This is a genomic window from Aureimonas sp. AU20, from assembly GCF_001442755.1.
GTDB lineage: Bacteria > Pseudomonadota > Alphaproteobacteria > Rhizobiales > Rhizobiaceae > Aureimonas.
Map to the genome: position 1 here is coordinate 1,475,806 of NZ_CP006367.1, position 113,544 is coordinate 1,589,349.

The 113,544-nt window shown below is 67.9% G+C and carries 98 protein-coding genes, 2 tRNA genes and 1 pseudogene (2 of these 101 cut by a window edge); 60 read left to right on the plus strand and 41 right to left on the minus strand.

Annotated features, from left to right (window positions below):
* Positions 1-504 carry the beginning of a translocation/assembly module TamB domain-containing protein gene (locus M673_RS06475; protein WP_061974619.1) on the minus strand. Its footprint begins 4,908 nt before the window's first position, so only the first 504 of its 5,412 coding nucleotides appear in the window; it begins with the start codon at positions 502-504; its stop codon lies beyond the left edge, outside the window.
* Positions 504-2,468, minus strand: coding sequence for an autotransporter assembly complex protein TamA (locus M673_RS06480; RefSeq protein WP_244493065.1), 1,965 nt, complete (start codon positions 2,466-2,468; stop codon positions 504-506). Before M673_RS06480 ends, M673_RS06475 begins: the two co-directional genes overlap by 1 nt.
* Positions 2,469-2,927: 459 nt before the next feature.
* On the opposite strand from M673_RS06480, the gene M673_RS06485 reads away from it, so the two are divergent.
* The 3 genes from M673_RS06485 (at position 2,928) to M673_RS06495 (ending at position 6,719) form a co-directional block, all read left to right on the plus strand.
* A complete protein-coding gene (locus M673_RS06485; RefSeq protein WP_061974623.1) occupies positions 2,928-3,428 on the plus strand; it encodes a (2Fe-2S)-binding protein in 501 nt (166 codons plus the stop codon).
* 118 nt (positions 3,429-3,546) lie between these two features.
* On the plus strand, positions 3,547-5,901 hold the full coding sequence (locus tag M673_RS06490; protein ID WP_061974624.1) for a xanthine dehydrogenase family protein molybdopterin-binding subunit: 2,355 nt from the start codon (positions 3,547-3,549) through the stop codon (positions 5,899-5,901).
* A gap of 17 nt (positions 5,902-5,918) precedes the next feature.
* A complete protein-coding gene (locus M673_RS06495; RefSeq protein WP_061974626.1) occupies positions 5,919-6,719 on the plus strand; it encodes an FAD binding domain-containing protein in 801 nt (266 codons plus the stop codon).
* A 63-nt stretch (positions 6,720-6,782) separates the two neighbouring features.
* On the opposite strand, the gene M673_RS06500 is transcribed toward M673_RS06495, so the two are convergent.
* Together M673_RS06500 and M673_RS06505 are read right to left on the minus strand one after the other, a co-directional pair.
* Positions 6,783-7,307 (minus strand): BA14K family protein, encoded by a 525-nt coding sequence (locus M673_RS06500; RefSeq protein ID WP_061974628.1) that lies wholly within the window; start codon positions 7,305-7,307, stop codon positions 6,783-6,785.
* A 202-nt stretch (positions 7,308-7,509) separates the two neighbouring features.
* Positions 7,510-7,938 carry a BA14K family protein gene (locus tag M673_RS06505; protein WP_187301303.1) on the minus strand — a complete coding sequence of 143 codons (429 nt, stop codon included), beginning with the start codon at positions 7,936-7,938 and terminating at the stop codon, positions 7,510-7,512.
* A gap of 246 nt (positions 7,939-8,184) precedes the next feature.
* Here M673_RS06505 and M673_RS06510 point away from each other — a divergent pair, with 246 nt between their 5' ends.
* Positions 8,185-9,426: a putative DNA modification/repair radical SAM protein gene (locus M673_RS06510; protein WP_061977700.1), complete on the plus strand. Its 1,242-nt coding sequence runs from the start codon at positions 8,185-8,187 to the stop codon at positions 9,424-9,426.
* Between the two features lie 234 nt (positions 9,427-9,660).
* Positions 9,661-10,053 (plus strand): helix-turn-helix domain-containing protein, encoded by a 393-nt coding sequence (locus tag M673_RS06515; protein WP_061974632.1) that lies wholly within the window; start codon positions 9,661-9,663, stop codon positions 10,051-10,053.
* Between the two features lie 65 nt (positions 10,054-10,118).
* On the opposite strand, the gene M673_RS06520 is transcribed toward M673_RS06515, so the two are convergent.
* Positions 10,119-11,303, minus strand: a complete 1,185-nt coding sequence (locus M673_RS06520; protein WP_061974634.1) for a M20 aminoacylase family protein — start codon at positions 11,301-11,303, stop codon at positions 10,119-10,121.
* Positions 11,304-11,444: 141 nt separating this feature from the next.
* Between M673_RS06520 and M673_RS06525 the strand changes: the two genes are divergently transcribed.
* Positions 11,445-12,650, plus strand: a complete 1,206-nt coding sequence (locus tag M673_RS06525; RefSeq protein ID WP_061974636.1) for a D-alanyl-D-alanine carboxypeptidase family protein — start codon at positions 11,445-11,447, stop codon at positions 12,648-12,650.
* Positions 12,651-12,679: 29 nt separating this feature from the next.
* The gene (locus tag M673_RS06530) at positions 12,680-13,819 is read left to right on the plus strand and encodes a CobW family GTP-binding protein (RefSeq protein ID WP_061977701.1); all 1,140 of its coding nucleotides are present in this window, start codon (positions 12,680-12,682) and stop codon (positions 13,817-13,819) included.
* Here the strand turns inward: M673_RS06530 and M673_RS06535 are convergent.
* Positions 13,813-14,130, minus strand: coding sequence for a sulfurtransferase TusA family protein (locus M673_RS06535; protein ID WP_082639205.1), 318 nt, complete (start codon positions 14,128-14,130; stop codon positions 13,813-13,815). The two genes, M673_RS06530 and M673_RS06535, sit on opposite strands and share 7 nt — an antisense overlap.
* A 28-nt stretch (positions 14,131-14,158) precedes the next feature.
* Here M673_RS06535 and M673_RS06540 point away from each other — a divergent pair, with 28 nt between their 5' ends.
* Entirely contained in the window at positions 14,159-14,707 is a 549-nt protein-coding gene (locus M673_RS06540) for a DUF924 family protein (protein WP_061974638.1), read from the plus strand.
* A gap of 136 nt (positions 14,708-14,843) precedes the next feature.
* On the plus strand, positions 14,844-16,163 hold the full coding sequence (locus M673_RS06545; protein WP_061974640.1) for a GNAT family N-acetyltransferase: 1,320 nt from the start codon (positions 14,844-14,846) through the stop codon (positions 16,161-16,163).
* A gap of 62 nt (positions 16,164-16,225) precedes the next feature.
* Here M673_RS06545 and M673_RS06550 read toward each other — a convergent pair whose 3' ends face one another.
* Positions 16,226-17,116 (minus strand): N-acetylmuramic acid 6-phosphate etherase, encoded by an 891-nt coding sequence (locus M673_RS06550; RefSeq protein ID WP_061974642.1) that lies wholly within the window; start codon positions 17,114-17,116, stop codon positions 16,226-16,228.
* 343 nt (positions 17,117-17,459) lie between these two features.
* Here M673_RS06550 and M673_RS06555 point away from each other — a divergent pair, with 343 nt between their 5' ends.
* From M673_RS06555 to M673_RS06565, 3 genes are all read left to right on the plus strand, one after another.
* Positions 17,460-17,645 (plus strand): hypothetical protein, encoded by a 186-nt coding sequence (locus tag M673_RS06555; RefSeq protein WP_061974644.1) that lies wholly within the window; start codon positions 17,460-17,462, stop codon positions 17,643-17,645.
* A 202-nt stretch (positions 17,646-17,847) separates the two neighbouring features.
* Entirely contained in the window at positions 17,848-18,384 is a 537-nt protein-coding gene (locus tag M673_RS06560) for a peroxiredoxin (RefSeq protein ID WP_061974646.1), read from the plus strand.
* Positions 18,385-18,419: 35 nt separating this feature from the next.
* A complete protein-coding gene (locus M673_RS06565; protein ID WP_061974648.1) occupies positions 18,420-19,850 on the plus strand; it encodes an aldehyde dehydrogenase family protein in 1,431 nt (476 codons plus the stop codon).
* A gap of 19 nt (positions 19,851-19,869) precedes the next feature.
* Here the strand turns inward: M673_RS06565 and M673_RS06570 are convergent, their stop codons facing one another.
* Together M673_RS06570 and M673_RS06575 are read right to left on the minus strand one after the other, a co-directional pair.
* On the minus strand, positions 19,870-20,736 hold the full coding sequence (locus M673_RS06570) for a 1-acyl-sn-glycerol-3-phosphate acyltransferase (RefSeq protein WP_061974650.1): 867 nt from the start codon (positions 20,734-20,736) through the stop codon (positions 19,870-19,872).
* Between the two features lie 448 nt (positions 20,737-21,184).
* Complete coding sequence (locus M673_RS06575; protein WP_061974652.1) at positions 21,185-22,111, minus strand: LysR family transcriptional regulator; 927 nt, start codon at positions 22,109-22,111, stop codon at positions 21,185-21,187.
* A 167-nt stretch (positions 22,112-22,278) separates the two neighbouring features.
* On the opposite strand from M673_RS06575, the gene M673_RS06580 reads away from it, so the two are divergent.
* From M673_RS06580 to M673_RS06590, 3 genes are all read left to right on the plus strand, one after another.
* Complete coding sequence (locus M673_RS06580) at positions 22,279-23,166, plus strand: VOC family protein (RefSeq protein WP_061977703.1); 888 nt, start codon at positions 22,279-22,281, stop codon at positions 23,164-23,166.
* 17 nt (positions 23,167-23,183) lie between these two features.
* Positions 23,184-24,149, plus strand: a complete 966-nt coding sequence (locus tag M673_RS06585) for a glutathione S-transferase family protein (RefSeq protein WP_061974654.1) — start codon at positions 23,184-23,186, stop codon at positions 24,147-24,149.
* Between the two features lie 80 nt (positions 24,150-24,229).
* Complete coding sequence (locus tag M673_RS06590; RefSeq protein WP_061974656.1) at positions 24,230-25,210, plus strand: asparaginase; 981 nt, start codon at positions 24,230-24,232, stop codon at positions 25,208-25,210.
* A 51-nt stretch (positions 25,211-25,261) separates the two neighbouring features.
* Here the strand turns inward: M673_RS06590 and M673_RS06595 are convergent, their stop codons facing one another.
* Genes M673_RS06595 through M673_RS06610 form a run of 4 tightly spaced genes read right to left on the minus strand, consistent with a single transcriptional unit; the run spans position 25,262 to position 29,093 of the window.
* Positions 25,262-26,284, minus strand: a complete 1,023-nt coding sequence (locus M673_RS06595) for a hemin-degrading factor (RefSeq protein ID WP_082639206.1) — start codon at positions 26,282-26,284, stop codon at positions 25,262-25,264.
* Positions 26,272-27,081, minus strand: a complete 810-nt coding sequence (locus tag M673_RS06600; protein WP_061974660.1) for a heme ABC transporter ATP-binding protein — start codon at positions 27,079-27,081, stop codon at positions 26,272-26,274. The genes M673_RS06595 and M673_RS06600 overlap by 13 nt, the downstream gene beginning before the upstream one ends.
* A gap of 13 nt (positions 27,082-27,094) precedes the next feature.
* A complete protein-coding gene (locus M673_RS06605) occupies positions 27,095-28,210 on the minus strand; it encodes a FecCD family ABC transporter permease (protein WP_061977704.1) in 1,116 nt (371 codons plus the stop codon).
* Positions 28,211-28,232: 22 nt separating this feature from the next.
* Entirely contained in the window at positions 28,233-29,093 is an 861-nt protein-coding gene (locus M673_RS06610) for a heme/hemin ABC transporter substrate-binding protein (RefSeq protein WP_061974662.1), read from the minus strand.
* Positions 29,094-29,502: 409 nt separating this feature from the next.
* Between M673_RS06610 and M673_RS06615 the strand changes: the two genes are divergently transcribed.
* The gene (locus M673_RS06615) at positions 29,503-31,596 is read left to right on the plus strand and encodes a TonB-dependent hemoglobin/transferrin/lactoferrin family receptor (protein WP_061974664.1); all 2,094 of its coding nucleotides are present in this window, start codon (positions 29,503-29,505) and stop codon (positions 31,594-31,596) included.
* Positions 31,597-31,654: 58 nt separating this feature from the next.
* Here M673_RS06615 and M673_RS06620 read toward each other — a convergent pair whose 3' ends face one another.
* From M673_RS06620 to M673_RS06630, 3 genes are all read right to left on the minus strand, one after another.
* A complete protein-coding gene (locus M673_RS06620) occupies positions 31,655-32,626 on the minus strand; it encodes a carbohydrate kinase family protein (protein ID WP_082639208.1) in 972 nt (323 codons plus the stop codon).
* Between the two features lie 62 nt (positions 32,627-32,688).
* A complete protein-coding gene (locus M673_RS06625) occupies positions 32,689-34,281 on the minus strand; it encodes a glycerol-3-phosphate dehydrogenase/oxidase (RefSeq protein WP_244493063.1) in 1,593 nt (530 codons plus the stop codon).
* Positions 34,282-34,291: 10 nt separating this feature from the next.
* Positions 34,292-35,326, minus strand: coding sequence for a zinc-dependent dehydrogenase (locus tag M673_RS06630; protein WP_082639209.1), 1,035 nt, complete (start codon positions 35,324-35,326; stop codon positions 34,292-34,294).
* Between the two features lie 418 nt (positions 35,327-35,744).
* On the opposite strand from M673_RS06630, the gene M673_RS06635 reads away from it, so the two are divergent.
* The 9 genes from M673_RS06635 (at position 35,745) to M673_RS06675 (ending at position 46,155) form a co-directional block, all read left to right on the plus strand.
* Positions 35,745-36,692 carry a substrate-binding domain-containing protein gene (locus M673_RS06635; protein ID WP_061974672.1) on the plus strand — a complete coding sequence of 316 codons (948 nt, stop codon included), beginning with the start codon at positions 35,745-35,747 and terminating at the stop codon, positions 36,690-36,692.
* A gap of 77 nt (positions 36,693-36,769) precedes the next feature.
* Positions 36,770-38,260, plus strand: coding sequence for a sugar ABC transporter ATP-binding protein (locus tag M673_RS06640; RefSeq protein ID WP_187301304.1), 1,491 nt, complete (start codon positions 36,770-36,772; stop codon positions 38,258-38,260).
* Between the two features lie 72 nt (positions 38,261-38,332).
* On the plus strand, positions 38,333-39,325 hold the full coding sequence (locus M673_RS06645) for an ABC transporter permease (protein ID WP_061974674.1): 993 nt from the start codon (positions 38,333-38,335) through the stop codon (positions 39,323-39,325).
* A gap of 132 nt (positions 39,326-39,457) precedes the next feature.
* Positions 39,458-40,396, plus strand: coding sequence for a sugar-binding transcriptional regulator (locus M673_RS06650; protein WP_061974676.1), 939 nt, complete (start codon positions 39,458-39,460; stop codon positions 40,394-40,396).
* A 79-nt stretch (positions 40,397-40,475) separates the two neighbouring features.
* Entirely contained in the window at positions 40,476-41,798 is a 1,323-nt protein-coding gene (locus tag M673_RS06655; RefSeq protein ID WP_061974678.1) for an NAD(P)H-dependent oxidoreductase, read from the plus strand.
* A 23-nt stretch (positions 41,799-41,821) separates the two neighbouring features.
* Positions 41,822-42,886, plus strand: coding sequence for a thiamine pyrophosphate-dependent dehydrogenase E1 component subunit alpha (locus M673_RS06660; RefSeq protein WP_061974680.1), 1,065 nt, complete (start codon positions 41,822-41,824; stop codon positions 42,884-42,886).
* 143 nt (positions 42,887-43,029) lie between these two features.
* A complete protein-coding gene (locus M673_RS06665; RefSeq protein WP_061974683.1) occupies positions 43,030-44,043 on the plus strand; it encodes an alpha-ketoacid dehydrogenase subunit beta in 1,014 nt (337 codons plus the stop codon).
* Positions 44,044-44,047: 4 nt separating this feature from the next.
* Positions 44,048-45,478, plus strand: coding sequence for an acetoin dehydrogenase dihydrolipoyllysine-residue acetyltransferase subunit (locus tag M673_RS06670; RefSeq protein WP_061974684.1), 1,431 nt, complete (start codon positions 44,048-44,050; stop codon positions 45,476-45,478).
* A 17-nt stretch (positions 45,479-45,495) separates the two neighbouring features.
* On the plus strand, positions 45,496-46,155 hold the full coding sequence (locus M673_RS06675; protein WP_061974686.1) for an HAD family hydrolase: 660 nt from the start codon (positions 45,496-45,498) through the stop codon (positions 46,153-46,155).
* A gap of 81 nt (positions 46,156-46,236) precedes the next feature.
* Here M673_RS06675 and ptsP read toward each other — a convergent pair whose 3' ends face one another.
* The 6 genes from ptsP to M673_RS06705 all read right to left on the minus strand — a co-directional run bounded on the left by ptsP (position 46,237) and on the right by M673_RS06705 (position 52,274).
* Positions 46,237-48,183: a phosphoenolpyruvate--protein phosphotransferase gene (ptsP, locus tag M673_RS06680; protein ID WP_306302809.1), complete on the minus strand. Its 1,947-nt coding sequence runs from the start codon at positions 48,181-48,183 to the stop codon at positions 46,237-46,239.
* A 38-nt stretch (positions 48,184-48,221) separates the two neighbouring features.
* Positions 48,222-48,602: a PTS glucitol/sorbitol transporter subunit IIA gene (locus M673_RS06685; protein ID WP_061974688.1), complete on the minus strand. Its 381-nt coding sequence runs from the start codon at positions 48,600-48,602 to the stop codon at positions 48,222-48,224.
* Positions 48,603-48,724: 122 nt separating this feature from the next.
* On the minus strand, positions 48,725-49,771 hold the full coding sequence (srlE, locus tag M673_RS06690) for a PTS glucitol/sorbitol transporter subunit IIB (RefSeq protein ID WP_061974690.1): 1,047 nt from the start codon (positions 49,769-49,771) through the stop codon (positions 48,725-48,727).
* Between the two features lie 25 nt (positions 49,772-49,796).
* On the minus strand, positions 49,797-50,564 hold the full coding sequence (gene srlA / locus M673_RS06695; RefSeq protein ID WP_061977707.1) for a PTS glucitol/sorbitol transporter subunit IIC: 768 nt from the start codon (positions 50,562-50,564) through the stop codon (positions 49,797-49,799).
* Positions 50,565-50,765: 201 nt separating this feature from the next.
* The gene (locus M673_RS06700) at positions 50,766-51,209 is read right to left on the minus strand and encodes a transcriptional regulator GutM (protein ID WP_061974691.1); all 444 of its coding nucleotides are present in this window, start codon (positions 51,207-51,209) and stop codon (positions 50,766-50,768) included.
* A 99-nt stretch (positions 51,210-51,308) separates the two neighbouring features.
* Positions 51,309-52,274, minus strand: a complete 966-nt coding sequence (locus M673_RS06705) for a sugar-binding transcriptional regulator (protein ID WP_061974693.1) — start codon at positions 52,272-52,274, stop codon at positions 51,309-51,311.
* A gap of 141 nt (positions 52,275-52,415) precedes the next feature.
* Here M673_RS06705 and M673_RS06710 point away from each other — a divergent pair, with 141 nt between their 5' ends.
* The 6 genes from M673_RS06710 (at position 52,416) to M673_RS06735 (ending at position 58,986) form a co-directional block, all read left to right on the plus strand.
* Positions 52,416-53,117 (plus strand): hypothetical protein, encoded by a 702-nt coding sequence (locus M673_RS06710; protein ID WP_061974695.1) that lies wholly within the window; start codon positions 52,416-52,418, stop codon positions 53,115-53,117.
* A gap of 100 nt (positions 53,118-53,217) precedes the next feature.
* A complete protein-coding gene (locus tag M673_RS06715) occupies positions 53,218-53,883 on the plus strand; it encodes a hypothetical protein (RefSeq protein ID WP_061974697.1) in 666 nt (221 codons plus the stop codon).
* 298 nt (positions 53,884-54,181) lie between these two features.
* A complete protein-coding gene (locus M673_RS06720) occupies positions 54,182-55,096 on the plus strand; it encodes an alpha/beta fold hydrolase (RefSeq protein ID WP_061974699.1) in 915 nt (304 codons plus the stop codon).
* Between the two features lie 131 nt (positions 55,097-55,227).
* A complete protein-coding gene (locus M673_RS06725; protein WP_061974701.1) occupies positions 55,228-56,412 on the plus strand; it encodes a substrate-binding domain-containing protein in 1,185 nt (394 codons plus the stop codon).
* 92 nt (positions 56,413-56,504) lie between these two features.
* Positions 56,505-57,992: a sugar ABC transporter ATP-binding protein gene (locus tag M673_RS06730; RefSeq protein ID WP_061974703.1), complete on the plus strand. Its 1,488-nt coding sequence runs from the start codon at positions 56,505-56,507 to the stop codon at positions 57,990-57,992.
* Positions 57,976-58,986, plus strand: a complete 1,011-nt coding sequence (locus tag M673_RS06735; RefSeq protein WP_061974705.1) for an ABC transporter permease — start codon at positions 57,976-57,978, stop codon at positions 58,984-58,986. The genes M673_RS06730 and M673_RS06735 overlap by 17 nt, the downstream gene beginning before the upstream one ends.
* Positions 58,987-59,073: 87 nt before the next feature.
* Here M673_RS06735 and M673_RS06740 read toward each other — a convergent pair whose 3' ends face one another.
* The 7 genes from M673_RS06740 to M673_RS06770 all read right to left on the minus strand — a co-directional run bounded on the left by M673_RS06740 (position 59,074) and on the right by M673_RS06770 (position 67,163).
* The gene (locus M673_RS06740; RefSeq protein WP_061974707.1) at positions 59,074-59,940 is read right to left on the minus strand and encodes an urea carboxylase-associated family protein; all 867 of its coding nucleotides are present in this window, start codon (positions 59,938-59,940) and stop codon (positions 59,074-59,076) included.
* 125 nt (positions 59,941-60,065) lie between these two features.
* The gene (locus M673_RS06745) at positions 60,066-61,586 is read right to left on the minus strand and encodes a tripartite tricarboxylate transporter permease (RefSeq protein WP_061974709.1); all 1,521 of its coding nucleotides are present in this window, start codon (positions 61,584-61,586) and stop codon (positions 60,066-60,068) included.
* 103 nt (positions 61,587-61,689) lie between these two features.
* On the minus strand, positions 61,690-62,232 hold the full coding sequence (locus M673_RS06750; RefSeq protein ID WP_061974711.1) for a tripartite tricarboxylate transporter TctB family protein: 543 nt from the start codon (positions 62,230-62,232) through the stop codon (positions 61,690-61,692).
* 63 nt (positions 62,233-62,295) lie between these two features.
* On the minus strand, positions 62,296-63,291 hold the full coding sequence (locus M673_RS06755) for a tripartite tricarboxylate transporter substrate binding protein (protein WP_061974713.1): 996 nt from the start codon (positions 63,289-63,291) through the stop codon (positions 62,296-62,298).
* A gap of 108 nt (positions 63,292-63,399) precedes the next feature.
* On the minus strand, positions 63,400-65,136 hold the full coding sequence (locus M673_RS06760; RefSeq protein WP_061974715.1) for a dihydroxyacetone kinase family protein: 1,737 nt from the start codon (positions 65,134-65,136) through the stop codon (positions 63,400-63,402).
* Positions 65,133-66,086: a sugar phosphate isomerase/epimerase family protein gene (locus M673_RS06765; RefSeq protein WP_061974717.1), complete on the minus strand. Its 954-nt coding sequence runs from the start codon at positions 66,084-66,086 to the stop codon at positions 65,133-65,135. Before M673_RS06765 ends, M673_RS06760 begins: the two co-directional genes overlap by 4 nt.
* Positions 66,087-66,125: 39 nt before the next feature.
* Complete coding sequence (locus M673_RS06770; protein ID WP_061974719.1) at positions 66,126-67,163, minus strand: 4-hydroxythreonine-4-phosphate dehydrogenase PdxA; 1,038 nt, start codon at positions 67,161-67,163, stop codon at positions 66,126-66,128.
* 164 nt (positions 67,164-67,327) lie between these two features.
* On the opposite strand from M673_RS06770, the gene M673_RS06775 reads away from it, so the two are divergent.
* Together M673_RS06775 and M673_RS06780 are read left to right on the plus strand one after the other, a co-directional pair.
* On the plus strand, positions 67,328-68,029 hold the full coding sequence (locus M673_RS06775) for a GntR family transcriptional regulator (RefSeq protein WP_061974722.1): 702 nt from the start codon (positions 67,328-67,330) through the stop codon (positions 68,027-68,029).
* Between the two features lie 745 nt (positions 68,030-68,774).
* On the plus strand, positions 68,775-70,472 hold the full coding sequence (locus tag M673_RS06780; protein ID WP_061974724.1) for a dihydroxyacetone kinase family protein: 1,698 nt from the start codon (positions 68,775-68,777) through the stop codon (positions 70,470-70,472).
* 455 nt (positions 70,473-70,927) lie between these two features.
* Here M673_RS06780 and M673_RS06785 read toward each other — a convergent pair.
* Positions 70,928-71,003 (minus strand) — tRNA-Phe (locus M673_RS06785).
* Between the two features lie 161 nt (positions 71,004-71,164).
* On the opposite strand from M673_RS06785, the gene M673_RS06790 reads away from it, so the two are divergent.
* Positions 71,165-71,239 (plus strand) — tRNA-Thr (locus M673_RS06790).
* A gap of 414 nt (positions 71,240-71,653) precedes the next feature.
* On the plus strand, positions 71,654-73,711 hold the full coding sequence (locus M673_RS06795) for a HAMP domain-containing methyl-accepting chemotaxis protein (protein ID WP_061974726.1): 2,058 nt from the start codon (positions 71,654-71,656) through the stop codon (positions 73,709-73,711).
* Between the two features lie 363 nt (positions 73,712-74,074).
* Here the strand turns inward: M673_RS06795 and M673_RS24545 are convergent, their stop codons facing one another.
* Entirely contained in the window at positions 74,075-74,239 is a 165-nt protein-coding gene (locus tag M673_RS24545) for a hypothetical protein (protein WP_156421096.1), read from the minus strand.
* Between the two features lie 266 nt (positions 74,240-74,505).
* Complete coding sequence (locus M673_RS06800) at positions 74,506-75,054, minus strand: PAS domain-containing protein (protein ID WP_061974728.1); 549 nt, start codon at positions 75,052-75,054, stop codon at positions 74,506-74,508.
* 176 nt (positions 75,055-75,230) lie between these two features.
* Between M673_RS06800 and M673_RS06805 the strand changes: the two genes are divergently transcribed.
* On the plus strand, positions 75,231-75,605 hold the full coding sequence (locus tag M673_RS06805; protein WP_061974730.1) for a helix-turn-helix domain-containing protein: 375 nt from the start codon (positions 75,231-75,233) through the stop codon (positions 75,603-75,605).
* Between the two features lie 21 nt (positions 75,606-75,626).
* Here the strand turns inward: M673_RS06805 and M673_RS06810 are convergent, their stop codons facing one another.
* Positions 75,627-76,091 (minus strand): hypothetical protein, encoded by a 465-nt coding sequence (locus M673_RS06810; protein ID WP_061974732.1) that lies wholly within the window; start codon positions 76,089-76,091, stop codon positions 75,627-75,629.
* Positions 76,092-76,357: 266 nt separating this feature from the next.
* Here M673_RS06810 and M673_RS06815 point away from each other — a divergent pair, with 266 nt between their 5' ends.
* The 9 genes from M673_RS06815 to M673_RS06855 all read left to right on the plus strand — a co-directional run bounded on the left by M673_RS06815 (position 76,358) and on the right by M673_RS06855 (position 85,763).
* The gene (locus M673_RS06815) at positions 76,358-77,542 is read left to right on the plus strand and encodes an acyltransferase family protein (RefSeq protein WP_187301305.1); all 1,185 of its coding nucleotides are present in this window, start codon (positions 76,358-76,360) and stop codon (positions 77,540-77,542) included.
* 73 nt (positions 77,543-77,615) lie between these two features.
* Positions 77,616-77,822, plus strand: coding sequence for a hypothetical protein (locus tag M673_RS06820; protein ID WP_061974736.1), 207 nt, complete (start codon positions 77,616-77,618; stop codon positions 77,820-77,822).
* Between the two features lie 131 nt (positions 77,823-77,953).
* A complete protein-coding gene (locus tag M673_RS06825) occupies positions 77,954-78,862 on the plus strand; it encodes a LysR family transcriptional regulator (protein ID WP_061977708.1) in 909 nt (302 codons plus the stop codon).
* A 362-nt stretch (positions 78,863-79,224) separates the two neighbouring features.
* Positions 79,225-80,274: a dipeptidase gene (locus M673_RS06830; protein ID WP_061974738.1), complete on the plus strand. Its 1,050-nt coding sequence runs from the start codon at positions 79,225-79,227 to the stop codon at positions 80,272-80,274.
* Positions 80,275-80,402: 128 nt separating this feature from the next.
* Positions 80,403-82,016: an ABC transporter substrate-binding protein gene (locus tag M673_RS06835; RefSeq protein ID WP_244493062.1), complete on the plus strand. Its 1,614-nt coding sequence runs from the start codon at positions 80,403-80,405 to the stop codon at positions 82,014-82,016.
* Positions 82,017-82,049: 33 nt separating this feature from the next.
* A complete protein-coding gene (locus M673_RS06840; protein WP_082639212.1) occupies positions 82,050-83,144 on the plus strand; it encodes an ABC transporter permease in 1,095 nt (364 codons plus the stop codon).
* Positions 83,141-84,061: a nickel transporter permease gene (nikC, locus tag M673_RS06845; RefSeq protein WP_061974742.1), complete on the plus strand. Its 921-nt coding sequence runs from the start codon at positions 83,141-83,143 to the stop codon at positions 84,059-84,061. Before M673_RS06840 ends, nikC begins: the two co-directional genes overlap by 4 nt.
* A gap of 50 nt (positions 84,062-84,111) precedes the next feature.
* A complete protein-coding gene (locus tag M673_RS06850; protein ID WP_061977710.1) occupies positions 84,112-84,981 on the plus strand; it encodes an ABC transporter ATP-binding protein in 870 nt (289 codons plus the stop codon).
* The gene (locus M673_RS06855) at positions 84,978-85,763 is read left to right on the plus strand and encodes an ABC transporter ATP-binding protein (protein WP_061974744.1); all 786 of its coding nucleotides are present in this window, start codon (positions 84,978-84,980) and stop codon (positions 85,761-85,763) included. The genes M673_RS06850 and M673_RS06855 overlap by 4 nt, the downstream gene beginning before the upstream one ends.
* A gap of 52 nt (positions 85,764-85,815) precedes the next feature.
* Here M673_RS06855 and paoC read toward each other — a convergent pair whose 3' ends face one another.
* Genes paoC through paoA form a run of 3 tightly spaced genes read right to left on the minus strand, consistent with a single transcriptional unit; the run spans position 85,816 to position 89,623 of the window.
* Positions 85,816-88,026, minus strand: a complete 2,211-nt coding sequence (gene paoC / locus M673_RS06860; protein WP_061974746.1) for an aldehyde oxidoreductase molybdenum-binding subunit PaoC — start codon at positions 88,024-88,026, stop codon at positions 85,816-85,818.
* A gap of 5 nt (positions 88,027-88,031) precedes the next feature.
* Positions 88,032-88,982 (minus strand): FAD binding domain-containing protein, encoded by a 951-nt coding sequence (locus M673_RS06865; RefSeq protein ID WP_061974748.1) that lies wholly within the window; start codon positions 88,980-88,982, stop codon positions 88,032-88,034.
* Positions 88,979-89,623, minus strand: coding sequence for an aldehyde dehydrogenase iron-sulfur subunit PaoA (gene paoA / locus M673_RS06870; RefSeq protein WP_061974750.1), 645 nt, complete (start codon positions 89,621-89,623; stop codon positions 88,979-88,981). Before paoA ends, M673_RS06865 begins: the two co-directional genes overlap by 4 nt.
* Positions 89,624-90,223: 600 nt before the next feature.
* On the opposite strand from paoA, the gene M673_RS06875 reads away from it, so the two are divergent.
* The gene (locus M673_RS06875; protein WP_306302808.1) at positions 90,224-92,332 is read left to right on the plus strand and encodes a response regulator; all 2,109 of its coding nucleotides are present in this window, start codon (positions 90,224-90,226) and stop codon (positions 92,330-92,332) included.
* Positions 92,333-92,383: 51 nt separating this feature from the next.
* On the opposite strand, the gene M673_RS06880 is transcribed toward M673_RS06875, so the two are convergent.
* Positions 92,384-93,604 (minus strand): MFS transporter, encoded by a 1,221-nt coding sequence (locus M673_RS06880; protein ID WP_082639622.1) that lies wholly within the window; start codon positions 93,602-93,604, stop codon positions 92,384-92,386.
* A gap of 83 nt (positions 93,605-93,687) precedes the next feature.
* Between M673_RS06880 and M673_RS06885 the strand changes: the two genes are divergently transcribed.
* Complete coding sequence (locus tag M673_RS06885; protein ID WP_061974756.1) at positions 93,688-94,647, plus strand: AraC family transcriptional regulator; 960 nt, start codon at positions 93,688-93,690, stop codon at positions 94,645-94,647.
* A 51-nt stretch (positions 94,648-94,698) separates the two neighbouring features.
* Here the strand turns inward: M673_RS06885 and M673_RS06890 are convergent.
* Positions 94,699-95,133, minus strand: a pseudogene (locus M673_RS06890) (winged helix-turn-helix transcriptional regulator).
* 76 nt (positions 95,134-95,209) lie between these two features.
* On the opposite strand from M673_RS06890, the gene M673_RS06895 reads away from it, so the two are divergent.
* A complete protein-coding gene (locus M673_RS06895; protein WP_061974758.1) occupies positions 95,210-96,094 on the plus strand; it encodes an SDR family oxidoreductase in 885 nt (294 codons plus the stop codon).
* 58 nt (positions 96,095-96,152) lie between these two features.
* Here the strand turns inward: M673_RS06895 and M673_RS06900 are convergent, their stop codons facing one another.
* Positions 96,153-97,544, minus strand: a complete 1,392-nt coding sequence (locus tag M673_RS06900; protein ID WP_061974760.1) for a deoxyribodipyrimidine photo-lyase — start codon at positions 97,542-97,544, stop codon at positions 96,153-96,155.
* 38 nt (positions 97,545-97,582) lie between these two features.
* Complete coding sequence (gene glsA / locus M673_RS06905) at positions 97,583-98,569, minus strand: glutaminase A (protein WP_148639990.1); 987 nt, start codon at positions 98,567-98,569, stop codon at positions 97,583-97,585.
* Positions 98,570-98,700: 131 nt separating this feature from the next.
* On the opposite strand from glsA, the gene M673_RS06910 reads away from it, so the two are divergent.
* Positions 98,701-99,444 carry a trypsin-like serine peptidase gene (locus M673_RS06910; protein ID WP_061974764.1) on the plus strand — a complete coding sequence of 248 codons (744 nt, stop codon included), beginning with the start codon at positions 98,701-98,703 and terminating at the stop codon, positions 99,442-99,444.
* Between the two features lie 52 nt (positions 99,445-99,496).
* On the opposite strand, the gene M673_RS06915 is transcribed toward M673_RS06910, so the two are convergent.
* Entirely contained in the window at positions 99,497-100,087 is a 591-nt protein-coding gene (locus M673_RS06915) for a transglycosylase SLT domain-containing protein (protein ID WP_061974766.1), read from the minus strand.
* A 225-nt stretch (positions 100,088-100,312) separates the two neighbouring features.
* On the opposite strand from M673_RS06915, the gene M673_RS06920 reads away from it, so the two are divergent.
* The 11 genes from M673_RS06920 to M673_RS06970 all read left to right on the plus strand — a co-directional run.
* On the plus strand, positions 100,313-101,527 hold the full coding sequence (locus M673_RS06920; protein WP_061974768.1) for a family 16 glycosylhydrolase: 1,215 nt from the start codon (positions 100,313-100,315) through the stop codon (positions 101,525-101,527).
* A 491-nt stretch (positions 101,528-102,018) separates the two neighbouring features.
* On the plus strand, positions 102,019-103,872 hold the full coding sequence (locus tag M673_RS06925; RefSeq protein ID WP_187301306.1) for a putative bifunctional diguanylate cyclase/phosphodiesterase: 1,854 nt from the start codon (positions 102,019-102,021) through the stop codon (positions 103,870-103,872).
* A gap of 268 nt (positions 103,873-104,140) precedes the next feature.
* The gene (gene tauA / locus M673_RS06930) at positions 104,141-105,151 is read left to right on the plus strand and encodes a taurine ABC transporter substrate-binding protein (RefSeq protein ID WP_061974772.1); all 1,011 of its coding nucleotides are present in this window, start codon (positions 104,141-104,143) and stop codon (positions 105,149-105,151) included.
* A 111-nt stretch (positions 105,152-105,262) separates the two neighbouring features.
* Positions 105,263-106,036, plus strand: a complete 774-nt coding sequence (locus M673_RS06935) for a taurine ABC transporter ATP-binding protein (RefSeq protein WP_061974774.1) — start codon at positions 105,263-105,265, stop codon at positions 106,034-106,036.
* Positions 106,033-106,926: an ABC transporter permease subunit gene (locus M673_RS06940; protein WP_082639213.1), complete on the plus strand. Its 894-nt coding sequence runs from the start codon at positions 106,033-106,035 to the stop codon at positions 106,924-106,926. Before M673_RS06935 ends, M673_RS06940 begins: the two co-directional genes overlap by 4 nt.
* A gap of 12 nt (positions 106,927-106,938) precedes the next feature.
* Positions 106,939-107,799 (plus strand): serine O-acetyltransferase EpsC, encoded by an 861-nt coding sequence (epsC, locus tag M673_RS06945; protein WP_061974776.1) that lies wholly within the window; start codon positions 106,939-106,941, stop codon positions 107,797-107,799.
* Positions 107,800-107,889: 90 nt separating this feature from the next.
* Positions 107,890-109,218, plus strand: a complete 1,329-nt coding sequence (locus tag M673_RS06950) for an LLM class flavin-dependent oxidoreductase (protein WP_061974778.1) — start codon at positions 107,890-107,892, stop codon at positions 109,216-109,218.
* 26 nt (positions 109,219-109,244) lie between these two features.
* Positions 109,245-110,687 carry a pyridoxal-phosphate dependent enzyme gene (locus M673_RS06955; protein WP_061974779.1) on the plus strand — a complete coding sequence of 481 codons (1,443 nt, stop codon included), beginning with the start codon at positions 109,245-109,247 and terminating at the stop codon, positions 110,685-110,687.
* Positions 110,684-111,850, plus strand: a complete 1,167-nt coding sequence (locus M673_RS06960; protein WP_061974781.1) for a cystathionine gamma-synthase — start codon at positions 110,684-110,686, stop codon at positions 111,848-111,850. Before M673_RS06955 ends, M673_RS06960 begins: the two co-directional genes overlap by 4 nt.
* Before the next feature lie 26 nt (positions 111,851-111,876).
* The gene (locus M673_RS06965; RefSeq protein WP_082639215.1) at positions 111,877-112,869 is read left to right on the plus strand and encodes a class I SAM-dependent methyltransferase; all 993 of its coding nucleotides are present in this window, start codon (positions 111,877-111,879) and stop codon (positions 112,867-112,869) included.
* Positions 112,866-113,544, plus strand: partial view of a pseudouridine synthase gene (locus tag M673_RS06970; RefSeq protein WP_061974783.1) — the 5' portion only. 62 nt of this gene lie beyond the right edge of the window; 679 of the gene's 741 nt are visible here — the first part of the coding sequence; its start codon is at positions 112,866-112,868; the stop codon falls past the right edge of the window. The genes M673_RS06965 and M673_RS06970 overlap by 4 nt, the downstream gene beginning before the upstream one ends.

Sequence of the window (113,544 nt, forward strand, 5' to 3'; positions counted from 1 at the left end):
CGCCGAAAGGCGCGCGGGAACGCCGGCCACGGCCTCGCCCAGCACGAATTCGTTGATCGCGATGCGGCCGATATTGGCGGTAATGCTCGGCAGCGAGAAGCCGCCCGAGGAAGCTTCGGTCGTCTGCGTCGACGCGCGGGGCAGGCGGTCGAGCCGGATCGAGCCGGCTGAAAGGTTCTGGATCTCGACATTCTTGCGCACCAGCGCCAACGGCGACCAGTCCAGCGCGAGGTCGCGCGCGGTCAGCCAGACGCCGTCGCGGTCCGACACCGTGACCTCCTCGATCCGCACATTGCCGCTCAGCGCGCCCGAGAGGCCCTGGATCTTCACCTGCCTGTCCTCGGTGGACAGGAGGTTTTCCAGCTGGCCGGCGAGGAACTGCGCCTTTGCGGGCTGCGTCGCGGCGAGCGAGGCGAAGACGCAGGCGAGCAGCACGAAGGCCCCGCGCAGGCGGGCCAGACGGCTGAGAAGGAGGCGGTCGAGAAGGAGGTGCATCGTCATCATCAGAAGGCCTGTCCGATGCCGGCATAAATCTGGAAGTCGCTGTCGCGCGGGCCGGGGTCGAGCGGCACACCGACATCGACGCGGATCGGGCCGAAGCTCGTCATGTAGCGCGCGCCGACGCCCGCGCCGATCTTCAGCTTGCTGAAGTCGGGGGCGAAATCGTCGCCCACCGCGCCCGCGTCCACGAAGGGCACGACCTGGATATTGTCCGTCACCTTGAAGCGCAGCTCGGCCGAAGCCTCGAACACCGACAGGCCGCCGATCGGCGTGTCGACGAAGCGCGCATTGGTGCCGGGTAGCGCGAAGCCGGGGTAGTAGGGTCCGATGGACTGGAACACGTAACCGCGCACCGAGCCGCCGCCGCCGGCGTAGAAGCGCCGGTCGTTCGGCACGTCTTCGAGATCGGCGCCCGCCACGATGCCGTAGCCGACGCGCCCGGCCAGCACGAAGCGGCTTTCCTGATCGAAGGAGAGATAGGCCGAGGCGTCGGCCCGCGCCTTCACGAAGGGCACGGAGTTCTCGAACTCGTAAGTCGGCTCGGCCGAGAGCGACGCGAGGAAGCCCTTGGTCGGGTTCAACTTGTTGTCGCGCGTGTCGAACGTGTAGGTCACCGGCACGGAGGCCAGGAGGAACTCCTCGTCGGAAACGAGATAGTCGGTGATGGTCTCGTACTCCGCCTTCACGGCGACAGTCAGCCGCTGCCGGTCGTCGATCGAATACTCCACCCCGTTGGATACGGCGATGGAGCTGCGGTCGTAGGCCAGGGGCTGCTCGGTCAGCGCGGTGATCGAGCCGACATAGACGGAGTCGGGGCCGAGCACGCCCGGCTTCTTGAAGGTCGCGCCCAGCTTGTAGTCGAAGCCGTCGAGCTCACGGCCGGTGGTGCTGATCGTGTCGGCGCCGATGCGCGAGACCGCGCCTTCGAGGCGCAGGCTCTCGGCCCGGCCGAACAGGTTGCGATGCTCCCAATAGGCGTTCACGCCGCCGCCTTCGGTGTTGGAGAAGGTGGCGCCCGCGCCGAAGACGCGCAGCTTCCGCTCGGCCACCGTCACCTGCACGGGCAGCGTGCCGTCGTCCACCTGCGCGTCGCCGGCCTTGACCGAGACCGTGGAGAATACGCCGAGATCGACGAGGCGCTTGCGCGCCTTTTCCAGCGTCGCGGTGGAGAAGGTCGAGCCCGGTTCGATGCCCGCCATGAAGGCGACGAAGCCCGGCTCCATGCGCTGCGTTCCGGTGACGTAGGTCTGGCCGAAGGGCACGGGAGGGCCGGGCGAAACGGTGAGGTCGATGTCGATCCGCTTGGTCGCGCTGTCGGCCACGATGTTGCGCGCCGTCACGGCGACGAAGGGCCGGCCCTCGTTGCGCAAGTCTGTTAGAAGCCGCGCCTCGGAGGCGAGGATGCGGGTCGAATCGGCCGATGCGCCGGGGGCGAGGTCGTAGGGCACGGCGTCCACGGGAACGCCGTTGGCGGTGATGCGCACGGTGCCCAGCGTGAAGAGAGGGCCGGGCTCGACGGTGATCTCCACCGGCACGGGGCGCGAGGTGTCGAACGTGGCGTCGGGCGCAAGGTCGGCGATATCGCGCCCCTCGATGCGGATCGTGACGAGGCCGTCGTAGCGGGAATTCTCATAGAGCGTGGCGACGAGGCGGCGCCGGTCGTTGCGCGCCTTGGCCAGCAGCCCGAGCGAGCCCGACACGGCCTCCTTCTCGTCAGCCACCAGCGAGGAAGCCTTGGTGAGCGTCTTCTCCAGCCCGTCCACGTCCTGCGTCACGTTGAGCGTCGCGGTGTAGCGCACGGGATCGGGGAGGTCGCTCGGCGTCTCCTCGCGGCTGCCGAAAAGGTTGAACGGGTCGAGAAACTTCGGCAGCGCGTCGGCCGGGGCCGGCGCGCTCACGAGCCCGAGGCCAAAGGCCATGGCGGGCAGGCCGTAGGCCGTCCCGGCCCAACGCTTCAATCCTGACATCAACGCGAAACGCTCTCTTTGCCGGACGTCATCGGGGCGGGGACAAGAGGACCGGCGCGCCGTGGCGCTTCCCGGATGATCTCCGCTGCGATGGCCGCCCCAGCCGTCGCTCCCCCGTGCTTCCTCTCAAAATGCCGGTCCGGACTGAAATAACAACCGCGCGACGACGGCCTACGCCGATTCCCCGAACCTTTTGTGGGACTTGCGCCACACATTGTTAACGCCGCCGCGCCCGGCTCCTTAACGGCCGGCGCGGAAGTGGGTCCTATCGCCGCAGGGGCATCTCGCCGGCGTCTGGAACGGTTCCAGAAATCGCTTGCCGAGGGCCGCCAGCCGGGGCAGTCTCCGCTCAGCCGAACGGCCGAGAACGGCGCGGGGGACAGGGCACTGTCTCGAACGCGCGCCGGCCGCAGAGCGTCCGCTCGGGCGCGCCCCGGCACGTGTTCTCGGGAGGAACGGATGACCGAAATTTCTGTGGTGGTGAACGGCCGCAAGATGCAGGGCCAGGCGGAGGATCGCGTTCTCCTCGTCCAGTTCCTGCGCGATACGCTCGGGCTCACCGGCACCCATGTCGGCTGCGACACGTCGCAATGCGGCGCCTGCATCGTGCATGTCGACGGGCGCGCGGTGAAATCCTGCACCATGCTGGCCGTGCAGGCCGAGGGCTGCGAGATCACCACGATCGAGGGCATCGCCAAGGGGCAGGAGCTGCATCCCGTCCAGGCCGCGTTTCGCGAGCATCACGGGCTTCAGTGCGGCTACTGCACGCCGGGCATGATCATGACCGCCGTGGACATGATCCGTCGCCATGACGGCGTTCTCGACGAGAAGACCGTGCGCGACGAGCTGGACGGCAATATCTGCCGCTGCACCGGCTACCACAACATCGTGAAGGCGGTTCTGGCCGCCGCCGAGACCATGCGCGCCGCGCCCACTGAGCAGCGCATCGCCGCCGAATAGGCCGCCCGGCCCCTTTCGGGCCGCCGCCGCACCAGCAGCATTCATCACGGGGCGCCCCGATGCGCCGGCCTCGCGCGCATCCCGCCGGCCCCCGATTGGCATTTCGGGAGGATGAGACATGGGTATCGAAGGGTTCGGCGCGCGGGTGCTGCGCAAGGAAGACCGCCGCTTCATCACGGGCCGAGGGCGCTACACCGACGACATGGTGGTGCCCGGCATGAAGTTCGCCGCCTTCGTGCGCTCGCCGCACGCCCATGCGCGGATCAAGGGCATCGATGCCGAGGCCGTGCGCGACATGCCCGGCGTCATCGACATCCTGACCGGCGATCAGCTGAAGGCCGACGGGATCGGCAATCTCATTTGCGGCTGGGCCGTCTCGTCCAAGGACGGCTCGCCCATGAAGATGGGCGAATGGCCGGCGCTGGCGGTGGGCACGGTGCGCCATGTGGGCCAGGCCGTGGCCGTGGTGGTGGCCGACACCAAGCTCCAGGCGCGCGACGCGGCGGAAGCCGTGGCGGTGGACTACGAGGTACTCGACGCCGTCGTGGAAGGGCCGTCGGCGCTGGCGGACGGCGCGCCGCAGATCCACCCGGAAGCCCCGAACAATCTCTGCTTCGACTGGGAGCTCGGCGACCAGAGCGCCACGGAGGCCGCCTTCGCCCGCGCCGCTCACGTGACGCGGCTCGACATCGTGAACAACCGTCTGGTGCCCAACGCCATGGAGCCGCGCGCCGCGCTCGGCGTCTACGATCCGGCGGACGATCATTACACGGTCTGGACCACCTCGCAGAACCCGCATGTCGCGCGTCTGGTGATGAGCGCCTTCTACAATGTGGCGCCTGAGCACAAGCTGCGTGTCATCGCGCCCGATGTCGGCGGCGGCTTCGGCTCCAAGATCTACATCTATCCCGAAGAGATCGTCTGCCTCTGGGCCTCCAAGCGCACCGGCGTTCCCGTGAAATGGACCTCGGACCGATCGGAAGCCTTCCTCACCGACGCGCATGGGCGCGACCATCACACGCATGTGGAAATGGCGATCGACGCCGACCATAAGGTGATCGGCCTCCGGGTCGAGACGGTCGCCAATCTCGGCGCCTACATGTCGCTGTTTTCCTCGGCGACTCCGACCTATCTCTACGCCACGCTCCTGTCGGGCCAGTACGACATCCCCGCAATCTACGCCAATGTGAAGGCGGTCTACACCAACACCGTGCCGGTGGACGCCTATCGCGGCGCCGGCCGGCCCGAGGCGACCTACGTGATCGAGCGGACGATGGAGACGGCGGCGCGAGAGCTCGGCCTTTCGCCCGACGAATTCCGCCGCCGGAACTTCATCCAGTCCTTCCCCCATCAGACGCCCGTCATCATGAACTACGACACGGGCGACTTCCCCGCCACGCTCGATGCCGCGCAGAAGGCAGCCGATGTCGCCGGCTTCGAAGCGCGCCGGGCCGAGGCGAAGACGCGCGGCAAGCTGCGGGGCCTGGGCTACAGCTGCTATATCGAGGCCTGCGGCATTGCGCCGTCCAAGGCGGTCGGCTCGCTCGGCGCGGGTGTCGGCTTGTGGGAATCGGCCGAGGTGCGGGTCAATCCGGTCGGCACGATCGAGATCCTGACCGGCTCGCACAGCCACGGCCAGGGCCACGAGACGACCTTCGCCCAGCTCGTGTCCGAGCGCTTCGGCCTGCCGCTCGACAATGTGCAGGTGATCCACGGCGACACGGACAAGGTGCAGTTCGGCATGGGCACTTACGGCTCGCGCTCGGGCGCCGTCGGCATGTCGGCCATCTCCAAAGCCTTGGACAAGGTGGAGCTGAAGGCCAAGAAGATCGCCGCCCATCTCCTGGAAGCCTCCGACGACGACATCGTCATCGAGAATGGCGAGGTGAAGGTGGCGGGCACCGACCGCAAGCTGGCCTGGCATGAGGTCGCGCTCGGCGCCTATACCGGTCACAACCTGCCGGACGGGATGGAGCCGGGACTGAAGGAGGGCGCCTTCTACGACCCGCAGAACTTCACCTTCCCGGCCGGCTGCTACATCTGCGAGGTCGAGGTGGATGCCGAGACCGGCAAGACCGAGATCGTGCAGTTTGTCGCCGCCGACGATTTCGGCCGCATCGTCAATCCGATGATCGTCGAGGGGCAGGTGCATGGTGGCCTCGCGCAGGGCATCGGCCAGGCGCTGCTGGAAGGCGTGCACTACGACGAGTCGGGCCAGCTGGTGACGGCGAGTTACAACGACTACGCCATGCCCCGCGCCTGGGACCTGCCGATGTTCGAGGTGTTGACCACCGAGACGCCCTGCACCACCAATCCGCTCGGCATCAAGGGCTGCGGCGAGGCGGGGGCGATCGGCTCGCCGCCGGCCGTCATCAACGCCATCACGGACGCGATCGGCACCAACGAGCTGTCGATGCCCGCGACGCCCGAAAAGGTCTGGCGCGCGCTGCGCTCAGTCGGCGCGGCGCTCTGAAGGGGGAGGGAAGAGCCATGTACGAGACCCAATACAGTCGCGCGAACTCCCTGGCCGAGGCCGCCCAGCTTCTTGCCCAGGGCGGCGAGGAAGCCAAGTATCTCGGCGGCGGCATGACGCTGATCCCGACCATGAAGGCGCGGCTCGCCGCCCCATCCGCGCTGATCGACCTTCGCCACGTGCCGGAGATGAAGGGCATCACGGTGGAGGGCCGCCATGTGCGGATCGGCGGCGGCGTCACGCATTTCGAGGTGGCGACCTCGCGCGCAATCGAGGCGGTGGCGCCGGGCTTCACCGAGCTCGCCAATTTGATCGGCGATCCCGCCGTGCGCCACATGGGCACGATCGGCGGCGTCGTCGCCAATTTCGATCCGGCGGCGGATTATCCCGCTGCACTTCTAGCGCTGGGCGGCACGATCGAGACAGACCGGGGCGAATATGGCGCGGACGAGTTCTTTCTCGGCCTGTTCGAAACGGCGCTGAGCGAGGGCGAGATCGTCAAGGCCGTCCGCTTCGAGGCGCCGGACGCTTCGGCCTACGAGAAGTTCCGCAACCCCGCCTCGCGCTATGCCATGTGCGGGGTCTACGTGTCCCGGCGCGGCGGCGATGTGCGCGTCGCCGTCACCGGCGCGGGCGCCAACGGCGCCTTCCGCTGGAAGGCGGCGGAAGCGGCCCTCTCGGCCCGCTTCGAGCCGGAGGCGGTGGAAGGGCTCACCGTGCCGGAAGGCGACATGATCGGCGATCTTCACGGCTCGTCCGAATACCGCGCTGCGCTGGTTCCGGTCGTCACCAAGCGGGCGGTGCGCAAGGCGCGCTGACGCATCCGGTCAACGAAAAAAGCGCCCGGTTTTGGCCGGGCGCTTTTTTGTTCGGGATGGCGTCTACCAGATATTGCAGCGGTGCCGGTATCCGTCGTTGCCGATATAGGTGTCGGTGCGCGCATCGTAGGAGCGATACCGGTCGAAACACGCGTCCACGTGGGCTTGGCGCGAGCCGTCGCGATAGTCCCGCGTGTTGGTGCCATAGTCGTCGTAGTAGCGCGCCTGTCTCGGCCCACGATACACCGGGCGGGCCGGAACCGTGTCCTCGTAGCTCGGCGGGGCGACGCCATAGGCGGGGTAGGATGGGCGCTGCGGCGGGTAATAGGTCGGGGGAGCCTGCTGGGGCTGCGACAGGGCCGAGCCCAGAAGCGCGCCGGCGGCGAGCCCCAGCGCACCGCCCAGAAGCGCGTCGCCGGCATTGATCCGGTTGTGGTGCCGGCGCTGCGGGGGATAGTAGCCCGGAGGCGGCGGAGGCGGGGCGGGCTGGCCGATATAGCCCGGCCCGTTGTCCCAGGCCTGGGCCTCAGCAGTGCCAAGGCTCGTCGCCAGCGTGCAGGCGGTGAGGACGGCAAGAAGAATACGCATGGTTGCGAACTCCAGAGCGACGGATGCGCCGCCCTTCGGGCTCCCGGACCATCCGAGGTCTCGAAGCGGCTTTGTTGCGTTCATCATTAGCGGCGCCATCCTGAACGACGGCTGAATGTCATTCCGGCAATTGATGCGGTCGCGGCAAAAGAAAAGGGGCCGGCTGCGCGCCGATCCCCATCATGCATGAGCCTTAAGCCGATCAGAGGCGGCAGATGCGGCGCTCGCCCGCGCTGTTGGCGACATAGGTGTTGGTACGCGGATCGTAGGTGCGGTAGCGCGCGGCGCAGCGGGCGACCTGATCGCGGCTCACCGCCGCGCCGCCCTGGGCATTGCCGGCCGCCGCCGCGCCGAGCGCCGCGCCGGCCGCGAGGCCGAAAATCGTCGCCGCTGTGGAATCGCGGCGGTCGCGGTAGTTGTCGCGATACCAGCGATTGTAGCGGCGGTCGTCCCAACGCCGGGCATCGCGCCGGAATTCGCGGCAGTCGCGCGCGCCTGGGTTGCGGGCGCAGAAGCGCTCCACGAACCGCTGCCGCTCCCGGAAGCTCTGCGCCTCGGCGGGCGCGCTGAAGGTGACGCTGCCGGTTCCCAAAACCACGAGGGCCATAAAGACCTGACTGAAACGACGCATGACAAATTGCTCCCTTTGAAATGAACCGGCCCGTCGGGCAAAGCGCCCTTGAGGGATGACGGACATCCGAATGCGAGGCCAACGCGCCTCGCTTCCGTCCCGTTCCGACCGGTGATGGAGAAAGCAAGTTAGGCTTATTGATATGAACGCGGCCTGAACGGGCTGCGACGTCCCGCCACGGCAGGGACCGGTGGAAAAGCCCCAAACGCCATGGCCGGAACGAAGAGTGAACGCTATCTCTGGCCCATGGCCAAGATGACATTGATGGACAAGCTCGCGATCCTCAGCGACGCGGCGAAATACGATGCATCCTGCGCCTCGAGCGGCACGACGCGTCGCGACTCGATGAGGAGCGGTGGAATCGGCTCCACGGAAGGCTCGGGCATCTGCCACGCCTATGCGCCGGACGGGCGATGCATCTCGCTGCTCAAGATCCTGATGACGAACTTCTGCATCTACGACTGCGTCTACTGCGTGAACCGCTCCTCCTCGAACGTCGCCCGGGCGCGCTTCACGGTGGAGGAGGTGGTGAAGCTCACCATGGCCTTCTACAAGCGCAATTATATCGAGGGCCTGTTCCTCTCCTCGGGCATCATCCGAAGCTCCGACCATACGATGGAGGAGATGGTCCGCATCGCCCGCAAGCTGCGGATGGAGGAGAACTTCTCCGGCTACATCCATCTCAAGACCATTCCCGACGCGGCGCCCCGGCTGATCGAGGAGGCCGGCCTCTTCGCCGACCGCCTGTCGATCAATATCGAGCTGCCGACCGACGTCGCCCTGGAGAGCCTGGCGCCCGAGAAGAAGCCGCGCGACATCCGCCGCTCCATGGGCCACCTGCGCATGAAGATCGACGAGGGCAAAGGCGAGGCGCGGGATCGGATCAAGCCGCCGCGCTTCGCGCCGGGCGGCCAGTCCACGCAGATGATCGTCGGCGCCGACGGCGCGGACGACGAGACGATCCTCACCCGGTCGGAAAATCTCTACGGCAACTACCGGCTGCGCCGGGTCTACTATTCCGCCTTCTCGCCCATTCCCGACGCCTCGAACCGGCTGCCGTCCGCCAAGCCACCGCTGATGCGCGAGCACCGCTTGTATCAGGCGGACTGGCTCATGCGCTTCTATGGGTTCGACCGAGACGAGATCGTCTCGGGCGGGGAGGGCGGGATGCTCGATCTCCAGATCGATCCCAAGCTCGCCTGGGCACTGCGCAACAGGGACAAGTTCCCGGTCGACGTGAACAAGGCGGACCGAGACATGCTCCTGCGCGTTCCCGGCCTCGGCACCCGCTCGGTGGACGCGATTCTCTCCTCGCGACGGCACCGCACGTTGCGACTCGACGATGTCGCCCGGCTCTGTCGCTCCATCGAAAAGCTGCGCCCGTTCGTCTGCACGTTGGATTGGACGCCGGGAACGCGACTGGACGGCGAAAATTTGCGTAGCCAACTAACGCGCACGTCAAAGCCCGAGCAGCTCTCGCTTTTTTGAGAGAGTCCTGTAACCTGGGTTTACCTTTATCTCGGAATTTCAGTCTTCGCAGCGCGCGGAGGTTGCAGCTTTGTGGCGATGAATCACAATTTCGTCATGATCGCTGTATGAAACCCTGGGGTAGATGGGAACGTGGGTAGGCAACACGGGCGAATCCGGTCTAACGTCATCCAGGCTGGGTGATCGATCGTCCTACTCGCAAATGTTGCATTTCCTGATAGGCCGAGACGGTAGATGGTCGAGATGCAATATGGAGTTTCCGAGTTGAAGGCCGAACGCGATCCTATTGATGTGCAGGTGGGCGCGCGCTTGCGTTTGATCCGCACCTCCCGTCGCGTGTCCCTGGAAGAACTGGGGCGCCGGATCGGCGTGACCTACCAGCAGATTCAGAAATACGAGACCGGTGCCAACCGAATCAGCGCCAGCACGCTGTATCGAATCGCCAAGGCCTTCGAGACGAGCCCGATGTTCTTCTTCGAAGGGCTGGACGAGACCGAGGCATCCCGGCCCGTGGCGAGCCGCGAAACGCTGCAGTCCTCCATCGCGCTGTCGCGCATTCCCGATGTCGAGGTGCGCCATCGCCTGCGCGCGCTGATCGAGGCGCTGGACCCCGAAAGCGGTCGCTAAGCGTTTTACTCGTCTTCTGAACACGCTATCCGAGCCGGCGCATGCGCCGGCTTTTTCGCGTGCCGTCACGCCGCCAGGGGCAGCGCGCGCTCGGTGAGCTCGACCCAGTAGGACGCGCCGACGCTCAGCGCCTCGTCGCAGAAGTCGTAACGCGGGTGGTGCAGCCCGGCGCTCGGCCCGTTGCCGATGAACAGGAACGCGCCCGGACGCTGCTCCAGCATGAAGGCGAAATCCTCGCCGCCCATCAAGGGCGGGATGGCGCGCCGCACATTCGCCTCGCCCACGATCTCCGCCGCGACGTCACCGCAGAAAGCCGCTTTTGCGGCGTCGTTGAGCGTCACGGGGTAGTTTCGGTTGTAGATCGTCTCGGCGGCAAGTCCATGCGCGCTGGCGATGCCGGCGGCGATCTCGCGAATGCGCGTTTCGGCGAAGCTCTGCGTTTCCAGCCGAAGCGAGCGCACCGTGCCCGACACGGTGGCGCCTTCGGGAATGACGTTGCGCGCGAAGCCCGAGTGGAACTGCGTCACCGACACGACCAGCGAATCCAAGGGATCGACGTTGCGCGAGACGATCTGTTGCAGCGCCTGCACCAAGGCGGCTCCGGCCAAGATCGGGTCCCGCGTCTGATGCGGGATCGCGGCATGCCCGCCGCGCCCGTCCAGCTGGATCGAGAATTCGTCGGTCGCGGCCATGATCGGCCCGGGATTGATGGCGAACGTGCCGACCGGCAGGCCCGGCAGATTGTGCATTCCGTAGACTTCCTCGATGCCGAACCGCTCCAGAAGCCCGTCGTCGATCATCGCCTTGGCGCCTGCCCCGCCTTCTTCGGCCGGCTGGAACACGAAGGCGACCGTGCCGGCGAAGCGGCGCGTGGCGCAAAGCTCGCGCGCGGCGCCCAGCAGCATGGCCATGTGCCCGTCATGGCCGCAGGCATGCATGGCGCCGGGGCGCTGCGAGGCATAGGCGACGCCCGTTTCCTCCACGATCGGCAGCGCGTCCATGTCGGCGCGCAGCGCGATCGTCCGCCCGGCTGCCTGTCCCTTCGCGCCCCCCACGCCCTTCGCGATGCCGACGACGCCGGTGCGTCCGATGCCGGTCGCCACCTCGTCGCAGCCGAACGCCCGCAGCTGGGCCGCGATGAAACCCGCGGTGTCATGGACCTCGTAGAGAAGTTCGGGCATGGCATGGAGCGTCTGGCGCCAGGCGGCGAGGTCGGAAGCTGTGTCTTGAAGGCTCTGCGAAACGGGCATGGGAAGTTCCGAGGGATGCCATAGAATGGCGACAAATGAACCTTCTTAAAAAGTTCGGCCTATCCTGACACGAGTCGGGTGCGGGTGCGAAGGGGCTGAAGCCTGCCGTTTCGCCGGTCGTGGGGAAAAGAGAGGACGAGGATGCGGGCGAAGGCTCAGCTGCGGAGTTTCGTTCTGGCCGCGTTGTTGGCGGGCGCGCCGTTGGCCGGCGGCGCCATGGCCGCCAATACGATCGCGATCGATGTCGCGACCGGCAAGGTCCTGTCGCAGTCCAACGCCACGCAGCGCTGGTATCCGGCCTCCACCACCAAGCTGATGACGGCCTATCTCGCGCTGAAGGCGCTGGAGGAGGGCAGCGTCCAGCTCGACACGCCCGTGGTGATGACGCGCGACGCGGCGCGCCAGGCGCCCTCCAAGATGGGCTTTCCGCCCGGCTCCGTGATGCGGCTCGACGTGGCGCTGCGCATGATGCTGGTGAAATCGGCCAACGACGTCGCCTATTCCATCGCCCAGACCTTGGGCGGCGGCTCGGTCGAGGTCTTCGTGGCCGCGATGAACCGCGCCGCGATCGACCTCGGAATGCAGGACACGCATTACATCAATCCGAACGGCCTGCCGGGCGAGGGGCAATATTCCAGCGCCAAGGATCTCGGCATCCTGGGCGTCGCCATCCGCCGGCAGTTCCCCGCCTTTACCGACTATTTCTCCACCGAGGCGATCGCCGCCGGGCAGGCCGTGATGAAGAACGGCAATGGGCTCCTCGGCCGCTACAAGGGCGCGGACGGCATGAAGACCGGCTATATCTGCGCGTCGGGCTTCAATCTCGTGGCCTCGGCCACCCGCGACAACCGCACGATCGTCGCCGTGGTGCTGGGTGCCGAGGGGCCGATCGTGCGCGAGAGGCTGGCGGCGGAGGTGATCGAGAACGGCTTCAACACCAATCCGCGCTCGATCCGGGAGACGGTGCAGGACCTGCCCCATTCCGAAGGGCCGCCCGCCGACATCAGCGCCGCGGTCTGCTCGGCCGCCGGGCGCACCCAGCGCGCCAACGAGCGCGAGAGCGAAGACACGCGCGCCGAGACCTTCGGCTCGCCCTATCTCACCGAGGTCACCCGCCCGCCGGCGAGCGTGCCGGTGGCGCTGGGCGGCGCGGCAGCCGGGCGCGGCTTCGACGCTGGCATTTCGATGATCGCCGCCTACGGCATTCCGATTCCGACGCCGCGCCCGACCGAAAGCGGCGAAGCGACCTCGCCCGAGCGGCGCGCGCTGGACGCCCGCCAAAACGCCATGCGGCCAGGCTCCGATCTTCTCGATACGGCCGATCGCGTCGCGGGGCGCGCGCCGTGAGCGCCGCGCAAGAGGCCGCGCCGGAAGCCATGTCCGGTCCGGTTCCCGTCACGGTGCTGACGGGCTTTCTCGGCGCCGGCAAGACGAGCTTTCTCAATCGGCTCCTTCGTGCGCCCGAAGCGCGCGACACGGCGGTGATCGTCAACGAGTTCGGCGAGGTCGGGATCGACCATCTGCTTGTGGAGACGGCGCGCGACGGCGTGATCGAACTGGCCGACGGCTGCATCTGCTGCACTGTGCGCGGCGATCTCGTGGACACGCTGGCCGAGCTGGTGGACCGTGTACAGACCGGGCGCCTCGCGCCCTTTCGCCGTGTCGTGATCGAGACCACGGGTCTTGCCGATCCGACGCCGATCCTCGCCATGCTCATGGCCCATCCCGTGCTGCTCCAGCATTTCGCGCTGGACGGCGTGGTGACGCTGGTGGACGCGGTGACCGGGGCCGCCTCGCTCGCCGAGCGCGCGGAAGCGCAGCGGCAAGTCGCCTGCGCCGACCGGCTCCTCGTCACCAAGACCGATCTCGAAGCCGGTTGGAACGGGCTTCGCTCGGTGCTTGCCGCCCTCAACCCGCGCGCGCCGATCCGCGATGCGGCTGGGGCGGGCGCGGCGGATGTCTTCGGCTGCGGCCTGCTCGACCCGCAAACCCGCCAGGCCGACCTCCGGCGATGGATGGGCGAGGCCGCGCTCGATCATGGGCACGAGGGGCACGACCACCATCACCATCACGAGCACGTCTGCGGCCACGCCCATGGCGAGCCCTGCGACCACGAGAGCCATGCGCGGCCACATGCGCATGGCGCCGTCGCCTCCTTCTCGCTGGTTCACGACGCGCCGATCGCTTCTTCGGACTTGGAGGCGTTTCTCGACCTCCTGTTCATGCGGCAGGGCGACCGGCTGCTGCGCATGAAGGCGGTCGTGCGCCTGCGCGAGGACGAAGTGCGGCCGCTCGTCCTGCATGGCGTTCGAACCTATCTCCATCCGCCGGTGCGCCTGCCGGCCTGGCCAACGGGGGAGGCGCCGCGCTCGCGCCTCGTCCTGATCGGAGACGGGCTGGACGAGCGGCTGGTGCGCGATCTCTTCGCCGCCTTCACCGGCGCGGCCCGCATCGACGCGCCGGACCGCGCCGCGCTTCTGGACAACCCGCTGGCGCTCGGCTCCCACACCTACTGAGGCGCGCTCGCCGGGCGTTCGCCCTTCGTGATCTCGAATCGCCAGCCACCGCCCTCAAGGGTTACGGGCGGCTCGGCCTCGTGGCCCTCCATTCGGCACAGATGCGCGAGATCGAGCGGGGCGAGCGGATCGTCGGCGAGGACGCTGAGCCGGCTGCCCGGTGCACGCCGGCTGAGCGCCTTCCTGGTGCGCAGGGCGGGCAGGGGGCATTTCAGGCCGCGCAGATCGAGCCGCCCGCAAAGATCGGTCTCGCCGCGTGCTGCGCCTTTGTTCGCCTCGGCACTCTTCCTATCTAAGCCTTCAGCCGTCATTCCCACCCACTCTCCCGAAGCGAACCCCATGAGCGATTACTCGATCGACCCGCAGACCATCGTCGATTTCTGGCGCGATCTCGGCCCCGAGCGCTGGTTCGCGCGCGACGACGAGCTGGACGCGACGATCGCTCAGCGTTTCGGCGATGTCTACGAGCGCGCGGCGGCCGGCGAACTCGACGCCTGGGCGGAGGAGCCAAACGGCGCGCTGGCGCTCGTTCTGCTGCTCGACCAGTTTCCGCGCAACATGTTTCGCGGCACGCCGCGCGCCTTCGCGACCGACGAGAAAGCGCTGCGCCTCGCCAAAGCGGCGCTTGCGCGGGGGGACCATTATCATGTGGGCGAGGACATCAACCAGTTCTTCGCCTTGCCGCTGATGCATTCGGAGGCGCTGGCCGACCAGGAAGAGTGCGTGCGCTGGATGGGGGAGATCGGCGAGGAGAACGTCTCCTACGCCGAGGAGCATCGCGACATCGTCTCCCGCTTCGGCCGTTTTCCTCATCGAAACGCGATCCTCGGCCGGGACACAACACCGGGCGAACAAGCCTTTCTCGATGGCGGGGGCTTCGCCGGGTAGGACATCGCGGAGATGTGATGCGATCGGGGGATGAAAAACCCTCCGGTTGTTTTTGGGCGGGTTTTTAAAGATCGCCTTAATAGGGAGCGCTTACGCTTATCCTTCAGGATTCGAGGGCACGGCGCGGAGGCGTTCCATGAACATCGCCGAGCAGATAGGCGCGAAGGACGAAGCGGACGCTACGGCACCTCAGTCGCCCCCGGCGGACGGCGCTCTCGACCGCGTGGCCCGCGCCGAGCATTTGCGGCTGCTGAAGCGGGAGACGACGGACGCGGTCCGGCTCGAAGGTTCGCGCTGGATCTCGCTCTACGAGCCCCATGCCGCGTTTTCGCTGGTGGACGAGCTTCAGCACCTCTCGCGCCGGGCGATCGAGCCGAACCTCTTTTTCGAGCCGCGCTTTCTGGTGCCGGCCATGCCGCGGCTGGACGACAAGGCGGTTCGCCTCATCGTGGCGCGCGACGAAGCGGAGGGGCGCAGCCGCCTGCGCTTCTTCATGCCCTTCTCGGTGGAGGCTATGGCCTCGTTCGGCCGGCGCAAGGTGGTGCGCACCTGGACCCATCCGTTCGGCCGGCTCGGCGTTCCCCCCCTCGACACCGACGACCCCGATGCGACCGCCGCCAGCCTGTTCGACGCGCTGCGCTCTCCCGCCAAGGGCCTGCCGCCGCTGCTTGTCCTGCCGGACCTGCCGCTGGAAGGACCGCTGGCGCGGCTCCTGATGCGGACCGCCCTTTCGCGCGGCTTGTCGATGGCCCTGTCCGATCGGAGTTCGCGCGCGGTTCTCGACGCCTCCACCGGCGATCCCGACACCTATCTTCGCCGGGTGCTCGGCCCCAAGCGCCATCGCGACCACGGGCGGCGGCTGCGCCTCCTGAAGGCGCAGGGCGCGCTGGGTTTCGAGGCGGCCGGCGACGAGCGCTCGGTGCGCGAGGCCTTCGAGGACTTTCTTTATCTGGAAGCGGCGGGCTGGAAGGGCCAGGCCGGCAGCGCGCTGCTGCAGGACCGGCACCGCGCTGCCTTCGCCCGCGAGGCGGTGAACGGTCTGGCCGCGCAGGGCGGCGCGCGGGTCTATTCGCTGCGGCTGAACGGCGAGGCGATCGGCAGTCTCGTGGTTCTCCTGTCGAACGGGCGCGGCGTCGCCTGGAAGACTGCCTATGACGAGCGCTTCGCGAAGGCGCGGCCGGGCGCCCTCGTCGCCGCGCTCGCCACGGAAGCGATGATCGCCGATCCCGCGATCGGCTTCGTAGATTCATGTGCCGTGCCCGATCACGGCATTCTCAACCCGCTCTGGCGAGGGCGGATGGAAATGGGCACCCTGGTCGTCGCGCTGGACCCGGCCGCGAACGGAACCGTGCCGACCATCGCCGCCGATCTCGAACGCCATCGCCGACGTCTCCGGCAGCGCTGGCAGCGACGGGCGCGGCTGCGCGATCTTCTGGAACGGTTCACCGTCCGCTAGAAACTATCTGATTTTCGAGCGGCTTTTCCGTGCGTATAGCCGTCTCGCGATGCCGGCGCGGCTCAGCTTTTCCGATGCATGGAAGAGCCCGCCTCGGCCCGAAGGATCGCATGGCGGATATGCCCGTCCGCCGCTTCCAGAGCCTCGCGGGCGCGCCCCAGGTCGCAGTTCGAAACGTCCGCCACCATGCGCTCGGCCCGCCGGCGCAGCTTCTCGTTGGTCGGTCGCATGTCCACCATCCGGCCGCGAAACACCTTGCCAAGCCGCACCATGACGGCGGTGGACAGGAGATTGAGCGCGATCTTCTGAGCCGTTCCGGCAGCCAGCCGCGTTGAGCCGGCCAGCACTTCCGGACCGGTGCGCAGCAGGATGGGACGCTCGGCGGCGGAAAGAAGCGGCGCGGCCGGGTCGTTGGCGAGCGCCACGGTCAGCGCGCCGCGCTCGCGCGCGGCCTGAAGGCCGCTCAGCGTGAAGGGCGTGCGACCGCTGGCGGCGACGCCGATCACCGCGTCCCTCGCGCAGACCCCGGCCTCCGCGATCATGGAGCGGGCGGACTGCGTGTCGTCCTCCGCCCCCTCGCGGGCGAGCGACAGGCTGGTGACGCCGCCAGCCAGAAGAAACACCGCGCGTTCCGGCGGCCAGTTGAAGGTGGGCCCCAGTTCCACCCCATCCTGCATGGCGAGGCGGCCCGACGTGCCGGCGCCGCAATAGACGAGGCGCGCCTCGCGGTCGTTGCCGAGCCGCGCGGCGATCGCCTCCACGGCCTCCTCGATCTGCGGCAGCGCGTCCCGAACGGCCAGAAGCGCGCGTTCCTGCCCGCCGAGAAGGGAGCCCAGCAATTCGCCGAGAGGCCGGGTTTCGAGGTCGCGAAACTGCGGGTCGGCGCGCTCGGTCTCCGGCAGGGCGTTGCCGGCGGGATTGGGGGCGAGAGGATCGGTGGGGGACGCCGTCATGGCTGGGAGCTTGGCCTTCGTCTGCGAATGCTCTTGAACCGCGCGACACGGGTAAAGGGTTCCGCGCCGGCCCGATCTCCTCTCGCGCGCCGCCGGGAGAAACAGGGAAGGGCCGTTTTCTCGCGAACCCGATCGTCGCTCGTTCGTTCAGCTTAGCGTCTTTTTGGAAATTCGGCGGCGGAGGGCCGGCGAGGGATTTTTGGGTGTCGCGAGGCGCCAACCGCAGTCGATGCCGGCGGCATCGGCGAGGATTGGCAACGAAGCGACGGCGAAAAAGAACCGTCGGACCGACCCGACCGAGTTTCCAAACAGGCTCTTAGGACACGCAACAGGGAGAACCGACATGTCGGCAGGACAAACGAGCGGCACCGGCGCGATGACCGAACTTCAGGACGAGAAGGTCAACAAGAACCAGATCCTCAGCAATCGCGATAAGGCGCAGCGCGACGAATCCTTCGGGCTCGACAGCCGGGGAACCAAGATCGACGAATACAAGGACGTGCCGTCCAACAAGCGCACGGACGACTGAACGGGCTCAGGTCTATTGTTCGAAGGAAAGACCCGCCGTAGGCCATGCGGCGGGTCTTTTTTATGGGCATCGTCTCCAATGCTGCCGGCTTTGCACGGATAGCGCGCTTGCCTCCGGGCGGGCGGCGGCCGACAATCCCCGCCAGAGCGGCGCCGATGCCCGACCGTCGGCCCGGCCGCGCCGAATGCCTTGAGGAGAGGCCATGCAGCCCGATCGCGTTCCCGACGTCACCTTCCACACGCGCGTGCGCAACGACGCGCTGGGAGGGCCGAACCCGTTCGAATGGAAGGACCTGACGACGGCGGAGATTTTCGGCGGCAAGCGCATCGTGCTCTTCGCCGTGCCCGGCGCCTTCACCCCCGCCTGCTCGGACACGCATCTGCCCGGCTTCGAAACGAATTGCGAGGACTTCCTCGCGCTCGGCGTCGATCAGGTGATCTGCCTTTCGGTGAACGACGCCTTCGTCCTTTATCAATGGGCGCGCAGCCGCAATATCGAGAAGGTCTTCATGCTGCCGGACGGCAATGGCGACTTCACGCGCCGCATGGGCCTTCTCGTTCAACGCACGCGCAGCGGCATGGGCCTTAGAAGCTGGCGCTATTCCATGCTGGTGGAAGACGGCGCGATCGTGAAGCTCTTTGCCGAGCCGGGCGTGCGGGACGAGCCCGAAGGCGTCGGCGTCAACCTGTCGGATGCCGGCACGATGCTCGCCTTTTTGCGCGAACGCGCGGCAGCGTAGGCCAGCCTTTTTCTCCAATCCGGGACCGCATTTCCATGAAGAACGCCCTGAAATTCTACATCGACGGCGCCTGGGTCGATCCCGCCCGGCTGGAAACGCTGGCGGTCGTGGACCCCTCCACCGAGGAAAGCTGCGGCGAGATCGCGCTCGGCTCGGCGGCGGATGTGGACAAGGCCGTGGCGGCCGCGCGCCGCGCCTTCGAGAGCTTTTCGCGCACCAGCCGCGAGGAGCGCCTCGCGCTGCTGCGCCGGCTGCTCGAGGTCTACAACCGACGCTTTGACGAGCTGGGAGAGGTAATGAGCCGCGAGATGGGCGCGCCGCTTCCCTTCGCGCGGGAATGGCAGGCGGGCATCGGCCGCCGGCACCTGCAAAAGGCGATCGAGACGCTGGAGGTCTTTTCCTTCGAGGCACGTCACGGCACGACGCTGGTCGCCAAGGAGCCGATCGGCGTCGTCGGCATGATCACGCCCTGGAACTGGCCGATGAACCAGATCATGGCCAAGGTCGCGCCCGCGCTCGCCGCCGGCTGCACCATGGTGCTGAAGCCTTCCGAGATCGCGCCGCTGAACGCCATTCTCTTTGCCGAGATCGTGGACGAGGCGGGCGTGCCGCCGGGCGTGTTCAACCTCGTGAACGGTGACGGCCCGGGCGTCGGAGAGGCAATCTCGCGCCATCCCGGTATCGACATGGTGTCCTTCACCGGCTCCACACGCGCCGGGATACTGATCGCCAAGTCGGCGGCCGACACGATCAAGCGCGTTCACCAGGAGCTCGGCGGCAAGTCGGCCAACATCCTCCTGCCCGACGTCGATCTGGAAACGGCCGTGACCAAGGGCGTCGCCGGCTGCTTCGGCAATTCGGGGCAGAGCTGCAACGCGCCGACGCGCATGTTCGTGCCGGCCGACCGGCATGACGAGGCGGCGGAGATCGCCGCGCGCGCCGCTGCCCGTTTCAAGGTCGGCCCGGCGGGCGGCGAGGGCGTCGATCTCGGCCCAGTGGTCAGCCAGATGCAGTACGACAAGATCCAGCGGCTGATCGAGACCGGCATCGCGGAAGGCGCGAGCCTCGTCGCCGGCGGCTTAGGCCGGCCGGACGGGATGAATCGGGGCTATTTCGTCAAGCCCACGGTGTTTGCCCATGTGACGCCCGACATGACCGTGGCGCGCGAGGAGATTTTCGGGCCGGTCCTGTCGATCCTCTCCTACGAGAGCGAGGAGGACGCCGTGCGCCTCGCCAACGACACGGTCTATGGCCTCGCCTCCTATATCCAGTCGGCCGACCTCGACCGCGCCCGCCGCGTGGCCGCGCGGATGCGCTCGGGCAATGTCTATATCAACTATCCCGCCTGGGACCCGGGCGCGCCCTTCGGCGGCTACAAGCAGTCCGGCAACGGGCGCGAATATGCCGAGTTCGGCCTGGAGGAGTTCTTGGAGATCAAGGGTATCGTCGGCTACGAGGCGGCCTGACGAAGCGCGGCGCGCGCGGTCAGTCGCCCGCCTTTCGCCGGCGCGCCGTCAAGGCGGCGCGCAGCGAGGTGCGCCGGGGTTCTGGCCGTGGCGCCAGGCGAAAGACGGAGCGGCGGAGCGTGTCGGTAAGGGCGCGTCCCTCGACCTGATCCCGCGCGCGAATCGGCTCGCCGACGGTCAGCCGGATCGTGCGCCCGTAGAGGCGACGGAAGGCGCCGATGAGCAGGCCGTAGCGCAGGGTCTGCGACCACTTACTGACCAGATGGAACAGCGGCCCGTTCTGCCCGTGGACATGGACGGGCAGGACCGTCGCGCCGCCCATGCGCACCAGCCGGGCGGTGAACTGCTTCCAGGGCAGGTCCTCGGCGCGGCCGAAGACCCTGGCGGCGGTCGCGACGCCCCCGGCGGGGAAGACAAGGATGGTGACGCCCTCGCGCAGGAGCCGCATCGCCTCGCGCCGTGTCTGGAGATTGAGCGCCTGTGCTTCGCGCGTGTCCTCGAACGAGACGGGCAGGCCGCAGACCGCCATTTCCTCGATCCGCATCAGGTCGTTGCTGACGAGGATGCGGAAGGGCCGGCCGAGTTGCTCGGCCAGCGCCAGGAGCGCCACGCCGTCTCCGATGCCGAACGGATGGTTGGCGACGATCACCAGCGGCTCGCCGGGCGCGATGGCCGGCGGCCACGCGCCGGCGATGTCGAGCCGGATGCGCATCACCGAGAGCATGGACTGGAAGCGGGCCATGGGCCGAAGCCGCGCCCCTTCGCGCCAGAGCGCGTAGAGCCGGGCAAGCTTGCCCCGCCCCGCCGCCCGCTCCATCGACCGGATCACCACGCGCCGCAGGAGGGGATCGTGCGGGCGGGCATAACTCAACTCGGGAAACAGCATTGGCACGGGCGGGATGGTGGGAAGTGTAGGTTCCACGGAGTCTAAGGCCGTGCCCTGACGGTTGGATGACAGGCTCGGTCCGCGTGCGCCCTAGAGACCCTTGCCCGCTTCGACGAGGCGCGGACCGGCAGACCGGTGGATCAATGCGCGGAGCGCTGGCGCTGAACATTTTCCAAACGCAAGCGAACGCTCTCGGGTCGCCCTCGCGCATCTGATGTGCGGCATGAGCCGCGATGTCGGGCGCTGTGGCCTTCAAAAGGGGGCGAGAGATAAGACCATCACCTTTGCAGCGTGTTTGCGACCGCAGAGATCGTAAGCCTCGGCGATCGTCGGCCCCGGCGCCTGAAGGCAGAGCTGGCAAGCTCCACCGCGCTAAGGCAAGCGCACAGGCTTCGACGCCGAGCGCGAGTCCGGCATGTCATTCGCTCTAGCAAAAGGCCGCCCGCCGTCAGTCGAAAGGCAAGTCCCGGTCCCAGGGCGGGTTCGGGCCGAAGCGCGCGGCGAGAAAGTCGATCAGCGCGCGCACCTTGGCCGGCGGGCGGCGGTCCATGGCGTGGACGGCATGGACGCCCGGCATTTCCAGCGGCGGATGGTCGAGCGCGAGCGGCACGAGGCGGCCGGCCCGGATGTCGTCGCCCAGGAGAAAGCTCGGCTCGTAGACGATGCCCTGGCCGGCCAGCGCCGCGGCCACCAGCGCGTCGCCATTGTTGGCGCGAAGGGAACCGGACACGGCCACCTCCACCGATCCGTCCCGCCCGAACTGCCAGCGATGGGCGCCGAGCGCGGGAGACAGCGTATAGCCCAGGCACTCGTGACGGCCGAGATCGGCGACCCGGCGCGGCGTGCCGCGGGCCGTGAGGTAGGACGGCGCGGCCGCGACGAGGAGGCGGCAGGGCGCCAGCCGACGGGCGATCAAGGCTGGCGCTTGCAGGCGGCCGATGCGGATCGCGGCGTCCCAGCCTTCCTCCACCAGATCCACCACGCGGTCGTTGAGGCCGAGATCGACGGTGAGCGCGGGATGAAGGCGCGAGAAATCGGCAAGGATCGGCGCGATCTCCCGCACGCCGAAAGAAACGGGGGCGGCGAGGCGCAACGTGCCCGTCACCTCCAGCCGCTCGGCCGCAAGGCTCGCCTCCGCCTCGCCAAGCTCGCCGAGCAGCCGCTCGACCGTGTCGAGATAATGCCGGCCGGGCTCGGTGAGCGTCACCTTGCGCGTCGTGCGATGGAGGAGCTTGAGGCCCAGTCGGTCCTCCATGGCGGCCATGTGCTTGGTCGCCATGGTTTGCGACATCCCGAGCGCGCGTGCCGCGCCCGACAGGCTGCCGAGCGACGCGACCTTGGCGAAGACCTGAAGTCCCGTCAGCCGATCCAGCATGATCTCACTCCCTCGGTGTGAAGTGTTATCCCAGATGGCCGGATTATCAAACCAACCACGTGAGCGCATATGACGAGGCATGGTTGGGATGGGCGCGGCCCGATCCCCGTTTCAGGTGGAGGATGGGGGAGATGATGTCCGATCTCGCGCACCCGGAGGATGCTTTCATGCCGCTTGCTCGTTCCGAGCGCTCCGCGCTTGCCCCCGTCTTGGCCGGAGCGCCGCACCGGATCGGCCGCGTCGCGCTGACCGTGCGCGATCTCGGGGCGATGAGCGCCTTCTACAGCCAGGCCGTCGGGCTCGAACTCATGGAGGGCGGCGCGGATGTTGCCCGCCTCGGCGCGGGCGGCACGGTGTTTCTGGAACTGCGGCGCGACCCGGCCGCCCGCCAGCGCTCAGCTCGCGAGGCGGGCCTGTTCCACACGGCCTTTCTGCTGCCGACGCGGGCCGATCTCGGCGCCTGGCTCGGGCATGCCGGGGCACGCGGCGTGCGGCTTCAGGGCGCGGCAGATCATCTCGTCAGCGAAGCGATCTATCTCTCCGACCCCGAAGGCAACGGGATCGAAATCTATGCCGACCGGGCGCCGGAAACCTGGCGCTGGAACGGCGGCGAGCTCGAGATGGCGAGCGATCCGCTGGACGCGGACGGCCTTTTGCGCGCGGGCGAGGTGCGAGGCTGGACCGGCTTTCCGGAAGGGGGAACGGTCGGCCATGTGCATCTTCAGGTCGGCGCGCTGGAGCCCGCGGACCGGTTCTATGGCGGGCTTCTCGGCTTCGACGTGACCTGCCGCTATCCCGGCGCGAGCTTCTTCGGCTCGGGCGGATACCACCACCAGCTCGCCGCCAATGTCTGGAACAGCCGGGGCGCCGGCGCGAGGCTGCAGCCCTCCACGGGGCTCACTGAGCTGGAGCTTCTCACGCGCCCCGACGCGCTCGATGCCATCCGCGCCCGCCTTCCCACCGAGGCGGCGCGGAGCGACGAGGGCGGCCGCCTGACGCTGGCCGACCCCTGGGGCACCGCCGTCTCGCTTCTTCCAGCGCCGACCCGCTCATAAATCGAAAGGAACGTCTCATGCTCTTGAACGGCAAATGGGTGGCCGACTGGCAGCCGGTGCAGGCGAAGGACGAGAAGGGCGGCTTCGTTCGACAGACTTCCAGCTTTCGCAACTTCGTGACGCCGGACGGCGTGCCGGGGCCGAGCGGCGAGGGCGGCTTTCCCGCCGAGGCCGGGCGCTACCATCTCTATGTCGCGCTGATCTGCCCCTGGGCCTCGCGCACCCTGATCGCGCGAAAGCTGAAAGGACTGGAGACGGTGGTCTCGGTTTCCGTGGTCGAGCCGGAGCTGGGCGACCAGGGCTGGCGCTTCGGCGAGGCGACGCCGGACAGGGTGAATGGCGCGACCTATCTGCACGAGGTCTACACGAAGGCCGACCCCACGATCAGCGGCCGGGCCACCGTGCCGGTGCTCTGGGACCTTGAGCGGGCGACCATCGTCAACAACGAGTCGGCCGATATCCTGCGCATGTTCGACAGCGGCTTCGGCCCGCTGGCGGATGCGACGTTCGACCTTTATCCCGCCGATCTCCGATCCGAGATCGACGCGCTGAATGAGCGAATCTATCCCAGCCTCAACAACGGCGTCTACCGCGCGGGTTTCGCGACGACGCAAGGCGCCTACGAAGAGGCGTTCACTGATGTCTTCGCGGCGCTGGACGAGATGGAAATGCGCCTGACGACGGGTCCTTTCCTGTTCGGGGAGCGGCTGACCGAGAGCGACATCCGCCTCTTCGTCACGCTCGTTCGCTTCGACGCGGCCTATCACGGGCTGTTCAAATGCAACCTGCGCCGCATCGCGGACTATCCCGCGCTCAGCGCCTATCTCGAGCGGATGCTGGCCGTGCCGGGCGTCGCCGAGACGGTCAGCATCGACCATATCAAGCGCGGCTACTATTCGATCAAGAGCCTCAACCCGAACCGCATCGTTCCCCTTGGGCCGGACCTGCCCTTCGCCCATCTTCTTCGGGAAACCCGCCTCTGACGGCGGGATCGGCTCGCCTCCCATCGGGCGGAGAATCTTGCTAAGCCACGGCCTCGCGTTTCGACGGCAAAGGACTGGCCATGGCCCGCATTCAGCTCATCACCACCGGCGGAACGATCGCCTCGCGGCCCGGCGGGGCGAAGGCGGATGTGGTGGCCGAGATGACCGGTGCCGATCTGAAGGCCAGCCTGCACGACAGCTTGGAGGGGATCGATCTCGCGATCGACGATTTCTGCCGCGTCGGCTCCTCCGCCCTCGACCTGCCGCTCGCCTTCTCCATCGCCCAACGAATCCGCTTTCATCTCGCCCGGCCGGATTGCGACGGCGTCGTCGTCACGCACGGCACCGACACGATGGAGGAAAGCGCCTTTCTGGCCGATCTGCTGATCGAAGGCGACAAGCCCGTGGTCTTCACCGGGGCGCAGAAGAGCGCCGACGCGCCCGACACGGACGGGCCACGCAACATCGCCCAGTCCGTGCGCCTCGCCGCCTCGCCGCTGGCGCGCGGGCTCGGCGCCCTGGTGTGCTTCGAGGACGAGTTCCACGCCGCGCGCGACGTGACCAAGACCCACACCTCGCGCACCGACACGTTCCGCTCGGGCGAGCATGGCAAGTTGGGCGAGGTGGACGGCGCGGACGTAATCCTCCACCGCCGCCCCGTGATTCGCCGCACCTATGCGCCGGCTCGCATCGAAACCGAGGTGGAACTGGTCAAGCTCGGGCTCGGCACCGGCGACAAGGTGATCCGCTATCTCGCGGCGAGCGGCACGAAGGCGATCGTGATCGAGGGCTTCGGGCGCGGCAATTGCAGGCCTGTCGTGACCGAGGCGATCGGCGAGATCGTCGCCGGCGGCGTGCCTGTCATCATGTGCTCGCGCTGCCCCGAGGGCCGGGTCAAGCCGATCTACGGAAATGGCGCGGGCAAGGACGTGGAGCGAAACGGCGGACTCTTCGCTGGCGATCTCACCGGCGTGAAGGCGCGCATTCTCGCCGCCGTGGTGCTGGGCCTGGAGGACGGGCCGGAGCGGCTGCGCGAGGAGATCGCTTTTTTCGGCGGCTGAGGCTGCGAGGGCAGGGCGCCTCGCCCTGTCGAAGGGAAAGGCGCGTCGCGGTCAGGCGTCGAAGCTTGCTCCGAGCGCGTCCACCAGGGCGCGCCAGCGCGGGTCTTCCGGCCGGCCTTCCCCGCGCACGCCGAAGAACTGCACGGGCAGCGCGCCTTTGGCGTCGAAGAGTTCCACGGAGGTGAGCAGGCCGTCGCGCGTCGGCTTGCGCACGGCGAAGGCCTCGGCCACGAGATCCTCGCGCAGATGCAGGTCGAAGCCGGGGTCGAGCACGTTGATCCACGGTCCCATGGCGCGGATGGTCCGGACCGGGCCGGAATGGATCTGGATGCAGCCCCGGCTGCCGACGAAGCACATGATCGGAAGGCTCTCAGCGCTCGCCGCTTCCAGAAGGCGCGTCGCAGTCTTGGCGCCGAGCGGGCGCACATGCGCCTCGCCCATCAGGTCGAGCGCGCCGCGCCGGCTGACCCCGTGGCGGCGAAGCAGCGGGAAGAACTGATGAACGTCCGCCATGGCTTCGAAGTCGTGGCGGAACGCGTCGGCGTCCACGTTCTTCCTCATCGTCTCGGCCGCGTAGGGCGAAACGGCGAGCGGTTCGGGCGCGCCCAGGGCGAAACGCGCGCGGATCGCCTCGAAGGCCGCCGCGTCGGAGGCGGCGCGCAGATGGATCTTGATCGCCGCTTCACCCGACGCGTCGAAAATCTGGATCGAGCGGCGCGGCCCGGCCTTGTCGGGCAGCTCCAGCGCGAAGCACGAGGCCCAATGCTTGGGAAACAGGCGAAGGTCGATCGGCGGGTTGATCACGAGCCCTGCGTGTTCTCCGAAATGGATGCCGCCGAACGCGCCGACCTTCTCATGGACGGCGACGTCGTTGCGCGTCAGCACCATGATCTCGCCGAGCGCCGGCAGAGCCTCCACCAGCGCCTTGGGCTCCAGCGCCAGACGCACGACCTCCGGCCCCTGATGGGTTGCCAGAAGCTCGGCCTCCGACAGGCCGAGTTCGGCGGCGAGATCGCGGCTGCGCTTGCCCGTGGCGTAGAAGGGCGTGGCGGACAGGTCGGTCAATGTATCCATGCGGATGTCCTCGAAAGCGGCGCCGCCGTCTGCGGCAGAACGAAGGGCTGGGGCGGGAAGGGCGTCGCGCCGACCGCGAGGCGGATGCGGAAGACCTCTTCCACCAGCGCGTCGGTCAAGACGGCGGCGGGCGGCCCGTCGGCGGCGACGCGCCCGTTCTGCATCGCGATGAGCCGGTCGGCGAAGCCGCTCGCCAGATTGAGATCGTGCAACACGGCCACCACCGCACCGCCCGCCGCCGCGAACTCGCGCGCCAGCCCCAGCACGGCGAGCTGGTGGCGGATGTCGAGGCTGGAGACCGGCTCGTCCAGAAAAAGCAGCCGGGCCGTTCCGGCGTGGACCGGCGCGCCGATCTGGCAGAGGACGCGCGCCAGATGCACGCGCTGCTGCTCGCCGCCCGAAAGCTCGTTGTAGAAGCGGCCCGCGAAGTCGGCGAGATCGACGCGGGCGAGCGCGGCGCGAATGGCACCCGGCTCCCGCGCGCGGCCGCCCGCCTCCAGGCCGAAGCGCACGACTTCGGCCACGGTGAACGGAAAGGCGAGGCTGGCGCTTTGCGGCAGGACGGCGCGGCGGCGCGCCAACTGCTCGGGCGAGAAGCGGCCCAGCGGCTGGCCGTCGAGATGCACCTCGCCGCCGGCCGGCGGGAGTTCGCCGGTCATGAGCTTGAGAAGGCTCGACTTGCCCGCCCCGTTCGGCCCGACGATGACGGTGAGCGCGCCCGGCTCGATGCGCAGCGACAGCGGGCGGACGACCTCGCGGCCGCGATAGGAGAGGCTGGCCTGGAGAAGGTCGAGCATGGTCGCGGAAGCCTCACAAACCCGCCAGGCCGCGCCGGCGCAGCAGGATCCACAGGAAGACCGGCGCGCCGAGCGCGGCGGTGAGAATGCCGATCGGCAGTTCCGCCGGGGCGACCAGCGTGCGCGCCGCCATGTCGGCGACGAGCAGCAGCACCGCGCCGCCGAGCGCGGCATTGGGCAGGAGGTGGCGATGGTCCGGCCCGAACCAGAGGCGCAGGAGATGCGGCACGACGATGCCGACGAAGCCGATCGTGCCCGATACGGCGACCGCCGCGCCCGTCGCCAGGGCGACGATGACGATGGTCAGGCGCTTCAGGCGCTGGACGCGGATGCCGAGATGATAGGCCTCGGCCTCGCCCAGGACGATGCCGTTCAGCCCGCGCGCGAGGAAGGGCGCGGCGAGCAGCGCCGCCCCCATCATCGGCAGGCCCGCCCAAAGCTTGGCCCAGGTGGCGCCCCCCAGCCCTCCGAGGCTCCAGAAAGTGAGATCGCGCAGCTGGTTGTCGTTGCTGAGATAAACGAGAAAGCCCGTGCCGGCGGCGGCGAAAGCGCCGAGCGCGATGCCCGCCAGAAGAATCAGCGCCACCGAGGATTGCCCGGCCCGCGTGCCGACGCGGTAGATCAGGAGCGTCGCCGCTAGACCGCCTCCGAAAGCGGAAACCGGCAGGGCATAAAGGCCGAGAGCGGCGGCGAAGGGCGCGAGCACGCTCCCCGAAAGGACGATGGTCGCGACCGCCGCGAAGGCCGCGCCGGAGGACACGCCGATCAGGCCTGGATCGGCCAGCGGATTGCGGAACAACCCTTGCATCATCGCGCCGACCAGCCCGAGCGAGGCGCCGACGAGCGCCCCGAGCAGCACGCGCGGCAGGCGGATCTGCCAGACGATCACCGTGTCGGCGAGCGAGGCGACCTCGCCCTTGGGGCCGGCGAGAAGAATGGCGGCGACCGCGCGTGGCGACAGCAGCGCCGGCCCCGTGCCGAGCGCGACGATCAGCGTGGCGGCGAGAAGCAGGGCGAGAAGCAGCGTCGCGAGCCGGGCCTTGGCGCTGCGGTCGCCGGCAAGCGCCGGGGCAGCCGAGGGTTCGGACGCCTCGCGCGGCGCTCCACGCCTCGCCCCCAGCCGGCGCATGCTCGGCTTGCCGTCCAGCGTATCAGCGGACAAGGGAGGCTCCGAGCCCAGCGTCGGGATAAAGCCTTACTGCTAGATCGCGCAGCGCGGCGGGCGTGCGCGGGCCGAAGCCGAGAAGATAGGCGGCGTCCATGCGGATGACGGCGCCGGCCTGGCCCGCCGGCGTCGCGGCGAGCGCCGGGATCGCCAGCGGATCGCCGCCGCCGGGCCCCGCCCGGTCGAGCATCAGGATCACGTCCGGCTTCAGAGCGGCGGCCGATTCGGGCGAGAGCATCTTGTAGCCCTCCATGTCGCCGAAGACGTTCTCCGCCCCCGCGAGGCGGATCACCGCGTCGGCCCCGGTGCCGTGCCCGGCGGCATTGGCGCGCCCGTCCGCGACCGACAGGAGGAAGAGGACGCGGCGCTTGGACTTGATCTCCGCAAGGTCCCCCCGCAGCGCTTCGAGTTCGCCAGCCATGCGCTGGGCCAGCGCTTCGCCCTCCTCGTCGCGGCCGACGGCTGCGGCGACGAGGCGCATCTTCTGGAGAAGATCGGGCACGCTGTATCCGCTCGGCACATGGCGCACCGGAACGCCCGCCGCGTCGATCAGCGCCACCGCCTCCTTCGGCCCGGCGCCGTCCTCCATCAGGATGAGGTCAGGCGACAGGGACAGGACACCCTCGGCCGAGAGCCCGCGCATGTAGCCGACATTGGGTTTCTCGCTGAGCGCGGCCGGTGGGTAGACGCTGGTCGTGTCCACCGCCGCGATGCGCTTGTCCTCGCCCAGCGCATAGAGAACCTCCGTGATCGCCCCGCCGATCGACACGACGCGGGTGGGCAGCGGCTCGGCCGAGGCGGGGACGGCAAGAAGGGCCAGGAGAAGGGCGGCGACGGGCGTGCGCATGGCAAGTCTTTCCCGGGGGGTGGCTTACATCTGGGCCTGAGTAAGAACGGATGTGCCGAGCCGTCAAGTCATATCGCTAAAATAGGGAAGTCTAAAACCGTTCTAAGAACGATTTCACATTGTAGATATTCAAAATTCGAACGTCTAAAATGTAAATACTGTGAGTCTTATTTGTTTGACTCGGGCGAGATGGCGTCGATAGACAGTGATTCAAGCTCGGTCGCCTAGGGAGATTGTAGAAATCTTCCAATCACAAGGCGCGGCTTGAAACAATCAGCTTGGTCGAGGGGACGAGACAGTGGGACGATGCGTGGCGGTTCGAGCTTTGTTGGTGGGCGTTGCCGCCTCCGCTCTTTGGGCGGCCGGGCCGGCGCGAGCGCAGACGGCGGCACCCGCTCCGAAGGAGGAGGTGCAACTCGACACGGTGGTCGTGACGGGGGGCGGGCCAAGCGCCAGCGAGGGGGCGGCGGGGACGCAAACCACCTCCACCACCAGCCGCGCCACGATCGACCGCAAGCTGATCGACGACATTCAGGATCTCGGCCGTACCCAGGAAGCCGGAGTCTCCTTCAACCGCAATACGAACAGCATCAACATTCGCGGGCTGGAGGGCGCGCGCGTCCTCACCACGATCGACGGCGTGCGCGTGCCCTATCTCGCCGACGTCACGCGCGGCGCCAATGGCGGGGCCGATAGTTTCGATTTCAACGCGCTCTCAGCGCTGGATCTCACGCGCGGCGCCGATCCACTGCTCGGCACCGGGGCGCTCGGCGGCGTTCTGGCGCTGCGCACGCTCGACCCGGAGGACCTGCTGCTGGGCGGGCGGCGGATCGGCGCGCTGACCAAGAACGGCTACGATTCGGCCGACCGGAGCTGGTTCACCAGCAACGCCGCCGCCGTGCGGGCGGGGGACACGCTGGCCCTGGTGCAGGGCGGCACCCGCACCGGGCACGAGACCGACACGATGGGCACGCTCGATCTCTACGGCCCCCAGCGCACCGCGCCGAACCCCGAAGACTACGACCAGTACAATCTGCTGGGGAAGGTCTATCAATATGTCGAGGGCGGCCATCGCTTCGGCCTCACCGGCGAAGTCTTCAACCGCAAGGAAGATTTCGAGGGGCGCACGAGCCAGAGCCGGACGGGCAATTACCGCCCCGGCCAGTATTTCACCGGCGAGGAGGTCGACCGGCGCAAGGCGGCGCTGACCTACGACTTCGATTCGCCCGATGGCGAGGGCTGGATCGATACGGCCAAGATGGTGCTTTACTATCAACAGATCGAGCGCGACACGAGCGTGAACGCTTATCGCACGACCTCGGTGATCGGCCCCTTCTCGCGCAACAACTCGATCGACGAGGAGGCCTTCGGCTTCAACGGCTTTGTCGGCAAGACGTTCGAGACGGGCGAGGTGCAGCACCGTGTGACGCTCGGCACCGAGCTTCGCACGGCCGATACGACCCAATATTCCGCGGGGCGGGACAATTGCTCGCTGAACCGGGCGCGCGATCGCTTCGCCTGCGGCATGCTCCACACCAATCAGGCCGACGCGCCGGATGTGACCAGCCGCATCCTTGGCCTCTATGGCGAGGACGAGGTCGCGCTTCTCGCCGGCCGGCTGCGCGTGACGCCGGGCCTGCGCTTCGACTGGTTCGACAACGACCCCGAAGCGACCCCGGAATACCGGGCGAGCGCGGCTTTCACCGGCACCGTGCCGAACGGCAACAGCGACCACGCCTTCTCGCCCAAGCTCGGGGTGGAATACGATCTCCTGCCGCAGCTCACCGCCTACGCCCAGTACACCAAGGGTTTTCGCGCGCCCACGGTGGGCGAGCTCTACTCGCGCTATGGCGCGGTCGGCTCTTACTTGCGCACCGGCAACGCCGATCTCCTGTCGGAAACCAGCGACGGGTTCGACGCGGGCCTGCGCTATGGCGACGAGGATCTGGGCGCCCAGATCAACGTCTTCACCACGCGCTACCGCAACTTCATCGACACGGTGCAGCTTCGAGCGCCGGGCGGAGAATATCCGCTGGGCGGCGTGTCGAGCTACTACAACATCCCCGACGCGCGGATTTCCGGGGTGGAGCTCGGCAGCCATGTCCGCTTCCTCGACCGTTGGACGGCTCGCGCCTCGCTGGCCTATTCGGAAGGGCGCAACCTGACCGACGACACCTATCTCGACTCCGTCCCGCCGCTGACCGCTATCCTCGGCCTCGGCTACGACCACACGGACTGGGGCGGGGAGGTGACCACCAAGCTCGCGGCGCGGCGCGACAAGGTGGACGACGGGTTCGAGGCCCCGGGCTATGGCGTGGTGGACATGACGGCCTGGTATGAGCCGACGCAAGTGCCGGGGCTGAAGCTCGCGGCCGGCGTGTTCAACCTCTTCGACAAGACCTACTACGACGCGGTGAACGTGCCCGAGACCCGGGCGCAGCCGAGCCTCTACTACACCGAGCCCGGTCGCTCCTTCCGCATCAACGCGACCTATCGGTTCTGAAACGGCGAAGGCCGCCGATCGGCACGAGCCCGGTCGGCGGCCTTCAGCCTTCGGAACGTCAGGCGACGAGGGCGGCGGCGTGCTCGGCCGAGGCGCGGGTGCGCGTCTTGGTGAAGGCGAGCGTGTTCTCGAAAGAGGTGACGCCCGCCTGACTGCCGAGGCCTGTGGCGTTCAGCGCCGAGGTTGCCTGGGCGAAGCGCACCATGCTTTCGGGATCCATGCCGCGCACGAGCCCCGTCGCGATGCCCGCGTTGAACGCGTCGCCACAGCCGCAAGAACAGATCATCTCGATATCGAAGGCCGGCATCAGGAAGCGGTCGCCGTTGGAATGGCGATAATAGGCGCCGTTCTCACCGAGCGTCAGGATGCAGCAGGTCACGCCCTTGTCGAGAAAGAAGCGGGCGACGTCCTCGATCTCCTCGCGGCCAGACAGAACGCGCGCCTCTTCGATCGAGGGCAGGAAATAGTCGGTGTGCGGAAGCAGGCCGACGACATTGCCCAGATCCTTCTCGGTAGCGGCGAAGACGTCCACCGTCGTCAGCGCGCCGCGCCGCTTCGCCTCCTGGAAGAGCCGAGCGGATGGAGCGCCGTCCATCCGGTCCATCAGCCCGACGCCGCCGATATGGATCACCTTGGCGTCGAGCACCTGATCCCACATGTCTTCGGTGATCTCGAAGGCGCCGGTGGCGCCCTTCATATGCAGCGCCGGGCGCGAGCCGTCGGCGCGTGTCAGCACGATGGAAGAGGAGGTGCCGACGCCGGAGAGGCGCTGCATGGTGGACGTGTCGACGCCGAAGTGCCCGAGCCGGTTCAGAACCCAGTCGGCCATGAGATCGTCGCCGACGCCGCCGACCGCCAGGCAGTTCAGCCCGTGCTTGGCGGCCGCGATCACCGCCGCGCCGGCCGCGCCCGACACGGCCATCTCGATTTCCTCGATGAACTGCGTGCCACCGCCAGGCGGGATCGCGCCGACCGGGCGTCCCAGGCAGTCGAACGTGTAGAAGCCGATCGACGTGTAGTCGTAGCGCATGTTCAGGTTCCTCCCATGTCGCGGACCCCTTCCCGATCCGCGCGGTTCGACGGGGCGAGCCGTCAGTTCACCTTGGCGGCCTCGCCGCGGCGGATCGCCTCCACCTCCGCTTTGGCCCTCTCGTTCGCCTCGCCCTTGAGGGCGATGTCGGTGCGCCGGCGCAGGATGTCGTCGGCGGTGCGCACCCGCTCATGGGCCGCGATCCAGGCGATCTCCGCAACGTGGTAGTCCGGCAGGCTGAGCAGGCGGCGCCCGTCCGAGCGGCCGATCGCCTCGGCCACCTGTTTGGCGCGCGTGCCGTAGCGCGACAGAAGCCGCTCACCGGTCTCCGCCGAGGTCCGCGACAGGGCGCCAAGCTCGGCCGCGAGGCGAGCTCGCGCCGCTTCGCTCTTGGGATAGTCGCGCCCGCCGCCGATGGCGAGATCGGCGGTGGAGGCGCGGCGGCGCGTGTGGAGATGGGCGAGGATGCGGTCCGTCGCCTCCTCGGCAAAGCCGCGATAGGTCGTCCACTTTCCGCCGATCAGCGACAGGACGGGCACGTTGGTGCCGGGCAGCTTGTCCTCGGCGATGGAATGGTCGCGGCTGATGGCGCCGGGGTCGCCGACATCGGCATGGGGCAGGGGGCGCACGCCGCAAAAGGAATAGACCATGTCGGCGCGCGACAGCGGAATGGAGGGGAAGACCTCGCGCACGACCGAGAGGAGATAGGTGATCTCCTCGTCGCTCGCCCGCGCCTCGTCGGGATGGCCGACCGGAATGTCGGTGGAGCCGATCAGCACCTTGCCCTTGAAGGGATAGAGGAGGTTCACCCGGCCGTCGGCCGAGCCGAAATAGACCATGCGCCCGCCCAGCGCCTCGAGCAGCGCGGGCTTGTCCACCACGACATGCGAGCCCTTGGTGCCGCCCATGTAGCGGCTGTTGAGGCCGAGCGCGGCGTTCACCTCGTCGATCCAGGCGCCGCCGGCATTCACCACGACATTGCAGGTGATCCAGTGCGCCTCGCCGGTCAGCCTGTCCCGGATTTCCACCACGCCGCCCGCCGCAGAGCAGACGCCCGCATAGGTCCTGGCCTCGCTGCGCGGATTGTCGGCCAGCGCGTCGAGCACCAGTTCCAGCCCGAGACGCTCGGCATGGTCGAGCCGCGCCTCGTAATAAAGGCCGACCGAGGAAATGGCGGGGTCGAGGCCCGGCAGCGCGTGCTGCGCCGCTTGCCGGCCGAGAAAGCGATGCACCGGCATCGCGCGGAAACGGCGGCCGAAATGGTCGTAGAGCGACAGGCCGAGCTTGGTGATGACGGAGCCGCGATCGTTGAGCTTGGCCTTCAGGCCGAGAAAGCGCTTCACGGACGGGACGATGCCGCCGAAGCGCGAGCGCACGGGCAGTGCGGTTTCGAGCGGCGTGACATAGTGCGGCGCGTTGCGCAGGAGAATGTTGCGCTCCTCCGCCGACTGGCGCACCAAGCGGAATTCGCCGGTTTCCAGATATTTCAGCCCGCCATGCATGAGGCGCGAGGAGGCTTCGCTGGCGCCCGAGCAGAAGTCGCCGCGATCCACCAGAAGGCAGTCGACGCCCTGCAGGCAGAGGTCGCGAAACGTGCCGATGCCGTTGATCCCCGCGCCCAGGATCAGGACGGAAAAGTGGCGGCTGGGCAGCATCGCGTCCATCTCAGGAAACGATGGCGACCTTGATCGCGTCGCCGCGCGCCGCCGTGGCGAGCGCCTCGCCGATGGCCGGCAGGGCGAAGCGATGGGTCAGGAAGGGCTTGGTGTCGAGCTGGCCCGAGGCGATGAGGTTCAGCGACTTCTCGAACTGGAGCCGCGTCAGGCCGAAGGAGCCGGTGACGATCAACTCGTTGTAATGGATGGCGTTGACGTCGAGCGGCGCCGTCTCGCCCTTGTTGAAGCCGGCAAAGAGCGAGACGCGCCCGCGCAGCCGGGCAAGGCCCAGCGCATCGTTGGCAAGGCTCGGCACGCCGATGGCGACGATCACCACGTCGGCGCCGATGCCGCCGCTTTCCTGCTTCACGATCGCCTTCAGGTCTTCGCAGGTCGGGTCCACCACGACGTCGGCGCCCGCCCGCAGGGCGGCCTCGCGCCGGCCGGGATTGGGCTCGGAGACGATGATGCGCCGGGCGCCTGAAAGGCGGGCGAGCTTGGCGTGGAGCAGGCCGATCGGGCCCGAGCCCAGGATCGCCACCACGTCGCCGCGCTCGACGCCGACCTTTTCCTGGCCGTTGATGACGCAGGCCAGCGGCTCGGCCAGCGCCGCCTCCTCGAACGAGACGCCGCTCGGCATGGCGAAGACATTGCCGGTCTCGATGGCGCGGCCGGGAATGCGGATATATTCGGCAAAGGCGCCGTCCACCTCGTAGCCGATGGCGGTGAGGTTCTCGCAGACATTCTCCAGCCCGCGCTTGCAATAGGCGCAGTGGCCGCAGGCGATGGCGGGATCGACGCAGACCGCATCGCCCACCCTGAAGCGGCTGGAGCCGCCATTGTCGACGATCTCGCCGGAAAACTCGTGGCCGAGAACCGAGGGGTAGCGCACCCCCATGGTCTTGCGGCCGGAAACGATGCGGATGTCGGTGCCGCAGATCGTGGCCGCGCGCACCTTGAGAACGAGGTCGCCGCGCTCGGGAACGGGGTCGGCCACATCCTCGAACAAGACGTCGTTGGGGGCCCGTAGGAGCGCGGCTTTCATGGCAATCCACCCATGCGAAACGCGCCAGAAGCGCGGATGATCGAAGCGCTAAACCGAATTTTTGTGTTTTGCAAACCAAAAATGTTCAGAATGAAATCGTGGTGCCCAATCTCGCATTGTGTGCAATGCGGCATTCTATAGTTCTAGTCGCAGGCCGGAAATTTAGCCAAACAAGTTACCAATGCGGATTTTTAAATTTTCGACCGTCCTAGAAAGTTGTGAGTCTCGTTGCGATCTCGTCATTCGGTTGTAAGAATCGCACAAAATGAGTTTTCGTTTTACAAATGTGTTGACGATGGCGGGAATTGGCGGCACATCAAGGCGAGACGCCGATCTTGGGAGAGATCCCGCGTCTGGGCGGGGCGATCCGCATCCGCTCGCTTGAGGGCCGGCACGGCCCGTTCCGGGAGGACCATCAATGCGCACATCCATTCTGTCCGCGCTCGCCCTGGGCTGCCTCATGGCCGGCGCGGCCGCGCCCGCCCTGGCCGAAGGGCAGCAGGACCTGATCAAGCCGGTCAGCAAGGAGCTGACCTTCGTCTTCATTCCGAAGGTCATCCATCCCTGGTACGACGTGGTTCGGCAGGGCGGTCAGTACGCCGTGGACGAGTTCGCCAAGAGCGGCATCAAGATCAACATGATCTGGGACCAGCCGCCGCAGGCCGACGTCGCCGACCAGAACCAGCGCATCGAGGCCAATATCGGCCGCCATCCCGACGGGCTCGCCGTCGCCTGCCTCGACCAAGCCACCAATGTCCAATTGCTCGGCGAGGCCAAGCAGGCGGGCGTCAACACGATCACCTTCAACTCCTTCTGCTCGCCCGACTTCGCCTTCGTCGGTCAGAAGGACAGTTTCGGCGACGGGTTCGACCTCGGCAAATATCTCGCCGACCATATCGGCGGCGAAGGCGAGGTCGGTATTCTCTCGGGCTCGCTGACGGCGACCGACCATGTCGAGCGCATCAAGGGCTTCAAGAAGGCGCTGGAAGCCTATCCCAACGTCAAGATCGTGTTCGAGCAGCCCGACGACGACGTGCTCGAGAACGCCGTTTCGCTGACCGAGAACGCGCTCCAGGCCCATCCCAATATCAAGGGCTTCTTCGGCTGCAACGCCTCCAACCCGATCGGCATCGCCCGCGCCGTCCAGAACGCCGGCAAGGCGGGCCAAGTGGCCGTGGTCGGCATGGACGATCTGCCCGAGGCTGTGGACTTCGTGAAGGAAGGCGTCATCACCGCGCTGAAGGCTCAGCGCCAGTGGGACATCGGCTATTGGGCGGTGAAGTACATGGTCGCCATGAACGAGAACCACACGATCCCGATGGACCACAACACCGGCTCGCGCTTCATCACCAAGGACGCGATGTAACCGGAGACCCCGAGAGCGGGCAGGGCGCCGGCTGCGGCGCCCTGCCCGGCAGGCAAGGAGGAGGGAAAGGGTTCGCCATGGATGCCATCGCCACCGCCTTCGAGGCGCGCAACGTGTCCAAGAGCTTCGGGGTCGTCCACGCGCTGCGCGGTGTTTCCGTCTCGATCCACCCCGGCGAGGTCCATGCCATTATCGGCGAGAACGGCGCCGGCAAGTCGACCCTCATGAACATCTTCTGCGGCCGGCTGCGCCCGAGCGAGGGCGAGCTGCGCGTCAATGGCGTGGTGCAGCAGTTCCATTCGCCGGGCGAGGCGCAGCGCGCCGGCATCGCCATCGCGCCGCAGGAGATCAATCTCGTACCGGCGCTCACGGTCTGCGAGAACATCCTGCTCGGCGCCGAGATCATGCGCGGCCCCGCCATCGACTGGAAGCGCACCCGCGAGGAAGCGCTGACCCATCTCCACGCCGTGGACGACACGATCGACGGCGTGGCGCGGGTGGAGACCCTGTCCAAGGCGCAGCAGCAGCTCGTGCAGATCGCCCGCGCCGTCGCCACCAAGGCGCACATTCTGATCTTCGACGAGCCGACCGCCGCGCTCACCAACCGCGAAACGGAAAAGCTCTACGCCTTCATCCGCCGCTTTCGCGACGGCGGCGGCTCGGTCTTCTACATCTCGCACCGGCTGGACGAGATCCTGATGCTGTCGGACCGCATCAGCGTGTTGCGCGACGGCGCCCATGTCGGCGAGATCGATCCGCGCCGCGCCACCAAGACCGACATGGTCTCGCTCATGGCGGGCCGCGAGGTCGCGATCTCGCACCACGTGCCGCGCCGGCTGGAAGACCGGCCCGTGGTGCTGAAGGTTTCCGGCCTCTCCCGCCACGGCGAGTTCGAGGAGGTGTCCTTCGAGCTGCACGAAGGCGAGGTGCTCGGCATGTCCGGTCTCATCGGCGCCGGGCGGACCGAGGTCGCCAAATGTATCTTCGGCCTGACGCGCGCGAATGTCGGCACGGTCGAGGTCTTCGGCAGCGCCAAGCCCATTGCCGACCCCGCCGACGCCATCGCGCGCGGGCTGGTCTACCTGCCCGAGGAGCGCAAGCAGGAGGGCATCTTTCCGCTTCTCTCCATTGCCGAGAACATGACGATCGCGACCCTCGACCGCTTTCGCCGGCCGGCCTGGATGGATTTCGGCGCCATGGCCCGGACGGTGGACGACTATGTCGGGCGGCTGCGCATCAAGATCGGCTCGCCCACCGACCCGATCACCAGCCTGTCGGGCGGCAACCAGCAGAAGGTCATTCTCGGCCGCTGGCTCGCCAAGAACTCGCGCATCCTGATCTTGGACGAGCCGACGCGCGGCATCGACGTCGCCGCCAAGAGCGAGATCCAGGGCGTGCTGGACGCGCTGACCGCGCAAGGCCTGTCGATCATCTACATCTCCTCCGAGCTCGAAGAGGTGCTGAACGTCTCCGACCGGATCGTCGTCATGCACGAGGGCCGGGTGAAGGGCGTGCCGCGCACCGAGGACATGACCCAGGAATCGCTTCTCCAGCTCGCCATGAGCTGACGCTCCTGCGCGCCCCGGCCGGGATCGGCCTTGGCGCCTTCGCACCCGTTCCGCATCGAAAGGCATCGCGCCATGACCAACATCGCCGCCGCCGGACAAACGCGCGCCCGGTCCGCGCCGCCCTCCCTCTGGTCGCGCTTCAAGGGCTGGGAGGCGAGCGGCATCCTGATCGCGCTCGGCGTCTTCGCGCTCGTCCTCTCGCTCGCCGCGCCGAACTTCCTTTCGGCCTACAATCTCACGGTCGTGGCCCGTGCCGCCGCCTTCGTCGGCCTCGTGGCGCTTGGCCAGACGCTGGTCCTGCTGCTCGGCGGCATCGATCTTTCGGTCGGCACCGCCGCCGGCCTGTCGGCCATCGTCGGCTCGCTGCTTTTGACGAAGATCGGTGTCCATCCCTATCTGGTGCTGCCGCTGGCCGCCGGCTTCGGGCTTTGCCTCGGCCTCGTGAACGGTTTCCTGATCGCCTATCTCCGGCTCAATCCGTTCATCGTGACGCTGGCCACCGGCGAGATCTTCGCCGGCCTCACGCTCGTCATCACCGAGGGCTATCCGATCCGCCCGCTGGGCGCGCAGTTCCGCGTCTTCGGCCAGGGCGAACTCCTCGGCCTGCCGATCCCGGTCTGGTTCTTTCTGGTCTCGGCCGCGATCCTGATCTGGATGCTGCGCAACACGCGCTTTGGCCGCAACATCTTCGCCATCGGCGGCAATCGCGACGCGGCGGCGCTGGTGGGCATTCGCATCCACCGCGTCGAGCTTCTGGTCTACGGTCTCGCCGGAATGTTCGCCGCGCTCGCCGGCATGCTCTATGCCAGCCGCATGGACGCCGGGCAGCCCTCGGTCGGCGAAGGCTGGATGCTGCAGGCGATCACCGCCGCGATCATCGGCGGCACGAGCCTTCGCGGCGGGCAGGGGACGATCGTCGGCACCGCGCTCGGCGCGCTGCTGCTCGCCATGCTCGCCAACGGCACGGTGCTGCTCAACGTCTCGGGCTTCTGGCAGCGCGTCATCGTCGGCCTCGTGGTTCTCGTCGCCATCCTCGTCGATCTCGCCCGCCGGCACCGGACCTGACCCTTGGCCTGGCGCGCTCCTGTCCCGTCCGGCCCCGGCCCAAATCTCGGCCAAGGCGGGGCGGGACTGTCCCCCGCGAGGGAAGACGGTCTATCTCCGCTGGAGAGGTTCTCCTCCAGCGAAAGGCAGATCGTGTCGTCCACCGAGAGCGAAGACATCAAGGCCCGGGCCGCCTGGCTCTACTACATGGAAGGCCTGACGCAGGATCAGGTCGCCAAGATCCTCAACCTGACGCGCACCCGCGTCCTGCGCATGCTCGCCTCGGCGCGCGAGGACGGCACGGTGCAGATCCGCGTCACCGCGCCCATCGCCCGCTGCGTCAAGCTGGAGCGCGAGGTGCGCGCGCGCTTCGACATGGAGCGCGTCGTGGTCGTGCCCGACCCGCAGGACGAGGCGCGCCTGCCGGCGATGATCGGCGCGGCGCTCGGCCAGATGCTGCCCGATCTCCTGGCCGAGGGCATGACGATCGGCCTTGGCTGGGGCCGCACGCTCTCCTCCTCGCTGCCCTTCATCGAGCCGCTGGGCTACAGCCGCTCCACCACCATCTCCATGCTGGGCGGGCTGACCCATGTCAGCCTCTCCAACCCGTCCGAATTCGCCTGGCGCTTCGCTGACCGGCTCGGCGGCGAATGCTACATGCTGGCCTGCCCGGTCTTCGCGCCCGACGGCGCGACGCGCGAAGCGCTGCTCGCCCATCGCGGCATCGCGGAAGTTTTCCGGCGCACCGACCGGCTGGATCTCGCGATCCTCAGCGTCGGCGATTTCACGCGCGATTCCATCTTTGTCCAATACGGGCTCCTGGAGCGCGGCGATCTGGACTCGCTGGAGCGCGCGGGCGCGGTGGGCGACGTGCTCTGCCGCTTCATCGACGCCGAGGGGCGGGTTCTCGACCATTCCGTCAACGACCGTGTGCTGGCGGTGGACCCGCGCCGTCTGGCGCAGGCGCGCCGAACGGTTCTCGCCTCCGGTGGCTGGTCGAAATTCGCCGCCATCCGCGCGGCGATCACGCTGCTCCATCCCGAAATCCTCGTCACCGACGAGCGCACGGCGGAGCGGCTTCTCGACACGTAGAGGTATTTTTGATCCTCCGTGTTGAACTCTTGTACTTTCATGGATACAAATGTATCAGAGATCGCAGGGAGGATCTTCGATGACCATTCTTCAGGTGGGCCTTGCGGCCGAGCTTCAGGCCTATGCGGACAAGCACGGCCCGGTGACGGTGGGCCTCGCCGGTTCGGGCCAGATGGGCACCGACATGGTGGTGCAGTTGACGCTGATGCCAGGCGTCCGGCTCGGGGCGCTGTCGGAGCTGAACATCGCCGGAGCCGAAGAGGCGCTGCGCATGGCCGGCTCGCCCTTCGTGCGCGCGGCCGGCGTCAACGACATCGACCGCGCCATCGAGGGCGGCAAGGTCGCGCTGACCGAGGACTACAAGGCGCTCTGCGCCTCGGGCCATGTGGATGTGGTGATCGACGCGACGGGCAATCCCAATGTCGGCACGCTGATCGCGCTGGAGGCCTTTCGCAACGGCAAGCATGTCGTGATGCTGAATGTCGAGGCCGACATCACGATCGGCCGCTTTCTGCGCGAGGAGGCCGCCAAGGCCGGCGTGGTCTATACGGGCGCGGCGGGCGACGAGCCGGCGGCGACGATCGAGATCGTCGGCTTCGCCCAGTCGCTCGGCTTCGACATCGTCTGCGCCGGCAAGGGCAAGAACAACCCGCTGAAATTCGACGCGACGCCCGACGCCTACGAGGAGGAAGCGCGCCGCCGCAACATGAACGCCCGCATGCTGGTGGAGTTCGTGGACGGCTCCAAGACCATGATCGAGATGGTCGCCGTCGCCAACGCCACCGGGCTTGTGCCGGACGTTCCCGGCATGCACGGCCCGGCCGCGACGCGCGACGAACTCGCCACCGTGCTCTGCACGAAGGAGGATGGCGGCGTTCTGTCCGGGACCGGCAAGGTCGACTACTCCATCGGCAAGGGCGTCGCGCCCGGCGTCTTCTGCGTGGTCAAGCCCCGGCACGAGCGCGTCCTGGAGCGCATGAGCGATCTGAAGATGGGCCCCGGCCCCAACTACACGATCTTCCGCCCCTATCACCTGACTTCGCTGGAAGTGCCGCTTTCGGCGGTGCGCGCGGTGGTGAAGAAGGCGCCCGACATGCAGCCGGCCGAGCGACCGGTGGCCGAGTGCGTGACGCTCGCCAAGCGCGATCTCAACCCGGGCGACACGCTCGGCAAGATCGGCGAATACGACTATCGCGGCTTCGCCATGACCTGGGAAGGCGCGCGCGACGAGGGCGCCCTGCCGCTGGGCCTTGCCGAGCGGGCCAAGGTCATCCGCCCGATCAAGGCCGGCGAGAAGCTGACCTATGCCAATTGCCAGCCGGACGACAGCCTCGTCATCACCCAGATCCGCCAGCGTCTCGACCAGGCCGACAGCCGCTTCGCGTCCAGCGCGGCGGCCTGACGGGACGGGAGGAGGAGAAGCCCATGTCCGCCTTGCCCCAATCGGCGCCATCAGCCGAAGACGTCGCAGACAATGCCGCCCGCGCTCCCGGCGCGCGGGGTGGTGACAACAAGCCCTTCGCCTTCCGGCACTTTCCGCCCGAGGTGCTGAAGGACGCGCTGCGCCAGATGCACCTGATCCGCCGTTTCGAGGAGGGGGCGGAGGAAAGCTACACGCGCGGCCTCATCCACGGCACGATGCATCTTTCGATCGGGCAGGAAGCCTCGGCCGTCGGCGCCTGCCTGGCGCTGACCGACACGGATCAGATCACCTCCACCCATCGCGGCCATGGCCATTGCATCGCCAAGGGCGCCGAGGTCGGGAAAATGTTCGCCGAGTTCTTCGGCAAGGAGACGGGCTATTGCCGGGGGCGCGGCGGCTCCATGCACATTGCCGACGTGTCCAAGGGCAATCTGGGCGCCAACGGCATCGTGGCGGGCGGCCTGCCCATCGCGGTCGGCGCGGCGCTTTCCATGAAGATGCAGAAGCGGCCGGACGTGGTCGTCTCCTTCTTCGGCGACGGCGCCAACAACGAGGGCGCCTTCCACGAGGCGCTGAACATGGCGTCCATCTGGAAACTGCCGGTCATCTTCGTCTGCGAGAACAACAAATACGGCATGTCGGTCTCGACCGAGCGCTCCACGGCGGTGAAGAATATCGCCGAGCGGGCCGTGGCCTACGCCATGCCAGGCGTCACCGTGGATGGCAATTCGCTGTCCGACGTGTCGGAGGCGCTGGTCACCGCGATCGAGCGGGCGCGGGCGGGCCAGGGGCCGAGCCTCGTCGAGTGCAAGACCTACCGCCATCGCGGCCATTCCAAGAGCGATCGCAACCGCTATCGCACCAAGGAGGAGATCGACGACTGGATTTCCAAGGACCCGATCGGCCGGTTCGAAGCCGAGATGTTGGACTACGGCGTGGTGGATGCCGGCGAGATCGAGGCGATCCGCGAAAGTGTCGAGCGCGAGATCGCGGACGGGATCGAGTTCGCCAAGAACTCCCCCTCGCCCGACGTCAACGAGGCGACGCGCGACGTCTACACGGCCTGAGCGCCGTTTTCGGCAAGGCGGCGCGGCCCGCCCTGCCACCTGAGCAAGGCACCTGAACGACGAGCCGGGTTGCGGGCGCGTGAACGAGGTTTCACCCCGACCCCCAAGCTCCCACGGCCGGCGAGCCGACAAGGAATCCAGGGATGAGCGAGACCATCGACGTGGCCGGCAGCCGCGAGCTTTCCTATGCCCAGGCGATCCAGGAAGCGATCGCCATCGCCATGGAGGAGGACCCGCGCGTCTTCATCATGGGCGAGGATATCGGCGTCTATGGCGGCGCCTTCCAGGTGACCGGCGATCTCGTCCATCGCTTTGGCGCCGACCGCGTGATCGACACGCCGATCGCCGAACTCGGCGGCGCGGGCGTCGCGGTGGGCGCGGCGCTGACCGGCATGAAGCCGATCTACGAGTTCCAGTTCTCCGACTTCGCGACGCTCGCCATGGAGCAGATCGTCAACCAGGCGGCCAAGCTCCGCTTCATGCTGGGCGGCAACGTTTCGGTGCCGCTCGTCATGCGCTTTCCCGCCGGCTCCGGCACGGGCGCGGCGGCCCAGCACAGCCAGAGCCTGGAGGCCTGGCTCGGCCATGTGCCGGGGCTCAAAGTTCTCCAGCCGGCGACCCCGCACGACGCCAAGGGCATGCTGCTCGCCGCGATCGACGATCCCGACCCGGTCATGATCTTCGAGCACAAGATCCTCTACAAGATGAAGGGCGTGGTGCCGGAAGGGCGCTACACCGTGCCGATCGGCAAGGCGCTGGTTCGCCGCGAGGGGGGGGACGTAACGGTCGTCGCCTCCGCCATCATGGTGCATAAGGCGCTGACGGCCGCCGAGGAACTGGCCAAGGACGGGATCGACGTCGAGGTCGTGGACCTTCGCACGATCCGGCCGATGGACCGTGAGACGATCATCGCCAGCGTCATGAAGACGGGCCGTCTCGTCTGCGTCTACGAGGGCGTCAAGACGCTCGGCATCGGCGCCGAGATTTCCGCCATGATCGCGGAAAGCGAGGCCTTCGACTATCTCGACGCGCCGGTGATCCGGCTGGGCGGCGCGGAATCGCCGATCCCCTACAATCCCGAACTCGAAAAGGCGGTCGTGCCGCAGGTGCCGGACATCGTTCAGGCGGTGCGCGCGCTGGCCCGCCGGGAGCGCTGACGCCATGCCGACCGAAGTGATCCTGCCCAAGGTCGACATGGACATGGCGACCGGCCAGATCTCGCGCTGGTTCTACAAGGAAGGCGACGCCATCAAGAAGGGCGAGCCGCTTTTCGAGATCGAGACCGACAAGGCAGCGATGGAAGTGGACGCGCCGGCCTCCGGCACGCTGCGCAACGTCACGGGCGCGGAGGGCGTGGACATCGCCGTCGGCTCGCCCGTCGCCTGGATCTATGCCGAGGGCGAGGCAGCCGAGCCGGCCGCGCCTGTCGCCGATGCCGGCACGCCGAAGACGGTCGGCCCCGATCCCGATGTCGAGACCGACTCCAAGCCCGTCGCTGCAAGCGAAGCCCGCGCCTTGGTGAATGGCTCGGGCGAGACGGCCAAGACCTGCTGCGCCAAGGACCGGCCGGCGGACGGCGAGCGCCGGGGCGTTCGCGCTACGCCGCTCGCCCGGCGTCTGGCGCGCCAGTTCGGCCTCGATCTCACTGCCATCGCCGGCCAAGGCCCGCTCGGCCGCATCGGGCGCGAGGATGTGGAAGCGGCCGCCGCGAAGGCCCAGGCGAAGCCGGTCGAGGGGCTGGCGGAGGGGAGGGCCGAGGCGCCTGCACCCGCCATGGCTCGCGCGCCCGCGCCGCAGATTCAGCCCGCCGCGCCTTTGCGCGCGACGACCACCGCCCACACGCCGCTCCATGTGGCGCGGTTGCGCGAAGGGGAGGGCACGCCGATCGTGCTCCTCCATGGCTTCGGCTCGGAAAGCGCCAGCTGGCGGCCGCTGCTCGCCGAGTTCGCGGGCGGCAATCCGGTTCTGGGCCTCGACCTTCCCGCCCATGGCGGCTCGGTGGCGCGGGGCGCGGCGGGGTTCGACGCGCTTGTGTCGGGCGTGGAGGAAACGCTGGTCGCGCTCGGCCTCGCGTCCTGCCACCTCGTCGGCCATTCGCTGGGCGGCGCGGTCGCCACCGCCGTCGCGGCCGGGCTTTCGGTCGATACGCGCTCGCTGATGCTGCTGGCGCCCGCCGGCTTCGGACCGGATATCGACACCGCCTTTGCCGAAGGCTTCGCCCGAGCAGTGGACGAGGCGCCGATCCGCTCCTGGCTGCGGCATCTCGTGTCCGATCCCGCCGCGATCTCGGACGGGTTCGTGCGCGCCACGGCGCGCGGCCGGGCGGACGGCGTGCAGGCCGAGGCGCAGACGCGGCTCGTCGGCTCACTCTTCTCCAACGGCGCGCAGCATTTCACGGTGCGCGACCTCGTCGACTCGCTCGCCATGCCGGTGAAGATCGTGGCGGGCGCCGAGGACCGCGTCGTGCCGGTGCGCCACTTCACCGGGCTCCCCGGCACACTTGCCTTGCATGTCTTCCCCCGCACCGGCCATATGCCGCAATTCGAGCAGCGGGCGGCGGTGGCGCGCCTCTTGCAGGAGTTGACACGCTGATCTCCAGAAGGATGCCGATGGCCGAGTTCGATTGCATCATCTTCGACTGCGACGGCGTCCTGGTCGACAGCGAAATCCTGGCCCGCCGCGCCATGCAGTCGGTGTTCCGGCAGGCCGGGATCGAGGTGACGGCGGAGATGGTCGACAGTTTCGTCGGCATGAAATTCGCCGACATCCTGAACGGCATCGAGGCGCGCACGGGGCAGCGCATCGCGGACGACGACCATCCCCGCTTCTGGACGGAGACCAAGGCCCTCTTCACCGATCACCTCCGGCCCGTGCCGGGGGTGGTGGCGTTTCTGGAGGGGTCTACCATCCAGCGCTGCGTCGCCTCGTCCTCGGACCACGAGCGCATCCGCCACAGCCTGGGGGTGACTGGGCTCGCGGAGTTTTTCGAGCCGGGCGCCATCTTCTCGTCGCATGACGTGACGCGGGGCAAGCCCGAGCCCGACCTCGTTCTCCACGCGGCCCGCACCATGGGCGCCGACCCCGCGCGCTGCCTGGTGATCGAGGATTCCCGCTTTGGGGTGATGGGCGCCAAGGCAGCCGGCATGGCGGCCTATGGCTTTCTCGGCGGCGCGCATCTCCTCGCCAATTCCGGCGACGCCCTGCGCGAGGCCGGCGCCGATTTCGTCGCCCGCAGCTACGAAGAGATCGCCGCCTTCATGGCGGGCTGACTCTTACTTTCATTTCCAAACGCAAGAGCCCGGCGGGAGCGAACCCGCCGGGCTCTTGCGTTCGAGGAGGCGAAGCCCCTTTCAAATCTCCGTCACGCATTTCTTGGCGCGTGGGATGGAGGCGGGGCTCATGGACAGTTCAGTCACGCCGTTTTCCACGAAGAAGGGAATGAGGTCGGGCCGGGCCGCCGCCTCGCCGCAGACGCCGATCCAAATGCCGGCCTCGCGCGCGGCCTGCGCTGCCTGGCGGATGGCGGCGAGAACGGCAGGGTGCTCGGCGCGGTTGAGCTTGGCGACGCGCGGATTGAGCCGGTCTGCGGCCATGACATATTGGGTGAGATCATTCGTGCCGACGGAGAAGAAGTCGACCTCCCGCGCGATCTCGGCCGCCAGGAACACGGCCGCCGGCGTTTCCACCATCACACCGAGCTCGAAGGGCCCATGCGCGTTGCCGGCCGCATCCAGCTCCGCCCGGCACTCCTCGATCAGCGCCCGGACGGCCCGGACCTCGCCGACATCGGCGATCATCGGCAACAGGATTTTGACGTTGCCGACCGGCGAGGCGCGCAGAAGCGCGCGCAGCTGCGGCTTGAACACGTCCGGCCGCTCCAGGCACATGCGCACGCCGCGCCAGCCGAGGAAGGGGTTGTCCTCGTGCTCGAAATCGATACCGGCCACCGGCTTGTCGCCGCCGATATCGAGCGTGCGGATCACCACGGGATAGGGCGCGAAAGCCTCGGCCAGCTTGGTGTAGGTCTCGGCCTGCTCGTCCTCGCCGGGCAGCGTGCGCCGCTCCATGAACAGGAACTCGGTGCGGAACAGGCCGACGCCCATGGCGCCCGCCTGTCGCGCGCCGTCGATCTCGGCCAGCGAGCCGAGATTGGCGGCGATCTCCACCCGCCGTCCGTCGCGGGTGCGGGGCTCCACGGTGCGATAGGCCTCGAGACTCCGGCGCTCCTCCGCCTCGCGCGCGATGGCCGATTGCAGGCGCGCGGCGCTCTCGGCGTCGGGATCGAGCACGACCTCGCCGCTGGCCCCGTCGAGGCCGACCGTGCGCGCCGCCTTCAACTGCTCCTCGGACGCGGAAAAGCCGAGCACGGCGGGAATGCCGTGGGCGCGCGCCATGATCGCGACATGGCTGGTCGCCGCGCCCTTGCGGCAGACGATGCCGGCAATGTCGGCGAGCGTAGCCTTAGCCAGATCCAGCGCGGCGATCTCGTCCGCCAAGATCACCGAGCCCTTCGGCATGTCGGCCAGCGTCAGGTCCTTGGCGCCGATCAGCGTCAGCGCAATGCCGCGCGTCACGCTGCGAATGTCCTCGGCACGGGCGCGAAGGTAGGGGTCCGCCAGCGCTTCGAAGCTCGCGGCGATCGCGCGGCCCGCCTCCACCACGGCGCTCGGCGCGTCGCGCCCCTGGCCGATCGCGGTCTCGACGCTCCCGATGAACTCGGCGTCCTCCGCCACGTCCACCAGCGCGTCGATGATCGCCGCGTCGTCGCGTTTCAGGCCCGGCCGCGCCTTGGCCTCGCGGAAGGACTGGACGGTGGCGGCGAGGGCCGCGCTGTATCTGGCGCGCTCGGCCTCGCGCTCCCCGGCCGGCACGTCGCGCGGCTGGATGTCGAGCGCGGCGGGAAAAAAGGCGAAGGCCGGGCCGATCGCGGTGCCCTCGCTGGCGGCGATGCCGCGAGAGCCGGAGGGGGCGGGTTTCGCGGCGGGAGCGGGCGCCGTCGACGCCTGCCCGGCGTCGCGAGCGGGCAAGGCGACGTCGCCGGCATCGGGCGTCTGGAGAAAGGTCGAGAGCGCCGAGACGGCGTCGGCGGCGTCCTCGCCGTCGGCGCGCAGGGTCGCCTCGTCGTTTTCCTTCACGCCGAGCAGCATGAGCTTCACCGCGCTCTTGGCGCTGGCGCCCCGGCCGTTGCAGCGGATTTCGATGTCGCTGGAAAAGCTCTTGGCGAGCTTGACGAATTGCGTGGCCGGGCGGGCGTGCAGCCCCTCGTGCACGCGCACGACGACGGATCGCTCGATCATGGGTCTCACGTCCTTGCAGGCGGAAAGAAGGGCGGCGCTCAGCCGGTGATGGCGATCTCGGCGCCGGGCTGGAGAGCGCTGGCGAGCGCCGCGCCGTCCACCGCGCTGGCGGCGATCTCGCCGGGCCGCTCGGGTGCCTCCGCGCCGTTGAAATTGATGACGACATGGCCGATGTCGCGCACCTTGGCCCAGGCGAGCGGGCCGATGCCGGTCAGCGTGGCTTCCACCGAGCCGACGCGGATCGCCGCGCCCGGCGAGGGGGCCTCGACGCTCGGCTCCTCCGCGACGCGATGCGTCACAGAGACTTCGGCGAGTTCGGGCGGGGCGCCGTCCGCGAACAGGATCAGGACGCCGCCTTCCAGAAGGTCGGCCACGTCCGGGCCGATGGCGGTGACGAGCGTGCGAAAGCGTGTGGTCATGAAGGGCTCTCCGAAGGAGGGGAGGCCGGGCGCCGTCTCATTCGCGCCGGCTCCGAAAGGGGGCGGGCCGGGGCGCTTGGGCGCCGGCCCGCAAGGCTTGGCATCAGAGTCGCGCTAGCGCGTCAGAGCAGGAAGCTCGCGCCCCAGGCGATGAGAACCGAGACCGGCCCCATGATCTGGCGGCTGATCAAAACGGCGGGCACGCCGATCTCGATCGTCTTGGGCTTGGCCTCGCCGAGGGCCAGGCCCACCGGCACGAAGTCGCAGCCGACCTGCGTGTTGTAGGCAAACAGCGCCGGCAGGGCCATGGCAGGGGCGATCGTGCCGTTGGCGATCTGCGGTCCGATGATGGCGACGCCGATCACCTGCGCGATCACCGCGCCGGGACCGAGGATCGGCGACAGGAAGGGCAGGCCGCAGATCGCGGATAGAACGATGAGGCCGAGGATGTTGTTGGCGAGCGGCCCCATGGGCGCGGCCAGAAGATCGCCGACGCCGGTATAGAGGATGATGCCGATCAGCATGGTCACGAAGGCCATGAAGGGCAGGACGTTGCGGATCACCATGTCGATGGTGCGCCGACCGGCATTGAAGAAGATGCCGACGGCCCGGCCCATGACGCGGCCGACGCTGGTGATGGCGCCGATCAGCCCGCCCTGGTTCGAGGCGGGCATCGCGCTGCCGAGCGCCGCGGTCGCCTCGGCCGGCGAGGAGAAGGAGCGCGGCGCGGCGGCCGGCTGGCCCATGCCGGCGGGCGAAGCCGCGCCTTGGCCGCTTGGCGCGGCGGCGGCGCTATCGGCCGGCGCCATGTCGTCGGTGGTCACGCCCGAGACGTAGATGTCCTCGGTGATGAACTGCGCGAGCGGCCCGCTCTGGCCGACCGGCATGATGTTGATGGTTGGGATGCGCTTGCGGGCATAGACGCCGCAGCGCGCCGTGCCGCCGCAGTCGATAACGACGGCCGCCATCTCGCTTTCCAGCGGCGGGTTGCGGAACCCGTCCACCACGGTGGCGCCGGTCAGTTCGGCGAGCCGCTGCGCGACGGCGGGGATGCCGCCGCCGGTGACGGCGACGATCTTGTCGCGCTCGGGCGTCGGCTGGATCACCAGCGGGCCGCCCCAGCCACCCTTGCCCTGCGAAACGCGAATGGCATTGAAACTCTTGGCCATGATCCGATCCTTTCCTCGCCCGGCCCTAGAGCGTCACGCCTTCGCGCTGCGCTAGAAAGCGCGTGACGCGTTCGGTGACGATGCCCTTGAGAAGGATCACGACGATGCCGACGATGAAGTAGTAGATGGCGAGATTGATGTGGTAGCCGGGCGGCACAACGCCCCGGTTTTCCAGCTCCAGAAGCGCCACCAGAACGCCGCCCCAGACGAAGTATTCGCCGGCATTGGCATGGGGAAACAGGCCGAGGATCGGGTGGCAGAAGGACACGGCCGAGTCGTAGAAGGCCGGCTTGTGCTTCTCTTCCAGGAACGTGCCGAACGTGTAGGCCATCGGGTTGGTGAGGAAGAACATGGCGAGCACCGGCAGGACGGTGTAGCGCGTCAGCGCGATGCGCCCCGCCTTGCGGGCGAGCCCGTGAACCCGCTCCTCGCCGATCATGCCGGTCAGCGCGTAGAAGGCGGTCATCAGCACCACCAGCGTCGGGATAATGCCGGTGACGAAGCCGAGAAACACCTCGCCGCCCTTCTGGAAGACGCCGATGAAGTGGCGCCCGATCGTCGCCAGCCAGCCGAGCTGCTCCTCCTTGTTGCTGGTGGAGAGCTGCTGAACGCGCTTGGCATATTCTTCCGCCGAGATCGGGCCGCCGGCCGTGGCGGGAACGGTGGCCTGCGCGGTGCCGGCGGCGCCGGGATCGGTGGCCTGCGCGAGCAGCGTCGCGCCGTGATGGGCGCTGTCGCCAACGCTGCCGGCAACGGCGTGATGGGCCGCAAGATCATGGACCGGGGCCAGCATGGCGGGGTCGCTCAAGGCATGGGCGTAGGCGGCGCCGTGAGCGGCGAGATCGGCCACTCCTTGCGCCATCATCATGGTCAGCATCATTGGCCCCTCCCGGCCTTGTTCGCCCAAAAGGGCATGTCATGTCTCGGCTGGCGGAAACCCGGCGCGCCACTCCCGCGCGTCAGGGCTCCCGGCGATGGATAGTCGAGGAAAAGCTCAGACGGCGGCGGGGCGCAGGCGCGCCGTGGCTTTGGGCGAAGCGGACGCCGCGCCGCCGCCCCGGCGCACCGTCTCGACCTGGGCGAGGGCTGTCAGCAGCGCCTGCGAGAACGGGTCTTTCGGCCGCAACGCGGCTTGGCTGCGCGCTTCGCCTGGGCTGAGGCCCTCCAGCCTTTCCACCCGGCGCGCCTTGGCGAAGACCGTTCGGCCCTCGATGGTGACGACGCGGCGCAGCGTCTCGTCCGGGGCGACCACCAGTAGCACGATCGCGCCGCGCTTCAGCCCGCCGCCGCCCTTGCCGACGCCCATCCAGCCGTCCGACCATTCGCTCGACAATTGCTGGAACGCCGCGCGGTAGCGGCGGATCTGGACGAGCGTTCCCCAGCACTGGAGAAGCCAAGCCAACGCCAGAAGCGCCAGCACGCCTTGCCAACCCCACATTCGAAAACCTCCCGACGACGCTCTCCCTTGCATCGTTGACCGATCATGAACATTTGACTTCTATGGTGTCAAGATGTTCGTTCGCTTGGCGTAGAGTTGTTAGGACGTGGGGTCTTCGAGGAGGCTTGCGGCCGTCAACTCGTCGGTGACGAGTACGGTCGGCCGCACGAAAGCGAGGGAGGCGCGCAGAATGTCGATCTTGTCCGCCCCGCCCGAGGCGATGACGCGCTTTCCCGCCCGGCGGATCGCCGACATGTCGGCCGACATGATGCGGGAATTGATGGGATGATCCACCAGTTCGCCGGCTCTGTCCAGAAAGTGGAAGAGAAGATCGCCGACGGCCCCGGCCTTCTGCAGCGACTGCCGGTCGCTTTCGGCGATGTAGCCGGTGCGATAGGTCGTGGCGCCGCACTCGATGCCGCCGACGCTCAGCACCACCATGTCGAGATGATCGGCCATGCCCAGAACCGAGCTGAGGCCGCAGCGCTCAATCAGGGCGGTCTTTGTCTCGACGCTGTCGACGATGGCCGGCGCGGTGAGAAGAAAGGCGTCGCCATTGAAGATCTGGGCGAAGCGCCAGGCGAACTCGGCTGGGTTGAAGCGATGCGCCTCGGCGATGCCGCCGAGCAGCGACACGACGCGCATCTCCTCCAAGGCGCGCGCCTCGACATAAGGCAGCGATTCCAGAAGCGTCCGGCCCCAGCCGAGGCCGATCGTCATGCCCTCCGCCACGGTCTGCGAGAGATAGCTGCCGATGGCCGCGCTGATGACGGGGGCGGGGTCCTCGCCGGCGCCGGGCGCCGGCACGACGATGGCGCTTTCCAGCCCGAAGCGCCGCTCCAGCGCGCGCTCGGTCGCGGTGAGTTCGGCCAGCGGGCCGGCCACGGAGATGCGCACCTCCGAGCGGTTGCGCGCTTCGGCAAGCAGGCGCACCACGCTGACGCGCCCGATGCCGAGCGCGCTGGCGATGTCGTTCTGCGTCATCTGCTCGACATAGTACATCCAGGCCGCGCGCACGCGCATCCGGTCGGCGCGCGTGCCGGCGAGGGAGGCTTGATCCGACATCTCGGCTTCCTTTCCGGCGCTCAGGCGCTTCGCAGGGGCGAGGGGCTGCGGCTTGGCCGCGCCGGGCGGGCTTCAAGCAGAAAATCCCTCATGATTCGGCGGGGCCTATGATAGCGTTCGGCTGCAAGTTGGAGAGCGTCCATGTTGCCTTATCCTGATAGTCTGGCCCTGCCGCTGAAGGAGGGAATCCGGGACTTGAGATCCTCGATCCGCCATGAAGCGCGGGCGGGCGCCGTGTCCAACCAACTGTTCGGAACCCCCGAGCCGACCCGCCGGCTGGCGCGGCTGGCCGACGGCATGCTGACGCGGGCCGAGCGTTTCGCCGGCAAGGTCCTGTCGCGCGACGCCGTCGATCTCGGCGCGCGGCTGGATCGGCTCGGCGCCGGTCTTGCTGAGGGACATGTGACCGAGCGCACGGGCGATGTCTATGCCGTGTGTCAGGCGATCTGCGATCTCGACGGCCCGTCCGGCGCCGTGGTGTCGGAGCTCAAGCTTTCCAGCCGCAATCTCGACCGGCCCCTGTCGGGCGAGGGGGACCCGGCGCTGGCGGCCGCGCGCATCGCCGCGCGCATGGCCGCGCTCGACATCGTACGCCCGTGCCTCGGCACCGTTCTCGCCTCCGCCGGCCGCGAGGAGACGAAAGCGCTGAACGCGCGCGTCGCGCTGACCGCCTGGCTCGCCGTGCTCGTCCGGCTCCAGACGCGCGAGGACGCCCGCGTTATTCTCGCCAGCGCGCGCTGGGCGACGGAGGCGGAAGAGGCCGAATGGCGGACGCTGCTGAACGAGCGCAAGCTCGAGGACCTCGCCGCGCTTTGGCGCCAGACCGTGCCCTATCTGCCTTGAAGGCCGTACCTTATCTGTCTTGAAGGAACTGCCGGCTCCCGGCGTCGAGCGAGGAAAGCCGCCGGAGACCCGACGAAAAGCCCCGAGAAAGAGTGCCGAATTGACCGACAGCGCGATGAAGCTCAGCATCGACTTTCCGCCCGAGGCGGAGGGGCGTTCGCCCATCAAGCGCTCGATCCGGCGCCTGGCGGCCTTCTCGCATCTGGTGGACCATGGGCTCGCCCAGTTCAACCGGCGCTACGGCACCGATCTCACCGTTTCCTCGCGCCAGCTGACCCGCGCCTTTCTGGAATGGGTCCGCCGCTTCGACGCGCAGCGCGAACTGGCCGATCGGGATCGGCGCGACTTCAGCCATTTCGCCGCCGGGCTCCTGTTCAGCAGCTTCATCCGCAACCGGCCGGTGCAGTCGGCTGCCGGGCAGGGGGCGGCCAATGAGCTCGCCGGCACCTCGGCCCTGCGCCCGGAGGAACGGCTGATCGCCTTCTGGCCGGAAGGCGTCTTCTACTTCGAATTCTGCATCACGGTGCTCGACAAGGTTCTGGCGGAGCAGTCGCTCGAAGGCATCCATCTCGCGCCGCAGGCGGTGGAGCTGCGCTCCTGGCAGTCCTTCCGCGAGAATGTGCAGGACGATCCCAATCTCGCCATCCCGTTCCTGGACCTCTTCCTCGGCGGCGATCCCAATTGGGACTACCCCACCGCCGCGCGTTTCCGCTCCGCCCTGCAGGGTCACTTCCTCGGGGCGGATCGGCGGCTCACCTCGAACTGACATCGACGCTCGGGCTGCGAGGCGCACCGACGCGCTGGCGTCGATACTATTGTGCGTGCGCGATTAGCCCCTCACGTTTCCGACCTGACGCTTTCACCTCGTTCGATAGCCATCCGGCGAGCTTCCTGCGGGAGTTTTGCGGCCTGCGCATGAACAGATGTTTTTTGTATTGACCAAATGTTCCTTCGTGATTTATGTTGCAAGCGATCGAAGTCCGCCGCGCTGGGAGGCGCGGGCGACGAGCGCCTGAAGGCTTGAGGCCGCGCTCTCCCGGACTTCGCTTCGTTCGGGAGGAAACATGGTTGAGATCGTCGATCACGCGGGGGCCCCCGTGAAGCACGGGCGCGCGCGGGTCAATGGCATCCGGATGCATTACGTGACGGCCGGGCAGGGCGAGCCGCTCCTGCTCCTGCATGGCACGCCCAAGACGCATTACTACTGGGCCAAGCTCCTGCCCCTCCTGACGGAGCATTTCACCGTCGTCGCGCCCGATCTGCGCGGCTTCGGCTACACTGACAAGCCGCCGGCGGAGGAGGGTTACGACTCCCTCACCAACGCCAACGACATGGCCGAGCTGATGACGCAGCTTGGGCACGAGCGGTTCCACCTGCATGGCGAGGACCGGGGCGCGGAATTCGCCTATGCGCTGGCCGCCACGCAGCGCGACCGGGTCAAGACGCTTTCCTTCTGCGAGATGCTGCTTTCGGGCGAGGGGCTGGAGGAATGGTCCAACTTCACGCCGGACAACATCTCCGCCCAGTATCGCCAGCAGGGCGTCTGGGTTTGGCACATTCCCTTCTTCTGGATTCCGCATCTGCCGGAAATGCTCATCACCGGCCGCGAGCGCGAGTTCTGGGAGTTCTGGATCAAGGCCGAGACCTGGAACCCGACCGCGATCAGCGACGAGGCGATCTCGGAATGGATCGCCCGCCTGTCCGCCCCCGGGGGCCTGCGCGGCTGCCTGGAGACCTACCGCGCCGGCCTCAAGAACGCGCGCATCAATGGCGAGTTGAAGCAGAAGAAGCTCTCGCTGCCGATCATGACGGTGGGCGCGCCGGAATTCTTCGGCCCGCTGGTGCGCGACCAGATGCTGAAGGTTTCGGAAGGCGTCGAGCGTTCCGAGGTCTTCGAGGAATGTGGCCATAGCCTTGCCTGGGAGGCCGAGGATCGCCTCGCCCTCATGCTGCGCGAGTTCATGCTGAACCGCGCCTGACACGACCTGAAAGCCTCGCGACGACGAGGTTCGCCCGGCGCGACAGCTTCGCGCCGGAGCGATGAGACCCGCGCATCGTCTGGGAGGACGGGGCCGGGCAGCGCTGCTCGCTCAACATCCGGGAGGATCCCATGCGTCACTTCAAGCCCGCCGCTCTCGCCGCGGCCCTCACTCTGCTTTCGGTCTCGGTCTCCCCGAGCGCCGTGTTCGCGGCCGACAACATCGCCGCCGATCTCAACCAGCCGCTCTGGTATCAGGCGCCGAGCGCCAAGACGCTGGAACTCGCCAAGATCGACGATCTCTCCTCGACCGTGGTCAGCGACGGCCAGCGCGGCGAGAAGGGCGTCCTGGGCTCCTCGATCGCCATCACCCCGGAGCAGGCCGCCAAGATCAAGGCCGGCAATTTCACGGTCGCCATTGCCATGGGCTGGCTGGGAGACGACTGGGCCTCCGAGCAGCTGACGGGCCTCAAGGAAAACTTCGAGTCCATGGGCATCAAGGTCGTGGCCGAGACCAATGCCAATTGGGACGACGCCAAGCAGATCTCCGATCTCGACTCCATCGCCGTCCTGAAGCCCGACCTTCTCGTCTCCATCCCGCTGAACGGCCAGACCACGGCGGCCGCCTACAAGCGCATCGCCGAGGCCGGCACCAAGGTCGTCTTCATCGATCAGGCGGTGGACGGCATGGAGCCCGGCAAGGACTATGTCTCGATCATCTCCTCGGACAATCTGGCGCTCGGCATGTATGTGGCCGACGAGCTGGCCAAGGCGATCGGCGGCAAGGGCGATGTCGCCGCCCTCTATTTCGCCAACGACTTCTACGTTACCAATCTGCGCTACGAGGGCTTCGTCGCTCGGCTCATGGCCAAATATCCCGACGTGAAGCTCGTCGCCACCGCCGGCCATGACGACCCGGACAAGGGCCAGGAAGTGGCGCAGGCGCTGCTTGCCCGCTATCCCACGCTGAACGGGCTGTACGGCTCCTGGAGTATCCCGGCCATGGGCGCCGCCACGGCCGCGCAGGTCGCCGGCATGTCGCCCGAGAACTTCAAGATCGTCTGCGAGAACTTCGACCAGATCGTCGCCGCCAACATGGCCAAGAAGGGCTTCATCGCCGGCATCTCCTCGCAGCGTCCCTACGACCAGGGCACGGCCGAGGCCAAGGTCGGCGCGCTGGCGCTGATCGGCGAAGCGACCCCGCCCTATGTCGTCGTGCCGCCGCTGGCGGTGGATCGGAGCAATCTCCCGGCGTCCTACAAGACGATCTACCGCAAGGACCTACCGGCCGAGATGTCGGCCGACCTGTCCAACTGATCCCCGCTTCGCGGCGGGGCGGCGGGTTCGCCGCCCCGCATCTTCCCTGAGCGCTTTGGGTCTCCCGCGCTCGCTGGTCGGGATGGCATGGGATGCAAGACGACATTCTCGACATGCAGGGCATGGAAAAGGCCTTCAACGGCATTCCCGTCCTGAAGAAGGCGCGCTTCGAGCTGCGTCGCGGCGAGATCCACGCGCTGATGGGCGGCAACGGCGCGGGCAAGTCGACGCTGATGAAGATCCTGACCGGCGTGTATCTGCGCGACGCCGGCACACTGACACTCGACGGCAAGGCCGAGACCTTCGCCACACCCGCCGAGGCGGAAGGCGCGGGCGTCGCGATGATCTTCCAGGAGCTCAGCCTCGTGCCGACGCTCACCGTCGCGCAGAACATCTTCCTCCATCGCGAGCCGCGTCGCGGCGCCTTTGTGGACGATCGCGAGGCCTGCCGGCAGGCGCAGGCGATCCTCGACGATCTCGGCGAGGCCATCGACCCGCGCATGCCGGTGGAACTGCTCAGCACCGGCGCGCGGCAGATGGTGGAGATCGCCAAGGCCCTGTCCAAGAAGGCGCGCGTCCTCATCATGGACGAGCCGACCTCCTCGCTTTCCGACACGGAAACGCAGTCGCTGTTTCGTATCGCGCGCCGGCTGAAGGAGCGCGGCGTCGCCATCGTCTACATCTCTCATCGCATGTCGGAGATCTTCGAGATCTGCGACCGGGTGACGGTGATGCGCGACGGCGCGACCGTTCTGACCGACGACTGCGCGAACGTCTCCATGGAACGGCTGATCGAGGCCATGCTCGGCGGCGGATCGGTCGGCTCGCTGCAATGGCGCGAGCGCCCGCCCTCGGCCGATACGGGGGCCGTGCTGGAGGTGCGCAACCTCGATGTCGCGGGCCGCGTCCACGACGTGTCCTTCTCGATCCGCGCCGGTGAGATCGTCGGGCTCGCGGGTCTCATGGGCTCGGGCCGCACCGAGATCGCCGAGGCCATCTTCGGCGTGCGGGCCGCCACTGGCGGCGAAATCCGCATCGAGGGCAAGCCGGTTCGTTCCACCGACGAGGCCATGGCGGCGGGCGTCGCGCTGGTGCCGGAGGACCGGCGCCGGCAGGGCCTGGTGCTCGATCATTCCGTCCAGAGCAATTTCGCCCTGCCGAGCCTCAAGCGCTTCAGTAAAGGGCTGTTCGTGCGGGACCGCGCGGCAGCGAACGAGGCGCGCCAGTCGATCCGCGACCTGAAGATCCGCACCGACGGGCCGGGCAAAGTGGTCCAGCTCCTGTCGGGCGGCAACCAGCAGAAGGTGGTGCTCGCCAAATGGCTGGCCCGCCACCCCAAGCTCCTGATCCTCGACGAGCCGACGGTCGGCGTCGACATCGGCGCCAAGACCGACATCGTCGAGATCGTGCGCGAGATCGCCGACCGGGGCACGGCGGTTCTCGTCATCTCGTCCGAGTTCGAGGAACTGCTCGCCCTCAGCGACAGGCTGGTCGTGCTGCACGACGGGCGGGTCGTCAAAACCCTGGAAAGACGCGACATCGCATCGGAGGAGGTCCTGCATCATGCAGTCCAAGGCTAGCCCAACCAAGACCGTCGGCGCCGCTGCTGTGCCCGCCCGGCCGGCCTTCCACGCCGGATTTCAGTGGCGCGACTTCGTGGTCTACATCTTCTTTGCCGCCGTGCTCGTCTTCTTCGCCTTCACCATCGGCGACAAGGGCTTCCTGTCGATGGCGAACCTCTTCAACATCACGCGCACGACCTCGATGATCGCCGTCATCGCTGTCGCCATGACCTTCGTCATCGCGGCGGGCGAGCTCGATCTCTCTGTCGGCTCCACGGCGGCTTTGGCCGCGCTCGCCTCCGCGCTCGCCATGCAGGCGGGCTACGGCGTGGCGGGCGGCGTGGTCGCGGCGCTGGCGAGCGGGCTTCTGGTCGGCGCGGTGAACGGCTTCTTCGTCACCGTCGTCAACATCCCGTCCTTCCTGGTGACGCTCGGCATGATGCAGTTCGTGCGCGGCCTCGACATGCGCCTGACCTACACCAAGCCCGTGCCGATCTCGGACCAGACCTTCACCGGCCTGTTCGGCTCAGGCAGCCTCGGCCCGCTGCCCTCGCTCTTCGTCTGGTCGCTGGCGGTGGCGGCGATCGGCCATGTCGTCCTGCGCTATACGCCTTTCGGCCGGCAGGTGCTGGCGACGGGCGGCAACCGCGTCGCCGCGCAATATTCCGGCGTGCCGACCAAGCGCATCAAGCTCTATTGCTTTCTCATCAGCGGCGCGGCGGGCGCGGTGGCTGGCATGCTCTATTCCGGCATGATGCAGACGGCGCGCTATTCCTTCGGCACCGGCGCCGAGCTTGCCGCCATCGCGGCGGTGATCCTGGGCGGCACCAGTCTGTTCGGCGGCAAGGCGACGATCATCGGCACCTTCGTTGGCGCGCTTCTGATCGGAACGATCAACAACGGCCTCATCATCATGGGCCTCGATGTCAGCGAGCAGAACATGGTGGCCGGCGCGCTGATCGTGCTGGCGGTCGCCTTCGGCCGCAAGGGCGCCATGGGCGGCAGGCGCTAGCCAGGCGGGGGGCGCTCCGGTCCGAGCGGGGACGGGCCGGAGCGAAGCGGGAAAAGGCAGGGCCGGCGTGCCCTGCCTTTTCCGTTTTCAGCCTTTGGTGCCGTGGCTGCGGTCGTAGGCGTTTACTGGTGGCGGCGCCCAGCCTTCCGGCAGGCGGGCAGGCTTGTAGACCTCCACCACGAGCGGATGGCAGGCTGCGACATCCGAGGAATGGACCGTCGAACAGTCGCCGCCGGGGCAGGCGGAGAGACAACCGAGAAGGTCGATCTCGGCGAAGAACTCGAGATAGTCCCCCGGCCGCACCGGGCTCGCCTTCATGAAATACTGACCTGTATCCCGCGTGAAGCCGGTGCACATGAAGACGTTGAGCACGTCATGCACATGCCGCTCGGCCTCGTGCAGCGGCAGCCCTGTCTCGGCGGCCAGCGCCCGCGTCAGGTTGGAATGGCAGCAATGGTGATACTGGCCGCCGCCGCTCAGCAGCGCGTGCGTGTAGGGATCGCAGCGCGTGCCGATCACGTCGTGGACCGAGCCGCCGAACGCGTCGAACCCGTACCAGTCCAGCGTATCATGGGTGATCGTCGCCATCGGGCGAAGCGTCGGAAAGCTGGAAAAGAGCTGGTCGCCGAGGCCGACATGCGTGCCGAACAGCGCCCGCGTCTTGCCGCTGTAGAAGCGCTCGGTGAGATCGGCCGCGTTGAAGAGGTTGAGATCGCCGACCTGCGGCCCCTCGACCGAGAGGATGCGGAAGAAATGGCCCGCCGGGGCGCGGAAGCAGGCGGCGTCGCGCGCCGGTACGGTGACCCGCTCCACCAGCGACCAGTCCTCCCGCACGGCGCGGTAGGCCGCGAGGTCGGGCTTCGGCAGGGTTTCCACGGGATAGCAGATCACGGGAGCGATAGACCGTCGGTGGGCGGCGTCGCCCGGCGCTTGGGTGAGGGGCTGAGGCTTCAAGAAGACGTCTCCGGGTTTGGCTGGTGGTTTCGATAGCGCGATGCCACCTGCGGTTCCAGCCGGACGCGAAACGGCCGCGACGGAGATGCCGTCGCGGCCGTTTCGAGTGGCGCATTCGAGGAGGATCAGCCGCCCGGCGCGCTGGCCTCGGTCCGTCCCCCACCGACAAGGCCGACGAGCCTGGACAGGAGCGGCCAGAAGAGCAGCAGCATGGCGAGGCCCATCAGCGTCGCCACCAGCGGGTTCGACCAGAAGATCGAGATCGAGCCGCCGGAATAGAGCATGGACTGGCGGAAGGCGTCCTCGGCCTTGTCGCCCAGCACCATGGCGAGCACCAGCGGCGCGATGGGATAGTCCAGCCGCTTGAAGACATAGCCCATGACGCCGAAGGCGACCGCCATCATCACGTCGAACTCGGCATTGGCCACGGTGTAGGCGCCGATCAGGCAGACCACGATGATGATCGGGCCGATGATGCCGAAGGGAATGCGCAGGATCGAGGCGAAGAGCGGCACGGTGGCGAGCACCAGCACCACGGCGATGATGTTGGAGAGATACATGGAGGCGATGAGACCCCAGACGAAGTCCGGCTGCTCGGTGAAGAGGAGGGGGCCGGGCTGGAGGCCCCAGATCATCAGGCCACCCATCATGACGGCGGCGGTGGCCGAGCCCGGCACGCCGAGCGCCAGCATGGGCAGGAGCGCCGAGGTGCCGGCCGAATGGTCGGCGACTTCCGGCGCGATGACGCCTTCCGGCTCGCCCTTGCCGAAATTGGAGCCGTATTTGCCGAAGCGGCGGCCGAGCCCGTAGCTCATGAAGGAGGCGGCCGTCGGCCCGCCCGGCGTGATGCCCATCCACACGCCGACCGCCGCCGAGCGCAGGAAAGTCACCCAGTAGTGGGGCAGGCGCGCGAGCGCCCGGAAGATCTCGCGGATTTCGATGCGCGAGGAGACGCCCTTGAACTTCAGCTCCTCCTGAACGGTGAGAAGAAGCTCGCCGATGCCGAACAGGCCGATCACGGCGACCAGGAAGGAAATGCCGCGCAGAAGATCGGTGAAGCCGAAGGTGAGGCGCAGCTCGCCCGACACCGTGTCCATGCCCACCGTCGCGAAGGCGAGTCCCGCCAGGAGCGACACGGCGGTCTTCATGGGATCGGCGCCGCCGAGCCCGATGAAGGAGCAGAAGGCCAGGAGATAGATCGCGAAGAATTCCGGTGAGGAGAACCGCAGCGCGAAGGAGGCGATCCAGCCGGCGAGAACCGTGATGACGAGCACGCCCACCAGCGCGCCGATGCCGGCCGAGAAGAAGGCGGTGGCGAGCGCTTCCGTCGCGCGGCCCTGCTTGGCCATGGGATAGCCGTCGAAGGTCGTGGCGACGGAGGAGGGCTCGCCCGGAATGTTGAACAGGATCGAGGTGGTCGATCCGCCGAACAGCGCGCCCCAATACATGGAGGAGAGAAGGATGATCGCCGACACCGGGTCCATGGTGAAGGTCAGCGGCAGGAGCAGCGTCACCCCGTTCGGCGCGCCGAGGCCCGGCAGAACGCCGACCAGAATGCCGAGCAGCACGCCCATGACGATAAGCGCGACATGGTAGAAGGACAGGGCGACGGAGAAGCCGTGCAGGAGATTGGCGAAGTCGGCCATCGTGTGTCTCCTAGAGCATTTCCAGGCAAGGCGGACACGCCTTGCCGTCGGATAATGCGGTGAAATCAGAAGCCTTGAGCATTTCGGATGTCATCGGAAAGGCTCAGTGGATGCCGAGAAGCGGCATCAGCACGCCCTTGGCGAGCGGGACCTGAAACCAGAACTCGAACAGGACGAAGAAGGCCCCCATCGTGCAGACCGCGATGGCGAGCGCCTTGAGGAGGCTCGACTTGTTGAGCGTGACGATGGAGAAGACGAGAAACAGGCCGCAGGCGAAGTAGACGCCGAGCCAGGGAATAAGCGCGGCCGAGACCGCCGTCGGCACGAAGACCGAGGCGATGCGCCCGAGCGCGCCGTCTTCAAGAAACCGCTCGTCCAGCCCGTTTGCCGGATGCATCGCCGCCGGGCCGGCGACCTCCGCTTCCGCCGCCGGGCGCACGCGCCGACGCCCGGTCAGCCCGTAGCGCAGCGCGATTGCCAATCCGAGAAGCAGCACGAGAATGCCGATGCGGAAGGGAAAATAGCCGGCTGCCGGGCCGAAATCGGTCCAGCCGATGCCGTTCTCCCGTGCGCCATAGGCCGTAACCGCCCCGACCAGGGCAAGCGCCAGACCCGTGACCACTTCGACATGACGCCGAGTCACCATGATGTCCTCCGGGTGGAAGCGTGGAAAAAGGCGGCCCGGCGGGCCGCCTCGGGGAGCCTGGGGTTACTTCACCAGCCAGCCGTCGGCCTCGAACTGCTTGCGCGAGGTCTCGGCATTGTCGGCGATGTAGCTCTTGAACTCCTCGCCCGCGAGGAAGCGCGGGGTCTGCGAGGTCGTCTTCAGATAGGCCTGGAACTCCGGCGTCTCGGAGGCCTTGCGCAGCATGTCGGTGTAGTAGGCGACGGCCTCGGCCGGCACGTCCGCCGGGGCGAAGACGGTGCGCGGCATCTGGTAGCTCTCGATCGGCAACCCCTGCTCCTTGCAGGTGGGGATGTCGTTCCAGGACTGGGTCTCGGTCACCTTGTCCTTGTAGGCCATGCGCTGGGGCGCGACGACGCAAAGCGCCTTGGCCTGTCCCGCGCGCCACTGGCCGACATTTTCGGCCGGGTTGTTGGTGTTGGCGTCGATATGGTTGCCGGCAAGTTGCACGGCCGCTTCCGAACCCGACTTGAAGGGAATGTAGAGGAACTTCGCGCCGGTCGCCGCCTCGATCTGGCGCAGCAGCGTCTGGTCCACGTCCTTGGACTGCGAGCCACCGAACTTGATCGCGCCGGGCTTTTCCTTGCCGGCGTTCACGAGGTCCATGATCGTGTTGTAGGGGCTGTCGGCTTGCACCCAGACGATGAACTCGTCCACCGCGAGCGTCGCCACCGGCGTCAGACTGTCGGGCTTGTAGCCGATCTTGGTGACAAGCGGCAGCTGCCACTCGTTGGAGGTGCCGAAGATCAGCTTGTGCGCGTCGCCGGCCGAGCCGGTGCCGTAGATGAAGGCCTCCGCGCCCGAGCCGCCGCCCTTGTTGGCGACCACGACGTTCTCCGGCGCCAGATCGTTCTTGGCGATCGCGGCCTGAAGCTGGCGGGCGAACTGGTCCGTGCCGCCGCCCGCGCCGCCGGCCGCGACGAATTCGATCGGCTTCGTCGGCGCCCATTGGGCCGAGGCCGGCGCACTGGCGAAGGCGGCGGCAATGGCGACGAGGCTGGTCAGGGCTAGTGTCTTCATGTCGGTTCCTCCCGGTTGGTCTGGTCGGGGCGCGTCCTGCGCCCCCTGATGGGTCCTCGCCGCCCCTGGGCTCTCCTCAGCCCGGGGGCGGCGTGTTCTAGGGATGCGTCAGGCGGGCAGGGGCTCCGCCGTCTCGGCGGCGGCGAGAACCTCCGAGACCGTTCGCGCGACAAGCGCGAGCGAGACGGCGCCGGCGTCGGGATGGCCGAGGCTTTTGGCCGCCAGCGGCCGGGCGCGGCCAAGACGCGGCGTCAGATCCCGGGTCTCCTGTGCCGCCACCGTCGCGGCCTCGGCGGCGGCGGCCCAGGCCGAGCGTAGATCGCGGCCGGCGGCGACTTCGCGCTCCAGCGTCTCGGCAAAGGGCACCAGCGCGTCGACCAGCGTCTTGTCGCCCGGCCGGGCGCGGCCGAGCGTGGTGACGGCTTCGAGCCCGGCTTTCGCGCCCGCCGCCACGCGGGGCGCGTCCGGCGCTTCGCCGTCGCCCAGCGCGGTGCCGAAGGCGCGCAGGAACAGGCCCCAGATGGCGCCCGACGTGCCGCCCGCCGTGTCGGCCCAGCGGTCCCCGGCATGGGCGAGAAGCGAGCCCGCGCCGGCGCCGGCGTCAAGCGCCTTGCGCCCGCCCTCCGCCGCTGAGGCGGAGCCGCGCCGCATGCCCTGGCCATGGTCGCCGTCGCCGGCAATGGCGTCGATGCGACCGAGTTCCTCCTCGGCCTTGGCCAGGACCTTCGCGATGGCTTCCAGCGCCGACTGGACGCGGGCCGCGCTTCGGTGCGAAGCCTCGGAGGCTGCGGTGAAGCGCAAGGTTTCTGCCTGGCTCTCGATGGGCTTCTCGGCCCGCTCGCGCGGCGTCCCATGGCCGCGCCGGAAGGCGGCGGTCTCAGCAGGCGCCAGCCAGAGCGGCTCCAGCTCGGCGTCGAGCCAGGTCAGCGTCAGCGAGCAGCCGGCCATGTCGAGGCTGGTGACGAACTCGCCGACCTCCGGCGCGACGAGCTCGAGGCCGCTCGCGCGCAGGCGCTCGGCGACATGGGTCCAGAGAACGAAGAGCTCTTCGTATTTGGTGGAGCCGAGCCCGTTCAGGATCGCGGCGACGCGGCCGTTGGCGCCCTCCGGGCGCTCGGCCAGCAGCGGCTCGACCAGCAGCCCGGCCAGCTCGGCGGCGACCATGCGCGGCTCGTCGCGAATGCTCGGCTCGCCATGGATGCCGAGGCCGATCGCGACCTGCGACGGATCGACGGAAAAGAGCGGGCCGTCCGCGCCCGGCAGCGTGCAGCCGGAATAGGCGATGCCGAGCGAAACGGTGCGCGCGTTGGCGAGCCGCGCCAGGCGCTCCACCTCGTCCAGCGACAGGCCGGCCTCGGCCGCCGCGCCCGCAATCTTGAACACCGGCACGTCGCCCGCGACGCCCCGGCGCTTGGGTTTCTCGTCGGCGCCCGCGCTCGCGACATCGTCGGTGACGGCGAGCACGCGCACGTCGATCCCTTCGCCGCGCAGCCGCTCCGCCGCCGCGCCGAAGTTCAGGACGTCGCCGGCATAGTTGCCGAAGCCGAGCAGGATGCCACCGCCGCGATGGGCCTGCCGGCAGAGCCGCGCGACGCTTTCCGTCGAGGGCGAGGCGAAGACGTCGCCCGCCACGGCCGCGTCGGCCAAGCCCGCGCCGACATAGCCGAGAAAGGCGGGATAGTGGCCCGAGCCGCCGCCGATCACCAGGGCGACCTTGCCCTCAGGCGTCACGGTGGCCCGCAGCGCGCCGCCGCGCGTGGCGTGGACGAGATGACTGTAAACGTCGCAGAAGCCGGCAAGGGCGCTGGCGGCGAAGCGCTCCGGCGCGTCGAAGATCGACGTCATGCTTGAACTCCGGGTCTTGGCAGGATTTTCCTGAGATAGTCGCGATTGGCGGCGCTGACGCTGAGGCCGTCGCCGCCGTAATGCTCGACCAGGAAGGGCGACCGGAAGCCGTGGGCCAGCGCCATGCGGATGGCCGCGCGGTAGTTGATCGTCCCGAATTCCAGCGGGGCGGGCGCGGTCATGACGAGGCCGCTCGAGGCGTCCTCCATTCGTGTGTAGTTCTTGATGTGCCAATAGCCGCAAAAGGGCGCGAGCTTTTCCATCATCGCCTGCCAAGGCTCGACCTCGCGATGGAGGCGGACGAGATTGCCGAGATCGGCATTGATCTTCACGTTGGGCAGGTCGATTTCGGTGACGAGGCGAACCGCGCCGTCGGCCGTGCCCAGCAGCGTGTCCTCGTACATTTCCAGCGCGACTTCGAGGCCGAGGTCGCCCGCGTGCCGGCCGAGATCGCGCACCCGCTCCACGGCGAGGCGGAAGGTCTCGGGATCATCGGGGTTCTTCACGCCGTCGACGGTCCAGAACCACAGCGCCTTGCGCTGCGCGTCTGTCAGGGGCGAAAAGAAGCCGAAGGACACGGCCGCCGCGCCGATCCGGGCCGCCGTGTCGAGAACGCGGTGGCCATAGGCGACATGCGCCTCCCCGTGCTTGGGGTCGATCAGGTTGCGCCGCGCGGTGGAAATGCCGGGAATGGTCAGCCCATGGGCGCCGACCACGCTCATGAACTCGTCCAGCCGCGAGGGCTCCAGATCGGCGACGCGCAGCCAGCTGTCGGTCGGGTCGAACTCGCTGAAGCCGGCGTCCGCGACGTCGGCCAGCGTCTCGAACCAGTCCTCGGCGGACTGGTCCTGCGTGGAGCGCCCGTCCAGCAGCAGGGCTGGATATTGGATCATCGCCGCGGCGATGGGCCAGTTGGTGCGATCGAGTTTCGGTTCGTCTGTATGGGACATGCGCTTCCTCGCCGCGCGTGACCGGATGGGCGGCCCGGCCTATTCGGCCGCCACCGCCCGCGCACGCTGCTGGTTGGCCATGCGCACGGCGAGCCGGAAGGCCTCGCGCGTCGCGCCGATATCGGCGACGCCCTTGCCGGCGATGTCGTAGGCCGTGCCGTGGGCTGGGGTGCAGAGCGGGAAGGGCAGGCCGCCCATCATGGTGACGCCCTTGTCGAAGCCCATGAGCTTCATCGCGATCTGGCCCTGGTCGTGATACATGGTGAGGACCGCGTGCCAGCCCTCCTTGAGGGCGCGAAGGAACACCGTGTCGGCCGGGAACGGGCCGTCCACTTCGTAGCCCAGGTCCTTGGCCGCCTGCACGGCCGGCTCGATGATCTCGATCTCCTCGGTGCCGAAGGCGCCGCCGTCGCCGGCATGCGGGTTCAGGCCGTTGATCGCGATGCGCGGGCGCTCGATACCGGACTGCTTCAGGCAGTCATGCGTCAGCTTCACCTCGGCTAGGATCGCGTCCACCGAGAGATGCGCCGACACGTCCTTCAAGGGGATGTGCGAGGTGACGCGGGCGTTCCAGACCTTTTCCAGAACGTTGAACTCGCGGACCTTGCCGCGAAAGCCGGTGACATCCACCACGAAGCGGATTTCGTCGTCATAGCCGGGATAGGCCAGCCGCATCGCCTGCTTGTTGAAGGGGGTGAAGCACACCGCATCCGCCTCGCCGCGGTGGGCCATTTCCAGGGCCGAGCGAAAATTGCGCGTGGCGAAAAGGCCCCCTGGCAGCGTCGCCTGACCGCGCTCGACCTCCTCGACCGAGAGATGGCCGAGATCCACCAGCACGTGCCGCGCGCCGGGCGCGATCTCCGCCTCGCTAGCCACGACGTCGAGATCCAGCGTCACCCCGGCCTCGATGGCGCCGCGCTCCAGGATGCGCCGGTCGCCGAAGGTGACGATGCGCGCGTCGTCCTTCGCCTCCGGCAGCGTCAGGAGCATGGCGGTCAGTTCCGGGCTGATGCCGGCGGGATCACCCATCGCAAGCGCGATCACGGGCCGGCTCGAAGGGTTGGTTGCGTTCGCCATGATAGCTCCTCCCAGGAAACTCGTCAGCAGGCATAACGATCTTGCATTCCGTCATCAAGCCTTTTGTATTCTGCATACAGCATTTTAAATTGACGCCTTCCCGCCCGCGTGATGAATGTCACGCGCGCCGATGTCCCATCGGGCGCACAGGGCAGGAGCATTCGATGAGCGAGACGATCGGGACGGCCCGTCCGGCGGACCAAGCTGCGGAGCCTGCGGGAGCCGGGCGCATCGCGCGCACCTCGCTGCACGACACGATCGTCAACCGCCTGCGCGATATGATCATCGAAGGCGCGCTGGAACCGGGCACGCGCCTGCACGAAGGTCAGCTCGGCGAGCAGCTCGGCATCTCGCGCACGCCGCTTCGCGAGGCCATCAAATATCTCGCCAGCGAAGGTCTGGTCGAACTCGTGCCCAGCCGGGGTGCGGTGGTGCGCCGCTTCGGCCGCAAGGACGTGCAGGACATGATGCTCGTCATCCGCACGCTGGAGGACCTGGCCGGGCGGCTTGCCTGCGCGGCGGCGAGCGACGGCGCCATCGCGGCGGTGCGGCGCGTCCATGACGAGATGATCGCGCGCTACGAGGCGGGAGACCGGCTGGCCTATTACAAGCTCAACCAGCAGATCCATTCCATGATCGTGGATCTCGCCGACAACCAGTCGCTGGCGCAGGTGCATTCCGGCCTGCAGATGCGTTTGAAGCGTGTGCGCTTCATCGGCCACGAGGGGCCTGAGCGCTGGGCGGCGGCGGTGGCCGAACATGGCGAGATGATCGAGGCCCTGGAGGCGCGAGACGCCGACCGCTTGGCCGAAGTTCTCACACGCCATCTGACCAAGGCCTGGGAGCGGGTGCAGGAAATGCTTTGAACAGGCGCTGCGGCCGGTTTCGCATGGGTGCGCCGGGGGCCCGCTTGCAGCGCCTAACAAAACCTCGTTGGGTCGGCTGGTCGGGTCATTCCGCCATGGACTTCGTGGCGAATGCTTGGTCCTGCCGCCAGCATCACTTAAGCTTCGCTCCTTGCACCCGCCGAAAACCCTCGCCCATCCGCCGGCCAGAGGTTTCGTTAGGCATTCTTGAAGAGTGTTTGACGACTCGGTCGAGTCGGTCCGTCGGCGCTTCTCCACCGCCCGTCGTTACCAATCTTCGCCCGAAGGGCGGGTCGTTCTCGTCTATGTGCCTGAGCAGCGCTCGCACTGAACGATCCTCGCCCATGTCCCCGATAGAAATTCGAAGTGCTTTGGTCGCGCAATCGGTTCTCGAGGCGAATGTCTGCCGCCGACCTTCGCTAGGCGCTTTCCATCTCCGACAAATCCTCTGTTTCTTCCGCGTAGCGGTTCGTCGGTAGTTCCATGTCGCTGGCGATCTCTATCCCGCCGCATCGCGATCGGCGGTTCCCGACCTCCGCAAAATCGCCAATCGACCCGGCGTCCTTGGCCTCCCGGCTCTTTTGAAGTTTTCTCGGAAAGCGCAGCCCAGCCTTTTTCCTCCGCCGCCAGCGCTATCCCGTCACTCACGCCGCCGAAATCGCTGGCCCGTTCTCTCCGAACGCCTTGCCTCCAACCTACAATCCGTCACCTTCTTCAGCAGCGATTGGGGCAGAGGGGAACGCGCGTGAAGAAGCTGATCAACGATCCGAAGGCGATCGTGCCGGAAATGCTGGAAGGGTCGGTGTCTCTCGCGCCGGGTCAGGCCCTGCTGGCCGGCGAGACGGTGGTGTTGCGCCATCCCTTGGCCGAGCCGAATGCGCGCGGTGTCGCCGTCCTGTCTGGCGGCGGCAGTGGACACGAGCCCGCCCATGCCGGCTATGTCGGCGAGGGCATGCTGACCGGCGCGATCGCCGGCGACATCTTCACCTCACCCTCCACCGACGCCGTGCTCGCCGGGCTGGAGGCCGCGACGGGCGCGGCTGGCGCGCTGCTCATCGTCAAGAACTACACGGGCGACAGGCTGAACTTCGGCCTCGCGGCGGAGATCTTGCGCGGCCGGGGCGGTCGGGTCGAGACGGTCGTTGTGGCCGACGACGTCGCCTTGCGCGGCACCGTGCCCAAAGAGCGCCGGCGCGGCATCGCTGGCACCGTCCTGATCCACAAGATCGCGGGCGCCGCGGCCGAGCGCGGCGACGATCTCGAAACGGTTGCAGCCCTCGCCAATGAAGCCGCCGCCGATCTCGGCTCCATGGGGCTGGCACTGGAATCCTGCACCGTTCCCGCCGCCGGCAAGGCCGGCTTCACGCTGGGCGAGGACGAGATCGAGCTTGGTCTTGGCATTCACGGCGAGCCGGGTGTGCGCCGTGCACCCCTGCAGCCAGTGCGCGCGCTGGTGGAAACGCTCCTCGCCGCCATCATCGACGATCTCGGCCTGACCAAGGGCGAGCGCTGCGTGCTGCTGGTCAATGGCCTGGGCGGCACTCCGCCGATGGAACTCGACATCGTTGCGGGCGAAGCGCTGCGCCAGTTGGCGGCGCGAGGCCTCCAAGTCGAGCGCGCCTGGTGCGGCACGCTTCTGTCGGCGCTCGACATGCGCGGCTGCTCGCTTTCGCTCCTGCGGGTCGATGACGCGCGTCTGGCGTTGCTCGACGCGCCGACGCGCGCGCCTGCCTGGCCGGGCGGCGGCCACCTCAACCCGACCATCCACCTTCCCTCCGCCCCGTCCACGGCGGTGCCCACGGAAGCCTCGGGCCGCGCCGCGCCGCAACCGGGAATGGAGGCGATGCGCCGGGCCATCCTGGCGGCAGCTGCCGCCATCGAACAGGCCGAAGGCGAACTCACCGATCTCGACGCCCGCGCGGGCGATGGCGATCTCGGCGCCAGCCTGTCGCGCGGCGCGGAAGCCCTTCGGGCCTTGCCGGACAGCGTCTGGACCAGCCCGGACCGCGCCCTGACAGCCATGGCCGAAGCGCTGCGCCGGGCGATCGCCGGAAGCTCCGGCCCCTTCTATGCCACGGCATTGATGCGCGCCGCGCGCCATCTACAGACCCATCCCGCCAACCCGCGCGAAGCGGCCCCAGCCTTCGCGGCCGCCGCGCGTGCCATCGGCGAGCTCGGCGGCGCTGGCGAGGGCGACCGCACCATGCTGGACGCTCTCCTGCCGGCCGCCCGCGCCCTGAAAGCCGCCACCGAGCGCGGCGAGACGCCTGCCATCGCATGGGCCGAGGCAGCGAAGGCGGCGGCTTCCGGCGCCGAGGCGACACAGACCATGGCCCCGCGCCTCGGCCGCGCCAGCTATCTCGGCGCCCGTGCCCTCGGCATACCGGACGGCGGCGCGGTCGCGATCTCGATCTGGCTGAAGGCCATCGCCGGCGCGCTGTAGGGGGGGCGCATTCGCAGTCGGAGGGTGAGGTAGGGGCGAGTCCTATGGCGCTCGCCCCTACCTCGCCAATCCGGCTCGATCATTTCCGACTCGCGATCGATAATATCCTGCGTCCCGCCGAGCAGAGCCCGAAGCGAGTTCTCCGTCTTGCGTCTTACTGCGAGCTGGGATCAGGCGTGACAGTCAGCAACGCGACAGACCGAACCCTCGCGTGCGCCACGCAGTTTATAATTCGAGAGTCGGTCGGTTTCTCAAACGAGGGGAAGACAAGGTAGTGCCAGCTCGCTCGTCCCTGGAAAGTGTTGCTCGCCGGCTTCGATTCTAACGCCCGCTTAGCATCCGCTGCTTCAAAGGCGCAGAATGACACTGACCAATGCCGGACTCGCAAAGGTAGCGAGGCAGCAAAAACTTAAGCTTGCAGCGAAGTTCAATAAGCCTGTTTTCAGGAAGATAAATGGTGCCCAAGGGCGGAATCGAACCACCGACACTGCGATTTTCAGTCGCATGCTCTACCAACTGAGCTACTTGGGCAAGCAGTTTCGCTTCGTTCGAAGCATCGCTGCGTTGGTGAGGGCCTTATAGGTGGCGCGAAAAATCCTGTCTAGCCTTTTTGCATGTCGGCGAGATGAAAAAGATCCGACGATCCGGCTTGCCAACCCGGGAACCATATGGCAAACAGCCGCCATCGAAGCGCTGCGGTAGCTCAGTGGTAGAGCACTCCATTGGTAATGGAGAGGTCGAGAGTTCAATCCTCTCTCGCAGCACCAGATATCTCAATCCCTTCAAACGATTATCTATGGGTTTGGTGCTGGCGTTTGCTTGGTGGTTTACGCTTCGTGCTCGTAGGATGTCGTATGGTCTCCGGGTCGGATTCGTCCCGGTGGCGGTTTTTTGCTGCACTTGCGAAGGCTGATGGCTGAGACGATTGTCTGCTTCGCCTGTCTCCGCGGTCTCTGCCGCTAAGACCTCTCTTCCCTCTCGATTCCAGGCTGGCATCGACTGCTTCACCGTCGCATCAGCGTCGGCGCGCGTTCGCTGTTCTTCGCGGAATTTAGGTCGCGGCCAATAAACACATTTTCGCGGCTAAAAATTCAGCTGGCTCGGAACGTGCTTTCGGTAATCGTTCGTTGAGCGAATTAAATCAATCCTCCCGCGATAGCTGATGTTCGGGAGGGCAGTGCATGCGCTGGACGATTAAGACCAAGCTGGGCGTATCGTTCTCGGCTGTCCTTTTGATGATGGCTGGAACCGGCTATGTCGGCATCAATAGCCTCTCGCTCACCAACGCGATGATGACTGGATTTGCCAGTGGCCCCTATGTCCAGACGGAGCGCGCCGGGGGCATACAGGCTGTTGTCACCGATATTCAACGCGCGACGCTGAGATTGATATTGGCGCCCGACACCGACGCGAAAGCCATGGCCAAGCAGGATCTCGCCAATGACTGGCAGATGCTGGACGAAGATTTGACGAAGCTTCTGGGCGCGATGTCTCCCGCCGACCAAGCGTCGAATACCGATCTTCGAGCACTGACCGACAAGGTCCGGGCGGCCGCCAACGAGACCGCCTCGGTCGCCGAATTCGCGGAGCCGACGGCCGGCAACAGGGCGATGAACGAGACCAAGCCTTTGTCCGACGCATTTCTGGCAAGCTCGGCCGAACTCAAGAAGGCCGTTCTTCAGTCCGACGACAAAGCAGCCCTGGCGGCGCTCAGTCTTCTTTCGGACATCCAGGTTGAGGTGCTTCGCAGCCGAACCTCGGCGATCGCGGCCGTGGTGCGGACCGACCCGGCCCAGCTTCAGCGCATCAAGAAGGATCTGACGGCCGTCTACGCGAATGTTGACCAGCTTTTCACAGCGCTGCTGGCAGTGCCGGCGGGTGCCGGGCATCAGGAGCTCGTCGCCAAGACCAAGGCCTCCTGGACGGACCTTCGGACTGCGGAGGAGTCGATCGTCGAGTTCGGTCTGAACAACCATTTCGGCCGCGCACTCCAACTCAACAACGAGACGCTGACGCCGCTCGCCGAAGCGCTTGACGACCGCGCCGACAAGCTGACGGAGCGAAGCGCCGCCGTTGCGACCGCCTATCTCGATGAAGCGCAGGACAACTACCTCGCGACGCGGAACATCCTCATCGCGTTTCTGGGTGCGGCTCTTGCGATCGGGGCGGGGGCCGCGATCTGGCTTGCGGCCTCGATCGGCCGTGGGCTTCGAAAAGCCGTTCGTCTCTCCAACGATATCGGCACGGGCGATGTTTCGCAGCAGGTCGAGGTGCGTGGGAGCGACGAGGTCGCCGAACTTCTCGTCTCGATGAATGCGATGAGCGCCCAGCTTTCCGCCATTGCCACCGATGTCACGGGGTCGGCTGCGCAGGTGGCGAGCGGGTCCACGCAATCGGCCGCGACGGCCGAGGCGCTTTCGTCCGGCTCGACGGAGCAGGCCGCCGCCTCCGAGCAGGCGTCCGCCGCAGTGGAGCAGATGACGGCGAACGTGCGACAAAACTCCGACAACGCCACGCAGACCGAGAAGATTGCCGCCCAGGCTTCGCATCATGCCGAGAGAAGCGGAGTGGCCGTCGCGAGCGCCGTCGACGCCATGCGCACCATCGCGGAGAAGATCGCCGTCGTGCAGGAGATTGCGCGCCAGACCGACCTGCTGGCGCTGAACGCCGCCATCGAGGCGGCCCGCGCCGGTAGCCACGGCAAGGGCTTCGCGGTGGTCGCCTCTGAGGTTCGAAAGCTCGCCGAACGCTCGCAGTCGGCCGCGCAGGAGATCGGGCAGTTGTCGGCGCAGACGCTGGTCACCTCCGAGGAGGCTGGGCGGATGCTCGATGCGCTGGTGCCGGACATCCGGAAGACTGCCGAGCTCGTGTCCGAAATTTCGGCCGCCTGCCGCGAACAGTCGGTCGGTATCGAGCAGATCAACCAAGCCATCCAGCAGCTCGATCAGGTGACGCAGAGCAACGCCGGATCGGCCAATGAAATGTCGGCGACGGCCAACCAATTGTCGGCCGAAGCGCGACGTCTGGAGGAGCGGGCCAGCTTCTTCACGCTGGCGCAGGCTCTCAAGCCTGCGGCCACTGCGGCAGCGAGCGAGACGACCGGCCAAGATCTGCAGGCGAAGGTTCGGCGGTTGGAGGTGGCCAACAGCGCCCGGCCGACAGGCCGGACGTCGTCGGCCGGTCCTGCGTCCGACGGCTTCGATCTGAATCTGGACGGGTTCGAGAAGTTGAGCGCCTGATTATTGCCGCAGGCCGGAGGGCGGCGGAGGTGTCTCGAAGACACCATCGCAGCCTCCGCGAGGAGGGATCAAGCCCTTCCGGCCTAGACAGAGCTGGCTGCCGGAACGGCGCCATAGGAGATGAAGCACCAAGCTTTGGCGAGGTCCTGCTCTATCTCGGCATGGAAATCATCTGTTCCGACATCGTCGATGAGCGGATGGGCAAAGGTCGGAAGGGGAAAAGTCGCTCGGTGAGGGACGGCGGCGGTCGCTTCTGTCTCCAAACCGCCCGTAACCCCAAAACCCCCTTCGAGCGATGGGCTTGAAGGGGGCCGAATGGGAGCGGGCCCCTGGTGCCTCGCGACAGCCCGCGTCCGGGGTGCGCTACATCGCGTGGGCGAGCTTCAGGAACGCCTCTTTTTCATCGCCCTCAGTGGGGTCGGTTTCGACCTCGGAAGACGATGGGCTGCGCATCACCAGCGGGGAACCGACTTCGTCTTCGTCCCGTGACGTGTCCGCGAATGCGTTCTGCGAGGTGAGAGTGTCCATGGTCTATCTCCTTCTCTCTTCGATAGCATTGCCGTCGTGGTTGTTCGGACTAACAGGCTCCGTTCGTTGCGGTCGCATGGATCCCGCGACCTGACCGGGAGGGTGACACGATCACGGGATGTTTGGCAATGACGCAATGTGTTGATGAAAGTTGCACGCAAGGCGGGCGACCGAATGGAGATCAGCGCATCCTGCAATCGATAGTTATGATGGCACCCCAAGATGGTCCGAGTAGCCAGGCGCGCGAAGCCAGTCGCGAAGCCCGGTCAGGCGTCGTTCTTGGGCTCCAGACGCGCAGCGATCTGATAGCCGGTTTCCAGAAGAGTCGCGTCGATCAGCGCTCGCAGCAGGTCGTAGTCGAGCGATGCGGCGAGATCGCGCGCTTGCGTGAGATGGTCGACGAGCGATCCCTCGCGGGCTTTCCGGCTCCTGTCGGGGACGGGGCGGAGCGGAGGCGCGATGTCGGAAAGATAGCCCGAGATATAGGTCAGGCGCCCGTCCGCCGTGCGGAAGCACCGAGCGCGCGAGCGCACCCATCGCGTTCCGTGAAGGATGCTTCGGAGCCGGTAGTCGACCGTCATGGAGTTCTCGCCCGCCATCGCGGCTGCGATACCGCGCGTAAGGCCGGATCGATCGTCGGGATGTATGGCGGCCTGGAAGCGCTCGAGGGCGATGCCATGCTGGCCAAGCTCGCGGGGCACGTTGATATATTCGCAGACACGCTCGCAGGCGATCACGAGATTCGTGCTGACTTGCCAGTTCCAAATGCCGATCAGGTCGAGAAGGCCCGCGCCGTCCTTCGAGTCATCGTTCATTGAGACAACCCTTGGGCCTGTTCGGCATAAAATTCTTTTCTCGGAACGAGAACGGTCCTACGAAGCTTCCAGCGCAATGTCCACCATTCGGTGAGGTGCCGAACCATTCTCCATTCGTGCTTGGCACGAAGGGGCGGGATGGGGAGGAATGGGTTCGAGCGAAAGGTTCACGACGGATGCAGGCTCTGGTGAAGGACCCGATCGATCTCCATCTCGGCAAGCGCCTCGAGGCCTTGCGGCTGGCGCAGGGAAAATCCCTCCAAAGCGTCGCGAACGAACTGGACATCACCTACCAGCAGGTCCGCAAATACGAGAACGGCGAGAACCGGATCAGTGCCAGCACGCTCTATCGTCTGGCCAGGGTTCTGAACGTTCAGCCCAGCTTCTTCTTCGAGGGGATGGAGGGCGAACCCGCGCCGAACGGCGAGGCGGATTCGCAGGAAGTTCTGGAGCCGGCCTACGAAGACCTCCTCAACCGCATCAAGGATGGCGAGGTGAGGGACGCGCTTCGCCATCTCTTTCTGCGCATGGCGAAGCTGAACTCGCTTTGAGACGCTGAAAGCGCTCGAACTCTAGCCGCGACGATCGGCCGAGGTGAGGCCGACGACAGCGGCGCCGCTGGCCAGGACGATCGCATCTTCGACGAAGCCGCTGGAGGACTGGCCGTAGCGCGCCATGGCCTGCCGACGCAGCGCCAGCCCGAGATAGGACGCGCCGATCGCGGTCGCGACAGCGAGGATGGCGCCTTCGCCCTGCCGCCCCCTCGGCGCGAGCATGGCCCCGGCGAAAGCCGCCGTCAGACTGCGGGCGATCAGGCCGGCCGGCACGGTGCGATCCGGGGCGGAGCGCATCTTGTCGCCCGCCATCTCGCCGGCCGCGAGCGCGGCGGTACCCCAGGCAACCAGCGGATGCGCGAGAAGCTCGACGGCCGGCCCGCCTCGCGGCAGGGTCCCGCGCTGCGCCGCGCCGGACAGGAGCACGAGCGGCGTCATGGCGCGCTGGCCGGCGACGAGGCCGATGAGGAGAGAACGAAGCATAGGCGGACAATCTCCAGGTGGGATCGAGTGGACCGATCCCACAACTCGCAGAGCGGTCGATCGTATCCACGGGATGCGGAGATGGGATCGCGCCGGATCGGCGAGAGGCGCGCGATCAGCGCCGTCGGACGGCTTGAGTGCGCTGCAAGAAAAACCAAGGCGATTTCGCGAGTGCAGTGTAGAGCTTGCACCTGGAGATAGCTTGTCAGCGGCCTGTTCGGGTGAAAAGGATGGGTCCCGCTTTGATCGGTGCGAAGGGTCTGCCCATGCCGTCTTCCAGGAAACTGGTGGAATTGGAGGCACTTCGCGGTATCGCCGCGATCACGGTGCTGGTCCACCACTTCATGCTCGGCTTTACCCCAAGGTTGCATGGCCTGTCCTATCCCGACCAGCCCTGGTCCCTGTTCGGCACGCCTGCCTTCGCCTTGGTGAACGGCTCGGCGGCCGTGGTCGTGTTCTTCGTCCTGTCAGGTTTCGTCCTGTCGCTTCGGGTCCTGCGGACCGGCAGCGCGGAGGTGGCAGCCCTGGCCGCGCTCAAGCGCTGGCCGCGTCTGGCCGGTCCGGTGATCCTCACCAATGCCATGGCCGGCGGCGCGATGGCGGCTGGCCTCTTCTCCAACCCCGCCGTCGCGCCGCTCGTCCCTTCGAAATGGCTGGCCTGGTTCTACACCTGGCCGAGCGCCGGCTTCGCGGAAACTCCCCAAAGCATCTGGGAAGGCGCGACGACCTTCTTCACCGCGCACAGTCTCTACAATTCCAGCCTCTGGACCATGCGCTACGAATTCGAGGGAAGTTTCCTCGTGCTCATAGCGGCACTGCTCTGGGCGAGGCTTCCCCGCTTTCAAACGCCGATTCTCATCGCGCTCTGGCTCGCCGCTTTCATTGCCAGTCCCTATCTCAGCCCCTTCGTCGTCGGCGTCGCCCTGGCGGCACGGCACGAGGCGGGACCGGGGCGGGACTGGACATGGCGCGGCACGGCGGCGGCCATCGTGGCCATCCTGCTGCTCGGCGGCTATCACGAGGCCATGGTCGGCTCTCGCCCGGAAGGGCTCTATGCCCCGCTCGCCCCTCTAGCGGCATTGGACCCTCTGCGCCTGCGCGTCGTGCTCCACACGCTGGCCGCCGTGCTCTCGCTCTTCCTGTTCCAGCGCTCCGCGCCGATCCGCCGGGCCATGTCGGGCCAGGTCGGCTCAACTTTGGGCTTCCTGTCCTTCGGCATCTATCTCTGCCAGATCATCGTGATCTGTTCCGCTTCCAGCGCTGTGTTCGAGGCGACCGTGAACTGGGGCCGGGGGATGCAGATCGGCGCGACCTTCCTCGTCACAGTTGCGGGAACCCTGGCGCTGGCCGTGCCGGTCGCGATCTTCGATCGCTGGTGGATGGGGCAGGTCGGCCGGCTCTTCACCCTGGGCCACGCGCGCTACAGAGCCCGCGCGGCGGCGAGCGTCTGACTGAACCGGCCTGGCTCGCGGGGAACCTCGCCGCCGGCCATGCGTCCTGCTCAGAAGAAAAGGAGGACGACGCATGTCGAACATCATCAATCAACCGGGGCAGGACCTGCCCGAGCCGATCCTGCCCGGCACGGGGGACGATGACGCCATCGGGCGGCCGGACGGCGGACCGGGCATCGGCCCCGACACGCCGACTAGGCCCGTGGAGCCGAACCCGGCGGGCGAGCCGGACCCGACGCGCCCGGCACCGCCGGTGCCCGGAATGCCCGGCGGCCTCTGACCCACCACGCGCCGGCGCTGGCGGCGTGTCCAAGGCCCGCCGGCGCCATTCGGCCCGCTCATGAGGTTTGACGGCGGCGCGCCGGTCTGCCAACGAGTTTGCCGATCGACTTCATTCGCCTTCGGAATGACATGGCTCTCGCGCGCCGCTTTCTTCCCTCCATGTCGCTGCTGCGCGCCTTCGAGGCGGCGGCGCGGCTGCAGAGCTTCACGGCGGCCGGGGCCGAGATGAACCTGACCCAAAGCGCCGTCAGCCGTCAGATTCGCGCGCTAGAAGAACTCCTCGGCGCCGAGCTTTTCATCCGCGAGCGTCAGGCGGTGCGCCTCACCGTGGCGGGCGAGGTCTATGCGAGGGAAATCCGCGAGGCTCTGCAACGCATCGCGGGCGCGACCCTGACCTTTCGAGCCAACCCGGAGGGCGGCACGCTCAATCTCGCCATCCTCCCGACCTTCGGCACGCGCTGGCTGGCGCCGCGCCTGCCCGGCTTCCTGCGCGGGAACCCCGGCATCACGCTGAACCTGACGACGCGGCTCTCGCCCTTCGACTTCCGGCTGGAGGCGCTGGACGCGGCCATCCATTTCGGCGCGGCGGACTGGCCGGGGGCCGAGCTCGATCTCCTGATGAGCGAAACCGTGGTGCCGGCCTGCAGCCCGGCGCTGGCCGAGCGCCACGGCTTTCGCGCGCCGGCCGATCTTCTCGCCGCGCCGCTTCTCCATCTCGTGTCGCGGCCCGACGCCTGGGAGCGCTGGTTCGCCTTGCAAGGCGTGCCCTTCGGCCCGTTGCGCGGCATGCTGTTCGACCAGTTCGCGACCGCCGCGCAAGGCGCGATTTCGGGCATCGGCGTGGCGCTCCTGCCCGAATTCCTGATCGAGGACGAGTTGGCGCGCGGCGATCTCGTGCGCGCGCTCGACCTGCCGATGGAAAGCGCCGAGCGCTATTATCTGGCCTCGCCCACGACGCGCGCGACCTATCCGCCGCTCGACGCCTTTCGCCGCTGGATTCGCGCCGAGGCGGCCGGCGGTGCGGGGGAGGGCGGATAAGAGACTGTTTGGAAACTCGGTCGGGTCGGTCTGCCGGCGCTTTTCCGCCGACGCTTCGTTGCCAATCCTCGCCGATGCGCCCTCGCATCACTCAAGTTTGGCGCCTCGCGACGCCAAAAAATCCCTCGCCGGTCCTCCGCCGCCGAGTTTCCAAACAGTCTTTAAGCCGGCCTTCCCGTCTCGAAACCCTGTCTGCCCCGCAAGACGAGACAACGTGTTACGGATGCGAAGGCGCTGCTGGCGTCGCGCGGTCGGCTGGCCTAACGTCCCGCCCATGCGCTTCCCCCGCATCCCGCCGGCAGATTCTAGCCCACGGGCCGTGGGGAGGCGCGCGGCTCGACTTTGGCATGAGGACCTAAGCCTTGAAGGTTTTCGACGGACACAACGACGCCCTCCTGCGTATCTATCAGGACCCGACGCCCACTACCTTCCAGGCCTTTCTCGACGGTGATTCGCAGCTGCATATCGACCTCGCCAAGGCACGGGCCGGCGGGCTCGCGGGCGGGCTCTTCGCCATCTTCCCGCCTTCGCCCATGGCGGGCGACCTCAGCGACCGGATGAGCGGGCGAGGCTACGATCTGCCGTTGCCCACGCCGTTGGCGCACCCAGCCGGCGCCGACGCGACGGTGGCCATGGCCTCGATTCTTCTCCGCCTGGAAGCGGCGTCGAAGGGCGGGCTCACGGTCTGCCGTAGCGTCGCCGACATCGAGTCGGCCATGGCGAAGGGGAGTCTCGCCGCCGTTCTCCATATCGAGGGCGCCGAGGCGATCGATCCCGAGCTTCACATGCTCGACGTTCTGTCTGCCGCCGGCTTGCGCTCGGTGGGCATGGTCTGGAGCCGCGACAATCATTTCGCGCATGGCGTGCCCATGCGCTTTCCCTCGACGCCCGATACGGGCGAAGGCCTGCTGGAGCCGGGCAGGCGCCTCGTGAAGCGCTGCAACGAGCTCGGCATTCTTCTCGACCTGTCGCATCTCAACGAGCGCGGATTCTGGGACGTGGCCGAACTCTCGGACGCCCCGCTCGTCGCGACCCACTCCAATGCGCATCGGCTCTGCACCGTCAGCCGCAACCTGACCGACGCACAGCTGGATGCCGTTGCCGCCTCACGCGGCGTGGTCGGGCTGAACTTCGCCACCGCCTTCCTGCGGGAGGACGGGCGCATGGATTCCGACACACCGCTCGACACGATGCGCCGGCATCTCGACGCGCTTCTGGAGCGGTTGGGGGAGGAGGGCGTCGCGCTCGGCTCCGATTTCGATGGGGCGACGATCCCCGACGCGATCGGCTCCGCCGCCGGGCTTCCCGCCCTGTTCGAGCATCTGTCGAAGGCCGGCTATGGCGATGCGCTGCTGGAGCGGATCGCCCATCGCAACTGGCTCTCGGTGCTCGGGCGCACTTGGAAGGCCTGACGTCCTGTCCACAGCTTGTGCACTGCACGCGCTTGCCGAGTCATTAAGCATGTCATAGCGTCCTCTCGTCGGGCGCGGGGAATGCGTGCTTCGCGCCGATCCGCTCACCGAACCCGACGAGGTTGCCCGTGTCGTTTCTGTCTTCCCGCCCGTTCGCCCGCCGCCTTCTTGCCGGAACCGTGCTGCTTGGCGCGGCGGCCTTCGGCTCCGCGGCCCTGGCCGAGACGCCGGCCGACACGCTGGTGATCGCCAACGGCATCGACGACATGAAGTCGCTCGACCCGGCCGAGAGCTTCGAATTCGCGGGTCAGGATCAGATCAACAACATCTACGAGACCCTGGTCGAGATCGATCCGGCAACGCTGAAGCCAGTTCCTGGCCTGGCCGCCAGCTGGTCGGTCGCCGACGACGGCAAGACCTATACGTTCAAGATGGCCGAGGGGCGCAAGTTCGCCTCCGGCAATCCGGTGACCGCCGAGGACGCGGCGTTCTCGCTGCAGCGCGTCGTCAAGCTCGACCAGACGCCGGCTTTCATCCTCACCCAGTTCGGCCTGACCAAGGACAATATCGAAACCAGCGTAAAGGCGGTGGACGCCTCGACGCTGCAGATCGTCACCGACAAGCCCTATGCGCCGTCCTTTCTCTACAACGCGCTGACGGCGGAGGTCGGCTCGATCGTCGACAAAGCCGTGGTCATGGAACACGCCGCCGAGGATTTCGGCAACGCCTGGCTCGACACGCATTCGGCGGGCTCGGGCGCCTATGTCCTTCGCGCCTGGAAGCCGAACGAGTCCGTCGTGCTCGACGCCAATCCGAATTTCGGCCACGAAGTCGCGATGAAGCGCGTCTTCGTGCGCCATGTCGTGGAGCCCGCGACGCAGCTTCTTCTCCTGCAGAAGGGCGATGTCGACGTCGCCCGCAATCTCGGGCCGACCGACATCGCCTCGGTGGAGAAGGACGCCAATCTCAAGATCCAGACCGAGCTGCGCGGCCAGGTCTACTATCTCTCCGGCAACCAGAAGGACGAGATCCTCGCCAAGCCCAAGGTCATGGAAGCGATCAAATATCTGATCGACTATGACGGCATCACCAGCCAGCTTCTGAAGGGCCAGGAGCAGACTCACCAGTCCTTCCTGCCGGCCGGCTTCCTCGGTGCGATCGAGGACAAGCCCTTCAAGCTCGACGTCGCCAAGGCCAAAGCGCTGCTGGCGGAGGCCGGATATCCCGATGGGTTCGAGACCGAGATCCTGATCCGCAACGAGAAGGAGCGCGTCGACATCGCCCAGGCGATCCAGGGCTCGCTGGCGCAGGCCGGCATCAAGGCTTCGCTCCGTTCGGTGACGGGCGCCGAGGCGCTGTCGATCTACCGCGCCCGCAACCACAAGCTGACGCTGCAGACCTGGGGCCCGGACTATCCCGATCCGCAGACCAACGCCTCGGTCTTCGCCGCCAATGCCGACAATTCGGACGCGGGCGCCCTGGTCGGCAATCTCGCCTGGCGCAACGCCTATGCCGCCACGGAAACGACGCCCATGGTAGCGGCCGCCGTGGTGGAAAAGGACGAGGCCAAGCGCGCCGCCCTCTACGAAGAGATGCAGCGCCACGAGCAGATGGCTTCGCCCATCGCGGTCCTGTTCCAGCGCTCCGAGCAGCCGGCGCTGCGCAAGGGTGTCGACGGGTTCAAGACCGGTGGCGCCGTCGCCTCGGCCTTCTACTGGACCGTGACCAAGGCGGCGAAGTAGTCCCTTGCGACCCATCGGCATGAGGGCGGGTTTATGAGCCCGCCCGTTCTCGACGAGCCGGCGCTCGATCCCACGCGCGCCCCGACCGGCGGGGGCCTCGGCATCCCCCGCGCCCTCCAGCGCGGCGGGGGCCTTCTGTTCAGCCTCGCCATCACCCTGTTCGGCCTCCTCTTCGTCACCTTCCTGATCGCCCGCGTCGTGCCACTCGATCCCGTGCTGGCCGTGGTCGGCGATCGCTCGACGCAGGCGCAGTACGACGCCGCAAAGATCGCGCTCGGCCTCGACCAGCCGCTGCCCGTGCAGTTCGTGCGCTATCTCGGCGATGTCCTGACCGGCGATCTCGGCCGCTCGAACCTCACCTCGCGCCCCGTGGTGGAGGACATCCGCGCCGCCTTTCCCGCGACGCTGGAACTCGCCACGCTCGCCACGCTGATCGGCGTCTTGCTCGGCGTGCCCGCCGGGGTCTTCGGCGCGGTGTATCAGGGGCGCTGGCCCGATCAGGTGATCCGCGTCGTCGGGCTGCTTGGCTATTCCATGCCGGTCTTCTGGCTCGGCCTGATCGCGCTTCTCGTGTTTTACGGCCAGCTCGGCTGGGTCGGTGGGCCAGGGCGGCTCGATGTCTCGTTCGAGCTGGCCTACGAGTTCGACGTGACGCCGCTCACCGGATCGATCCTGATCGACTCCGCACTCTCCGGCGCCTGGGACGTGTTCCGCAACGCCCTATCACATCTCATTCTACCGGCCCTGGTGCTCGGCTATTTCTCGCTCGCCTACATCTCGCGGATGACGCGCTCCTTCATGCTCGAACAGCTCAGCCAGGACTACGTCACCGCCGCGCGGGTGAAGGGCGTGTCGGAGCGGCGCGTCGTCTGGGTCCATGCGCTGGGCAACGCCATGGTGCCGCTCGTCACCGTCATCGCGCTGTCCTATGCCGCGCTGCTGGAAGGGTCGGTGCTGACCGAGACGGTCTTCGCCTGGCCCGGCCTCGGGCTCTACATCACGCAGGCGCTGTTTGCCGCCGACTTCAACGCCGTGCTCGGCGGAACGCTGATGATCGGCGCGGCCTTCATCGTGCTGAATCTTCTCTCCGACGTCGTCTACACGCTGGTCGATCCGAGGGCGCGATGAGCGAGATGATACGGACTTCCGGGTGGCTAGGCTGGCTGACCAGCGACAGCCCGCGCTCGCGCTTTCAGGCGCGCGCCGTTTCGCTCTGGCAGGGCTGGCTGACGCTGAGGAGCAACGCCCTGGCGATGATCGGCCTTGCCCTGATCGTCCTTCTCCTGCTTATGGCCGCCTTCGCGCCCTGGCTCGCCACCCATGCGCCCAACATCCAGAACCTCAACACGCGGCTTCTGCCGCCCGGCGCCGGCCATTGGCTCGGCACGGACGAGCTCGGCCGCGACGTCTGGAGCCGGCTCGTCTACGGCTCGCGCGTCACGCTCTATGTCGTGGCGCTGGTGGCGCTCACAGCCCCGGTGCTCGGCCTCGTGATCGGCACCGTGGCGGGGACGCTGGGCGGCTGGACCGACCGTGTCCTGATGCGGATCACCGACATCTTCCTGGCCTTTCCCCGCCTGATCCTGGCGCTCGCCTTCGTGGCGGCGCTCGGCCCCGGCATCGAAAACGCCATTCTTGCCATCGCGCTCACCGCCTGGCCGCCTTATGCCCGCGTCGCCCGGGCCGAGACGCTGACCGTGCGCCGCTCCGACTATATCGCGGCCGCCCGACTCCAGGGCGCCGGCACCCTGCGCATCATCACCGGCCATATCATGCCGATGTGCCTGTCCTCGGTGATCGTTCGCGTCACGCTCGACATGGCCGGCATCATCCTCACCGCCGCCGGCCTCGGCTTTCTCGGCCTCGGCGCGCAGCCGCCGCTCGCCGAATGGGGCGCCATGATCTCCTCGGGGCGGCAATATCTGCTGACGCATTGGTGGGTGGCGACCATTCCCGGCATCGCCATCCTGCTCGTGAGCCTCGCCTTCAACCTGCTCGGCGACGCCTTGCGCGACATTCTCGATCCCCGGAGCGCGAAGCAATGAGCGCGGGGGAGGAAACCATGCGCGAAGCATTGAGCGCGGGCGAGAAGACCATGCGCGTCGAAGGAAAGACGACGTCCGACGCCGGCGAGCCTCTCCTAGAGGTGCGCAACCTTCGCGTCGGCTTCGACACGAGGCGCGGCCTCGTGGAAGCCGTGCGCGGCGTCAGCTTCACGGTCGGGCGCGAGCGCGTGGCGATCGTCGGTGAATCGGGCTCCGGCAAGTCCATGACGGGGCGCGCCATCCTGCGTCTCGTGCGCCCGCCCGGCCATGTCGCGGCCGATACGCTCCGCTTCCACGGCACCGATCTCGGTGCCCTGTCGGAGCGCGAGATGCGCGCCGTGCGCGGCAGGCGCATCGCCATGGTGATGCAGGACCCCAAATATTCGCTGAACCCGGTCATGCGCATCGACCGGCAACTCGGCGAGGCGCTGCGCGCGCACGGCCGCATCTCCGGCGCTGACGCCAAGCGCCGCATGGTCGCCATGCTGGAGGACGTGCAGATCCGCGATCCCGAGCGGGTCTTGCGCGCCTATCCGCACGAGCTTTCCGGCGGCATGGGCCAGCGCGTGATGATCGCCATGATGCTGATCCCCGAGCCTGAACTCCTGATCGCGGACGAGCCGACTTCGGCGCTTGACGTCACCGTGCAGCTCGAAATCCTGCGCATTCTGGACGATCTCGTGCGCGGGCGCGGCATGGGCCTCCTCTTCATCAGTCACGATCTGCGCCTCGTCTCCACCTTCTGCGACCGGGTGCTCGTCATGTATCGCGGCCGCATCGTCGAGGAGATCGCGGCGCGAAATCTGGCCGAGGCGAAGCATCCCTACACGCGGGGCCTGCTCGCCTGCCTGCCGCGCATCGGCGGCGGCCACGCGCCGCTGCCCGTGCTCGACCGCCAGCCGGAATGGGAGCGGGCATGAGCACCACACCGCGCATCGAGGTCCGCCATCTCGGCGTGACGCTGGGCGAAGGGCGCAGCCGCGTCGATGCCGTGAAAAGCGTTTCCTTCAAGGTCGCGCCGGGCGAGTCCTTCGGATTGGTGGGCGAATCCGGTTCGGGCAAGTCCACCATCCTGCGGGCGCTCTGCGGCCTCGCGCCGGTCAGCGCGGGGGAGGTGCTGATCGATGGAGCGCCGCTGACGGGGCGGCGCGACAAGAGCTTCGCCGCCCGGGTGCAGATGGTGTTTCAGGACCCCTACGGCTCGCTCCATCCGCGCCACACGATCGACCGCATCCTCGCCGAGCCGCTGTCGATCCATGGGTTGAAGGATCGCGACCGGCGCATTCTCCAGGCGCTGGCCGATGTCGGGCTCGACCCCGCCTTCCGCTTCCGCCTGCCGCACCAGCTGTCCGGCGGCCAGCGCCAGCGCATCGCGATCGCCCGCGCCTTGATCCTGGAGCCGTCGATCCTGCTTCTGGACGAGCCGACATCGGCGCTCGACGCTTCGATCCAGGCCGAGGTGCTGAACCTCCTGACGCGGCTGCGGACCGAGCGAGGCCTCACCTATCTCTTCGTCAGCCACGATCTCGCCGTTGTCGATCACATGTGCGAGCGGCTGCTGGTAATGCGGGCGGGGGAGGCGGTGGAGACGCTGGACGAAGGGCGCTTGGCGCGGCGGGACGTGCGCTCGGATTATGCGCGAACCCTCATGGTCGCCAGCGACGGCTTCGTGCGGTCCGGAGAAGGTGTCGCCGGCCAATAAGGCTGGGGATGGCGGGGCGACGATGCCGCCCCGCTCTCAACTTGGAAGCCGTTCAGGCGACTTCCGGCATGCCCTCCAGAAGCTTTTCCAGCGTCACAGGATAGTTGCGCACCCGCACGCCGGTGGCGTTGTGAACGGCATTCGCGATGGCCGCCGAGACGCCGCAGAGGCCCAGTTCGCCGACGCCCTTCGCCTTCATCGGCGAGGACAGCGGGTCGGTCTCGGGCAGGAAGACCACCTCCTGATGTGGGATGTCGGCATGCACCGGCACCTCGTAGCCGGCGAGATCGTGATTGACGAAGAAGCCGTGGCGCTTGTCCACCGCCAACTCTTCCATCAAGGCGCCGCCGACGCCCATGGTCATCGCGCCGATCACCTGGCTGCGCGCCGTCATCGGGTTGAGGATGCGGCCCGCCGCGCACACTGCCAGCATGCGCCGAACACGGATCTCTGCCGTGGCGATATCGACGCCGACCTCCACGAAATGCGCGCCGAAGGTGGATTGCTGGTGCCCCTTCGACAGGGCCTTGTCGAACTCGATCGTGTCTTCCACCACGAGCTCGCCGTCCCTGGCCGCGTCGCTGAGAGCCGCGTCCCGGTTGCCGGCCCGCACCCGCCCGTCGGTGAACTCGACCTCGCCGGAATTGAAGCCGAGCTTCTGCGCCACCACCTCGCGCAGCTTGACGCAGGCGGCATAGACACCGGCGGTGGAGGAGTTCGCGCCCCACTGGCCGCCCGAGCCGGCGGATTTGGGGAAGCTGGAATCGCCGAGAAGCACCTGTACCCGGCTGAGCGGCAGGCCCATCATCTCCGCCGCCGTCTGGGCGATGATCGTGTAGGAGCCGGTGCCGATATCGGTCATGTCGGTTTCGACGGTCACCACGCCGTCCCGGCCGAGGCGCACCCGCGCGCCGGAATCCATCACCTGGTTGTTGCGGAAGGCGGCGGCGACGCCGAGGCCGACCAGCCAGCGCCCGTCGCGCACCTGTCCGGGCTGTGCCTGACGCCCGTTCCAGCTGAAGCGCTCGGCCCCGATGCGGAAACACTCCACCAGCTGGCGCTGCGAGAAGGGGCGCTTGGGGTCCTCGGGGTCGACCTGCGTGTCGTTGCGGATGCGGAACTCGACGGGGTCGAGACCCAGCCTTTCCGCCATCTCGTCCATGGCGATTTCGAGCGCCATCAGGCCCGGCGCTTCGCCCGGCGCGCGCATGGCGTTGCCTTCCGGCAGGTCGAGCACAGCGAGGCGCATCGCCGTCATGCGGTTGGCGCCGGCATAGAGGAGCCGCGTCTGCGCCACCGCCGCCTCGGGCGAGCCGTCGGGCTGGTCGCCCGACCAGCTCTCATGGCCCATGGCGGTGATCCGCCCGTCGCGATCGGCGCCGATGCGGATGCGCTGGATCGTGGCGGGGCGATGCGTCGTGTTGTTGGCCATCATCGGGCGCGTCAGCGCCAGCTTCACCGGCCGGCCAGCGGCCTTGGCGCCGAGCGCGGCGAGGATCGCATCGGCCCGCACGAAGAGCTTGCCGCCGAAGCCGCCGCCGACGAAGGGCGAGATGAGACGGACCTTCTCGGGCGCGACCTTCAGCGTCTTGGCGACGTCCGACGCGCCCCAGGCGATCATCTGGTTGGAGGTCCAGACCGTCAGCCGGTCTCCCTCCCAGAGCGCCAGCGAGGCGTGCGGCTCCATCATGGCGTGGCTCTGGTCGGGCGTCGTGTAGGTCTCGTCCAGCTTCACCGCAGCCTTGGCGAAGGCCCCGTCGAAATCGCCGACCGAGGTGGCGGGCGGCGTCGAGCCGTCGTCCTCCGCCAGCGGCGCCGCGTCTCGCGCGGCGGCGAGGTCGAAGGCGCCGTCGCTCGCCTTGTAGGAAACGCGAATGCGCTGCGCGGCGTCGCGCGCCTGCTCGAAGCTTTCCGCCACCACCACGGCGACGGCCTGATGGTAATGGTCGACCTCGGGGCCGGCGAGCAGCTTCACCGTGTTCATGTCGCCCTGGCCGAGTTCGCCGGCATTCTCATACGTGACGATGGCAAGGACGCCCGGCGCGCGGCGCGCCTCCGCCGTATCGATGGCGGTGATGCGCCCCTTGGCGATGCCGGAGCCCAGCGCATAGCCATAGGCGATGCGGTCCGCGACCTCGTTGTGCTCGTAGGCATAGGGCGCGGTGCCGGTGGTCTTGAATCGGCCCTCGATGCGGTCGTGCGGCTGGCCGACGACCGTCATCCGGTCGATCGGGTTGGTGCCGGCTTTGGTGTCAAACTTCATGGCGGTCAGCTCCTCGCTTCGGTCAGGACCGCACCGAGCGTTCGCTCGGTGAGCGGGATCTTGAAGGCGTTGTGCTCGGTCGTCCTGGCATCGGCGAAGAGCTTTTCCGCTACCGGCTTGGCGCCTTTGGAAAGCTCGGCATCGGCCGCTTCCACACGCCAGGGCTTGTGTGCGACGCCGCCCACGGCGACCCGGCCCGTGCCGTCCGGCTGCACCACGGCGGCGACCGAGATCAGCGCGAAGGCGTAGGACGCGCGGTCGCGCACCTTGCGGTACATATGCGTGCCGCCAAGGGGCTTGGGCAGCGTCACGGCAGTGATGAACTCGCCGGGCTCCAGCGCCGTCTCGATTTCCGGCGTGTCGCCGGGCAAACGATGGAAATCGCCGATCGCAATGGCACGCGTGGTGCCGTCAGGCTTCACCGTCTCGACCTCGGCGTCCAGCACCCGGAGCGCGACATTCATGTCGGACGGGTTGGTGGCGATGCAGGCGTCGCTGACGCCGACCACGCCGAGCTGGCGCGAATAGCCCTCCAGCGCCGAGCAGCCCGAGCCGGGCTGGCGTTTGTTGCAGGCCATGTTGGTGTCGTAGAAATAGGGGCAGCGCGTGCGCTGCAGGAGATTGCCCGCCGTGGTGGCGCGGTTGCGCAGCTGGCCGGAGGCGCCGGCCAACACTGCCCGGGCGAGCACGCCATAGTCGCGGCGCACCCGCTCGTCGGCCGCCATGTCGGTGTTTCGCACCAGAGCGCCGATCCGCAGGCCGCCGGCATCCGTCGCCTCGATCCGGTCCAGCGCCAGTCCGTTGACGTCGATCAGGTGCTGCGGCGTCTCGATCTGCAGCTTCATCAGGTCGAGAAGGTTGGTGCCGCCCGCGATGAACTTCGCGCCGGCATGGGCGCTGGCGGCCTTGGCGGCCTCGGCCGGAGTGGTGGCGCGCTCGAAGGTGAAAGGTTTCATGCGGGCCTCCCGGCCACGTCGTTCATGGCGTCCACGATGTTGGAATAGGCGCCGCAGCGGCAGATATTGCCGCTCATGCGCTCGCGCATCTCGGCGTCGCTCAGCTCGATCGCGGCCGTCAGGTCGCCGGTGACATGGCTCGGAATGCCGTCCTTGATCTCCGCCAGAACCGAGACGGCCGAGCAGATCTGGCCGGGCGTGCAGTAGCCGCACTGGTAGCCGTCGTGCTTGACGAAGGCCTCCTGCATCGGGTGCATCGCGTCGGGCGTGCCCAGGCCCTCGATCGTGGTGATCTCGTCGCCTTCGTGCATCACGGCGAGCGACAGGCAGGAATTCATCCGCCGGCCATTGGCGATCACCGTGCAGGCGCCGCATTGGCCGTGGTCGCAGCCCTTCTTGGTGCCCGCGAGCTTCAGATGCTCGCGCAGCGCGTCGAGCAGCGTCGTGCGAAGGTCCAGGTCCAGTTCGCGCCGCTGGCCGTTCACCGTGAAGGAAACCTTTGAAACGCTTGGGGCGGGCGAGGCAGAGGTCTGCGCATCCTCGGCGCGGGCCAGCTTGGGCGCCACCGTCAAAGCGGCGCAGGCCGTGGCCGATGTCATCAGGTCGCGGCGATTGAGGGCAAGGTCGGGAAATCTCGACATGTCTCACTCCTTTCGTGAGGGGCTCCGCCGGGGGCGGCCGCAGGTGCGGCGCCGCCCGGTGAAGGGCGAAGCGATGGGCTCGGCCAGCCGATCGGCCGGGAGCGGCAACACGCTCGTTCGCAGGCTCAACTTGTAACTGGTCTAAACTGATCCCGCGAAAACCACTGGCGCCCGACTGGTGTCGGAGGTCGCTTCACCGGATGAAGCCGATCGGGCTTGACGCCGATCAATGCTTTTTATGCGCTTCGACGCCACGCAGCGCCCGGCGGAACAGGGCCCTCCGCCTCACTCCCGGCGTGTCGCCCATGTGCCGTCGGGGACGATCCTGCCGCCGACAGGCCGCTCCGCGTCAGGCGGCCCTGCGTGAAAGGGACGCAGCTTTCACGCAAACGTGTCGGCGATCGGCTGTCAGGCTTTTCCGTACCGTGCTTTGGGCTGGGCCCTTCGCCGTTCTCGCCGCTGCTTCGGGTGCAGGATCATGCCGCTTACGCCCTTTCGATCGGCCGAAATGAACTAGATAGGAGGGGCAGCGTCAGCCGGTTCCGGCGGGTTGGCGCGTCGCAGCCTCGCTTTCCCGCCTTTCATGCAGAGAATGATCCCGTGACGATTGAACGCCCGGCGACGGTTTCCACCCCTGACGGCGGGTCCCCTGCGTCTCCTTCCGTCGCCGAGGTGCTGGCCGAGGCCGACGCGCGCTACCGCGCCCTGTTCGAGGCGATCGACGACGCCTTCTGCATCATCGAGTTCATCGACGGGCCGAACGGCCCCGACAGCGACTATGTCCATGTCGAGGCCAATTCCGGCTACGAGCGCCACACCGGCATTCCCGATATTATCGGCCGCCGCGTGCGCGACCTCGCGCCGAGCGACGCGGATGTCTGGGTCGCGCTTTATGGCGGCGTTCTGCGCACGGGCCAGCCGATCCGCTTCGAGCGCGAATTCGAGCAGGCGGGGCGCCATATCGAGGTGGCCGCGGCGCGGGTCGAGCCGCCGAGCCTGCGCCGCGTCTCGGTTCTGTTTCGCGACATCACCGATCGCAAGCGCGCCGAAGCCGCTTTACGCGAAAGCGAGGCGCTGGCGCGCGAAAACGTGCAGCGCGTGCAACTGGCGCTGTCGGCGGGCGCCATCATCGGCACCTGGCTCTGGGACCTGCCGAGCGACCGGTTCACCGTGGACGAGGCCTTCGCCAAGGCTTTCGGCCTCGACCCCGCGCTCGGCCGGGAGGGCTTGAGCCTTGCCCAGGTCGTGGACACCGTCCACCCCGACGACCAGGAGGGCTTGGCCGCCGCGATCGGGGAGGCGATCACGCGCGGCGGCGCCTATGCGCACCAGTACCGAACCCGCCGCGCCGACGGGAACTACTACTGGCTGGAGGCGAACGGCCGGGTCGAGCATGGGCCGGACGGCACGCCGCTGAACTTTCCCGGCGTCTTGATCGACATCGAGGAGCGGCGCGCGGTGGAGGCCGAGCGCCAGCGCATGACCGAGATGCTGCGCACTCTCAACGAGACGCTGGAAAAGCGCGTCGAGGAGAAGACGGCCGAACTGATGGCGGCGGAAGAGGCGCTGCGCCAGAGCCAGAAGATGGAAGCGGTGGGCCAGCTCACCGGCGGCTTGGCGCACGACTTCAACAATCTGCTCGCCGGCATTTCCGGCTCGCTGGAGATGATGCAGGCGCGCATTCGGCAGGGCCGGCTCGGCGAGATCGAGCGCTACATGATCGGCGCGCAAGGAGCAACCAAGCGCGCGGCGGCGCTGACCCATCGCCTGCTCGCCTTCTCGCGCCGGCAGACGCTGGACCCCAAGCCCACCGACGTGAACCGGCTGGTGGCCGGCATGGAGGAGCTGATCCAGCGCACGGTCGGCCCGCAGATCACGGTGGAGCGGGTGGCGGTGGGCGGGCTCTGGCCGACGCTGGTGGACCCAAACCAGCTGGAGAACGCGCTGCTCAACCTCGCCATCAACGCCCGCGACGCCATGCCGGACGGCGGCAAGCTGACGATCGAGACGGGCAATCGCTGGATCGACGATCGCACCGGCCGCGAGCGGGACCTTCCGCCCGGCCAGTACATTTCCATGTGCGTCTCGGACAACGGCACAGGCATGCCGGCGGATGTGGTGGCGCGGGCTTTCGACCCGTTCTTCACCACCAAGCCGATCGGCGTCGGCACGGGGCTCGGCCTGTCGATGATCTACGGCTTCGCGCGCCAGTCCGGCGGGCAGGTGCAGATCTATTCCGAGGTGGGGCAGGGCACCATGGTCTGCGTCTATCTCCCCCGCCATCACGTGGAGGAAATGAGCGAGCCGCAGGCGCCGCCGCAGGAGCCGGAGCGCACCGAGACGGGGGAAACCGTTCTGGTGATCGACGACGAGCCCCTGGTGCGCATGCTGGTGGTCGATGTCCTGGAAGACCTCGGCTACACCGCGATCGAGGCCGGCGACGGGCCGGAAGGGTTGAAGGTCCTGCGGTCCGACCAGCGGATCGACCTTCTCATCACCGATGTCGGCCTACCCAACGGCATGAACGGCCGGCAGGTGGCGGACGCAGCGCGCGAGCTGCGCCCCGATCTGAAGGTGATGTTCGTCACTGGCTATGCCGAGAACGCCGTGCTCAGCCACGGCCATCTCGCCCCCGGAATGCAGGTCGTCACCAAGCCCTTCGACATGACGGTTCTGGCCCGGCGCATCCGCTCGATGATCGCGGACTGAGGGGCGGCGGCGCCCCGCCCGAATGAGTACGGGCGAGGCGCCGAGCCGGTGTCAGAAACCTTGCCGGCGCTCCAGCGGGCGCCCCACGGCGAGAATCAGAACGGCGCCCAGCGCCACGGCCAGCGCGGTGTAGACGAGAACGCCGGTCGGGCCGACCCCGTCGATCAAGACGCCGCCGACCAGGGCGCCGCTGGCGATCGCCACCTGAAAAGCCGAGGACAGAAGGGCGCCCGCGCTTTCGGCGAGATCGGGCGCCACGCGGGCGTTCCAGATCGAGATCGAGACGGGAAAGGCGCCGAAGGCGAGGCCCCAGAGTGTGGTGGCCGCGAAGGCGACTGCCGGGTTTGAGCCGCCGAGAACCAGGATCAGCGTGGCGACCGCGATCAGGAACGAGGCGATGGCGACGGCCCAGGCCGGACTGCGCTCGGCGATCTTGCCGCCGCCGATATTGCCGAAGAAGCCGCCGATTCCGAAGGCCAGGAGCGCCATGGACAGGGTCGAGACCTCGAGCCTCGGCACCTCCTCCAGGAAGGGGCGGATGAAGGTGAAGCCGGCGAAATGGCCGGACACGACGATGATGACCGTGGCGAAGCCGATCACCACTGCGCGCCGCGACAGGGCCGCACGGAAGAGCGCAAGGCCCGGCGCGCCCGAGGCGGGCAGCGAGGGAAGTGCCAGGAGTTGGACGAGAAGCGCCAGCGCGCCGAGCCCCGAGGCGGCGAGGAAGGTCGTACGCCAGCCCCAGAGCGCACCCAACGCCGAACCGAGCGGCGCGGCGAAGACGGTCGCCAGCGACACGCCCATGATGATGATCGACATGGCGCGCGGCACCAGGGCGGGCGGCACGAGGCGAAGCGCCAACGCCGTCATCATCGCCCAGAAGCCGCCGAGCGCGAAGCCCAGGACCCCGCGCGCCACGAGCAGCGCTTCCAGGCTGGTGGCCATGGCCGCCAGAATGCTGGAGCCGACTAGCATGGCCATCAGCGCCCAGACGATTGTGCGCCGATCCACCCGGCCGGACGCCAGAACCAGAAGCGGCCCGGCAAAGGCCGCGACCACCGCCGTCGCGGTGATGGCTTGGCCCACCGCGCCGTTGGAAACGCCGAGATCGGCGGCCATGGGCGTGAGAAGGCTGACGGGCAGGAACTCGGCCGTGACCAGACCGAATACGCCGAAGGAGAGCGAGAAGACGGCGGACCAGACGGGGCGCTCGGCCGGCTCCGGCCCGGCGGCGGACAAGTCCATGTCACGTGGGAGGGTTGCGTCGGACATCGTGGGCATTCCCGTTTGTGCAGTGCACGTTGGTCGGCACGCTACGCTCGCCTCCTTGGCGTTTCCATGCTAGATAATCTCTTATGCTTGACCGATCCTCCAAAATCGCTGCATCCGATCCGCTGACCGACATGCTGCGGGGCCTGCGCCTCGACGGCGTGGAGTATGGCCGCTGCCGCCTGTCGGGGGAGTGGAGCTTCCACTACCCCGCGCAGGAGCACGCCCATTTCCACTTCGTGGCGGGCAGCGGATGCTGGCTCCAGGCGCCGGACGGCGAATGGAGCGCGCTGACGGCGGGCGACGCCGTTCTCGTGCCGCGCGGCGCCGCGCACACGCTGGCCAGCCGACCGGGCGTCGAGCCCCGCGCGTTTCCGCGCCGCGAATGCATGGCCATCTGCGAGAGCATGTTCGACTATGCCGAGGGAGAGGCGGAGAGCGAAGGGGTCTGCGTCCTGTTCTGCGGCTCGATGCGCTTCAACCTCGACGCCCTGCATCCGCTGATGAAGATGATGCCCGACCTGATGCGCGCGCGCGAACTCATGGTGAGCGAGCCGGCCATTCCCCATCTTCTGGCGGCGATGGTGTCGGAATGCGCGCTGAATCGCGTGGGCGCGAGCGGCATTCTCGCCCGGCTGGCGGACGTGATGGCCGCGCAGATCATCCGCTCCTGGGTCGAGCACGAGTGCGGGGATTCCAAGGGCTGGATCGCCGCGCTGCGCGATCCGCATCTGGGCACGGTGCTGGCCGCGATCCATGCCGAGCCCGAGCGGGATTGGAGCGTGTCCGATCTCGCGGCCTTGATGGGCACCTCGCGCTCGGGCTTCGCGGCGAAGTTCACCGCGACGGTCGGCATCACCCCGGCCCGCTACGTCGCGGAGGTGCGGATGCATCAGGCCCGCCAATGGCTGGCGCGTGACCGGATGCGCATCGCGGAAGCGGCGCAGCGGCTCGGCTACGATTCCGAGGCCTCTTTCAGCCGCGCCTTCAAGCGCATCATCGGCGCCGCGCCGGGCAAATCCCGCGCGGCCGCCGCGCGGGTCTGAGGCGCGCTCCCTTCGTTTTACCGCTCCGGCTTTCAGTCGGGCCGAACCCTGTCAGCCCCCAGCCGCATCGAAGCGCGTCTGCGCCGATCGAATGGCCGGATGGCTGCGCTCCGCCCAGCGCACCAGTTGCGCGAGCGGGTCGAGAAGGGTGCTGCCCAAGTCCGACAGCCGGTATTCCACGCTGGGCGGCTTGGTGGCGAAGACCTCCCGTTCCACGAACCCGTCGCGCTCCAGACCCCGCAGCGTCTGGGTCAGCATGCGCTTGGAAATGTCGGGCAGAAGGCGCGCGAGGGCGCTGAAGCGGCGTGGGCCGGCCGCCAGCGCAATCAGGATCAGCATCGACCATTTGTCGCCGACCTGATCGAGCACGCTGCGGACCGGGCAATGCGCCGGGTCGAAAAGCTGCGACTGCCAATAGGCGAAACGCTAGGCAAGATCGGTCCGGCCGGCGGGAAGCTCGGTTCCCTCGCTGTTCCCTTGTCTCAAGAAAGTGCCTCCTTTTCATCAGGGTCGGTCTCGATTAGTTCCCTTGTCTCATAACCGAACCCGAAGGGAAACCATCATGGCCGATTCCAACGAACCCACGATCTTCGTCACCGGCGCCACGGGCCAACTCGGCGGCCTGGTGATCGAGGCGCTGCTCGCCAAGGGGCTGGGCGGCCGCCTGGTCGCCGGCGTTCGCTCTACCGAGAGCGAAGCGGCGCAGCGCCTTCAGGGCAAGGGTGTCGAACTGCGGGTCGCCGACTACAGCCGGCCCGAAACGCTGGACGCGGCCTTCGCTGGCGTCGACCGGCTGCTTCTCGTCTCGTCCAGCGAGGTCGGCCAGCGCGTGCCCCAGCATCGCAACGTCATCGAAGCGGCCAAAAAGGCCGGCGTCGCGCTGATCGCCTATACCAGCCTGCTTCACGCCGACACTTCGCCTCTCGGCCTTGCCGACGAGCATCTGCAGACGGAAGAGGCCTTGAAGGCGTCCGGCCTGCCTTTCGCGATCCTACGCAACGGCTGGTACACCGAGAATTACGCGGCCTCGATCGCCCCCGCGCTCGCCCATGGCGTGCTGCTCGGCAGCGCCGGCGAAGGTCGCATCGCCTCGGCCGCGCGCCGCGACTATGCCGAGGCCGCCGCAGCCGTGCTGACGGCCGAGGGGCAGGGCGGCAAGGTCTACGAACTCGCCGGCGACGATGCCTATACGCTGGCCGAGTTCGCGGCCGCCATTGCCAACGCCTCGGGCAAGCCGGTGGCTTACAAGGATCTGCCGGAGGCCGACTACAAGGCCGCGCTCGTGGGCGCCGGCCTGCCGGACGCCTTCGCTGCGCTGCTGGCCGATTCCGACGCCGGCGCCGCCAAGGGCGCGCTGGATGACACGAGCCGCCAGCTCAGCGGGCTGATCGGCCGCCCGACGACGCCTTACCGCACCACGATCGAGGAAACCGTCGCCTCGCTCTGAGCGCGACCCGGAAACGCCGCTCCGTGAACCGCTGTTCGCGGAGCGGCCGCTTCCCCAGTCAGTTCTTCTCCGCTTTGCAGAGCCGTTCGACATCCGCCATATAGGCCTTGAGATCGATCTTCCGCAGCGAGTTCTCGCTCTGGTAGCGCACCGTGCCGAAGATCGGCCGGCGTGCCCAGGGCCTGTCGTGCAGCCCGTAGACCCAGGCGACATTGGTGAAGGAATTGGGGTCTCGCCCGTCGAGGAAATAGCGATTGTTCAGGCGTAGCGTGCGGGCGAAACCTTCCTCCGGCGTCTTCGACCAGTGGAGGATCTTCTTGCCCCAGTACATGCGCAGGTGATTGTGCATGAAGCCGGTCTCGCGCATCTCCGCCATCGCGGCGTTCCAGCCCTCGTCATGGGTGCGCCCCTCTGCCAAGTCCTCCTCAGTATAGACGGGATCGCGCCGGTCGCCGGCCTGTTCGGCCAGGGTCTTGCGCGCCCAGTCCGGCACGGCGTCCTCGTAGCGGTCGTAATGCCGGGTGTAGTGGACATGGTTCATCGCCAGCTCGCGGCGCACCACGAGTTCCTCGATATAGGCGTCCTTGTCCTCCGCCGTGCCGGCCTTCGCCGCGCGAACGGCCAGCGCGATCTCGACCGGTGAGATCTGCCCGAAATGCAGATAGGGGCTCATGTGCGAAGCCGCGCCCGCCTCGGGCTTGCCGCGCCCGGCGCCATATTGGGCGAAGGGGCCGGCGAGATAGGCCTTCAGGCTCTTCCGCGCCTCGCTCTCCCCGCCGCGAAAGCGCTTCACCGGCGGCACCGAGCGGTCCAGCGTCATGCCGGCCAGAACCTTGTCCGGGTCCGATAGGTCGATCGCGCCCTTCCAGTGCATGTCCCCAGCGGCGTGGCTGACCTTGCGATGGGCCAGCGGGTTCAGGAAATCCTCCAGTTGGCGGCGGATCTTGGGGCGCAGGGTGCGGGCGGCGTGCTCGTGCTTGTTCGACGCCACTTCCACGGGCACCACGACATCGCCCTCCACCTGCACGATCCGCGTTTCCACCCCGTTCACGATCTCGCCGTACCAGCGCTTCTGGATCGCGAGATAGCCGCGATCCAGAACCAGGAGCGCGGCGTCCTTGGCGAGGTCGATGGCGATCTCGGCCGGCGAGGCCTTGCGCAGCACGAAGCCGACGCCGCGCTCGGCAAGGCCCCGCGCCGCGTCCGACAGCCCTTGCAGAAGAAAGGCGTAATGCCGCGCATTGGCTTCGGGAAAACCGTTGGACCCGTCGAGCAGGCCGAAGCAGGCGATCACGGGGAGCCCGCGCCGGTTGGCCTCGTCGATCGCCAGTTCCAGCGCCGGATTGAAGCGGGAGCGGTTTGCCTGCTGAAGGAGATAAAGGACATAGCGCCCCTTCGCCTCGGGGTCGCCCTCCTTCAGAACGCGGATGCGGGCGGGCTCGATCGTCATGGGCGTGGAGGTCTCCTGCCGGGGGCGTTCACGTTGTCTCAGTTGCGCACGGCGCCGAAGACCGACCAGTCCGTGCGCCGCGACAGAAGCTCCAGCCCGTGCGTGCCGAGCCAGCTATTGCCCATCGGATCGAGCGCCGGCGACCAGACGCCGATCGAGGCCTTGTGCGGCGCGACCGCCAGAATGCCGCCGCCGACGCCCGACTTGGCCGGCAGGCCGACGCGATAGGCGAAGTCTCCCGACCCGTCATATTGGCCGCAGAGCATCATGATCGACAGGATGCGCCGCGCCCGGCGGGCGGCGGAGAGCCCGCGCCCGCTCGCCTCCTCGCCCGGGTCGTCCTGCATCAGGAAGCGGCCGGCCTTGGCGAGGCTCCGGCAGGTCAGCGTGATCGCGCATTGATGGACATAGGCTTCCATCACGTCCTCGACGGCATGGTTCAGATTGCCGTGATGGCGGGCCATCAGCATCAGCGAGCGGTTGAGATCGCCGCCCGAGCGGTCGCTCTCCATCACCGTCTCGCTGAGCTCCAGCGTCTCGCCCTCGATCAGGCTCTCCACGAAATCCACGACATGGCGGTTCGGCCCCGATCGACCCTTCATTCCGACGAGGACGTCGCAGACGACGAGCGCCCCGGCATTAATGAAGGGATTGCGCGGAATGCCCTTCAGCCGCTCCAGATCGATAATGGAGTTGAACGGATCGCCCGAGGGCTCGCGCCCGAGCCGCTTCCAAAGGTCGTTGTTCAAGGCTTCTAGCGCCAATTCCAGCGCGAAGACCTTGGAGATGGACTGGATGGGAAAGCCGGTCCCGGCATTGCCGGCGGACACGAGATCGCCCTCGCGGGTGAAGACGGCGATGCCGAACCTGTCGAAATCGGCGCGGCGCGGCTCCGGCCGATCCTTGGCCTTGGCCGCCTCCACCGCTTCCTCGTAGAGGCCGGGCGCGGCCTCGCGCACCTTCGCCACCACGTCGTCCAGAATGGCCCTTAATTCGTCCCTGCCTTGAATCTCGTCCGTCGTCATTCCATGCCTTCTCATCCCTCGCTGCGGGAGACGCCTGGGACGGGTGTCAGGTTCCGTTCGAGCTTTCCGCCCCGCTTGCATTCGGGGCGAGGGGAGGCGATGGAAGCCGAGCTTCGAGGGAGAGCCAGGATATGCATCGCAGCGCTGCCCGAGAGTGCCGAAGGGCGGGAACGAGGCTCTTCGCCGCCGCCCTCGCGCTTCTCTCCTTCTTGCCGACGACTGGCGCTCGGGCCGAGCCATCGCCCCCCGCGACGCGCCACCGCGTCGACATCTCAGCCAAGCCGTGGAACGCGGTCGGGCAGGTCAACACCATGGCCTATTCCCGCTGCACCGGCGCCCTGATCGCGCCTCGGCTGGCGGTGACTGCGGCTCATTGCCTGTTCAACCGCGCGAACGGGCGCTTCCTCGCGCCCGGCTCGGTGCATTTCGTGCTGGGCTACGACCGGGGGCGCTACACGTTCCAGACGACGGCGAGCGCGATCCGCATGGACCCGGCGCAGGACGGCACGCGCTCGCTGGCGGCCGCGCCGCGCGATTGGGCGCTTCTGGAACTCGCCGACCCCGCGCCGGAGAGCATCGAGCCCTTGGGCCTGGCCGACGCCCTGCCTCCCGCCGAAAGCCTCCTGACGGCCGGCGGCTTCGGGCGCGACCGCGCCTATGCGCTGACCGTGGCCGACGACTGCCGCGCCCTGGCCGGGGGCGGCAACGCGTTGATCGTGGCGCGCTGCTCGATCGTTCAGGGCTATTCCGGCGGCCCGCTGATCGACGACGCCGGTCGCCTCGCCGGCATTTCCGTCGCGATCGGCAAGACCGAGGCCGGCGAAGTGCTGTTCGGCGTGCCTGTCAGCGCATGGCGCGGACGGCTGGAGCGGTGAGTTCAAGGGCGTTTTCGCGCTCCGAGGCGTCGTCGCTTCGGCTCAACCGGCGCTAGCGACAGGTCCTCAGCTGCGCGGCGTAGCGGCGTTCCATGGCCTGGGCGCGCTTGGCGCCGCGCATGGCTTCGGCGCGCTCGCGCCAGACGCCCCGTCCATAGCCGGCATGGCCAGAATGATAGGCGAGGTAGAGGCGATAGGCGTCGGTCTTGGCGATGCCGAGGCGCCGGTTGCTGTCGGCATGGTACCAAGCGATGAAGCGGATCGCGTCGGCGAAATCGTTGCGGCGGTCGCCATAGCGGCCGGTTCGCTTCTGATATTCCGTCCAGGTGCCGTCCAGCGCCTGCGCATAGCCATAGGCGGTGGAAATCCGCTTGCCCGGAATGAAGCCGAGATACCAGCGGCGCGGCGGGCGGGCGCCGGCTTCGAAGTTCGATTCCGCCTGGATCGTCGCCATCAACACGGACACGGGCACGCCGAACTCGGCCGAGGCGCGCTCGGCGTCGCGTCGCCAATCCGTCAGCAGGCCGCTGCGCTCCTCGAAGATGGCGCAGGTGTTGGCGGTGTTGCGCGGGATCGAGGCGCAGCCGGACAGCAGACCGAGGGCGGCGAGAAGCGGAAGCAGGCGCTTGGCATGATAGCTCATGCCGGGAGGCTAAGGCTGTGTGGGTTTCCGAAACGTTGACCATGGCAAGTCTTCACAGGATCGGCATCGGGAACGGCGGGAGGCGCGCCGCCGGGGTGCTCGGCGCTTCTGGTCCTGAGACACGTTCGGCCGAGCGGCCGATCCCTTGCATTGCGAGCGATTCCCACAAGCCGTCCTTAAGCTTCATCGGCCACCCTTAGGGTTCAGGCGGACGAGGGATGCGCGATGAAGGACCTGTCGAATTACACGCTGACCTTCAGCGACGAGTTCAACACGCGCAGCATCTCGCAGAACGGCGCGGGAACCGTCTGGGCCGACATCCGCCCCGAATGGCGCTTCGACGCCCAGTCCGACATCGGCTTCGGCCGCTCCTCCTTCGTCGATCCCGGCTCGGGCTACGATCCGTTCAAGGTCGAGAACGGCATTCTCACCATCACCGCCGTGCCCGACCGCACGCCCTTCGGCATGCCGGGAAGCTGGGAGTCCGGCCTCATTCACACGCGCGGCTCGTTTCAGCAGACCTACGGCTATTTCGAGATGCGCGCCGACCTGTCGGAGACGAAGGGCGCCTGGGACGCGTTCTGGCTGCTTCCGACCAAGCAGATCAACGAGGGCAAGAACGGCGGCTGGCAGGAGCTCAACGTCGTCGAGCACTACGGCAACAACCCGACAGGGGTCTACAGCTGGCTGCATACGACGGATTACCACGCCGATCGGAGCGCCGAGCTTCAGGTCTACAGCGAGCATGCCAACCAGACGCAGGGCTTACACACCTACGGGATGGACTGGAACAAGGACACGATCAGCTTCTACTACGACGGCCAGCTGATCGGCACCAAGGCGACGCCGAGCGACATGCACGGGCCGATGTTCATTCTCGCCAATCTCGCCGTCGAGGCCAATGCCGATCCGTCCGGCCCGGCGCCGCAGACCCAGATCGACTATATCCGCGCCTATGCCGAAAAGCCGGCCTCCGTGGAGCCGCCCGCCTATCACGAGGGCGCGGTCTACCGGTTCTTCAACAAAGACAACGGCATGCATTTCTTCACGTCGAGCGCGGCCGAGCGCGACGCCGTTATCAAGACTCTGCCGCAATATCGTTTCGAGGGCGAGGCCTTCGACGGGGCGGGGGCCGGCGCGGCCGGCACGATCGACGTGTTCCGCTTCTTCAATAAGACGACGGGCGCGCATTTCTACACGGCCAACGTCGCGGAGCGCGATCAGGTGATCCGCACGCTCGCCAATTTCGACTACGAGGGCGTCGCCTACAAGGCCTATGCGAGCGGCGAGAACGGCGCGCACGAGGAGCTCTATCGCTTCTACAACAAGCAGACCGACGCCCATTTCTACACCGCCAGCGAGGCGGAACGGGACGCCATCATCCACACGCTGCCGAGCTACAGCTATGAAGGCGTCGCCTATTACGTCGACTTCGCCTGACGGCGCGTAGACGTCGCCGCGAAGTTCCGGCGGGAAAGGCGGGCAGCCTTCCCCGATGGCGCACAACTGGGCGCTGCGGATGCCGCGCCATGCCGGGGCCGGGGCGAGGATTGCACCCTTCGGAGGGGCATACACCTGTAACCCGAGGGTGCGAAGCAGCCTGGCGGTCCGCGATGATCATCACCGATCGGATCGTTTCGATAGACGGTTTCAAGCCGATGTGGGGGTCTATGCGAGGCAAGTATGGGTCGGGGTTTCGCATCGCTTTACGGCAAAACCTGCATTCAGCTACCGAAGCAAGCATATGATGTAACGCCGATTTTACCCCGCTCCTCTATCCTATGGAGCAGGCGGGGGTGACCATGATCGTTGCGAAAAGATTTTTTCGGTGGCTGACCCTCCGCTCGGTCGATCCTACCCTCGCGCAAGCGCAATTCGGCGAACTTCAGCGGCAGATTCCACTGCTCTATGCCCTGCTCAGCGCAAGCGCCGTGGCCGTCGCCTATACTCATTTCGGCACGGCGCCGGACTGGATGACGGTGTGGATCCCTTGCCTCCTCGTTTTGGTCAGCGTCGTTCGCATGGTCAAGTGGCTGCGCAAGCCCGCCGTGCCCTTGTCGGGCGAGGAAACGCTTCGCTCGCTGCGGCGGACCACCGTTCTGGGCACGCTCATCGCGCTGGGCTGCATCTGCTGGTCGCTGGGGCTTGGCCGATATGGCACGGACCACCTGCACGCCCATGTCGCCATCTTCGTCGCCATCACGGTGATCGGCTGCATCTTTTGCCTGATGCACCTGCCGCAGGCGGCCATGCTGGTGACGGCGATCGTGACGCTGCCTTATCTCGCCTGCTACGTCTCGCCAAGTGACGCCGTCTACAGCGCCATCGCGCTCAACATCCTGCTCGTCACGCTGGTCATGATCCGCGTCCTGCTCAACACGTTCAACGGCTTCACCAAGCTTATCCGCACCCAGGCCGAAACCGAGCGGCTGAACCGCGAAGTCACCAAGCTCGCCCACACCGACATGCTGACCGGTCTGCCGAACCGGCGGCTATTCTTCGCGCAGGCCGACAGCGACATCGCGCGGTGCCGCGCCGCCGGGCTCGACCTCGCCATCGGCGTCATCGACCTCGACCGCTTCAAAGCCGCCAACGACACGTTCGGCCATCTCCTGGGCGACCAGATTCTGGAGTCCGTCGGCGCCCGTCTGGCCGAGACCTTCGAGGGCAAGGCCATGGTGGCACGCCTTGGGGGCGACGAGTTCGCCTTCGTGGCCGAGGGAGAGGAGGCCGCTGTCCTGGCGCTTGCCGCGCGGGCCTGCGAAGCCTTGTCGAACCCGTTTCGGTTGGGAGAGATCACCGTCTCGATCGGCGCGTCCTGCGGCATCGCCACGACACGCGACGTGCCGGGCACGGCCCGCGCCCTCTATGACGGGGCCGACTATGCGCTCTACATGGCCAAGAACGAGCGGCGCGGCTTCGCCATGCTCTATTCTTCCGAGCATGCCAGCCGCATCCGCTCCGAGCGCGAAGTGGAGGGCGCGCTCCAGACGGCCGATCTCGATGCCGAGATGCAGGTCCATCTCCAGCCGATCAGCAGCCTTGCCGACCGAACCACGATCGCCGTCGAGGCCCTGGCGCGCTGGGACAGCCCGCGCCTGGGCAAGGTGCGGCCGGACGTGTTCATTCCGCTGGCGGAGCGCGCCGGCATCATCCATCGTCTGACGCTGACGCTGCTGGGAAAGGCGCTGGGCTGCCTGGATCACCTGCCACCTGAGGTGAAGCTCTCGTTCAACCTGTCGGCCCACGACATCACCTGCCAGGAAACGGTGCTGGGCATTCTCGCCCTGGTGCGGCGCTCGGGCGTCGAACCCTCTCGGCTCATCATGGAGCTGACGGAAACGGCGGTGGTGCGGGACTTCGACGCGGCTGAGACCTCCATCCGCCTCCTGCGCTCGCTCGGCGTCGGCATCGCGCTGGACGATTTCGGCACCGGCCAGTCGAGCCTGAGCTACCTGCGCCGGCTTCCCATCGACAAGGTGAAGATCGACAAGAGCTTCGTCGCCGGCGCGGGGGACGGGGAGGGGCGCGAACTCCTGTCGGCGGTGGTCGCCTTCTGCAAGTCCATGCATATGCAATGCGTGGCGGAAGGGGTCGAGGACGCGTCCCAGCTCGACTTCCTGGAGGCGATCGGCTGCGACCTCTACCAGGGCTATCTCCTGGCCAAGCCCATGCCGATCGACCAACTCGTCGCCTGGCAGGCCACGCGGCCTCGGCCGGCGAGGCGCAGGGTCTCCCTTTCTCCGCTCGACCGGCGACCCGCGCCCGAATTCCGGGGCGATTGACGAACTTCCTCTGGCACCGCCGGCGCAGGCTGCTTCAAAGGGCCGCCATCCCGCCTCGCGGGAACGAACATCGCGGCGGGGCCGGCATCCCTAGTCGAAAAAGACGGCAAGGCCGCCGGATTTGGGAAAGTTCGACGCTGCGAAAGGAAAGTGAAACGGTAGACTGATGGGGCTCCGGTCCCATCGGCTGGCTTTCCGCCACCGCCTTTTGGGACTTCCACCGCCTCCGGCGGCCAACGACGCGGCTGATCTCCGCGGAAAGGAAGTCATGCCCCGCTTCTCCCGTCGCACGCTGCTTGGCTCCGCTGTCGCCCTCGGCCTCCTGTCGCTGGCCCCGGCCCGGGCGGAGGACCTGTCCTTCACCGTCGCCTACCAGACGGTGGTCGAGCCCTCCAAGGTTCCGCAGGCGGACGGCGCGTACGAGAAGGCCGCAAAGGCCGCGATCGACTGGCGCAAGTTCGATTCCGGCGCGGAGGTGATCGCCGCCGTCGCCTCCGGTGCGGTGGATATCGGCTATGTCGGGTCCAGCCCGCTCGCGGCCGCCGCCAGCCGCGAACTGCCGATCGAAACGATCTTCGTGGTCGGCCTGATCGGCGACTCCGAAGCGCTCGTGGCGCGAGAGGGGTCCGGCATCGCGTCGATCAAGGATCTCGCCGGCAAGAAGGTCGCCGTGCCCTTCGTCTCCACCACGCATTACAGCCTTCTCGCGGCGCTGGCGCATGAAGGCGTCGATCCGAAGAGCGTCGACATCCTCAATCTGCGCCCGCCCGAGATCGCCGCCGCCTGGGCGCGGGGCGACATCGACGCCGCCTATGTCTGGGACCCTGCGCTCGGCCAGATCAAGGACAGCGGCAAGGTCGTGGTGACCTCCGCCACGGTCGCCAACTGGGGCGCGCCGACCTTCGACGCCTGGATCGTCCGCAAGGATTTTGCACAGGCGCATCCCGACGCCGTGCGCGCCTTCGTCGCCACCACGAGCCGGGCCTACGAGACCTACAATGCCAAGCCGGAGGCTTGGGGGCCCGCTTCGCCCGAAGCCGCCAAGATCGCCCGCCTGTCCGGCGCGAAGGTCGAGGACGTGCCCGCGCTTCTGAAGGGCTATGTCCTGCCTGGTCCGGCCGAGCAGGTGTCGGCCGATCTGCTCGGCGGCGGCACGGCGGCGGCGATCGCCAAGACCTCGGCCTTCCTGAAGGCGCAGGGCAAGATCGACGCGGTGCTGGACGATTACGGCCCCTATGTCACCACGCGCTTCTTCGAGCGCTCCCAAGCCGGAAACTAGCGGCCCTTCCATAGAGCGGCACGCTGTCCTCCCCGGCGCGCCCTCATGGGACTGTTCCCGCACGGGGCGGGAGCAGTCCCCCTTTTCATTTTCGCTTCCGGAGGCAAGGCCATGCGCCATCTCTCGATCGAGTCCGTTTCGCTGCGATACGCGCCCGAGGGGCCGCTGATTCTGCGCGATGTCTCGCTGACGGTCGGATCGGGCGAGGTCGTCGTGCTGGTCGGGCGCTCGGGCTGCGGCAAGACTTCGCTGCTGAACATGGCGGCCGGGTTCCAGGCGCCCTCGACCGGGCGGGTTCTGGTGGACGGCGCGCCGGTGACGAAACCGGGCGCGGACCGGGCTGTGGTGTTTCAGGACGACGCGCTGTTTCCCTGGATGAGCGTCGGAGAGAATGTCGCCTTCGCGCTCAAGCTGCGCGGCGTGCCCGCGCACGCGCGGCGACGCGAAGCGGAAGCGCTGCTCCAGCGCATGGACCTTGCGGGTCAGGCCGATCGGCGGATCTGGGAATTGTCGGGCGGCATGCGCCAGCGTGTCGGCTTGGCGCGGGCGCTCGCCGGCAAACCCGACTTCCTCCTGATGGACGAGCCGCTCGGCGCGCTCGACGCCATGACCCGCGAAGCCATGCAGGGGCTGCTCCTTCAGGCGTCGGCCGGCAGTGGCGCGGGCGTCCTGCTCGTCACGCACGGGATCGACGAGGCGCTGGTTCTCGGCACGCGGATCGTCGTTCTGGCGCCGGGGCCGGGCCGCGTTGCCCGCGTGCTAGCGGTGGATTTCGGCGCCCGGCAGCTGGCGGGCGAGCCGCTGCGCGACATTCGCCGCGACCCCCGCTTTGCCGCCGCGCGCGAAGCGCTGGCCGACGCAATCCATGAAAGGGTGGCCGCATGAGCGCTGTCGATCCGTCCGAAGCGCTGCCCGACGTTCTGACCGTGCCAGACCTGCCCGCGACCGATCGGGGCGAGGGCGCCAATCTGGGCAAGAGGGTAAGCGCGGCAAGGCCGCCGTTCGCGCTGCGCGGGGGTTTCCTCAGCCTCGCCACGATCCTTCTCGTGCTCCTGGCCTGGTGGCTGGCGGCGAGCCTGCGCCTCGTGCCGCCGCTCTTCCTGCCCTCGCCGGAGGCTGTGCTGGCCAAGTTCGTGGCGGTTTGGCGCGAGGGCTATGTCGACGCGACGCTGCCGAGCCATCTCCTGGCCAGCGTCGGGCGCGTCTTCGGCGCGCTCGCGGGCGCGGCCGTCGTCGGCGTGCCGATGGGCCTTGCGATCGGCCTCAGCCCCTTCGCGCGCGGCGTCATCGATCCGCTTCTGGAATTCGTGCGTCCGATCCCGCCGCTCGCCTATCTCCCGCTCGTCGTCATCTGGGTGGGCATCGGCGAGGCCTCGAAGCTTCTGGTGATCGGGCTCGCCATGCTGGCGCCGATCGCCATCTCCACCGCCACCGGCGTGCGCGCCGTTTCGCGAGAGCGCGTCAACGCCGCCCGTGCGCTTGGCGCCAGCGGCGGCCAAGTGATCCGTCACGTCGTCCTGCCGAGCGCTCTGCCCGGCATTCTCACCGGCCTTCGCATCGCGCTCGGCGCCGGCTGGTCCACCGTCGTCGCGGCCGAGCTGATCGGCGCGCGCGCCGGCCTCGGCTTCATGATCCAGTCCGCCTCGCAATATCTGGCGACCGACATCGTGGTCATGGGCATTCTGGTGATCGCAGCCGTCGCCTTCGCGCTGGAGGCGACGCTGCGCTGGCTGGAGCGGCGCTTCGTGCCCTGGGCCGGGCGTGTCGGCGGATAGGGGAAGCGCGGGATGACCAACGGGCAGAGCCCCTGGAGCCGGGTCGAGGGCGTAGTCGCCCTGGTGGACGGCCTAGCTGCGACCGACTTCTGGTGGGCACGGCTGCGGCGCGAGGCGGAGGCGGTTCTGGGCAAGGAGCCGGCCCTGGCCTCGCTGGTCCTGTCCACCATTCTCGGCCAGTCTTCGCTGGAAGGGGCGCTGATGCAGCGCCTGGCGAGCCGCATCGCGGGAACGCTGCCGATTGATCTTCTGCGCGTCATCTTTCTGGAAACCGCCGAAGAGAGCGCCGAGATCGGCCGCGCGCTGCGGCTCGACCTCGCGGCGCTGGTCGACCGCGACCCCGCGACCGCCAGCGCGCTCGACGCGCTCCTTTATTTCAAGGGCTTCCACGCCGTGCAGACGCATCGCATCGCCCATCGGCTCTGGCTGAAGGGTCGCCGCGACCTCGCGCTCTATCTGGCGGATCGATCGGCCGAAATGTTTCAGGTCGAGATCCATCCCGCCGTTCGCATCGGCGGGGGCATGTTCCTTGATCACGCGACGGGCGTCTCGATCGGCGAAACGGCGGAGATCGGCGACAATGTCTCCATGCTGCAGGGCGTCGTCCTCGGCGCCTCGGAGGCGCCGGGCGAGACGGTGGACGGGCGGCGCCATCCTCGCGTCGGGCACGGCGTGCTGATCGGCGCCGGCGCCAAACTGCTCGGGCCGATCGCGATCGGGCATTGCTCGCGCATCGGCGCGGGCTCGGTGGTCACCCAGTCCGTGCCCGCCAACACGACGGTCGCCGGTGTCCCGGCGCGCATTGTCGGCACGGCGGGCTGCGCCGAACCCTCAAAGACCATGGACCAGATGGTCTTCGACGTCGGCCTCTAGCTGCCGCTTTCGAGGCTTCGCCCCGGCTGGACATGAGGCCGGTCCGCCCGATCTTTCCACGCGTGCCTTCGCCCCGTCATGGAGCCATCGATGTCACCTCCCAAGCAGTTGAAGCTCGGGGCCTTCATGCGCCCGGTCAGCATCCATGCCGGCGCGTGGCGCTATCCCGGGGCGTGGCGCGACGCCAATTTCAACTTTCAGCGGCTGCACTATCTCGCCCGGCGGCTGGAAAGCGCCTGTTTCGACGCCTTCTTCATGGCCGACCATCTCGCCGTTCTCAATATCGGGCGCGAGGCGCTGCGGCGCTCGCACACGGTGACCTCGTTCGAGCCCTTCACGCTCCTGTCGGCGCTGGCGAGCGTGACCAGCCGCATCGGCCTCGTCGCCACCGCGTCCACGAGTTTCGACGAGCCCTTCCACGTCGCCCGCCGCTTCGCCTCGCTCGACCATCTGAGCGGCGGCCGGGCGGGCTGGAACATCGTGACGACCTCGAACCCGGACGCTGCCCTCAATTTCGGTCTTGAGGAGCATCTCGACCATGCCAGCCGCTACCGAAGGGCACGCGAGTTCTTCGATGTGGTGACGGGCCTGTGGGACTCGTTTGCCGACGACGCCTTCCCGCGCGAGGCGGCGATCGGCACCTATCTCGACCCGGAGCGGATGCATGTGCTCGCGCACAAGGGTGAGTTCTTTCAGGTGCGCGGGCCGCTCAACATCGCGCGGCCGGTGCAGGGCTGGCCGGTGATCGTGCAGGCGGGCGCCTCCGAGCCCGGCCGGCAGCTGGCCGCCGAGACGGCCGAACTCGTCTTCGCCGCGCCGACCCGGCTGGAGGACGGACGTGAGTTTTACGCCGACGTGAAGGGGCGCATGGCGCGGATCGGCCGCGACCCCGACCATCTGAAGATCCTGCCCGGCGCCTTCGTGGTGGTGGGCGAGAGCGACGCGGAGGCGCTAGAGAAGCGCGAGCGGCTCGACGCGCTGGTGGATTACGAAAGCGCCATCGACGCGCTTTCCAGCCAGCTTGGCACCGACGCGCGCCGTTTCGACCCCGACGGGCCGCTGCCCGCCATTCCCGACACCAACGCCTCCAAGAGCGGGCGCGAGCGGGTGGTCGAGATGGCGGCGCGCGAAAACCTCACCGTGCGCCAGCTGGCCCGCCGGCTCGGCGGCTATGGTGGCCTGTCCTTCGTCGGCACGCCGGGGACGATCGCCGACGCCATGCAGGAATGGCTGGAGACGGGCGGCTCGGACGGGTTCAACGTCATGTTCCCCTACCTGCCGGAAGGGCTCGACGACTTCGTCGACAAGGTCGTGCCGGAATTGCAGCGGCGCGACATCTTCCGCCGCGCCTACGAGGGGGCCACCTTACGCGAAAATCTCGGCCTGCCACGGCCGCCGAACCGGTTCTTTCCCGGCTGACCCCGCAAGCGTTTCGGACCCTAGCCATGTCGCATTCCGCCCCGACCCAGAACCAGACTCACGCCCCGAGCGAACCGGAGTTCGATCGCCTTTCCCCACCCTTCCGCTCGGTGCTCGATCTCATCGGGCAGACGCCGATGGTGGAGCTCACCCGGTTCGACACCGGCCCTTGCCGCCTGTTCCTGAAGCTGGAAAGCCAGAACCCGGGCGGTTCGATCAAGGACCGGATCGCCCGCTCGATGATTCTCGACGCCGAGGCGCGCGGCCTGCTTCGCCCCGGCGGCACGATCGTGGAAGCCACCGCCGGCAACACGGGCCTCGGTCTGGCTCAGGTCGGCGTGCCCAAGGGCTACCGCATCGTGCTGGTGGTTCCCGACAAGATGTCGCGCGAGAAGGTGCAGCATCTCCGGGCGCTCGGCGCCGAGGTGCATCTCACCCGCTCCAATGTCGGCAAGGGGCACCCCGAATATTATCAGGACATGGCCGAGCGCATCGCGCGCGAGACGCCCGGCGCCTTCTACGCCAACCAGTTCCAGAACCCCGCCAATCCCAGCGCCCATGAGCGCACGACGGGGCCCGAGATCTGGCGCCAGCTGGAGGGGGACGTGGACGCCGTGGTGGTCGGCGTTGGCTCGGGCGGCACGCTGACCGGGCTCGGCCGCTTCTTCTCGCGCGTTTCGCCCAAGACGGAGATGGTACTGGCCGACCCCGCCGGCTCCGTGCTCGCGCCGCTGGTGCGCACCGGGCACATGGAGGAGGTCGGAAGCTGGACGGTGGAGGGGATCGGCGAGGATTTCGTGCCCGACAATGCCGATCTCTCGCTGGTCTCCAAGGCCTATAGCGTGACCGACCGGCAGAGCATGTCGGCGGTGCGCGCCCTCCTGGCCAAAGAGGGCATTCTGGGCGGCTCGTCCACGGGCACGCTGCTGGCGGCGGCGCTGCGCTATTGCCGCGAGCAGGACCGGCCGAAGCGCGTGGTCAGCTTCGTCTGCGATTCCGGCAACAAATATCTCTCCAAGGTCTTCGACGATGTCTGGCTGGCCGAGCAGGGGCTGACCGAGCGCGAGCACCATGGAAACTTGAGCGATCTCGTGGCGCGGCTGCACCTGCGGGGTGAGACGGTCTTCGTCTCGCCCGCCGACAGCCTGCTTGACGCCTATGGGCGGATGCGCCGGGCCGATGTCTCGCAGCTACCGGTTCTCGACGAGGGGCGGCTCGTCGGCATCATCGACGAGGGCGATATTCTCGCCCGCGTCGAAGGGCCGGTGGAGGGGCGGTGGGACCGCTTCAACTCGGCCGTGCGCGGCGCCATGACCGCCGATGTCCACACACTGCAGGCGACGCAGACGCTGGACGCGCTGCTGCCCGTCTTCGACCGGAACGAGGTTGCCATCATCATGGACGGCGAAAGCTTCGTCGGCCTCGTGACCCGGATCGATCTCATCAACCACCTGAGGCATGCCCCATGAGCCAAAGCCGCAACCGCCCCGCCTTCGCCACCCGCACGATCCATGGCGGGCAGCAGCACGACCCGGCCACGGGGGCGGTGATGGTGCCGATCTACGCCACCTCGACCTATGCGCAGGAAAGCCCCGGCGTCCACAAGGGCTTCGAATACGCCCGCTCGCAGAACCCGACGCGCTTCGCCTTCGAGCGCGCGGTGGCCGATCTCGAAAGCGGCAGCGCGGCCTTCGCCTTCGCATCAGGGCTGGCGGCCATCGCGACGGTGCTGGAGCTTCTCGATTCCGGCGCGCATATCGTGGCGACCGACGACATCTACGGCGGCACCTTCCGCCTGCTGGAGCGGGTGCGCAAACGCTCGGCCGGGCTCGAGGTGACCTTTGCCGACTTCACCGACCCGAAGGCCGTGGAAGCGGCGATCCGACCCGAAACGCGGCTTCTCTGGATCGAGACGCCGACCAATCCGCTGCTGCGCATCGTGGATCTGGAGGCGATCGCGGAGATCGGCCGCCGGCGCGGCCTCATCACCGTCGCCGACAACACGTTCTGCAGCCCGGCGCTTCAGCGACCGCTGGAACTCGGCATCGACATCGTGGTCCATTCCACCACGAAATATCTGAACGGCCATTCCGACATGGTGGGCGGCTGCGCGGTGGTGGGCGAGAACCGCGATCTGGCCGACCGGCTGAAGTTCCTTCAGAACGCCATTGGCGCGATCTCCGGCCCGTTCGACAGTTTCCTGGCGCTGCGCGGCATCAAGACCCTGGCGCTGCGCATGGAGCGCCATTCCCAGAACGGGCAGCGCGTCGCCGAATGGCTGGAAGCGCGCGCCGATGTCCGCCGCGTGCTCTATCCCGGGCTCGCCAGCCATCCCCAGCACGAGGTCGCGCGGCGCCAGATGGCGGGCTTTGGCGGCATGATCTCGGTGGAACTCGACCGCGATCTCGCCGGCACCAAGCGCTTTCTGGAGCGCACGCGCCTTTTCACCCTGGCCGAAAGTCTTGGCGGCGTCGAAAGCCTGATCGAGCATCCCGCCACCATGACCCATGGCAGCATCCCGGCTGAGCAGCGCGCCGCGATCGGCATCTCGGATTCGCTCGTGCGCCTGTCGGTCGGCATCGAGGACGCGGACGACCTGATCGCCGATCTGGAGGGGGCGCTGTCCGCCTGAGGCTTTTCGGCCGAGGCAGAGCCGTCATGTCGGCTCTGCCGCCGGTCGAACTGGGGTTTCGGCCGCTGCGCCAAAGCTGCTATGGCACGGGCGTGACCGAGATCCTTTCCCCCCTTTCGCCGCGAGCCGCCGTCTATGGCGCGCCGCCCGCCGACCTCGTGGACGTGCCGGACGGCGCCTTGCAGCTTTCGCCGTTGCGGCCCGGCGGCGGCGCCTTCGAGGCCCTGGCCGACGGCGCGCTGGACGCGCTGACGGTTGCGGCGCCGCCCGGCTCGATCGAGCGCCGCTATGTCCTGGCCCAGGCGCTGCGCACGCTCGCGCCCGGCGGCGCGCTCACCGTGCTCGCGCCCAAGGACAAGGGCGGCCAGCGCCTTCGCGCCGAGCTGGAAACATTCGGCTGCGAGGTGGCCGAGCGCTCCAAGGCGCGCCAGCGCATCTGCGGTACGCAGAAGCCCGCCGAGCCGAAGGGGCTGGCGGAAGCCATCGCGGAAGGCTCGCCCAGCTTCGTCGAGGCGATCGAACTCCATTCGCAGCCCGGCATCTTCTCGTGGAACCGCATCGACCCCGGCTCGGCGCTGCTTCTGCGCCATCTGCCGCCGCTCGCCGGGCGGGGCGCCGATCTCGGCGCGGGGCTCGGAATCCTGTCCAAGGCCGTGCTCGCCTCGCCCAAGATCGAGGCCTTGACGCTGGTCGAGATCGATCGTCGCGCCGTGGAGGCGGCGAGGCTCAACGTCGCCGACCCGCGCGCCGCCGTGCTCTGGGTCGACGCGCGCGAAACGGGCCTCGGCGATCTCGACTTCGTGGTCTCGAACCCGCCCTTCCATGCCGAGGGGATCGAGGATCGCGGCCTCGGCCAAGCCTTCATCACGGCCGCCGCCCGCATGCTGCGCCGCTCCGGCACGCTGCTTCTCGTCGCCAACCGGCACATGCCCTACGAGGACGTGCTGCGAACGAGTTTCCGCAGCGTCGAGACGCGGGTGGAAGAGGCCGGCTACAAGATCTTCGAAGCGCGCAAATGACCAAGACCCCGACCTCCCGCCTCGACAAGCTGCTGGCCAACATGGGCTATGCCTCGCGCCGCGAGATCCAGCTTCTGGCCAAGAACGGCCGCATCCTCATGGACGGCGCGCCGCTGGCGAGGGCCGACGAGCGCATCGCGCTCACGCCTGATCTCGAAACCCGGCTTCGGGTGGACGGCGAGGCGCTGGACCCGCTGCCGGGCTTCATTCTGATGGTGAACAAGCCGCTCGGCGTCACCTGCTCCCATAAGGAAGCGGGGCCGCTGGTCTACGATCTCCTGCCGTCGCGCTGGCGGCGGCGCGATCCCGCCATCTCGACGGTGGGCCGGCTCGACAAGGAAACCTCGGGCCTTCTTCTGATGACCGACGACGGCGCGCTGCTCCATCGCATCATCTCGCCGAGCCGGCATGTCGCCAAGCGCTACCGCGCCCATCTCGCCCGGCCGCTCGCCGGCGGCGAGGCGGCGCTCTTCGCCTCCGGCACGATGATGCTGGAAGGCGAGACCAAGCCGCTCGCCCCTGCCGAGCTGGACGTGGTGGGCGAGCGGGAAGCCGTCCTGCAGGTCCACGAAGGGCGCTATCATCAGGTGCGTCGCATGTTCGCGGCGACCGGCAACCATGTCGAGGCGCTGCACCGCGAGTCGGTCGGCGGCCTCGCGCTGCCGGTCGATCTGG

Coding starts and splice junctions, on each gene's coding strand:
- M673_RS06480 (WP_244493065.1), bottom strand. CDS start 2,468: ATGTCAGGATTGAAGCGTTGGGCCGGGACGGCCTACGGCCTGCCCGCC.
- M673_RS06485 (WP_061974623.1), top strand. CDS start 2,928: ATGACCGAAATTTCTGTGGTGGTGAACGGCCGCAAGATGCAGGGCCAG.
- M673_RS06490 (WP_061974624.1), top strand. CDS start 3,547: ATGGGTATCGAAGGGTTCGGCGCGCGGGTGCTGCGCAAGGAAGACCGC.
- M673_RS06495 (WP_061974626.1), top strand. CDS start 5,919: ATGTACGAGACCCAATACAGTCGCGCGAACTCCCTGGCCGAGGCCGCC.
- M673_RS06500 (WP_061974628.1), bottom strand. CDS start 7,307: ATGCGTATTCTTCTTGCCGTCCTCACCGCCTGCACGCTGGCGACGAGC.
- M673_RS06505 (WP_187301303.1), bottom strand. CDS start 7,938: ATGCGTCGTTTCAGTCAGGTCTTTATGGCCCTCGTGGTTTTGGGAACC.
- M673_RS06510 (WP_061977700.1), top strand. CDS start 8,185: ATGGCCAAGATGACATTGATGGACAAGCTCGCGATCCTCAGCGACGCG.
- M673_RS06515 (WP_061974632.1), top strand. CDS start 9,661: ATGGTCGAGATGCAATATGGAGTTTCCGAGTTGAAGGCCGAACGCGAT.
- M673_RS06520 (WP_061974634.1), bottom strand. CDS start 11,303: ATGCCCGTTTCGCAGAGCCTTCAAGACACAGCTTCCGACCTCGCCGCC.
- M673_RS06525 (WP_061974636.1), top strand. CDS start 11,445: ATGCGGGCGAAGGCTCAGCTGCGGAGTTTCGTTCTGGCCGCGTTGTTG.
- M673_RS06530 (WP_061977701.1), top strand. CDS start 12,680: ATGTCCGGTCCGGTTCCCGTCACGGTGCTGACGGGCTTTCTCGGCGCC.
- M673_RS06535 (WP_082639205.1), bottom strand. CDS start 14,130: ATGACGGCTGAAGGCTTAGATAGGAAGAGTGCCGAGGCGAACAAAGGC.
- M673_RS06540 (WP_061974638.1), top strand. CDS start 14,159: ATGAGCGATTACTCGATCGACCCGCAGACCATCGTCGATTTCTGGCGC.
- M673_RS06545 (WP_061974640.1), top strand. CDS start 14,844: ATGAACATCGCCGAGCAGATAGGCGCGAAGGACGAAGCGGACGCTACG.
- M673_RS06550 (WP_061974642.1), bottom strand. CDS start 17,116: ATGACGGCGTCCCCCACCGATCCTCTCGCCCCCAATCCCGCCGGCAAC.
- M673_RS06555 (WP_061974644.1), top strand. CDS start 17,460: ATGTCGGCAGGACAAACGAGCGGCACCGGCGCGATGACCGAACTTCAG.
- M673_RS06560 (WP_061974646.1), top strand. CDS start 17,848: ATGCAGCCCGATCGCGTTCCCGACGTCACCTTCCACACGCGCGTGCGC.
- M673_RS06565 (WP_061974648.1), top strand. CDS start 18,420: ATGAAGAACGCCCTGAAATTCTACATCGACGGCGCCTGGGTCGATCCC.
- M673_RS06570 (WP_061974650.1), bottom strand. CDS start 20,736: ATGCTGTTTCCCGAGTTGAGTTATGCCCGCCCGCACGATCCCCTCCTG.
- M673_RS06575 (WP_061974652.1), bottom strand. CDS start 22,111: ATGCTGGATCGGCTGACGGGACTTCAGGTCTTCGCCAAGGTCGCGTCG.
- M673_RS06580 (WP_061977703.1), top strand. CDS start 22,279: ATGCCGCTTGCTCGTTCCGAGCGCTCCGCGCTTGCCCCCGTCTTGGCC.
- M673_RS06585 (WP_061974654.1), top strand. CDS start 23,184: ATGCTCTTGAACGGCAAATGGGTGGCCGACTGGCAGCCGGTGCAGGCG.
- M673_RS06590 (WP_061974656.1), top strand. CDS start 24,230: ATGGCCCGCATTCAGCTCATCACCACCGGCGGAACGATCGCCTCGCGG.
- M673_RS06595 (WP_082639206.1), bottom strand. CDS start 26,284: ATGGATACATTGACCGACCTGTCCGCCACGCCCTTCTACGCCACGGGC.
- M673_RS06600 (WP_061974660.1), bottom strand. CDS start 27,081: ATGCTCGACCTTCTCCAGGCCAGCCTCTCCTATCGCGGCCGCGAGGTC.
- M673_RS06605 (WP_061977704.1), bottom strand. CDS start 28,210: ATGCGCCGGCTGGGGGCGAGGCGTGGAGCGCCGCGCGAGGCGTCCGAA.
- M673_RS06610 (WP_061974662.1), bottom strand. CDS start 29,093: ATGCGCACGCCCGTCGCCGCCCTTCTCCTGGCCCTTCTTGCCGTCCCC.
- M673_RS06620 (WP_082639208.1), bottom strand. CDS start 32,626: ATGCGCTACGACTACACGTCGATCGGCTTCTACACGTTCGACTGCCTG.
- M673_RS06625 (WP_244493063.1), bottom strand. CDS start 34,281: ATGCTGCCCAGCCGCCACTTTTCCGTCCTGATCCTGGGCGCGGGGATC.
- M673_RS06630 (WP_082639209.1), bottom strand. CDS start 35,326: ATGAAAGCCGCGCTCCTACGGGCCCCCAACGACGTCTTGTTCGAGGAT.
- M673_RS06635 (WP_061974672.1), top strand. CDS start 35,745: ATGCGCACATCCATTCTGTCCGCGCTCGCCCTGGGCTGCCTCATGGCC.
- M673_RS06640 (WP_187301304.1), top strand. CDS start 36,770: ATGGATGCCATCGCCACCGCCTTCGAGGCGCGCAACGTGTCCAAGAGC.
- M673_RS06645 (WP_061974674.1), top strand. CDS start 38,333: ATGACCAACATCGCCGCCGCCGGACAAACGCGCGCCCGGTCCGCGCCG.
- M673_RS06655 (WP_061974678.1), top strand. CDS start 40,476: ATGACCATTCTTCAGGTGGGCCTTGCGGCCGAGCTTCAGGCCTATGCG.
- M673_RS06660 (WP_061974680.1), top strand. CDS start 41,822: ATGTCCGCCTTGCCCCAATCGGCGCCATCAGCCGAAGACGTCGCAGAC.
- M673_RS06665 (WP_061974683.1), top strand. CDS start 43,030: ATGAGCGAGACCATCGACGTGGCCGGCAGCCGCGAGCTTTCCTATGCC.
- M673_RS06670 (WP_061974684.1), top strand. CDS start 44,048: ATGCCGACCGAAGTGATCCTGCCCAAGGTCGACATGGACATGGCGACC.
- M673_RS06675 (WP_061974686.1), top strand. CDS start 45,496: ATGGCCGAGTTCGATTGCATCATCTTCGACTGCGACGGCGTCCTGGTC.
- ptsP (WP_306302809.1), bottom strand. CDS start 48,183: ATGATCGAGCGATCCGTCGTCGTGCGCGTGCACGAGGGGCTGCACGCC.
- M673_RS06685 (WP_061974688.1), bottom strand. CDS start 48,602: ATGACCACACGCTTTCGCACGCTCGTCACCGCCATCGGCCCGGACGTG.
- srlE (WP_061974690.1), bottom strand. CDS start 49,771: ATGGCCAAGAGTTTCAATGCCATTCGCGTTTCGCAGGGCAAGGGTGGC.
- srlA (WP_061977707.1), bottom strand. CDS start 50,564: ATGCTGGCCCCGGTCCATGATCTTGCGGCCCATCACGCCGTTGCCGGC.
- M673_RS06700 (WP_061974691.1), bottom strand. CDS start 51,209: ATGTGGGGTTGGCAAGGCGTGCTGGCGCTTCTGGCGTTGGCTTGGCTT.
- M673_RS06705 (WP_061974693.1), bottom strand. CDS start 52,274: ATGTCGGATCAAGCCTCCCTCGCCGGCACGCGCGCCGACCGGATGCGC.
- M673_RS06710 (WP_061974695.1), top strand. CDS start 52,416: ATGTTGCCTTATCCTGATAGTCTGGCCCTGCCGCTGAAGGAGGGAATC.
- M673_RS06720 (WP_061974699.1), top strand. CDS start 54,182: ATGGTTGAGATCGTCGATCACGCGGGGGCCCCCGTGAAGCACGGGCGC.
- M673_RS06725 (WP_061974701.1), top strand. CDS start 55,228: ATGCGTCACTTCAAGCCCGCCGCTCTCGCCGCGGCCCTCACTCTGCTT.
- M673_RS06730 (WP_061974703.1), top strand. CDS start 56,505: ATGCAAGACGACATTCTCGACATGCAGGGCATGGAAAAGGCCTTCAAC.
- M673_RS06735 (WP_061974705.1), top strand. CDS start 57,976: ATGCAGTCCAAGGCTAGCCCAACCAAGACCGTCGGCGCCGCTGCTGTG.
- M673_RS06745 (WP_061974709.1), bottom strand. CDS start 61,586: ATGGCCGACTTCGCCAATCTCCTGCACGGCTTCTCCGTCGCCCTGTCC.
- M673_RS06750 (WP_061974711.1), bottom strand. CDS start 62,232: ATGGTGACTCGGCGTCATGTCGAAGTGGTCACGGGTCTGGCGCTTGCC.
- M673_RS06755 (WP_061974713.1), bottom strand. CDS start 63,291: ATGAAGACACTAGCCCTGACCAGCCTCGTCGCCATTGCCGCCGCCTTC.
- M673_RS06760 (WP_061974715.1), bottom strand. CDS start 65,136: ATGACGTCGATCTTCGACGCGCCGGAGCGCTTCGCCGCCAGCGCCCTT.
- M673_RS06765 (WP_061974717.1), bottom strand. CDS start 66,086: ATGTCCCATACAGACGAACCGAAACTCGATCGCACCAACTGGCCCATC.
- M673_RS06770 (WP_061974719.1), bottom strand. CDS start 67,163: ATGGCGAACGCAACCAACCCTTCGAGCCGGCCCGTGATCGCGCTTGCG.
- M673_RS06775 (WP_061974722.1), top strand. CDS start 67,328: ATGAGCGAGACGATCGGGACGGCCCGTCCGGCGGACCAAGCTGCGGAG.
- M673_RS06795 (WP_061974726.1), top strand. CDS start 71,654: ATGCGCTGGACGATTAAGACCAAGCTGGGCGTATCGTTCTCGGCTGTC.
- M673_RS24545 (WP_156421096.1), bottom strand. CDS start 74,239: ATGGACACTCTCACCTCGCAGAACGCATTCGCGGACACGTCACGGGAC.
- M673_RS06800 (WP_061974728.1), bottom strand. CDS start 75,054: ATGAACGATGACTCGAAGGACGGCGCGGGCCTTCTCGACCTGATCGGC.
- M673_RS06805 (WP_061974730.1), top strand. CDS start 75,231: ATGCAGGCTCTGGTGAAGGACCCGATCGATCTCCATCTCGGCAAGCGC.
- M673_RS06810 (WP_061974732.1), bottom strand. CDS start 76,091: ATGCTTCGTTCTCTCCTCATCGGCCTCGTCGCCGGCCAGCGCGCCATG.
- M673_RS06815 (WP_187301305.1), top strand. CDS start 76,358: ATGCCGTCTTCCAGGAAACTGGTGGAATTGGAGGCACTTCGCGGTATC.
- M673_RS06820 (WP_061974736.1), top strand. CDS start 77,616: ATGTCGAACATCATCAATCAACCGGGGCAGGACCTGCCCGAGCCGATC.
- M673_RS06825 (WP_061977708.1), top strand. CDS start 77,954: ATGGCTCTCGCGCGCCGCTTTCTTCCCTCCATGTCGCTGCTGCGCGCC.
- M673_RS06840 (WP_082639212.1), top strand. CDS start 82,050: ATGAGCCCGCCCGTTCTCGACGAGCCGGCGCTCGATCCCACGCGCGCC.
- nikC (WP_061974742.1), top strand. CDS start 83,141: ATGAGCGAGATGATACGGACTTCCGGGTGGCTAGGCTGGCTGACCAGC.
- M673_RS06850 (WP_061977710.1), top strand. CDS start 84,112: ATGCGCGTCGAAGGAAAGACGACGTCCGACGCCGGCGAGCCTCTCCTA.
- M673_RS06855 (WP_061974744.1), top strand. CDS start 84,978: ATGAGCACCACACCGCGCATCGAGGTCCGCCATCTCGGCGTGACGCTG.
- paoC (WP_061974746.1), bottom strand. CDS start 88,026: ATGAAGTTTGACACCAAAGCCGGCACCAACCCGATCGACCGGATGACG.
- M673_RS06865 (WP_061974748.1), bottom strand. CDS start 88,982: ATGAAACCTTTCACCTTCGAGCGCGCCACCACTCCGGCCGAGGCCGCC.
- paoA (WP_061974750.1), bottom strand. CDS start 89,623: ATGTCGAGATTTCCCGACCTTGCCCTCAATCGCCGCGACCTGATGACA.
- M673_RS06880 (WP_082639622.1), bottom strand. CDS start 93,604: ATGTCCGACGCAACCCTCCCACGTGACATGGACTTGTCCGCCGCCGGG.
- M673_RS06885 (WP_061974756.1), top strand. CDS start 93,688: ATGCTTGACCGATCCTCCAAAATCGCTGCATCCGATCCGCTGACCGAC.
- M673_RS06895 (WP_061974758.1), top strand. CDS start 95,210: ATGGCCGATTCCAACGAACCCACGATCTTCGTCACCGGCGCCACGGGC.
- M673_RS06900 (WP_061974760.1), bottom strand. CDS start 97,544: ATGACGATCGAGCCCGCCCGCATCCGCGTTCTGAAGGAGGGCGACCCC.
- glsA (WP_148639990.1), bottom strand. CDS start 98,569: ATGACGACGGACGAGATTCAAGGCAGGGACGAATTAAGGGCCATTCTG.
- M673_RS06910 (WP_061974764.1), top strand. CDS start 98,701: ATGCATCGCAGCGCTGCCCGAGAGTGCCGAAGGGCGGGAACGAGGCTC.
- M673_RS06915 (WP_061974766.1), bottom strand. CDS start 100,087: ATGAGCTATCATGCCAAGCGCCTGCTTCCGCTTCTCGCCGCCCTCGGT.
- M673_RS06920 (WP_061974768.1), top strand. CDS start 100,313: ATGAAGGACCTGTCGAATTACACGCTGACCTTCAGCGACGAGTTCAAC.
- tauA (WP_061974772.1), top strand. CDS start 104,141: ATGCCCCGCTTCTCCCGTCGCACGCTGCTTGGCTCCGCTGTCGCCCTC.
- M673_RS06935 (WP_061974774.1), top strand. CDS start 105,263: ATGCGCCATCTCTCGATCGAGTCCGTTTCGCTGCGATACGCGCCCGAG.
- M673_RS06940 (WP_082639213.1), top strand. CDS start 106,033: ATGAGCGCTGTCGATCCGTCCGAAGCGCTGCCCGACGTTCTGACCGTG.
- epsC (WP_061974776.1), top strand. CDS start 106,939: ATGACCAACGGGCAGAGCCCCTGGAGCCGGGTCGAGGGCGTAGTCGCC.
- M673_RS06950 (WP_061974778.1), top strand. CDS start 107,890: ATGTCACCTCCCAAGCAGTTGAAGCTCGGGGCCTTCATGCGCCCGGTC.
- M673_RS06955 (WP_061974779.1), top strand. CDS start 109,245: ATGTCGCATTCCGCCCCGACCCAGAACCAGACTCACGCCCCGAGCGAA.
- M673_RS06960 (WP_061974781.1), top strand. CDS start 110,684: ATGAGCCAAAGCCGCAACCGCCCCGCCTTCGCCACCCGCACGATCCAT.
- M673_RS06965 (WP_082639215.1), top strand. CDS start 111,877: ATGTCGGCTCTGCCGCCGGTCGAACTGGGGTTTCGGCCGCTGCGCCAA.